This window comes from Pedobacter sp. GQ55, assembly GCF_059758925.1.
Map to the genome: position 1 here is coordinate 57,672 of NZ_JCAXEI010000008.1, position 115,343 is coordinate 173,014.

General features: G+C 37.8%; 108 protein-coding genes and 1 pseudogene (2 of these 109 cut by a window edge). 53 read left to right on the top strand and 56 right to left on the bottom strand.

The features are described 5' to 3' along the window. From AC6CH7_RS19375 to AC6CH7_RS19385, 3 genes and pseudogenes are all read right to left on the bottom strand, one after another. Window positions 1-2,211, bottom strand: the 5' portion of a protein-coding gene (locus AC6CH7_RS19375; protein ID WP_498264292.1) for a TonB-dependent receptor. It extends 111 nt beyond the left edge of the window; 2,211 of the gene's 2,322 nt are visible here — the first part of the coding sequence; it begins with the start codon at window positions 2,209-2,211; its stop codon lies beyond the left edge, outside the window. A gap of 124 nt (window positions 2,212-2,335) precedes the next feature. Next, complete coding sequence (locus tag AC6CH7_RS19380; RefSeq protein WP_498264293.1) at window positions 2,336-2,680, bottom strand: hypothetical protein; 345 nt, start codon at window positions 2,678-2,680, stop codon at window positions 2,336-2,338. Between the two features lie 116 nt (window positions 2,681-2,796). Beyond that, window positions 2,797-3,714: pseudogene (locus AC6CH7_RS19385) on the bottom strand (RNA-guided endonuclease InsQ/TnpB family protein); the annotation flags it as partial. A 221-nt stretch (window positions 3,715-3,935) separates the two neighbouring features. Between AC6CH7_RS19385 and hutU the strand changes: the two are divergent. The 5 genes from hutU (at window position 3,936) to AC6CH7_RS19410 (ending at window position 8,768) form a co-directional block, all read left to right on the top strand. Continuing rightward, window positions 3,936-5,588 (top strand): urocanate hydratase, encoded by a 1,653-nt coding sequence (hutU, locus tag AC6CH7_RS19390; RefSeq protein ID WP_498264294.1) that lies wholly within the window; start codon window positions 3,936-3,938, stop codon window positions 5,586-5,588. A gap of 111 nt (window positions 5,589-5,699) precedes the next feature. Next, window positions 5,700-6,353, top strand: coding sequence for a TetR family transcriptional regulator C-terminal domain-containing protein (locus AC6CH7_RS19395; protein ID WP_498264295.1), 654 nt, complete (start codon window positions 5,700-5,702; stop codon window positions 6,351-6,353). A 6-nt stretch (window positions 6,354-6,359) separates the two neighbouring features. Continuing rightward, window positions 6,360-7,661: an ABC1 kinase family protein gene (locus tag AC6CH7_RS19400; RefSeq protein ID WP_498264296.1), complete on the top strand. Its 1,302-nt coding sequence runs from the start codon at window positions 6,360-6,362 to the stop codon at window positions 7,659-7,661. 181 nt (window positions 7,662-7,842) lie between these two features. Then, on the top strand, window positions 7,843-8,271 hold the full coding sequence (locus AC6CH7_RS19405) for a response regulator transcription factor (RefSeq protein WP_498264297.1): 429 nt from the start codon (window positions 7,843-7,845) through the stop codon (window positions 8,269-8,271). Window positions 8,272-8,276: 5 nt separating this feature from the next. Continuing rightward, complete coding sequence (locus tag AC6CH7_RS19410; protein ID WP_498264298.1) at window positions 8,277-8,768, top strand: nuclear transport factor 2 family protein; 492 nt, start codon at window positions 8,277-8,279, stop codon at window positions 8,766-8,768. Here the strand turns inward: AC6CH7_RS19410 and hisS are convergent. From hisS to pdhA, 3 genes are all read right to left on the bottom strand, one after another. Continuing rightward, window positions 8,761-10,149 (bottom strand): histidine--tRNA ligase, encoded by a 1,389-nt coding sequence (gene hisS, locus AC6CH7_RS19415; protein ID WP_498264299.1) that lies wholly within the window; start codon window positions 10,147-10,149, stop codon window positions 8,761-8,763. The genes AC6CH7_RS19410 and hisS overlap by 8 nt on opposite strands. A 96-nt stretch (window positions 10,150-10,245) precedes the next feature. After that, window positions 10,246-11,895: a pyruvate dehydrogenase complex dihydrolipoamide acetyltransferase gene (locus AC6CH7_RS19420; RefSeq protein ID WP_498264300.1), complete on the bottom strand. Its 1,650-nt coding sequence runs from the start codon at window positions 11,893-11,895 to the stop codon at window positions 10,246-10,248. Window positions 11,896-11,924: 29 nt separating this feature from the next. Beyond that, on the bottom strand, window positions 11,925-12,920 hold the full coding sequence (gene pdhA, locus AC6CH7_RS19425) for a pyruvate dehydrogenase (acetyl-transferring) E1 component subunit alpha (protein ID WP_294876517.1): 996 nt from the start codon (window positions 12,918-12,920) through the stop codon (window positions 11,925-11,927). 233 nt (window positions 12,921-13,153) lie between these two features. Between pdhA and AC6CH7_RS19430 the strand changes: the two genes are divergently transcribed. Then, entirely contained in the window at window positions 13,154-13,708 is a 555-nt protein-coding gene (locus tag AC6CH7_RS19430) for a C40 family peptidase (protein ID WP_172661842.1), read from the top strand. A 69-nt stretch (window positions 13,709-13,777) separates the two neighbouring features. Continuing rightward, complete coding sequence (locus AC6CH7_RS19435) at window positions 13,778-14,890, top strand: CapA family protein (protein ID WP_498264301.1); 1,113 nt, start codon at window positions 13,778-13,780, stop codon at window positions 14,888-14,890. Here the strand turns inward: AC6CH7_RS19435 and AC6CH7_RS19440 are convergent. Continuing rightward, window positions 14,887-15,072 carry a hypothetical protein gene (locus AC6CH7_RS19440; protein WP_498264302.1) on the bottom strand — a complete coding sequence of 62 codons (186 nt, stop codon included), beginning with the start codon at window positions 15,070-15,072 and terminating at the stop codon, window positions 14,887-14,889. The genes AC6CH7_RS19435 and AC6CH7_RS19440 overlap by 4 nt on opposite strands. A gap of 94 nt (window positions 15,073-15,166) precedes the next feature. Here AC6CH7_RS19440 and AC6CH7_RS19445 point away from each other — a divergent pair, with 94 nt between their 5' ends. Then, window positions 15,167-16,099 carry an SPFH domain-containing protein gene (locus AC6CH7_RS19445; protein ID WP_172661844.1) on the top strand — a complete coding sequence of 311 codons (933 nt, stop codon included), beginning with the start codon at window positions 15,167-15,169 and terminating at the stop codon, window positions 16,097-16,099. 67 nt (window positions 16,100-16,166) lie between these two features. Here the strand turns inward: AC6CH7_RS19445 and AC6CH7_RS19450 are convergent, their stop codons facing one another. The 5 genes from AC6CH7_RS19450 to AC6CH7_RS19470 form a co-directional block, all read right to left on the bottom strand. Next, the gene (locus AC6CH7_RS19450; protein WP_498264303.1) at window positions 16,167-18,356 is read right to left on the bottom strand and encodes a carboxy terminal-processing peptidase; all 2,190 of its coding nucleotides are present in this window, start codon (window positions 18,354-18,356) and stop codon (window positions 16,167-16,169) included. A 162-nt stretch (window positions 18,357-18,518) separates the two neighbouring features. After that, window positions 18,519-19,223: a tetratricopeptide repeat protein gene (locus tag AC6CH7_RS19455; protein ID WP_498264304.1), complete on the bottom strand. Its 705-nt coding sequence runs from the start codon at window positions 19,221-19,223 to the stop codon at window positions 18,519-18,521. A 53-nt stretch (window positions 19,224-19,276) separates the two neighbouring features. Continuing rightward, window positions 19,277-21,808 carry a phosphocholine-specific phospholipase C gene (locus AC6CH7_RS19460; RefSeq protein WP_498264305.1) on the bottom strand — a complete coding sequence of 844 codons (2,532 nt, stop codon included), beginning with the start codon at window positions 21,806-21,808 and terminating at the stop codon, window positions 19,277-19,279. Between the two features lie 140 nt (window positions 21,809-21,948). Then, entirely contained in the window at window positions 21,949-22,791 is an 843-nt protein-coding gene (locus AC6CH7_RS19465) for an isoaspartyl peptidase/L-asparaginase (RefSeq protein ID WP_498264306.1), read from the bottom strand. Window position 22,792: 1 nt separating this feature from the next. Beyond that, complete coding sequence (locus tag AC6CH7_RS19470; RefSeq protein ID WP_498264307.1) at window positions 22,793-23,668, bottom strand: cyanophycinase; 876 nt, start codon at window positions 23,666-23,668, stop codon at window positions 22,793-22,795. A 360-nt stretch (window positions 23,669-24,028) separates the two neighbouring features. Between AC6CH7_RS19470 and cphA the strand changes: the two genes are divergently transcribed. Beyond that, window positions 24,029-26,644: a cyanophycin synthetase gene (cphA, locus tag AC6CH7_RS19475; RefSeq protein ID WP_498264308.1), complete on the top strand. Its 2,616-nt coding sequence runs from the start codon at window positions 24,029-24,031 to the stop codon at window positions 26,642-26,644. Window positions 26,645-26,704: 60 nt separating this feature from the next. Here cphA and AC6CH7_RS19480 read toward each other — a convergent pair whose 3' ends face one another. Genes AC6CH7_RS19480 through fumC form a run of 5 tightly spaced genes read right to left on the bottom strand, consistent with a single transcriptional unit; the run spans window position 26,705 to window position 30,465 of the window. Further along, entirely contained in the window at window positions 26,705-27,259 is a 555-nt protein-coding gene (locus AC6CH7_RS19480; RefSeq protein ID WP_498264309.1) for a DUF1543 domain-containing protein, read from the bottom strand. A gap of 13 nt (window positions 27,260-27,272) precedes the next feature. Beyond that, window positions 27,273-27,719: a low molecular weight protein-tyrosine-phosphatase gene (locus tag AC6CH7_RS19485; RefSeq protein ID WP_498264310.1), complete on the bottom strand. Its 447-nt coding sequence runs from the start codon at window positions 27,717-27,719 to the stop codon at window positions 27,273-27,275. Then, window positions 27,719-28,519: a S1/P1 nuclease gene (locus AC6CH7_RS19490; RefSeq protein WP_498264311.1), complete on the bottom strand. Its 801-nt coding sequence runs from the start codon at window positions 28,517-28,519 to the stop codon at window positions 27,719-27,721. The genes AC6CH7_RS19485 and AC6CH7_RS19490 overlap by 1 nt, the downstream gene beginning before the upstream one ends. Before the next feature lie 32 nt (window positions 28,520-28,551). Beyond that, window positions 28,552-29,064, bottom strand: coding sequence for a fumarate hydratase (locus AC6CH7_RS19495; RefSeq protein WP_498264312.1), 513 nt, complete (start codon window positions 29,062-29,064; stop codon window positions 28,552-28,554). A gap of 3 nt (window positions 29,065-29,067) precedes the next feature. Beyond that, window positions 29,068-30,465, bottom strand: coding sequence for a class II fumarate hydratase (gene fumC / locus AC6CH7_RS19500; protein ID WP_498264313.1), 1,398 nt, complete (start codon window positions 30,463-30,465; stop codon window positions 29,068-29,070). 190 nt (window positions 30,466-30,655) lie between these two features. Here fumC and AC6CH7_RS19505 point away from each other — a divergent pair, with 190 nt between their 5' ends. Further along, entirely contained in the window at window positions 30,656-31,885 is a 1,230-nt protein-coding gene (locus AC6CH7_RS19505) for a serine hydrolase domain-containing protein (RefSeq protein WP_498264314.1), read from the top strand. Here the strand turns inward: AC6CH7_RS19505 and recG are convergent. The 6 genes from recG to meaB form a co-directional block, all read right to left on the bottom strand. Continuing rightward, window positions 31,882-33,987 (bottom strand): ATP-dependent DNA helicase RecG, encoded by a 2,106-nt coding sequence (recG, locus tag AC6CH7_RS19510; RefSeq protein WP_498264315.1) that lies wholly within the window; start codon window positions 33,985-33,987, stop codon window positions 31,882-31,884. The two genes, AC6CH7_RS19505 and recG, sit on opposite strands and share 4 nt — an antisense overlap. Window positions 33,988-33,991: 4 nt before the next feature. Then, the gene (locus AC6CH7_RS19515; RefSeq protein WP_498264316.1) at window positions 33,992-34,903 is read right to left on the bottom strand and encodes an EamA family transporter; all 912 of its coding nucleotides are present in this window, start codon (window positions 34,901-34,903) and stop codon (window positions 33,992-33,994) included. 3 nt (window positions 34,904-34,906) lie between these two features. Continuing rightward, window positions 34,907-35,287, bottom strand: coding sequence for a RidA family protein (locus AC6CH7_RS19520; protein ID WP_498264317.1), 381 nt, complete (start codon window positions 35,285-35,287; stop codon window positions 34,907-34,909). After that, window positions 35,284-35,424 carry a DUF6728 family protein gene (locus AC6CH7_RS19525; protein WP_306413933.1) on the bottom strand — a complete coding sequence of 47 codons (141 nt, stop codon included), beginning with the start codon at window positions 35,422-35,424 and terminating at the stop codon, window positions 35,284-35,286. The genes AC6CH7_RS19520 and AC6CH7_RS19525 overlap by 4 nt, the downstream gene beginning before the upstream one ends. A 214-nt stretch (window positions 35,425-35,638) precedes the next feature. After that, complete coding sequence (locus AC6CH7_RS19530; RefSeq protein ID WP_498264318.1) at window positions 35,639-36,967, bottom strand: OmpA family protein; 1,329 nt, start codon at window positions 36,965-36,967, stop codon at window positions 35,639-35,641. Window positions 36,968-37,343: 376 nt separating this feature from the next. Continuing rightward, window positions 37,344-38,228: a methylmalonyl Co-A mutase-associated GTPase MeaB gene (gene meaB / locus AC6CH7_RS19535; protein ID WP_498264319.1), complete on the bottom strand. Its 885-nt coding sequence runs from the start codon at window positions 38,226-38,228 to the stop codon at window positions 37,344-37,346. Between the two features lie 81 nt (window positions 38,229-38,309). Between meaB and AC6CH7_RS19540 the strand changes: the two genes are divergently transcribed. The 3 genes from AC6CH7_RS19540 (at window position 38,310) to AC6CH7_RS19550 (ending at window position 40,677) form a co-directional block, all read left to right on the top strand. Beyond that, window positions 38,310-38,969 (top strand): glycosyltransferase family 32 protein, encoded by a 660-nt coding sequence (locus tag AC6CH7_RS19540; RefSeq protein ID WP_498264320.1) that lies wholly within the window; start codon window positions 38,310-38,312, stop codon window positions 38,967-38,969. A 98-nt stretch (window positions 38,970-39,067) separates the two neighbouring features. After that, window positions 39,068-39,877 (top strand): glycosyltransferase family 2 protein, encoded by an 810-nt coding sequence (locus AC6CH7_RS19545; protein WP_498264321.1) that lies wholly within the window; start codon window positions 39,068-39,070, stop codon window positions 39,875-39,877. A gap of 2 nt (window positions 39,878-39,879) precedes the next feature. Next, window positions 39,880-40,677, top strand: coding sequence for a glycosyltransferase family 2 protein (locus AC6CH7_RS19550; RefSeq protein WP_498264322.1), 798 nt, complete (start codon window positions 39,880-39,882; stop codon window positions 40,675-40,677). Here the strand turns inward: AC6CH7_RS19550 and AC6CH7_RS19555 are convergent. Beyond that, window positions 40,661-41,764, bottom strand: a complete 1,104-nt coding sequence (locus AC6CH7_RS19555; protein WP_498264323.1) for a glycosyltransferase family 2 protein — start codon at window positions 41,762-41,764, stop codon at window positions 40,661-40,663. The genes AC6CH7_RS19550 and AC6CH7_RS19555 overlap by 17 nt on opposite strands. A gap of 290 nt (window positions 41,765-42,054) precedes the next feature. Here AC6CH7_RS19555 and AC6CH7_RS19560 point away from each other — a divergent pair, with 290 nt between their 5' ends. The 8 genes from AC6CH7_RS19560 (at window position 42,055) to AC6CH7_RS19595 (ending at window position 50,094) form a co-directional block, all read left to right on the top strand. Continuing rightward, window positions 42,055-43,881 (top strand): ABC transporter ATP-binding protein, encoded by a 1,827-nt coding sequence (locus AC6CH7_RS19560; protein ID WP_498264324.1) that lies wholly within the window; start codon window positions 42,055-42,057, stop codon window positions 43,879-43,881. 25 nt (window positions 43,882-43,906) lie between these two features. Continuing rightward, window positions 43,907-44,872, top strand: coding sequence for a glycosyltransferase (locus AC6CH7_RS19565; protein WP_498264325.1), 966 nt, complete (start codon window positions 43,907-43,909; stop codon window positions 44,870-44,872). A gap of 51 nt (window positions 44,873-44,923) precedes the next feature. Continuing rightward, window positions 44,924-46,096 carry a glycosyltransferase family 4 protein gene (locus AC6CH7_RS19570; RefSeq protein ID WP_498264326.1) on the top strand — a complete coding sequence of 391 codons (1,173 nt, stop codon included), beginning with the start codon at window positions 44,924-44,926 and terminating at the stop codon, window positions 46,094-46,096. A gap of 69 nt (window positions 46,097-46,165) precedes the next feature. Further along, window positions 46,166-47,185: a glycosyltransferase family 2 protein gene (locus AC6CH7_RS19575; RefSeq protein ID WP_498264327.1), complete on the top strand. Its 1,020-nt coding sequence runs from the start codon at window positions 46,166-46,168 to the stop codon at window positions 47,183-47,185. Window positions 47,186-47,239: 54 nt separating this feature from the next. Next, window positions 47,240-48,091, top strand: coding sequence for an alpha-1,2-fucosyltransferase (locus tag AC6CH7_RS19580; protein ID WP_498264328.1), 852 nt, complete (start codon window positions 47,240-47,242; stop codon window positions 48,089-48,091). Between the two features lie 34 nt (window positions 48,092-48,125). Continuing rightward, window positions 48,126-49,088: a glycosyltransferase family protein gene (locus tag AC6CH7_RS19585; RefSeq protein ID WP_498264329.1), complete on the top strand. Its 963-nt coding sequence runs from the start codon at window positions 48,126-48,128 to the stop codon at window positions 49,086-49,088. A 31-nt stretch (window positions 49,089-49,119) separates the two neighbouring features. Then, on the top strand, window positions 49,120-49,848 hold the full coding sequence (locus tag AC6CH7_RS19590; RefSeq protein ID WP_498264330.1) for a DUF268 domain-containing protein: 729 nt from the start codon (window positions 49,120-49,122) through the stop codon (window positions 49,846-49,848). 105 nt (window positions 49,849-49,953) lie between these two features. Beyond that, window positions 49,954-50,094: a helix-turn-helix transcriptional regulator gene (locus tag AC6CH7_RS19595; RefSeq protein ID WP_498264458.1), complete on the top strand. Its 141-nt coding sequence runs from the start codon at window positions 49,954-49,956 to the stop codon at window positions 50,092-50,094. Window positions 50,095-50,307: 213 nt separating this feature from the next. Here AC6CH7_RS19595 and infB read toward each other — a convergent pair whose 3' ends face one another. The 4 genes from infB to AC6CH7_RS19615 form a co-directional block, all read right to left on the bottom strand. After that, window positions 50,308-53,364 (bottom strand): translation initiation factor IF-2, encoded by a 3,057-nt coding sequence (infB, locus tag AC6CH7_RS19600; RefSeq protein ID WP_498264331.1) that lies wholly within the window; start codon window positions 53,362-53,364, stop codon window positions 50,308-50,310. Window positions 53,365-53,447: 83 nt separating this feature from the next. Next, window positions 53,448-54,683 carry a transcription termination factor NusA gene (gene nusA, locus AC6CH7_RS19605; protein WP_048907881.1) on the bottom strand — a complete coding sequence of 412 codons (1,236 nt, stop codon included), beginning with the start codon at window positions 54,681-54,683 and terminating at the stop codon, window positions 53,448-53,450. 2 nt (window positions 54,684-54,685) lie between these two features. Beyond that, a complete protein-coding gene (gene rimP, locus AC6CH7_RS19610; RefSeq protein ID WP_498264332.1) occupies window positions 54,686-55,150 on the bottom strand; it encodes a ribosome assembly cofactor RimP in 465 nt (154 codons plus the stop codon). Between the two features lie 254 nt (window positions 55,151-55,404). Further along, window positions 55,405-55,839 (bottom strand): hypothetical protein, encoded by a 435-nt coding sequence (locus AC6CH7_RS19615; protein WP_498264333.1) that lies wholly within the window; start codon window positions 55,837-55,839, stop codon window positions 55,405-55,407. 18 nt (window positions 55,840-55,857) lie between these two features. Between AC6CH7_RS19615 and AC6CH7_RS19620 the strand changes: the two genes are divergently transcribed. Then, the gene (locus AC6CH7_RS19620) at window positions 55,858-56,205 is read left to right on the top strand and encodes a phage holin family protein (RefSeq protein WP_498264334.1); all 348 of its coding nucleotides are present in this window, start codon (window positions 55,858-55,860) and stop codon (window positions 56,203-56,205) included. A 74-nt stretch (window positions 56,206-56,279) separates the two neighbouring features. On the opposite strand, the gene AC6CH7_RS19625 is transcribed toward AC6CH7_RS19620, so the two are convergent. The 5 genes from AC6CH7_RS19625 to panC form a co-directional block, all read right to left on the bottom strand. Further along, complete coding sequence (locus tag AC6CH7_RS19625) at window positions 56,280-56,744, bottom strand: pyrophosphohydrolase domain-containing protein (RefSeq protein WP_498264335.1); 465 nt, start codon at window positions 56,742-56,744, stop codon at window positions 56,280-56,282. A 3-nt stretch (window positions 56,745-56,747) separates the two neighbouring features. After that, a complete protein-coding gene (locus AC6CH7_RS19630) occupies window positions 56,748-56,969 on the bottom strand; it encodes a hypothetical protein (RefSeq protein WP_498264336.1) in 222 nt (73 codons plus the stop codon). A 61-nt stretch (window positions 56,970-57,030) separates the two neighbouring features. Beyond that, window positions 57,031-58,170, bottom strand: a complete 1,140-nt coding sequence (locus AC6CH7_RS19635; RefSeq protein WP_498264337.1) for an acyl-CoA dehydrogenase — start codon at window positions 58,168-58,170, stop codon at window positions 57,031-57,033. 98 nt (window positions 58,171-58,268) lie between these two features. Continuing rightward, window positions 58,269-58,619, bottom strand: coding sequence for an aspartate 1-decarboxylase (gene panD, locus AC6CH7_RS19640; RefSeq protein WP_048907888.1), 351 nt, complete (start codon window positions 58,617-58,619; stop codon window positions 58,269-58,271). A 45-nt stretch (window positions 58,620-58,664) separates the two neighbouring features. Next, complete coding sequence (gene panC / locus AC6CH7_RS19645) at window positions 58,665-59,504, bottom strand: pantoate--beta-alanine ligase (protein WP_498264338.1); 840 nt, start codon at window positions 59,502-59,504, stop codon at window positions 58,665-58,667. 153 nt (window positions 59,505-59,657) lie between these two features. Here panC and AC6CH7_RS19650 point away from each other — a divergent pair, with 153 nt between their 5' ends. The 3 genes from AC6CH7_RS19650 to glmS all read left to right on the top strand — a co-directional run bounded on the left by AC6CH7_RS19650 (window position 59,658) and on the right by glmS (window position 63,863). Then, window positions 59,658-60,482, top strand: a complete 825-nt coding sequence (locus AC6CH7_RS19650) for a glycogen/starch synthase (protein ID WP_048907930.1) — start codon at window positions 59,658-59,660, stop codon at window positions 60,480-60,482. Window positions 60,483-60,500: 18 nt separating this feature from the next. Next, on the top strand, window positions 60,501-61,943 hold the full coding sequence (locus tag AC6CH7_RS19655; RefSeq protein WP_498264339.1) for a DUF4270 domain-containing protein: 1,443 nt from the start codon (window positions 60,501-60,503) through the stop codon (window positions 61,941-61,943). An 81-nt stretch (window positions 61,944-62,024) separates the two neighbouring features. Next, entirely contained in the window at window positions 62,025-63,863 is a 1,839-nt protein-coding gene (gene glmS / locus AC6CH7_RS19660; RefSeq protein ID WP_498264340.1) for a glutamine--fructose-6-phosphate transaminase (isomerizing), read from the top strand. A 23-nt stretch (window positions 63,864-63,886) separates the two neighbouring features. On the opposite strand, the gene AC6CH7_RS19665 is transcribed toward glmS, so the two are convergent. Both AC6CH7_RS19665 and mutY read right to left on the bottom strand, forming a co-directional pair. Then, entirely contained in the window at window positions 63,887-64,315 is a 429-nt protein-coding gene (locus tag AC6CH7_RS19665; protein ID WP_048907892.1) for a single-stranded DNA-binding protein, read from the bottom strand. A 14-nt stretch (window positions 64,316-64,329) separates the two neighbouring features. Continuing rightward, window positions 64,330-65,379 carry an A/G-specific adenine glycosylase gene (gene mutY, locus AC6CH7_RS19670; protein ID WP_498264341.1) on the bottom strand — a complete coding sequence of 350 codons (1,050 nt, stop codon included), beginning with the start codon at window positions 65,377-65,379 and terminating at the stop codon, window positions 64,330-64,332. A 171-nt stretch (window positions 65,380-65,550) separates the two neighbouring features. Here mutY and AC6CH7_RS19675 point away from each other — a divergent pair, with 171 nt between their 5' ends. The 6 genes from AC6CH7_RS19675 (at window position 65,551) to AC6CH7_RS19700 (ending at window position 71,968) form a co-directional block, all read left to right on the top strand. Next, window positions 65,551-65,853, top strand: a complete 303-nt coding sequence (locus AC6CH7_RS19675; RefSeq protein ID WP_498264342.1) for an HU family DNA-binding protein — start codon at window positions 65,551-65,553, stop codon at window positions 65,851-65,853. Between the two features lie 7 nt (window positions 65,854-65,860). Next, on the top strand, window positions 65,861-66,721 hold the full coding sequence (locus AC6CH7_RS19680; protein ID WP_498264343.1) for a tetratricopeptide repeat protein: 861 nt from the start codon (window positions 65,861-65,863) through the stop codon (window positions 66,719-66,721). Window positions 66,722-66,973: 252 nt separating this feature from the next. After that, window positions 66,974-68,524, top strand: coding sequence for an Rne/Rng family ribonuclease (locus AC6CH7_RS19685; protein ID WP_172659216.1), 1,551 nt, complete (start codon window positions 66,974-66,976; stop codon window positions 68,522-68,524). Between the two features lie 99 nt (window positions 68,525-68,623). Beyond that, window positions 68,624-70,000 carry a DNA repair protein RadA gene (radA, locus tag AC6CH7_RS19690; RefSeq protein WP_498264344.1) on the top strand — a complete coding sequence of 459 codons (1,377 nt, stop codon included), beginning with the start codon at window positions 68,624-68,626 and terminating at the stop codon, window positions 69,998-70,000. A gap of 445 nt (window positions 70,001-70,445) precedes the next feature. Continuing rightward, entirely contained in the window at window positions 70,446-71,003 is a 558-nt protein-coding gene (locus tag AC6CH7_RS19695; protein ID WP_498264345.1) for a LemA family protein, read from the top strand. Continuing rightward, window positions 71,003-71,968, top strand: coding sequence for a DUF3137 domain-containing protein (locus AC6CH7_RS19700; protein WP_498264346.1), 966 nt, complete (start codon window positions 71,003-71,005; stop codon window positions 71,966-71,968). Before AC6CH7_RS19695 ends, AC6CH7_RS19700 begins: the two co-directional genes overlap by 1 nt. Before the next feature lie 40 nt (window positions 71,969-72,008). On the opposite strand, the gene carB is transcribed toward AC6CH7_RS19700, so the two are convergent. Both carB and AC6CH7_RS19710 read right to left on the bottom strand, forming a co-directional pair. Then, on the bottom strand, window positions 72,009-74,825 hold the full coding sequence (gene carB / locus AC6CH7_RS19705) for a carbamoyl-phosphate synthase large subunit (RefSeq protein ID WP_498264347.1): 2,817 nt from the start codon (window positions 74,823-74,825) through the stop codon (window positions 72,009-72,011). 218 nt (window positions 74,826-75,043) lie between these two features. Beyond that, the gene (locus AC6CH7_RS19710; protein WP_498264348.1) at window positions 75,044-75,364 is read right to left on the bottom strand and encodes a peptidase associated/transthyretin-like domain-containing protein; all 321 of its coding nucleotides are present in this window, start codon (window positions 75,362-75,364) and stop codon (window positions 75,044-75,046) included. Window positions 75,365-75,641: 277 nt separating this feature from the next. Between AC6CH7_RS19710 and AC6CH7_RS19715 the strand changes: the two genes are divergently transcribed. The 6 genes from AC6CH7_RS19715 to AC6CH7_RS19740 all read left to right on the top strand — a co-directional run bounded on the left by AC6CH7_RS19715 (window position 75,642) and on the right by AC6CH7_RS19740 (window position 82,022). Next, window positions 75,642-76,163, top strand: a complete 522-nt coding sequence (locus AC6CH7_RS19715; protein WP_498264349.1) for a hypothetical protein — start codon at window positions 75,642-75,644, stop codon at window positions 76,161-76,163. 73 nt (window positions 76,164-76,236) lie between these two features. Continuing rightward, entirely contained in the window at window positions 76,237-76,851 is a 615-nt protein-coding gene (pnuC, locus tag AC6CH7_RS19720; protein WP_498264350.1) for a nicotinamide riboside transporter PnuC, read from the top strand. Further along, window positions 76,835-77,362 (top strand): AAA family ATPase, encoded by a 528-nt coding sequence (locus AC6CH7_RS19725; RefSeq protein ID WP_498264351.1) that lies wholly within the window; start codon window positions 76,835-76,837, stop codon window positions 77,360-77,362. The genes pnuC and AC6CH7_RS19725 overlap by 17 nt, the downstream gene beginning before the upstream one ends. Window positions 77,363-77,581: 219 nt before the next feature. Then, window positions 77,582-80,044, top strand: a complete 2,463-nt coding sequence (locus AC6CH7_RS19730) for a TonB-dependent receptor (RefSeq protein WP_498264352.1) — start codon at window positions 77,582-77,584, stop codon at window positions 80,042-80,044. Between the two features lie 4 nt (window positions 80,045-80,048). Further along, the gene (locus AC6CH7_RS19735; RefSeq protein WP_498264353.1) at window positions 80,049-80,681 is read left to right on the top strand and encodes a thiamine phosphate synthase; all 633 of its coding nucleotides are present in this window, start codon (window positions 80,049-80,051) and stop codon (window positions 80,679-80,681) included. Window positions 80,682-80,747: 66 nt separating this feature from the next. Continuing rightward, window positions 80,748-82,022, top strand: a complete 1,275-nt coding sequence (locus AC6CH7_RS19740; protein WP_498264354.1) for an MFS transporter — start codon at window positions 80,748-80,750, stop codon at window positions 82,020-82,022. Here AC6CH7_RS19740 and AC6CH7_RS19745 read toward each other — a convergent pair. The 10 genes from AC6CH7_RS19745 to AC6CH7_RS19790 form a co-directional block, all read right to left on the bottom strand. Further along, a complete protein-coding gene (locus tag AC6CH7_RS19745) occupies window positions 82,019-83,770 on the bottom strand; it encodes an ABC transporter ATP-binding protein (protein WP_498264355.1) in 1,752 nt (583 codons plus the stop codon). The genes AC6CH7_RS19740 and AC6CH7_RS19745 overlap by 4 nt on opposite strands. A gap of 83 nt (window positions 83,771-83,853) precedes the next feature. Next, on the bottom strand, window positions 83,854-84,417 hold the full coding sequence (gene frr / locus AC6CH7_RS19750; RefSeq protein ID WP_048907907.1) for a ribosome recycling factor: 564 nt from the start codon (window positions 84,415-84,417) through the stop codon (window positions 83,854-83,856). 40 nt (window positions 84,418-84,457) lie between these two features. Then, window positions 84,458-85,165 carry a UMP kinase gene (gene pyrH, locus AC6CH7_RS19755; RefSeq protein ID WP_294872523.1) on the bottom strand — a complete coding sequence of 236 codons (708 nt, stop codon included), beginning with the start codon at window positions 85,163-85,165 and terminating at the stop codon, window positions 84,458-84,460. A gap of 23 nt (window positions 85,166-85,188) precedes the next feature. Next, window positions 85,189-86,310: an N-acetylglucosamine-6-phosphate deacetylase gene (gene nagA, locus AC6CH7_RS19760; protein WP_498264356.1), complete on the bottom strand. Its 1,122-nt coding sequence runs from the start codon at window positions 86,308-86,310 to the stop codon at window positions 85,189-85,191. 129 nt (window positions 86,311-86,439) lie between these two features. Continuing rightward, the gene (gene tsf / locus AC6CH7_RS19765) at window positions 86,440-87,279 is read right to left on the bottom strand and encodes a translation elongation factor Ts (RefSeq protein ID WP_498264357.1); all 840 of its coding nucleotides are present in this window, start codon (window positions 87,277-87,279) and stop codon (window positions 86,440-86,442) included. A gap of 100 nt (window positions 87,280-87,379) precedes the next feature. Further along, on the bottom strand, window positions 87,380-88,210 hold the full coding sequence (gene rpsB / locus AC6CH7_RS19770; protein WP_048907934.1) for a 30S ribosomal protein S2: 831 nt from the start codon (window positions 88,208-88,210) through the stop codon (window positions 87,380-87,382). Window positions 88,211-88,228: 18 nt separating this feature from the next. Then, on the bottom strand, window positions 88,229-88,615 hold the full coding sequence (gene rpsI, locus AC6CH7_RS19775; RefSeq protein WP_048907935.1) for a 30S ribosomal protein S9: 387 nt from the start codon (window positions 88,613-88,615) through the stop codon (window positions 88,229-88,231). An 11-nt stretch (window positions 88,616-88,626) separates the two neighbouring features. Continuing rightward, the gene (gene rplM / locus AC6CH7_RS19780) at window positions 88,627-89,070 is read right to left on the bottom strand and encodes a 50S ribosomal protein L13 (RefSeq protein ID WP_048907936.1); all 444 of its coding nucleotides are present in this window, start codon (window positions 89,068-89,070) and stop codon (window positions 88,627-88,629) included. Between the two features lie 243 nt (window positions 89,071-89,313). Beyond that, window positions 89,314-89,502, bottom strand: a complete 189-nt coding sequence (locus tag AC6CH7_RS19785; protein ID WP_498264358.1) for an SDR family NAD(P)-dependent oxidoreductase — start codon at window positions 89,500-89,502, stop codon at window positions 89,314-89,316. Further along, a complete protein-coding gene (locus AC6CH7_RS19790; RefSeq protein ID WP_498264359.1) occupies window positions 89,490-89,645 on the bottom strand; it encodes an L-rhamnose mutarotase in 156 nt (51 codons plus the stop codon). Before AC6CH7_RS19790 ends, AC6CH7_RS19785 begins: the two co-directional genes overlap by 13 nt. Before the next feature lie 551 nt (window positions 89,646-90,196). Here AC6CH7_RS19790 and AC6CH7_RS19795 point away from each other — a divergent pair. From AC6CH7_RS19795 to AC6CH7_RS19815, 5 genes are read left to right on the top strand one after another with little or no spacing between them, the layout of a single operon-like run. Then, window positions 90,197-90,403, top strand: a complete 207-nt coding sequence (locus tag AC6CH7_RS19795; RefSeq protein WP_498264360.1) for a YtxH domain-containing protein — start codon at window positions 90,197-90,199, stop codon at window positions 90,401-90,403. 10 nt (window positions 90,404-90,413) lie between these two features. Continuing rightward, window positions 90,414-91,811, top strand: coding sequence for an MBL fold metallo-hydrolase (locus tag AC6CH7_RS19800; RefSeq protein WP_498264361.1), 1,398 nt, complete (start codon window positions 90,414-90,416; stop codon window positions 91,809-91,811). A 27-nt stretch (window positions 91,812-91,838) separates the two neighbouring features. Continuing rightward, window positions 91,839-92,528, top strand: a complete 690-nt coding sequence (locus tag AC6CH7_RS19805; protein ID WP_498264362.1) for a class I SAM-dependent methyltransferase — start codon at window positions 91,839-91,841, stop codon at window positions 92,526-92,528. A gap of 5 nt (window positions 92,529-92,533) precedes the next feature. Beyond that, window positions 92,534-93,091, top strand: coding sequence for a YeeE/YedE family protein (locus tag AC6CH7_RS19810; RefSeq protein ID WP_498264363.1), 558 nt, complete (start codon window positions 92,534-92,536; stop codon window positions 93,089-93,091). Window positions 93,092-93,101: 10 nt separating this feature from the next. Beyond that, window positions 93,102-93,518 (top strand): DUF6691 family protein, encoded by a 417-nt coding sequence (locus tag AC6CH7_RS19815; protein WP_498264364.1) that lies wholly within the window; start codon window positions 93,102-93,104, stop codon window positions 93,516-93,518. A 1-nt stretch (window position 93,519) separates the two neighbouring features. On the opposite strand, the gene pepT is transcribed toward AC6CH7_RS19815, so the two are convergent. Further along, entirely contained in the window at window positions 93,520-94,773 is a 1,254-nt protein-coding gene (gene pepT, locus AC6CH7_RS19820; protein WP_498264459.1) for a peptidase T, read from the bottom strand. Between the two features lie 68 nt (window positions 94,774-94,841). Here pepT and AC6CH7_RS19825 point away from each other — a divergent pair, with 68 nt between their 5' ends. Genes AC6CH7_RS19825 through AC6CH7_RS19835 form a run of 3 tightly spaced genes read left to right on the top strand, consistent with a single transcriptional unit; the run spans window position 94,842 to window position 97,868 of the window. Further along, entirely contained in the window at window positions 94,842-95,489 is a 648-nt protein-coding gene (locus AC6CH7_RS19825; protein ID WP_498264365.1) for a hypothetical protein, read from the top strand. A 58-nt stretch (window positions 95,490-95,547) separates the two neighbouring features. After that, entirely contained in the window at window positions 95,548-97,248 is a 1,701-nt protein-coding gene (locus AC6CH7_RS19830) for a M14 family metallopeptidase (protein WP_498264366.1), read from the top strand. 2 nt (window positions 97,249-97,250) lie between these two features. Beyond that, window positions 97,251-97,868, top strand: a complete 618-nt coding sequence (locus AC6CH7_RS19835; RefSeq protein ID WP_048907954.1) for a rhomboid family intramembrane serine protease — start codon at window positions 97,251-97,253, stop codon at window positions 97,866-97,868. Here the strand turns inward: AC6CH7_RS19835 and AC6CH7_RS19840 are convergent. Further along, entirely contained in the window at window positions 97,865-98,833 is a 969-nt protein-coding gene (locus AC6CH7_RS19840) for a hypothetical protein (RefSeq protein ID WP_498264367.1), read from the bottom strand. The genes AC6CH7_RS19835 and AC6CH7_RS19840 overlap by 4 nt on opposite strands. An 88-nt stretch (window positions 98,834-98,921) precedes the next feature. On the opposite strand from AC6CH7_RS19840, the gene AC6CH7_RS19845 reads away from it, so the two are divergent. Beyond that, complete coding sequence (locus tag AC6CH7_RS19845; protein ID WP_498264368.1) at window positions 98,922-99,959, top strand: dipeptide epimerase; 1,038 nt, start codon at window positions 98,922-98,924, stop codon at window positions 99,957-99,959. On the opposite strand, the gene AC6CH7_RS19850 is transcribed toward AC6CH7_RS19845, so the two are convergent. Next, the gene (locus tag AC6CH7_RS19850; RefSeq protein ID WP_048907957.1) at window positions 99,949-100,134 is read right to left on the bottom strand and encodes a DUF6358 family protein; all 186 of its coding nucleotides are present in this window, start codon (window positions 100,132-100,134) and stop codon (window positions 99,949-99,951) included. The genes AC6CH7_RS19845 and AC6CH7_RS19850 overlap by 11 nt on opposite strands. 3 nt (window positions 100,135-100,137) lie before the next feature. Then, entirely contained in the window at window positions 100,138-100,455 is a 318-nt protein-coding gene (locus AC6CH7_RS19855; protein WP_498264460.1) for a rhodanese-like domain-containing protein, read from the bottom strand. 148 nt (window positions 100,456-100,603) lie between these two features. Between AC6CH7_RS19855 and AC6CH7_RS19860 the strand changes: the two genes are divergently transcribed. Both AC6CH7_RS19860 and AC6CH7_RS19865 read left to right on the top strand, forming a co-directional pair. Continuing rightward, window positions 100,604-101,689: a DUF4407 domain-containing protein gene (locus tag AC6CH7_RS19860; protein WP_498264369.1), complete on the top strand. Its 1,086-nt coding sequence runs from the start codon at window positions 100,604-100,606 to the stop codon at window positions 101,687-101,689. Between the two features lie 5 nt (window positions 101,690-101,694). Continuing rightward, window positions 101,695-103,008, top strand: coding sequence for a M20/M25/M40 family metallo-hydrolase (locus AC6CH7_RS19865; protein WP_498264370.1), 1,314 nt, complete (start codon window positions 101,695-101,697; stop codon window positions 103,006-103,008). On the opposite strand, the gene AC6CH7_RS19870 is transcribed toward AC6CH7_RS19865, so the two are convergent. The 4 genes from AC6CH7_RS19870 to AC6CH7_RS19885 are packed head-to-tail and all read right to left on the bottom strand — an operon-like array spanning window position 103,005 to window position 108,436. Beyond that, the gene (locus AC6CH7_RS19870; RefSeq protein ID WP_498264371.1) at window positions 103,005-103,508 is read right to left on the bottom strand and encodes a GNAT family N-acetyltransferase; all 504 of its coding nucleotides are present in this window, start codon (window positions 103,506-103,508) and stop codon (window positions 103,005-103,007) included. The genes AC6CH7_RS19865 and AC6CH7_RS19870 overlap by 4 nt on opposite strands. An 18-nt stretch (window positions 103,509-103,526) precedes the next feature. Further along, the gene (locus AC6CH7_RS19875) at window positions 103,527-104,087 is read right to left on the bottom strand and encodes a thiamine pyrophosphokinase (protein WP_498264372.1); all 561 of its coding nucleotides are present in this window, start codon (window positions 104,085-104,087) and stop codon (window positions 103,527-103,529) included. Window positions 104,088-104,125: 38 nt separating this feature from the next. Further along, the gene (locus tag AC6CH7_RS19880; RefSeq protein WP_498264373.1) at window positions 104,126-105,031 is read right to left on the bottom strand and encodes an alpha/beta hydrolase; all 906 of its coding nucleotides are present in this window, start codon (window positions 105,029-105,031) and stop codon (window positions 104,126-104,128) included. 6 nt (window positions 105,032-105,037) lie between these two features. Continuing rightward, window positions 105,038-108,436: a ThuA domain-containing protein gene (locus tag AC6CH7_RS19885; protein ID WP_498264374.1), complete on the bottom strand. Its 3,399-nt coding sequence runs from the start codon at window positions 108,434-108,436 to the stop codon at window positions 105,038-105,040. Window positions 108,437-108,654: 218 nt separating this feature from the next. Here AC6CH7_RS19885 and AC6CH7_RS19890 point away from each other — a divergent pair, with 218 nt between their 5' ends. Beyond that, entirely contained in the window at window positions 108,655-109,854 is a 1,200-nt protein-coding gene (locus AC6CH7_RS19890) for an IPT/TIG domain-containing protein (protein WP_498264375.1), read from the top strand. 48 nt (window positions 109,855-109,902) lie between these two features. Here AC6CH7_RS19890 and AC6CH7_RS19895 read toward each other — a convergent pair whose 3' ends face one another. Then, complete coding sequence (locus AC6CH7_RS19895) at window positions 109,903-110,241, bottom strand: hypothetical protein (RefSeq protein WP_498264376.1); 339 nt, start codon at window positions 110,239-110,241, stop codon at window positions 109,903-109,905. Window positions 110,242-110,388: 147 nt separating this feature from the next. On the opposite strand from AC6CH7_RS19895, the gene AC6CH7_RS19900 reads away from it, so the two are divergent. From AC6CH7_RS19900 to AC6CH7_RS19915, 4 genes are all read left to right on the top strand, one after another. Then, complete coding sequence (locus tag AC6CH7_RS19900) at window positions 110,389-111,819, top strand: S41 family peptidase (RefSeq protein ID WP_498264377.1); 1,431 nt, start codon at window positions 110,389-110,391, stop codon at window positions 111,817-111,819. A gap of 112 nt (window positions 111,820-111,931) precedes the next feature. Continuing rightward, on the top strand, window positions 111,932-113,434 hold the full coding sequence (locus AC6CH7_RS19905; protein WP_498264378.1) for a TlpA family protein disulfide reductase: 1,503 nt from the start codon (window positions 111,932-111,934) through the stop codon (window positions 113,432-113,434). Between the two features lie 284 nt (window positions 113,435-113,718). Then, a complete protein-coding gene (locus AC6CH7_RS19910) occupies window positions 113,719-114,324 on the top strand; it encodes an RNA polymerase sigma factor (RefSeq protein ID WP_498264379.1) in 606 nt (201 codons plus the stop codon). 62 nt (window positions 114,325-114,386) lie between these two features. Then, window positions 114,387-115,343, top strand: partial view of a FecR family protein gene (locus AC6CH7_RS19915; protein ID WP_498264380.1) — the 5' portion only. It continues 219 nt past the right edge of the window; only the first 957 of its 1,176 coding nucleotides appear in the window; the start codon lies at window positions 114,387-114,389; the stop codon falls past the right edge of the window.

The following is a 115,343-nucleotide window of genomic DNA, read 5'->3' on the forward strand; positions in this document are numbered from 1 at the left end:
TAAATGATCGTAATAAGCTTTGTCCAGCAAGTTTTTACCTGCAATATAAATCGTAATATCTTGAGTTTTACTCAACTTAACAGTTGTTCCAATTGCTGCATTTAGAAGCGTGTAGCCAGATGAGGGCTGTTCGAAACTGTCAATTTTACTCTGCTTAAAGAAATTATCAATACCAACAGAAAGATAAGAATGCTCGGTACCATTTATTTTTGGCTCAAAACGCAATTCATTGCGTAAAGTTGCCGCAGGAATAAAGGGCAGCGATTCCTTGGTAGTGCGATTGGTTGCTCTTGTAAAGGAGAATCCATTCTCTAAGTGAATAAAACTTACTGGATGTAACGTTAAGGAGGCTTCGATACCTCTTAAAAAGGCATTATCTTGAACAAAGTTGTAGACTGGGAAATTTCTGCCATCCACTTCTTTCGTCTCCCCGCTGGTATTATAATAGATATAATCATTAATATAATTTGCAAAACCACCTAAGCTGGCACTTAAATACTTGTTCTCATAATCAAAAGATGCATCAAACTGATAACTCTGCTCTGGCTTAAGGTTTGGATTACCTACCTCATAACGAAATACTCCTTCATGTACGCCGTTAGATGATAACTCTGCAATATTTGGTGCTCTAAAAGCGCTTCCGGCATTAGCCTTAAAACTTAATGCATCATTAAATTCATGGGTATAGCCAAGGGCGCCGGTAATATGTGAAAACTTATTGCTAAACGCACTAAAATCCACATCATCAGTATGAAAATCTTTGCCGGTCATTTTTCTATAATCAAACCTGGCACCAATGTTAAAAGTGTTTTTGTCCCATGTTTTCTTAACAAAAGCAAACCCACCAAATGCCTGACTGTCAAAATCTGGAATTAGCTGCTCTTGTCCACCTGTATTTAAACTATGAATGAATTCGCCCGAAACACCCACTACAGGAGCCCAGCCATTCACTTCATTGAAAGAGTATTTTAAATCATAGCTATAGGTATAACTATTTAAAAACAAAGCAGGATCTTCCTCTGCCACCTCCAGTTCTCTTCTTAAATTATGCTGATAACCCAAAGTTGCTTTTAGACTGCCTTCACCTAATAAGATATTACTGTTTAAGGCAACTTTATAATGACGAACATCTTGTTTTGGAAATGCCAGTGTTCTGTCTTTATTCTGTTCATCTGTAAATGAAGCTCCATCTTCGTTTACAAGTTGCCCATCTTCATTTCTCGCTGGTTCATAGAACCCAATATTAGTGCGGAAACTCGACGCATCTAAATGCGCATAACCCCATCTTTTATTTAACCCGATCTGCCCTTCAAAGTTAGATTCATTAAATCCTGAGTTGGGAACATATTCTGTTGGTGTTTGATAAGAATAAGCATTTTTATACGAGCCCCTCGCTCTATAAACAAATCCGTTTTCGTTACCTTGAAGCATTAATGAGCTACCCGTCAAACCATTGTTGGTGGCATAATTCGTTAAAAACTCTCCTTTTATGGTTCCTTCAGGAGCCGGTAGCGCATCAAGGATATTAATAACCCCGCCTAAAGCGTCAGATCCATACATTAAACTTGCCGGGCCCTTTAATACTTCAACCCTGTCTGCACTGTATTGATCAATTTCAATTCCGTGCTCATCCCCCCATTGCTGTCCTTGTTGTTTAACACCATTATTTAGCGTAACTACCCTATTGTAGCTTAAGCCACGGATAACCGGTTTTGATATTCCAGCCCCAGTTGTGATTTGAGATACACCTGGTGTACGGGATATAGCATCTATTAAGTTGGTTGAAGGACGATACAGCAAATCAGCCTTGCTTACGGTTGCTATAGAGGTACTATTTTTTTTGTTATCGGAACTATTTGCCGACCCTGTTATAACTACTTCCCTCCCCTCTATCACACTTGATTTTAGGGCAAATTCCATCGACCCTACGTTCTTAAAGTCGACAGTTTGGGTTATTGTTTGATAACCTACATATCTAATCTGTACAAGGAAGTTCCCGCGAGCGGGTACATTTTTTAAGGTAAATTCACCAGATTCATTTGTCATAACAGAAACCCGAAGGTCTGGGATTAAAATCGATGCACCTGGTAACGGCTGTTGGGTTTCAGCATCCACTACTTTACCTTTCAATTCTATTAATTCAGTAGCAAAACCAGTTGCAGAGAAAAATGTATATAGTAGTACAACTATTAAAAATTGTATCTTTTTCATGAATATAATTATATGATTACAAACCTCCCTGAATGCTCAAGTCGGCTTCAATTGAGTGTATAAAATCATGATGCACCGCACAAAATCCATGCAGGGTCATGACAAGCAATAAATTAAAGAAATACTAAGCTATTGGAGGCCCTCTTAACCCTAAACGGATTAAGTCAGCGTAAGAATTGCTAATTGCCTCTACAGGTTTTAAACCAGATTTGCTAGCCTGATATAAAGTGTAATGGGAGTGAGTGGTGAGGTAGTCTTTTTCGAAATGAGCCGCACATATTAAACAAGTATCAGCATGCGTACGCACGTGAAATTGATGTTTACAGGTCTCCCCATTTTTTGCACATTGCGTCGCCTCCTCATGATGACTATGAAGAATGCTAAATGGCGTAAGTGCAATGGAAAAGACCATTAACAAAACGATCGAGATAGCTTTATTGATATGTAAAACCTTTTCTTTCAATTTCAAAAACCAAACTTAACCAATTCTATATAATTATATACATTTGTCTGGTAACATTGCCTTTATATGACTGCTATTGTAAACAACCCAACCAGACTTGGTGATGGATTGGGCTTTAGACATCAATAATGGACAGCACAACTATACATATCGCATCTTTCGGGCAGATTTACAACAACCCCAAGCAAAGCAATGTTTTGAGCGGCATTAAAATCCGCATCTATCACATCAACTTTGCAGTTTTTATTTGTACACTTAAAACCCTTATGGGTTCTTTTACCAATATATCTGCAGCAATTACAGGTTTGAGAAGTGTATCCAGGTGCTACAACGACCAGCTTAACACCATTCAAAGGACATTTGTATTCCAGAAAAGAACGAAGCTGTGCAAAAGACCAACGACCAAGTTTTGTTCTAAACTTTCTATTTCTCGGTTTAGAACTAAAACGGATGTTAGTGAGGTTTTCAATAGCAATTCCTTTTCTTTGATCCTTAGCGGATTTTACAATCGATTTGGAAATCGTGTGGTTGATTATAGCAGATGTAGTTCGTTCCTTGCCACTAAGCCGTTTGCTCAACCTTTTAGCGTTGCGTGTGCCTTTGCGTTGAATAGAACTACGAACCTGTTGTCTTTTTTCTCTGTATTGATTCATCCAGTCAGCGGAGTGTTTACCGCCATCAGAAGTAACGATTATATCGGTCAGTCCAAAATCAACACCGATAAATCCCGATATCTCCTGTGCAGCTGGTTCAGGAATATCCAGGGTTTGATAAGGAAAGAATTTATCTTTTTTATAAACCAAATCAGCTTCACCTTTGAGGTAAGGAAGATAATCGGGGTTGTGACAAATAAAACTAATGCTTTGACGACCACCTATGCACCACAAGCAGACCATATGATCACCCTTGTATGTCATAATGCGCGCATCATAAGTAATGCTTCCCATTGGTTTAAAAGTGCATTTGGTTTTCTTATCCAATTTATAAGCATGGGCAACTTTTGTAAATGCCCGTACAAGCATTTGAGAAGAGAGCTCAAATCTAAAGGAAAGGTTTCCAGAAGCAACTCGGCTTGTTCACCAGTTGGAAACAATTTTATTTTCAATACTAATTTCACAATACTAATGTACGTTAATTAAATATCTAAAAATAATAGCTAAACAAACTACAAATAATAGTAATATTTTAACTTTAAAATTAGGGGGTAGCTGCTTTCCCCCCACCCACGCTTAGGCGATGAGTGGGTTTCCGCAGCCTTTTTATGAATTTAAATCTTGATCTCAGTAAAAAAAATACACCAACCGGCACCACATTAACCTGCAAAGGGTGGGTGCAGGAAGCCGCGTTACGAATGTTATTGAATAACCTTGATCCAGAGGTTGCAGAGCGTCCGGAAGAGCTTATTGTTTACGGTGGCCGTGGCAAAGCCGCAAGAAATAAAGAAGCCCTAGCATTAATCATTAAAGCTTTACAAAATCTGGAAGACACGGAGACACTGTTAATACAGTCTGGCAAACCAGTAGGGATATTACCAACGCATAAAGATGCGCCAAGGATCTTGATATCGAACTCCCAACTAGTACCAAAATGGGCTACCCAACAGCACTTTGATGAGCTGGAAGATAAGGGCTTGATGATGTATGGTCAAATGACAGCGGGCTCATGGATTTACATAGGCTCGCAGGGCATAGTACAGGGCACTTATGAAACCTATTCGGCATTGGCAAAAAAACACTTTGACAGTAATTTAAAAAACACTTTAAATGTTACGGCTGGACTTGGGGGCATGGGTGGTGCCCAACCACTCGCAATAACAATGAACAAAGGTGTATGTCTGGCAGCTGATGTCGAAGGATGGCGCATTCAAAAAAGATTAGAAACACGTTACATCGACGAAATTGAATACGACATAGACGCTGCAATTGACAGAGCATTGCAATACAAACAGGAAGGTAAAGCATTATCCATCGGCGTGGTTTGTAATGCGGTTGAACTATTACAGCGATTGATAGATAGAAATATTACACCTGATACTTTAACTGATCAGACTTCGGCACACGATCCTTTAATTGGATATTTTCCGGAAGGACTGAGTGTTTCGGAAGCCAATGCTTTGCGTACTGCAAACCCTGAAAAGTATGTAGAACGCTCTTATGCTACAATGGCTAAGCATGTACGGCAGATGCTGGAATTACAGAAAAGAGGGGCTATCACATTTGATTATGGCAACAATCTGCGTGGGCGCGCACTGGAAGTTGGTGTTAAAAATGCATTTGACTTTCCTGGTTTCGTTCCAGCTTATATTCGCCCACTTTTTTGTGAGGGCAAAGGCCCTTTTAGATGGGCTGCTTTAAGCGGGGATCCTCAAGACATTTACGAAACAGACAAATTGATCCTTGAATTATTTCCTGAAAACGAAAGTTTAAAACAATGGATTACCATGGCTCGGGAACGCATTGCATTCCAGGGTTTACCTGCTAGGATTTGCTGGCTTGGACAGGGAGAACGAGAAAAAGCCGGGGTTGCATTTAATAAATTAGTGGCCGAGGGAAAGGTAAAAGCCCCAATTGTAATCGGTAGAGATCATTTAGATACGGGCTCTGTTGCTTCGCCAAACCGGGAAACCGAAGCAATGCTGGATGGTTCAGATGCTGTGGCCGACTGGCCTATTCTTAACGCATTAATTAATACTGCTGGGGGAGCAAGCTGGGTTTCACTTCATCATGGCGGAGGAGTTGGAATTGGGTATTCCATACATGCTGGAATGGTGATAGTTGCTGACGGCACTGCCGATGCTGAAGCGCGAATTAAACGTGTGTTACATAATGATCCGGCACTGGGGGTTATAAGGCACGCTGATGCGGGATATGATATTGCAAAGGACACCTTAAGAAAACACCGTTTAGGCCTGTAATATTTAGCCCAATTCAACTTTTTATTACAAAACGATGATAGAATAATTCAATAACTTTAAATGGTTTTTGAAACATGCTAACTACTTATACGTTATATAAATAAAAAGGAAATGGCAACTGCTCAGCAAATTCGAAATGGCTACATCGATTACGTCTTAATGAACGATGAGAAACCCAAATCAGTTTATAGTTTTGTTAAAAAATTAAAGATATCTGAGTCCGATTTTTATGAGTTTTACGCTTCTTTTGAAAGCATAGAAAAGATCATATGGGTAGAGTTAATGGTAGAAACCATTGATACCTTACAACAACAGGAGGTCTGGAATGAGTATTCATCCAGAGATAAAATCCTTGCTTTTTTTTACAGCTACGTTGAAGTACTCAAAAAGCAAAGAAGCTTTGTAATTTATAGCCTTAAAACAGCTAAAGATCGATTCTCGACCCCCGATGCACTTTCGGGAGTAAAACCAATATTTGAACATTTTGCTGAAGAGATCTTGAACGAAGGCCTGGAAACAGGAGAACTGGCAGAAAGAAAGTTTTTTAGCAAAAGGTATAAAGATGCCCTTTGGATTCAATTTGCTTTTATAGTAAAATTCTGGGTTAATGATGACAGTGTGGGATTTGAAAAAACTGATGAGGCGATAGAAAAAGGCATAAATGTAACCTTTGACCTATTTCAAAGATCGCCTATCGACAATTTATTGGAGTATGGAAAGTTCCTCTCGAGAAACGGGCATTTTAAAGAGAAGATGAGATTTTAAGATCAGATGAAAGAGCAAAACAGTATCCCGGTAACGAAAACCCAGAGGTCAGCAAAATTTGTAAAAACAGGATTTCAGATCGGTGGCAATTACATCAAACACTATTCTAAGAAACTATTTAACCCACAGCTTACTAAAGATGAGTTAAATGAAGACAATGCTACAGACATTTATAAATCGCTTAGTGAACTTAAAGGAAGTGCGCTAAAGATTGCTCAAATGTTAAGCATGGATAAAAACATCCTCCCTAAATCTTATATTGATAAGTTTACCCAGTCGCAATATAATGCTCCACCACTATCAGGACCACTTATTGTAAGAACTTTCAGCAAAAGCTTTGGGAAAACTCCAGAAAAGATCTATGATAAATTTAATCTCAAATCGACCAATGCCGCATCAATTGGCCAGGTTCATACGGCTGAATTAAACGGGAAAAAACTTGCAGTCAAAATTCAATATCCAGGCGTTGGCGATAGCATCTCTTCTGATCTTAAAATGGTAAAACCTTTTGCTTTCCGCTTATTAGGTATGAGCGAGAAAGAATTGAATATTTACATTAAAGAGGTTGAAGAGCGTTTATTAGAGGAAACCGACTATGAACTGGAAGTAAAACGCTCTATCGAGTTTTCCGAAGCATGTAAGAATCTAAATAATGTTGTTTTCCCAACTTACTACCCAGAGCTGTCGGGAAGGAAAATAATCTCGATGGATTGGATAGATGGCCACCATCTAAAAGAATTTTTAAAAACAAAACCTTCACAGGAATTACGCAATAAAATTGGTCAGGCACTTTGGGATTTCTATAACTTCCAGCAACACGAATTAAGGGCGGTACATGCTGATCCTCATCCCGGAAATTTTTTGATCACTCCGGAAGAAAAATTAGGCGTCATCGATTTTGGTTGTATAAAAGAAATGCCCGATGACTTCTATTATCCCTTTTTCTCGCTCATATCTACTGATGTGATTAAAGATAAAACTAAGACGATCGAAGCTTTTCGAAAACTAGAAATGATTCATAAGGAAGATAATGCTGAGCAGATCGAATTTTATTATCATGCCTATCGTGAAATGATTGAGCTATTCGCCAGACCGTATACAAGCGAAATATTCAATTTTGATAATCCGGAATTCTTTGCTCAACTATATTCCTATGGGGAAAAGATATCCAAAATGGCCGAGTTTAAACAAGCAAGGGGTGTTAAGCATTTTATCTATGTTAACCGGACAAATTTTGGCCTATACGCCATTTTACAAGAACTTAAAGCCATAGTAAATACAACTACATACAAGCCTCATTTGAAATAAGAAAGGGCATAGTCGCCACAACCACACCCATTCTAACCTAAAACTCTCTTCTTGGACTTTAATAATGTAAAAAGGTTCAATCAACTCTCAGATTATTTTAAAGTCCCCAGGTAACCATTAGGCCTACCATTGCAATAATTTGTTCAAATTTTTCAAATAAACAATAAACAAATCATTCTACTTGAATATATTTGTACTACTAAATATCTCTATTTTGGCAAAAGGCTCTACAATCTACAAAAATATACTTGTTATTGAGGATAATCATGCTATCCTTGATGTGATCACCTTGATTTTACAAAGTGAAGCATATAATGTAACAGGCCTTAATAAGAGTGCAGATATGATGTTTCATATTGAGCAGCTTAAACCCGATTTACTTATTCTTGATATCATGTTGCCGGATGGAGATGGCCGCGAATTGTTAAAAACACTTAGATCTGATACAACTACTGATCAGATTCCTGTATTAATGATATCTGCCAGATATACCGCTCAAAATGTTGAACATGGTGAATACAAACCAAACGGGTTTCTTGCTAAACCATTTGACATTGATGATCTTTTGGACAAGATAGAAGGGATTTTGGCAGGAAAAACTTACATCTAAACCAAATGAACTCTGCTGTTATGACTCAAAATGAAGAACTGATCCGACACTTTTATACGAGCTTTCAAAATAAGGATGTAAAGGCTATGCAAGATTGCTATGCCGATGACGCCACCTTTAGCGATCCTGTATTTACTAATTTAGATACAAAACAGGTACGTTCTATGTGGGCTATGTTAATCAAAAGCGGGAAGGATATGAAAATTGAGTTTAAAAACATTTTGGGAGATGAAACAGGGGGAAGTGCTGAATGGGATGCATATTATACTTTTTCTGCAACCGGAAACAAGGTAGTTAATAGAGTTAAAGCCTCCTTTCTAATAGAGAACGGGAAAATCACAAAACATATTGATAATTTCAATTTTTACACATGGGCTAAGCAAGCTCTTGGATTTACAGGACTTGTATTAGGGTGGACAACCTTTTTAAGAAACAAGACCAGAACAAAAGCGAAAAGAAATCTGGAAATTTTTATGGCTTCCTCAAAGGCTAATTAACTTTTAACAGTTCAATAATATCAGCAATAGGTAACTTCTCTTGTTGCCCGCTTTTCATGTCTTTCAATGTTAATACACCATTGCTCATTTCCTCACTTCCGATGAGTATTACGTAAGGAATATGCTTATCGTCAGCGTAGCTCATTTGCTTTTTAAGCTTCGCTGAGGAAGGATATAGTTCCGCGGCGATGTTTGCGCCACGCAGTTGCTGTAACATCGGCAGAGCATATCTTTCAGCTTCCTTATCAAAGTTACTGATCAGAACCTTTGTCCCCGCAGCTGCAGATTCAGGGAAAAGATTGAGTTCCTGTAATACATCATAAATTCTATCCGCACCAAAAGACACCCCAACTCCTGTTAAGCCCTTTAAACCAAACATACCAGTTAAGTCGTCATATCTTCCACCACCACCAATGCTACCCATGGCAACCTCATTGGTTTTCACTTCAAATATGCAACCAGTATAATAATTTAATCCTCTTGCCAGCGTAATATCTAATTCAACATTCGGATTCATAGAGGAGTCTGATTTAAGCATTGAATTTATATAATCAAACACCATTTCTATCTCTTCAACGCCTTTAAGTCCTGTTGCTGAAGCAGACAATACTGTTTTTAAACTATCCAGTTTTTGTTCGTTGGTACCTTCAAGCAAAATAACCGGCTTTAATCTGTCTATATCTGCTTCGGTAAACCCACGCTCCAATAGCTCTTTAATTACACCATCTAAACCTATCTTATCAAGTTTATCAATTGCAACAGTCATATCTATAATTAATTCAGGCTTACCTACAACTTCAGCAATCCCTGATAATATCTTACGGTTATTGATCTTTATAGTAAAGTCCTTTAGTCCAAGGTTGCTCAATGCTTCCTGATAGATCAATATAAACTCAGCCTCGTTCAATAAGCTATCAGATCCAACAACATCCACATCACACTGATAGAACTCTCTGTAGCGTCCTTTCTGTGGTCTGTCGGCACGCCATACCGGCTGTACCTGGAACCGTTTAAAAGGCAGAGCAATATCATTCTGGTGCATGACAACATAGCGTGCAAAAGGTACAGTTAAATCGTAACGCAATGCTTTTTCGCTAATCGATGATGTAATGGCATTTGAATTTGCCTGCGAAAGCAGTTCTGGCTTTACCTTAGAAAGGAAATCACCGCTGTTTAAGATTTTAAATATAAGCTTATCGCCCTCATCACCATATTTACCGGTTAAGGTTGATAGATTTTCCATTGAGGGTGTTTGTATTTCCGCATATCCATATTTTTTAAACACCGTTTTAATGGTGTCAAAAATATAGTTACGTTTTACCATTTCCTGTGGAGAAAAATCTCTGGTTCCTTTAGCTAAAGAGGGTTTGATATTCGACATGAGCGCAAAAGTACAAAAAGTAACAAGCATAAAAAAGCTTGCCTGTATTATACACAGGCAAGCTCAATATTTAAATCTCTTTGAAAAGAATTCTGATTAAACTAATAACCTAACAGGTTCTTCCATTAATGCTTTAAATGTTTGCAGGAATGCGGCACCTGTAGCGCCATCAACCGTACGGTGATCACAGCTCAATGTAACTTTCATTATATTTCCTGGAACAACCGCACCATTTTTAACAACTGGCACTTGTGAGATTCCGCCTATAGCAAGGATACAAGAATCAGGAGTATTGATAATAGCTGTAAATTCATCTATACCAAACATACCTAAGTTTGAAACAGTGAAAGTTGAACCTTCCCAATCAGCAGGCTGTAATTTTTTAGCTTTTGCACGTTGTGCGAAATCCTTAACCTCCGCAGAGATACGAGATAATGATTTTCCATCAGCAAAACGTACTACAGGAACCAATAATCCATCTTCAACAGCGATAGCTACACCTATATTTACATGCTCGTTGTAACGAATTGCATCGCCTCTCCAAGAAGAGTTCACATTTGGATGTTGTTTTAAAGCAACAGCTACGGCTTTTAGAACTAAATCATTGAATGATAATTTAACAGGAGAGAATTCATTCATCTTAGTACGTGCAGCAATAGCAGCATCCATGTCGATAACCATGGTAAGATAGAAATGCGGCGCAGTGAATAAGCTTTCGCTCAAACGTTTAGCAATTACTTTACGCATTTGAGAAACAGGCTTCTCAGTGAATTTCTCTTCACCTAAATATTGTGCAAGTACTGGTGCAGATTTTTCTGCAGGGGCACCTGATTCAGCAACTTTGGCAGCAGGCTTAAAGTTTTCAATGTCTTTTTTAATGATACGGCCACCATCTGCACTGCCAGCAACCTGACTAAGATCAATCCCTTTTTCCTGAGCAATTTTTTTAGCTAACGGAGATGCTTTTACGCGATCCGTGTTTCCTGAAGCAACAGGAGCTTCTTCTTTCTGAGCCACTGGTGAGGATTTCTCTTCAACTGGAGCATCAGATTTTTTATCGGCAGCAGGTTTTGCCGGAGCATCGCCCTGGCTAAGTATTCCACTAATGTCGGTTCCTTCCGGACCTACAATGGCAATAATTCCATTTACTTTAGCCGCTTGTCCTTTTTCAACACCAATATGTAATAAAGTTCCTTCAGCATAACCCATCACTTCCATAGTAGCCTTATCGGTTTCTACGTCAGCAAGTATGTCATCATTTTTAACTTTATCGCCTACCTTTTTATGCCATTCAGCAATTACGCCTTCAGTCATAGTATCACTTAATAAAGGCATACGAACAACCGTAACACCTTGTTTTTCTAAATCTGCATCAGTTAATGCAGGAGCCGAAGCAGCTTCTTTTTTCTCTTCAACGGGTTTATCTGATGATGATTTATCTGCCGCGGGTTCTTCTTTAGAAGGTGTTGCACCACCTTCAGCGTCAAGAGCAGCTTTATAATCTTCACCCTCTTTACCAACTACAGCAATTATAGCATCAACAGGAACAGCTTTACCTTCTTCTACACCAATGTACAATACGGTACCATCCCAATATGATTCTAAATCCATGGTTGCCTTATCGGTTTCCACTTCGGCCATAACATCGCCGCTTTTAACTTTATCGCCAACTTTTTTATGCCACTTAGCCATAACACCTTCTGTCATGGTATCGCTCATTTTGGGCATTCTAACTATTTCAGCCATTCTATATATCTATTGAAATGCGTTCTAAATTAATCTTGTACGTATGGGTAGTCTTGTTGCACATAAACATCAGTATATAATTCTGATGCCTCAGGCCAAGGAGACTCTTCAGCAAATTTCACAGATTCATCAACAATCTGTTTTACTTTATTTTCAATTTCTTCAATCCATGCCTGATCAGCATATTTCTCTTTAAGAATCGCTTCTCTTACTGTTTCAATAGGATCTTTAGCTTTATACTCTTCTAATTCATCTTTAGTACGATATTTAGCAGGGTCAGACATCGAGTGTCCACGGTAACGGTAAGTTCTCATCTCTAAGAAAGTCGGGCCTTCGCCATTTCTTGCACGTTGAGCAGCCTCATCCATTGCGTTATGAACTGCAACAGGATCCATTCCGTCAACCGGGGCACATGGCATATCGAAACCTAGTCCTATTTTATAAATATCAACCATGTTGGTGGTACGCTCAACTGAGGTTCCCATTGCATAACCATTGTTTTCGCAAACAAATATTACTGGTAATTTCCAAAGCATCGCCATATTGAAAGCTTCATTTAAGGCTCCCTGACGAACAGCTCCATCACCCATGTAGCAAACATTTACATTTTTAGTGCCTTTATATTTTTCAGCAAACGCAATCCCTGCTCCAAGCGGGATTTGTCCGCCCACAATACCATGGCCACCGTAAAAATTAAATTCTTTACTAAACATGTGCATAGAACCACCTTTGCCTTTTGAGCAACCTGTAGCTTTACCATACATCTCGGCCATAATGCTATTTGCACTTACGCCTTTTGCCAATGCATGAGCATGATCACGATAAGCAGTTATCATGGAATCTTCCGGCTGCAATGCAGAAATAGCTCCTGCAACAACGGCCTCCTGGCCAATATATAAATGACAAAATCCACGGATTTTCTGTTGTCCGTATAGTTGTCCAGTTTTTTCTTCGAATTTGCGCATCAGCAACATCGACTCAAACCACTTCAGATAGGTATCTTTATTAATTTCTACTGCACTCATTGTTGGGTGTTGATTTTTATTTACGAGAGCAAATCTACTTCTTTATTGCAACATATCGAAGAAAATGATGTAAAATGCACACTAAGGTTACAAAAAATGTTAATAACTTTTGATATTAGGTCTGTGACATTTGGATAACATTTGTAAAATACATATGTTTGCCATCCAAACAATAAGCCCTAGTGGTGTACGTTTAAGTGTAAGTGCCTTTTACCCAAACTTAACAGTATAACATGATAAAAAAGTTTTTGTTGTCTTCCCTGATTGTATTGTGCAGCCTCTCGGCCCTCAACGCACAAACAAAAACAAAAGAAACTAATAAATTAGAGGATCCCGATAATTTAGCTTCGCAGTATTTTTCGCAGGTGATGGGTGTTGCTGTTGACGCGACTTCTAATATTAAACTCTACAAATTCATTTACGAATGGATTGGCACGCCTTACAGATTTGGAGGAAACACGAGTAAAGGGATTGATTGCTCTGCTTTTACAAAAGCTATTTACGATAAAGTTTTCAACACTACTATATTAAGAAATTCAAGAGATATTTTTAGCATGGTTGATCCATTGCCAAAAGATGAACTAAAAGAAGGTGATCTTGTATTTTTTAAAATAAAAAGCAGAACCATTACGCACATCGGTATCTATTTGGGAGACAATCGTTTTGCTCATGCTTCATCAACGCGCGGTGTCGTAATCAGTAATTTAAATGAACCTTATTACTCACGGTATTTCTATAAAGGTGGAAGAATAATTGATGCCGTAAAGAATGATCTGATTGAGGAATAATTTCTATTTGAATAAAAACGCATTTAAGTCTTCCTGATATTTTAGGGGGACTTTTTTTATAAAATAAAAATGAGACTTCTAAGCATAAGCCTTTTAAATATCATAATCAGCCTAATCCTGTTAAGTTGCACCACCGCAGCTTCAACTACTGACGTTTCACAGATTCAGGATATCATACAAAAGGATACTGCAGCTTTAAAAAAAGATACGATTTCTATAATTGGTGTTGGCGACATTATGCTCGGATCCGCCTACCCTGATAAATCTAATTTACCGAAGGGGGATGCTATAAAGAGCTTTAAAAATGTAGATACCTTTTTAAAAGGAGATATCGTTTTCGGGAATCTTGAAGGATGTTTCCTGAACGGTGGGAAATCGACAAAATGTAAAGACACTATTGCAAATAGTTGTTTCGCATTTAGAATGCCAGAAAGGTATGCGGGAATTATAAAAAATGCTGGTTTCAATTTATTAAGTATTGCCAATAATCATATTGGTGATTTTGGCTTTAAGGGCAGAAAAAGGACAACCGCAATTCTTGATTCACTAAACATAAATTACGCAGGCTTGCAGTCTCACCCCTCAGTAATTTTTGAAAAAGATAGCATCAAATACGCTTTTTGTGCATTTGCACCTAATGAAAACACCGTCTCTATCAATAAACTTGATAGTGCAAAATCACTCGTTTCAAGATTAAAAGCGCAAGTTGATATTGTTATTGTTTCCTTTCATGGTGGTGGCGAAGGAGCTAAATTTGAACATGTTCCCAGAACCGATGAAATATTTTATGAAGAGAACAGAGGTAACGTATACGCGTTTGCTCATGGTGTAATAGATGCAGGAGCAGATGTTGTTCTTGGCCATGGCCCTCATGTTACAAGGGCAGTAGAAGTGTATAAAAAAAAGTTCATTGCATATAGTCTTGGTAATTTCTGCACTTATGGAATGTTTAGTCTTAAAGGGCCTAACGGATTTGCGCCATTATTACAGCTTAAGATCAACTCGGACGGCGATTTTATTCTTGCAGACATCATTTCAGTAAAACAAGATAAGATCAACAATTTAACTATTGACACCAATTACACCGCCTTTAAAAAGATCCAGTGGCTAACCAATACTGACTTCCCCGAACATCAGTTAAATTTCTCGGCAAATGGCCGTATTGAATTAAAAAAGAACTAAGCCTCGTCCTTTGTATTCCTTATTAAGCCTATACCAGACACAAAGAAGATAATACCAATAACGGCTACTACAATCAATTCTCTTGTCTGAATGCTATGTTGAACATATCCGTATCCAGCATAAATGAGCGCTATTATTCCCAAAACAGTTAAGATGGTTCCAAAAGTTCGTTTAACATTCATAAGGTAAATTTTAGTTACATTAGTTACTAATACAATATCTGTGCCCTATTGTTCGTATCTTGACTTATTCATTATTCTAATTAATTATAACGCTATGGAATACACTTTTTACATTATCCTTTTTATCGCAGCTGTGATATTAATCAGTTCATTTGTAACGGTTAAACAAGGCACAATTGCAGTAGTAACTATTTTCGGAAAATACAGAAGATTATTAAGCCCGGGATTAAGCTTAAAAATACCGCTTATTGAAAATATTCACTCCAGAATTTCAATACAAAACAGGTCTGTTGAGCTTTCTTTCCAGGCAGTAACACAAGATCAGGCCAATGTATACTTTAAGGCCATGTTGCTATACTCGGTAATTAATCATGACGAGGAAACGATTAAGAACGTTGCCTTCAAATTCGTAGATTCTACAAACTTAATGCAAGCCCTAATTCGTACTATCGAGGGCTCCATAAGGGCATACGTTGCCACCCAAAAGCAAGCAAACGTACTTGCACAGAGAAACGAAATTGTTGATCATGTTAAGCATCAGATAGATCAGGTACTAGAAAGCTGGGGCTATCACTTACAGGATCTGCAGCTTAACGACATTACATTCGATGAAGAAATTATGCGTTCCATGAGTCGCGTTGTGGCCTCAAACAACCTAAAAGCTGCTGCCGAAAACGAAGGCCAGGCTTTATTAATTACAAAAACCAAGGGTGCTGAGGCAGACGGTAATGCTATTAAAATTGCTGCTGCTGCAGAACGTGAGGCAGCCCAGCTTAGAGGTCAAGGGATTGCCCTATTCCGTGCAGAAGTAGCACATGGTATGACCAAAGCGGCACAAGAAATGGAAGAGGCTAATCTTGATATCTCAGTTATTCTTTTTACTATGTGGACAGAATCTATTAAACAATTTGCCGAGAACAGCGAAGGCAATGTTATTTTCCTTGATGGATCTACTGAAGGTATGAATCGAACAATGAAAGAAATGATGGCCATGCAAATGCAAAAGACCTCTGACAATAAGAAATAAATATAGGAAGATGGTTTACAAAAAAAGAGCCCTCAGGCTCTTTTTTTGTAAAATTATAAATGATCCTTTATTGGAATTCTTTTACAGTTTTAACAACACTCTTATCTTTAGGATTTACTGATTTCATAAAATCAAGCATTACTTTTAAACTCTCTTCTTCAACAAAATCGAAGCTTTCTTCCTTAGCAATTTTGGCACCTTTTTTTATTGGCGCAAGCCCTCTTTCTGCCCTCAACAAGTTTGTTTTCTCCAATGATTTAGCTTCAAGGCTGTCGCGTTCTGCTTTAAGTTTGCTTTGGTTTAAAGTTATTGAAACCTCTTTTTCTCTTTTCTTCATGTCAGCAATATCCTGGTTAAGGATCTTGTAATCTAAAGACTTAGCCATTCTTTCCTGATGAAACTTGATCAATTCTGGTTTCATAGGATTAAGATCTGCAACTGCTATAAAATTAGATTTCTTCACTTCATCCCAAGGCAATGCCGATTTCTCAGTGTCTTCTCCAATTTTATCCATTGGATATAAAGAAGGGAATACTATATCAGGCATTACACCTTTATGTTGTGTACTGCTACCGGTTACCCGATAGAATTTAGCCATTGTTAAATTGATCTGACCCAATTGAGGTGGGGCAACTTCATCTTTACCCGCAGCTCCGCGCGCTACATTTTTACCGACTAAAGCAGCAAGTCTTTGCAGAATCGACGGATTTACAAGCTGATTCATATCAATCGAAGATTGTACGGTTCCCTTACCGTAAGTCTGGGTTCCCATAATAATTCCACGCCCATAATCTTGAATTGCGCCTGCAAAAATCTCCGAGGCAGAGGCACTCAATCTATCAACCATTACACCAAAAGGTCCTGTCCAAATTGCGCCTGCATTTGTATCCTCATTAACTTCAATCCCTCCTTTAAGGTCTTTAACCTGCACAACAGGCCCTTTATCAATAAATAAACCCGTAAGATCAATCGCTTCTACCAAAGAGCCTCCACCGTTGGCTCTTAGGTCCATAACTATTGCATCAACCTTATCACGATTTTTAAGGGTATCAATTAATAATCGTACATCACGGGTTGTACTTTTATAGTTAGGATCTCCAGCTCTTGCAGCTTTAAAATCTGCATAAAATGCCGGGACAGTAATAATACCAATCTTATATGGCTGCCCGTTAGACTGGATCGTTTTAACTTTTTTCTTAGCAGATTGTTCCTCCATAACAATCTTCTCTCTAAGCAACTCAACAATCACCGGTTTCGAAGAAAGTTCCATTCCTACTCGAATTATTTTCAATCTAACTTTAGTTCCCTTAGGCCCCTTAATTTTTGCGACAGAGTTTTCTATTCTCCAGCCAATAATATCTTCAAATTCTGCATTTCCTTGTGCTACACCTACAATTCTATCTCCTGCACTTAACAGTTTACTTTTAAAAGCCGGGCCTCCAGGAATAATCTCTGAAATTTTAAGCACTTCATTTTCCAATTGTAATCTTGCGCCTATACCTTCAAATGAACGAGCCATGTCTTCATTAAAGGCCTGTGCGTTGGCTGGATTAAAGTAATTAGTGTGCGGATCTATTGTCTCCGTAAAGGCATCCATAATGGTTTGGAAAATATCCTGATTATTAACTTTAGATGCCTGCGATTTTAAATTCTGATACCTCTTGGTTAAGGTCTCAACATTTTTAGCTTCAGTTGTACCTGCAATTCTTAGGTTAACAAGTTCATATTTTACTTTCTTTTTCCAGATATCGTTCAAAGCGGTTGACGATGTAGCCCATGGCATTTTTTCACGATCAAAAGTATAAGTATCATTTTGATTGAAATCGTATTTAGCTTTTATCTGATTTAGAGAATATGCCAGCCATTCATTATATCTTTTCAGGTATACATTGAAGATATAAAAAGGCGCATTTAGATTTCCGCTTCTAAAATCGTCATCCAAAGAAAATCTAAATTTTTCAAACTCTTTTATGTCCGATGATAAGAAGTAATACTTATAAGGATCCAGATCCTTTATGTATTTATCCAAAATCAAAGAAGATATTGAATCATTTACTTTTATTTTCTTGTAATTCCAGTTTTCAATGAGCGTAACTATTTCTTTGCATACCAGTGCTTGTTTTTCATCGGGCACAATATTACTTACACCCTGAACCATTTGCTGAGGTTGCGGTGATGCATGACATGCGAGTACAGCGGCGGTAAAGGTTACCAATAATATTCTTTTCAACATCTCTTTTACTAATTTAAAATCCATTTTATAATTACACACTAATATGATACCAATTTCATAAATAAACAGAAAAGAGACAGTAATAATACTGTCTCTTTTCTGTAAACTTACGAAAGTTCTGGAAATACTATTAAAAAAACTAAACTAAAAACACCTTCAAATACAGAAGATTACAATTATGTATTTTTATTTCTTTTTTGATGATTTCTTTGCGGGTTTAGCTGCTGCCAGTGCAGGGAGCATAGATCTTGCATCTTTAATCTGATTTCTGAATTCATTGGTATTTGCTGATTTTGCTAAAAGCTCAGCCCTATTAATATCTTTAGTTGCTAAAGCATATTCCTTTTTTCTGATTTTTACATTTGCAGCGCCCAAAATAGATTCTATATAAGCCGAACTATTACCTACTTGCTTCGCCAATATTCCCTGTTGGGTATAAAACCATAAAGATTGGGTAGGCTTATTCAACGCCAAGTAAATCCTACCCAACTGGCTATAAGATTCCATTTGACCGTTTCGGCTCCCAATTTTTGAGTAATTTTTTAAGGCAACATTTAAAACCACTTGTTCTGCTTCACTAAAATGAGCCAACTGATAATGAACATTACTTAATCTCATTAAAGCTTCGCCATAACGAGCAAATTGTTTGGCACTATTATATTCAAAAGCTGCTTTCCCAAATAAGGTTACGGCTTCGTTAAATTCTCCATTTCGTTCATTTTTCTCGGCTTCAGCAAAATACGTGTCTCCTTCGTTCTCATCCAGATTGGAGACTACAATATTTATAGCTCCACTTCCCTGAGGGGGTTGCTGAGGCAGAAAATGACTGGTTTGGGTCATTGCTTGATTTGATATAATCAGAAAAATGATTGCTAACCAACTCTTGTTCATATGGTAAAGATATAACAAAAGTAATAAACAACACTATATCATCTTTACCAATCCTAAACAATCTCACCCATTAGGGGATCTGTTTTAGTCTCAACACCGCTTTCTACTCTTCCTGCAAACCGCTCTTCAAAAACATCATTTCCCTGTAGCTTTACGCTGATATCGTACCAATGGTAAGATTTTGAAAGGTCCAGAACAATGCTCGCTTTGCCGCCCGCCGCAACTAATTTAGTTTGGCGGCCTTTGCCATAACTATTGTCTATTATAATAAATGTCTGAGCTGTCGCTCCATTATTAACAATATCAACTTTAATATTACCGGTCAACTTAATCGGATTAAGTCGATTGTGCTCATAATTAGCATGTAACTTTATCTGAGGATTATTCTCGTTTCCAATAAACTCTCTATAAAACCCATTAGGCCCATGAACTCGAAGATGATAGGCACCATTTTCAAATGCATTAACGGGCCAATTGTAATTTAAATGATCTCCCGCCGAAACAGCAAATGACCAATTTCTGGAGATTTCATCTCTACTCGTTTCATCGTTGTACTTAACAGGGACGCTTACCGTAAACGGAGATCCGACTGCTTTTGTGTCGAAAATCTGATTCCCCGATACGAAATTGATTTCAAAACTTGTTTTGTCCTTACTTAGCCCTCCATCAGCATATAATTCATAAGGCAAGGCACAAGATGAGCGTACTCCTTTTTCCTGGACTAACATTCCTGCCTTTTGACCTTCAATTTTCCTGATCTCCGAATCAGAAAGTTTTTTGAATCCTATGGGATCACCTTTAAATTTAGCATTATATATGGTTTCAACATTTTTATCTCTGTCAAGAAAAGCGATCTTTTCTAATTTATCCCCATTGTAAGGATTAAAAGCGGACGTAAGATCCCCACAAATCGTGCGGCGCCATTCGCTAATATTATCAAGCTTTATATTCTTTTTGAATTTCTTATTTACGAATCCTTCCAAAAATTGTAAGGTTGAGGTGTGGTCAAAAACTTGTGAGCACACCTTGCCTCCTCTGGTCCACGGCGATGCAATAACCATCGGCACCCTAAAACCTAAACCTATAGGGGCTTCGCGCGCCTGATTTTTAGGAATCCCCTGTTTTAACTCGTTTTCCAAACGTACATGTTCTATCTCAGTTTCTATACCTGCAGAACATTTTCCAGTTCCGGGCAATTTAGCATCTGAAATCGAAAAAGGAGGAACATGGTCGAAATAACCATCGTTTTCATCATAAGTAACAATAAATATTGTTTTCTTCCAAACTTCAGGATTCTTAGTTAAAATATCCAGAATCTCTGACACATACCAAGCCCCATACCATGGAGCACTTGGATGATCGGAGAAGTTTTGCGGTCCAGCAAGCCAGGACACAACTGGCAGTTTCCCTGTATTTACATCTTGTCTGAATTGATGAAGTAAATCTCCTTTTGGCACAGTCACCTTCCGTTTTTCACTTTGATCATTATAGGTAAGCGCTGTTATAGATCGAAAATCAGCATCTCCAGAATTGATTACAAAAGCATTTTTGTACAGGTTCTTTTCTTTCTCCGACAGTTTTTCATAACTTTCTTTGTTCCACTTTGAAAGTTCACTACGCGCATTATCTAACACTTCCTGTTTTTTTCGAACGCTTTCAAGCGCCTTTTTTCCATCTTCTTCACTAGATGGGGTTCTTTCCTGGAATTTATTAATCTCACCAGGCAGCTCTTCTGCTTGCTTCTGTAGATTTTGTATATAACGCTCGGAGAATTTAACATTATACGCTTTAAAGAATTCCAGAAGATTGCACCCAAAGTTTGATAACCAGGATCTTTCTTCACCGATAAACCCGCCTCCACAGCTTAAATCATTTTGATAGAATTTCCATGGGATGTTATTCTCTTCCAACAATTCAGGAAAAGTACTCCATGGCATATTCCCATAACCAAAATCTGTATTTCTGATGTTGGCTTTAGGAATGCCATTCTCATCATGAGTAATTTTTCCTGTCCAAAAGAACGAACGATTAGGTGTAGTACTGGTCATTGCAGAGCAAAAGTTCTGGTCGCATACCGTAAAAGCGTCGGCCATGCTATAATTAAATGGTAGGTCCTCACGGGTGTAGTATCCTAATGTTAAAGGCATATCCGCATATGTTTTATTCCCCGATCGTTTTGCAGGGAGCCATTTATCGTATTTTCCAAAGTTATTGGCATCTACCTGGCTTGCTCTCGAATGAGGCAGATCGCCCATCCAGGTAACTTTTGTATCTTTTATATTTAATCGAAATGGGGAGTAGGTATTGCCACTTGCATCCGTTTGCAACCATACAGGTTTTTTATCAGGCAAGTAAACAGCGCGGGGATCATTAAACCCTCTTACCCCTTGCAAGGTTCCAAAACAGTGATCAAATGAGCGGTTTTCTTGCATTAGTATAACCACATGCTCAGCATCAAGATATGTACTGCCTATTTCCGGATTTATAGCAAAAGCCCTTTGTATTGCAGAAGGCATCATAGTTGCCATGGCTGTACTGCCTGATAATAACGCTACCTTTTTTAAAAAATCTCTGCGTGAGTCCATTTCGTTCATAATTAAGTTTTCGTGCGACAATGCCGCCGGTCAAATATCTTTCACGAAATTAAAATTAATGTTAGCGCGCAGTTAATCTATAAGAAAAACCGTATTATAACTGTTACGTTATCACAAGCAGCTATGTGTTATTAAGGAAATACCTGCAACCCATCATCAAAAGCAGCCCAAACCATATAAGGATGAGAGTCTAAGTGATAAATTTCTCCTTTTGATGAAACTCCTATTACGCCGGCAAAACCATCAATAAGTTTCAGCTCTGCAAAAGATTTCTCACAAGCATCTTTCAGACTAAACCCGTCGGTTACACGAGTAACTATTTTCGCTGCCATTGCAACGTTAACAATATCTTCTCCTACACCCGTACAAGAAATACCCGCAAACTGATTTGCAAAATTTCCTGCTACGGTGGCAGAGTCACTTACTCTGCATGGGATTTCAAAGCCCTTTCCTCCTGTCGAGGTTGCCGCAGCAATATTGCCATCAGCATCCAATGCCACACAACCAACAGTTCCTTTTCTTTGCTGTTGGTTCAATTTTGCCTCGTACTCTTGCTGCCTTTGTGGAGTAATGGGATCAAAATAATCAAAGCCATTTTTGGCAGCAAAAGCACATGCTCCTTCGCCACTTAATACCCGATCTTCATAGCCAAGCAATTTCTCAGAAACCTGAATAGGATTTTTTACATTCTCAATATTGATAACCCCACTAAATTTTTGAGTTTTACCATCCATTAAGGATGCACTTAAGCGTACCTTACCATCACTTTGTATCTGAGACCCCAAACCTGCATTAAACAATTGGTCATCTTCAAGCAAACTTACGGTATAAACTACGGTTTCTAAAGCCGTATGCGTTTGCAAATAACTATGAGCTTGGGTAACAATAGAAGCCAGCGTCTGCTGCTTTGCTTTTTTTGTTTCCTGATTGGTCTCAGATTCGCTAAAAAAACCACCGTGTATAATTACTTTCATCCTAATCTGTTGAAACAACCTTTGGATGATGAATGGTCAACTTATGCTCAGTAAGGTTATAGGTATCTCCATCACACATCACATGTACAATCATGTTTTTAATAGAAACTGGCTGCCCCATCTCAACGTCTGTTAAATTGGTATCAGCCATGTCTCTGCCATCAACCAAAATAACCATTCCACTTCCTATTGCTTCCATCTTATTTCCTTCTGAAATATATAATCCGGTATCTTCACCTAAACCTATTCCCAAAATCCCCGGATTACTTGCTGTAGCATATAATAGACGGCCAATTCTACCTCTTTGGACAAAATGTGTATCTACAATTACACCATCAATAAACCCTAATCCACCGGTAATTTTAACTTCTCCTTTTAAAAGTGCATCCTTAGAACTTCCCTGATAGATCATGTTTTTTGAAGATGCCGCAGCACCTGCTGACGTCCCTGCAATTACTACTGGTTCATTCTGATACTTATCTAATAAGATTTGGTGAATCGATGTTCCTCCGAATATGGATGACAAGCGAAGCTGATCTCCTCCTGTAAATATAATTACATCAGCTGCCTTAACTCTTTCACAATTCTCATTTGAATTAGCTTGCTCCCGACTATTAATATTTAATACCCCAACGTCATGCACATCAAGCTGGGCAAATGCCTTTATATATTCTTCTCCAACTTTCTCTGGAATAAGTGAGGCTGTGGTAATGATTTCAAATCTGGATTTACTATCTCTTACAGATTCAATAGTGATTTTCTTTAAAATACCTCTTTCAAAAAAGTTCATATTTTGGGGCAACCCGAACTGAGTTTCGGTAAAACTTCCAGTATTTATTGCACCCCCTATAATAATTAATTTACCCTTCGGAGTCATTTTAAATATTTATATTTCCAATAGGGCCAAACTTAGATAAAATTGATTTGTAATGCAATTTTAACCCGATTAACAATTTCATTATTTAAACTTTACCTCCAAATTATTTACACAAAATATATTCACAACAAATTGGATTAACAACTGCATAATTCTCGGAAAATTTTTATACTTTAATCTCTCCATTTAAAGCATAAAGTAATCCGGGTAAAAGTTCGAAATACTTTTAAAAATATGCTGTAAAAAGCCAAGGGCATTTTCTTCAAAGAGAGCAATAGTAAACAACAAACTTATTTAAGCTTAGCGTGTTATAGAACTAACGCTAGGTGGATTTAATCATTAAAGAACAAATTTATACCAATGAGAATATTAGGCATACAGGTGCTTCGTGGACCAAACATATGGTCGATAAACAGAAAAAAGTTGATTCAGATGAGGCTGGATCTTGGGGAAATGGAGCAGAGGCCTACCAATCTTATCGATGGTTTTAGAGAACGTATTGAAAAATTGATCCCAACCTTGCAAACTCATCGATGCTCCAAGGGTGAACCTGGTGGTTTTTTAGCAAGGATTGAGGAAGGTACCTGGATGGGTCATGTAATTGAACATATTGCATTAGAAATTCAAACGCTGGCAGGCATGGATACTGGATTCGGAAGGACTCGACAAACCAAAACGGAAGGCATTTATAATGTCGTATTTAGTTACATTGAAGAAAAGGCAGGAATTTATGCTGCCGAAGCCTCTGTTCAAATTGCTGAAGCATTAATAAACAATCATGAATACGATCTGGAAACAGATATACAACGTATGCGTGAGCTTAGAGAAATGGAAAGACTGGGGCCAAGTACTGGTTCTATTGTAGCCGAAGCGATCTCAAGAGATATCCCCTGGATAAGGCTAAATAAAAGTTCCCTGGTTCAGCTGGGATATGGTAAAAATCAGGTTCGCTTTCGTGCCACCATGACGGAAAAGACGAACAGCATAGCTGTTGATATTGCCGGCAATAAAGATGAAACTAAAAGATTATTGCAGGATTCTGCTATTCCAGTTGCTAAAGGAGTAACCATATCAGACATTGAGGATCTTCCCGATGCTATAAAAAAGGTTGGCTTCCCATTGGTATTTAAACCACTGGATGGGAATCATGGTAGAGGAGCCACTATAAATGTTAAAACTGTAGCGGCGGCCACCGAAGCTTTTGAATATGCGAAGAACTATTCAAGAAGAATAATCATTGAACGGTTTATTACCGGATACGATTTCAGGGTACTGGTAATTGACCATAAAATGGTTGCTGCTGCTCTGCGTGTTCCGGCACATATCACCGGCAATGGGCAAGATACCGTTCAACAATTGATAGACAAGGAAAATGAAGACCCACGAAGAGGTTATGGCCATGAAAATGTGCTAACTGAAATTACGGTTGACCGGGATACTTTAGATTTACTGGCAAAAAAGAATTACACATTAGAATCTGTACCTCCACAGGGTGAAACCGTTTATCTAAAATCAACCGCGAACTTAAGTACAGGTGGTACATCAATTGATGTTACAGATCTGGTTCATCCGCAAAACGTGTTTATTTGTGAGCGCATTTCAAGAATAATTGGCTTAGATATTTGTGGTATAGATATCATGGCCGAAAACTTAACCCAGCCACTTCCAGAAAACGGAGGGGTTGTTTTAGAAGTAAATGCAGCTCCTGGTTTCAGAATGCACCTTGCGCCTAGTGAGGGCTTACCGAGAAACGTAGCCGCTCCCGTTATTGACATGCTGTATCCACCAGGCAAGGATGCAAGGATTCCAATTATAGCGGTTACAGGAACCAATGGAAAAACTACTACGACAAGATTAATCGCTCATATTGTTAAAAGCAATGGAACCAGGGTTGGCTTTACAACATCTGATGGTATCTATGTGCAAAATACAAAGCTCATGAAAGGCGATACCACAGGGCCGGTTAGTGCAGAGTTTATTTTAAGAGATCCAACTGTAGAATTTGCTGTATTAGAAACCGCTCGCGGAGGTATTTTGAGAGCTGGATTAGGATTTAACAAGTGTGACATCGGTGTTGTTACCAATATCCAGGAGGATCACCTTGGAATATCCGACATCCATACGCTGGATGATCTTTGCAGAGTAAAAGAAGTAGTAATTGGTGCAGTAAAGAGAACTGGATGGAGTGTACTTAATGCTGATAATAAATATTGTATAAAAATTGCGAATAATGCGGATAGTAATATCGCATATTTTAGCATGGACGAGAAAAATCCCGTTATTAAAGAGCATTGTAAAAAAGGTGGTATTGCTGCTATTTATGAGAACGGGTATATCACCATCAAAAAGGGCGACTGGAAAATCAGGGTAGAGAAGGTTACCCACATCCCCTTGACTTTCGGTGGCAGCGTTGATTTTATGATCCAGAATGTGCTCGCGGCTACCCTTGCCACATTTTTATGGGGCTATAAGATCGAAGATATCAGAATGTCATTAGAAACATTTATCCCTTCAGCAGCTCAAACTCCGGGCAGAATGAACACCTTTAAATTTAAGGAATTCAAGATCCTGGTCGATTTTGCTCATAACCCTGATGGCTTTAGTGGAATAAAAGCCTATTTACAAACCATTGAAGCTACTGAACATGTAGGAGTAATATCAGGCACTGGCGACAGGAGAGATGAAGACATAAAAGAGACTGCCAGAATTGCTGCACAGATGTTTGATAAAATCATTATCTGCCAGGAAAAATACCTGAGAGGTCGTGATCAACAGGAAATAATTAATTTGTTGATAGATGGCATACATGAGGTAAAACCAAACATGGAAATTATCATCAATAATAATGGAAATGATTGTTTGAAATACATTATTGCAACTGCAAAATCAGGTTCATACATTACTATTTTAAGTGATACTATTGACAATGCCATTGTTAAAGTTTCTGAATACTTAGACAAAGAATTCGGGGTTTAACAAAATAGTACAAGTTATAAACAAATAAAAAGCCGGGAAATTTCCCGGCTTTTTATTTGTTTATAACTTGCTAAGTATAAGATATCCTAAATGCATTTCATCTTTTGGAATATCTGCAGCTGAGCTGATTTGTAACTTATAATATTGTTTAATACCAGTCGGTAGTATGTCCTCAATTTCAAACACATCATCAACATCTACACCATATTTATCATCAATATGTGATGTAGCCCCTTCAAACCCCGCATGTTTATAAAAGGCTGTTTCTTTAGCCTTTTTAATGGCTGTGGCCTTCTCATCAGAAACAGTTAGCATTTTATAGTGGAGCTCGTCGAACTCTCCCTCTTTATAACCGCCTAAATTTAAAAAGAAAAGTTTATCAGCGGTAGATTCATCTTTCTTACTTACAACTTTTATCTGGTATCCATCAACTTCTGTTACCTCGCGCCAGGCATCAATATGTATTTTACCATTTGCCTCTGGCCAAAAAGCAATAATTTCTTCTTTAATATCTTTTAATGAACTACCTACTGTAAAGAAAACGTCATGTTGTTCGGTATGCCTGCCCGGAGGGGTACAGCCCAGTAGTAACATAAATAATTTTGGTGACTCCATAATACGCATCAGTTTACATATGCCTCTTAAGCTCTTCAATCAATTCCTTGCATCTTGTCTCTATCTCTAAAAACACCGGTTCAAAAAGATTATTGTCGAAATATGGATCTGTTACTTCGTTTTCGTCAGCCAAAAACAACTTTACTTTTTTTCGTTGTTCTTCGCTTGTTGCCAATTTACGGACGTCTTTTAAATTATTTCTATCCATAACAAGGATGCTATCGAATTCGTTAAACATGTTTTTATTGAAATGTTTAGCCCTTTGTTTAGAAATGTCATATCCAAAGTTTTTCGCAACAGTAATACTTCTTCTGTCAGCAGGCTGATTTACATGCCAATCGCCCGTTCCCGCCGAAGCAACTTCCCAATCTAGTGCTTCTTCATTAATCAAATGCCTCATAATTCCCTCTGCCAATGGCGAGCGACAAATGTTACCCAGACAAACCATTAGAATCTTCATTATTTATAAATGTCATTTAGAATATTCGCCAAACAAACACCTCCTTTTAGCAGCTGCTCATTCAACAGATTTACAAAGTCGAAGTTGTATTTATAACTCAGCTTATCTTCCGGCCTTGTGTTCTCGTAAATTTTATTGCATGCCAGATAAGATCCATAAACAAAATCTTTAAGAGAGCTATCTCTCCAAACCCTCAGTTGTTCATCATTAGGATAATTAATAGCGCTAGCGTATTCTGTGTAACTCAACTCCTGATACTCTATTAATGATTCGTCCCATATTCTATGCAAATTAGACTTTTCACCAAACCAGGTAACAAAAATTCTGTTACCCCCTAAATCTTCTTTGCGGGCGGTATGCATTGGTTGATTTAAATCACCAACAAGGTGTATTAGCAAACGCATGGCAAATTTCTTTTGATCTGGTGTGCTTTGCTTACTTTTCAACACAGAAACCATTTGCGGAACCTTATTGTATACGTTGGCAACAGTATCTTTATCTAAAAAGTCAAAGACCCCCTGTTTATCCAATCCGGCAGGCAGGTTTACAAAATGCCAGTTGTAGAGATAATTATAAGAAGGATCTGATTTAATAAAATCGCCCCAATTACTTGCCATCGCCAAGCTTTCATAACCTAAAACTTCTTTAATCCCCTTTTTTGCTCTTTTACTAAGGTGGCTATCTGCTATCTGACCTACTATTCTATGACCAAGCATTCCCCAGGCACCTGCACTTAATGGCATATAAGCCAACATAGAAAAAACTATAATTGCCTTAAAAACCTTACCTACTTTTTTCATCTTTGTCTACTTTTAATTGCTCTGCATTTATACTATAAGCTCTGCGGTGTACAAATTATTTTTTCTACAAGCTTTAAACCTACCTCTCTTTGATTATCGGTACCTTCGAGCAACAACCTATTTGTGTCTGCCAATTTAATTTTGAAGATTTTAATATACTGTCCTATCTGGTAACATCCCGAAATCTTTTGTTTATAATTAGACTTTGTGAAAGTACCTGTCAAAAAAACACTGTCGCCCCTAACCTTATAAACCCCCTTAGCATATTCTTTCCACACTCCGTTATTGAAACAGGAGTCTGCATAATAATTCACTTTAGAATGGGTAATCAGGTCTACATAAAATGAATCACAGGTGAATTTGAATTTATGTTGTGTGTAGTTCAGTAATTGATCTGCACTTGGCACGCTATCCTGATTCCAAATCCCCTGCAAAATCGGCGATCCTTCTCCTTGTACATTTGGCATTCTCCTACAGGAGAATACCATGCATAGAACAAACAATGCAGGAAACAATAACCTCCACATATATGGGTATTTATTCATCCCCTATTTTAAGCTACCTACCATATCCTCTGGACGAACCCACTCATCAAATTGCTCACCGGTAAGCAAACCCAATTCTATGGAAGCTTCACGTAAGGTTTTATTCTCTTTATGCGCTTTCTTTGCAATCTTCGCTGCATTTTCATATCCAACATGAGGATTCAACGCAGTAACCAGCATCAAAGAATTTTGTAAATGTTTCTTAATTTCCGGTAGGTTAGGTAATATTCCTTCAGCGCATTTATCATTGAATGAGACACAAGCATCACCGATTAGCCTTCCTGATTGTAAAACGTTAGCAGCAATAACAGGTTTAAAAACATTCAACTCAAAATGGCCATTACTTCCACCAATACCTACTGTAACATCATTACCCATTACCTGAGCACACACCATAGTCATAGCCTCAGGTTGTGTCGGATTAACTTTACCTGGCATAATAGATGAACCCGGTTCATTATCAGGAATGATGATCTCGCCTATTCCGCAACGAGGACCAGAACTTAGCATCCTTACATCATTTGCAATCTTCATTAAAGACACAGCTGTACGTTTGTAAGCTCCCGAAAGTTCAACCATGGCATCGTGAGCCGCCAGTGCCTCAAATTTATTAGGTGCTGTTACAAAAGGAAGCGCTGTTAGTTCTGCAATTTTCTTAGCAACCAAAACATCATACCCTTTAGGAGTATTTAATCCGGTTCCAACAGCTGTTCCGCCTAAGGCAAGTTCACTAATCATTACCAGAGCATTTTTCACCGCTCTGATACTGTTATCTATTTGTTGAACATATCCTGAAAATTCCTGTCCTAGCGTTAAAGGTGTTGCATCCATAAAATGGGTACGTCCAGTTTTAACGATATCTGTAAATTCAATTGCCTTTTTATGTAAAGTGTTTCGCAATTTTTCTAATCCAGGTATGGTAATTTCCACTGCTTGTTTATAAGCGGCAATATGCATAGCTGTAGGATAAGTATCGTTTGATGACTGAGACTTATTTACATCATCATTGGGATGAAGCACTTTTTTATCATCACCTAATGATCCGCCATTTAAAACATGCGCGCGATTTGCTATTACTTCATTGGCATTCATATTACTTTGAGTACCAGAACCGGTTTGCCAGATTACCAATGGGAATTGATCGTCTAAACTACCTGCGACAACTTCATCGCACGCTTTTGCAATTAACTCAGCTTTTTCCGTTGTCAAAACACCAAGCTCAGTATTGGCTAAAGCAGCAGCTTTTTTCAAATAACCAAATGCATGTATAACTTCCTTTGGCATTGAAGCCTCCGGACCAATCTTAAAGTTATTTCTTGAACGTTCAGTTTGAGCACCCCAATATTTATCAGCAGGTACTTGTACTTCACCCATCGTATCGTGTTCGATTCTAAAATTCATAGTATTCTAAGTTTTATACCTGCAAATTTAGGGTTTTTAAAATTTTTAAAGAGCCCTTTAGTGTCAGATGTTTAATACAACTTCAAAAAAAAATTGCAAATAAAATAAAACCTGCAATGTTTAAAACTCTTTTGCGTTTAAAGCATTATTATTCCTTAATTTTCGGGCTTTTAAACTGTACACACAATTCATGAGTTATCGTAATATTCTATCAGTGGCTTCAATGGCCGCCTTTTTATTTATTGCCTGTTCAAATTCCAGAAAAAGCACAACATTACAGGAGCCCAGTAAAGAACGTACTGTTGAAGATGATAAGGCTGATAGTGTGCTTTTAGCATATGACCCTGCAAAAGGTGATAAATGGATAGCTGATTTTGTACAGAATCTTCATAAAAAGTACGGCTTTAATGGAAATATGCTGGTTGCAAAGGATGGTAAAATCCTTTATGAAAAAGCTATCGGCTGGGCAGACTATCTGCATCGAGATAGCTTAAAGATAAACTCTGAATTTGAGCTCGCCTCAGTAACTAAAACTTTTACCGGTACTGCCATCATGCAATTAGTTGAGCAAGGCAAACTTTCGCTAAATGATGATGTAAAAAAGTTTTACCCTAACTTTCCGTATGACGGGATCAAAGTAAGACTGCTCCTTTCGCACCGCAGCGGAATGATGAACTATGTGTATTTCATCGACGACATATGGCGCAAAGAAAAGCGTGACATGAAAAAAGGAGTATCAAACCAGGATGTGATGCAGGTCATCGCAGAGAAAAAACCGAATCCATATACCAAACCGGATAATCGCTTTCACTATAACAACTCCAATTATATGGTGTTGGCAGCAATCATAGAGAAAGTAACAGGCAAGCCCTATTCCGATTATGTGATGGAGAACATTTTTAAACCGGCTGGTATGAAGCATACTCATGTTTATTCAACTACTGTTTACCCAAAAATACCTGTAGACGTTGTTGGACATGACCGTTCATGGAGATACTCTGTAGCACAAAATTTCCTTGATGGTCCAGTAGGTGATAAAGGCATCTATAGTACACTCCATGATTTGGTTCTATATGACAAAGCGTTAAAAAATGGCAGGCTACTAAAAAAGGCAAGTCTTGATTCCGCCTATACGGGCCACAACAAAGCGATCAACGGACACTTTAATTACGGCTACGGATGGCGGATATTTGATGGGGATAACGGCCGTAAAGTAGTATATCACACAGGATGGTGGCATGGATTCAGACACATTTATGTGCGCGATGTTCAGAAAAACATTGTTATTATATTTCTGGGCAATCTTACAAACGGAAGTTTGCTACATCTTGATGAACTTTACAAGTACCTTAAAACACCTATTATACGTAAAGGCGCTTATTCAGGCTCTGGATCATTACCGGGAAGTGACGAGGATTAAGATATTTTATCAAATGCTATGCCTCTGCTTCTTTTAGAGAGGTAAGTTCTTAGTAGACTATTTTGAGGACTCTCTAGATTAGGATCTTCAGAAAGCGTTTCAATTACAGTATTTCGAGCTTCCTGTAATATCTGCTGATCTTTAGCGAGATCAGCAAGCTTAAGCTCCAGTACACCGCTTTGTTGTGTTCCGGAAATATCTCCAGGGCCCCTTAACTGTAAGTCTATTTCCGAAATCTCAAATCCGTTGTTTGTTTTTACCATGGTTTCTAAACGCAGCTTACCATCAGGACTCAATTTATTTCCTGACATTAGAATACAAAATGATTGCTCTGCACCTCTACCCACTCTTCCACGTAATTGGTGTAGCTGTGAAAGCCCAAATCGTTCTGCATTTTCAATAACCATTATCGAAGCATTAGGTACGTTTACGCCAACCTCTATAACTGTGGTAGCAACCATAATCTGCGTTTTGTGATCAATGAAGCGTTGCATTTCAAATTGTTTATCTGAATTGCTCATCTTTCCATGCACTATGCTAATTTGATAATCGGGTAAAGGAAAGTGATAACTAAGTTGCTCGATCCCCGCTTCAAGATGTAATAGATCTAACTTCTCGCTCTCCTTTATCAAGGGATATACAATATAAACTTGGCGCCCCTTCTTAATCTCCTCCTTCATGAACCCGAACATCCTTAGGCGTTGCCCCTCATAAAGGTGTCTTGTTTCAATTGGTTTTCTTCCCACTGGTAATTCATCGATAATAGATACATCAAGGTCTCCGTATAATGTCATAGCCAACGTACGGGGAATTGGTGTAGCAGTCATCACCAGGATATGAGGGGGGATAACATTTTTTCTCCAAAGCTTTGCTCTCTGTTCAACTCCAAACCGGTGCTGTTCATCAATTACCACGAGTCCCAAATTCTTAAACACAACCTTGTCCTCTATCAACGCATGCGTACCAACCAGAATATCAATCTCACCAGCTTCAAGCTCATTATGAAGTTGTGTTCTTTGTTTCTTTGTGCTGCTACCTGTAAGAATAGCAACTTTCACCAACCGATCCTTTAACAGATCTACAATAGATTGATAATGTTGACGCGCTAATATCTCTGTAGGCGCCATCATGCAGGCCTGATAACCATTATCGCTTGCAAGCAGCATACTCATAAGTGCAACAACTGTTTTCCCACTGCCTACATCTCCCTGAACCAGTCGATTCATCTGAATTCCTCGCTGTGTATCAAGCCTGATCTCCTTTACTACTCTTTTCTGTGCATTTGTTAATTCAAAAGGCAGAATCTCTTTATAAAACGTATTCATTCTTTCTCCAACTATGTCAAATGAGTGACCTTTAAATCTCATTTCCCGCAGCTGCTTATTATGCAATAATTGAAGTTGAATAAAAAAAAGCTCTTCAAATTTTAATCTCCGCTCAGCAGATTTCAGCGACTTAACATCCTTAGGAAAATGAATATTTAACAAGGCTTCTTTTCTGCCAACCATTTGATATTTTTCCTGAATATATGGAGGAATGGTTTCTACTATTTCCTTAAGATGCTGTTCAATTAATAAGGTTTGCAGTTTCTGGATTCCCTTACTATCAAGAAAAAACTTCTTTAGTTTTTCAGTAGAATGATATACAGGCTGTAACCTTAAGTTACCAGTTATAGTTGTCGGTCTTGGGTAGTTCTCTAAATCCGGGTGCGAAATACTAAATGAACCATTAAATACTGTGGGCTTCCCAAATACAATATAAACTTTCCCCTTAGTAACATTTTCATCAACCCACTTCAAACTCTGAAACCATACCAATTCTATTGAGCCCGTCTCATCAGTAAGTCGGGCCACCAGGCGCTTCTTATGTTTTTCACCTATTTGTTCCTTACTGGTTATCCTGCCAAGTATTTGCACATAAGGTAAATCAGGATCTAATTCACTAATCTTATAGAATCTGGTCCGGTCAATATACCTGAAGGGAAAAAAATTCAAGAGATGCTCATAGGTAAAAATACCTAACTCTTTTTGAAAAAGTTCAGCGCGCTTAGGCCCTACGCCTTTAAGAAATTCTATAGTCGTATCTAAGGTAGAAACAAACAAGGCTTTAAATATTTTTTCTATTAAATGTAAATATATCTTTTAATATGCTCCAATTAAATACAATAACCGAAACTAATAATAACAAATAGGCCGATAGCTTATGAGAATCAATGTGTTCATTAAAATAAAAAATAGCCACAGCAAACGCGATAAGCGGATTTACATAAATAATTATTCCAAGAGTCGATGAAGGAATTCCTATCAAAGCATACAGGCTCATAAACAAAGGAATAATCGTAAATACCACCGCAACCACAGTAATGTTTCCCCAAAACCATAAATCGGTTGGAAAAGATTCGTGTTTACTTATGTATAATGGCATCATCAAAAGTACTGCCAGTCCAATTTGAGTAGCCAGGACATTTAACTTATCCAGATTTTTCATTTTGCGCTGTATAATCAAATAGAAGGCATATAAAGTTGCAATAACAACTGACCATGCCACTTCAATTAAAGATCCGGTAGCAAGTAAGATAATGCTAAACAAGGCTATTGCCAGCGATAAAAGCTTTAGTCTTGACAACTCTTCTTTTAAAACAATGAACCCACCAAATGCTGTAATTAACGGACAAACCATATACGCAAATGCTGCCGACTGTAAGCTTACATTGTTGACCGCGTAGATGTAGGTATACCAGTTTGAGGTTAAAAGTACAGTGGATGCCACTATCTGCAGAACAACTATTTTCCTTTCCTTAGGAGTTATCGATGATAAGTAGGCAATGTCACTCTTCAAATATCTACGTCTGAAAATAAAAATGGCAAGCCAAATAAAAACCAGGGAAGTAAAAATTCTATAATACAGAATCTCTTCAGAAGGAAATTCTTTAAGATTTCTTAGTGGTATCGAAAAGAATCCCCAGATCGCGAAAGATAAAATGCCGGCAAAAAAATACCTAAGATTAGATTTTGGCAAAACTTACCCTTTATAAGCTGTCATAGATATCTCTACATTTACTCCCTTTGGCAGGCCTTTTACCGCTACGGTTTCCCGTGCAGGAAAGTTCTTATGAAAGAATGATCCATATATCTCATTTACTTCAGCAAATAAAGCCATATCCGACAAAAAAATAGTCGTCTTAACAACATCCTCAAAACCATAAGAAGCTTCTAATAGAACAGCCTTAATGTTTCTCATAACCTGATGTGTCTCCTCTGCAATTGAAGATTGTATAACCTCTCCTGATTCAGGGTTTATTGCAATCTGCCCTGATAAAAATAAAAAGCCATTAGCGATTACCGCCTGGCTATAAGGACCAATTGGAGCTGGGGCATTTTTTGTGTTTATTGTTCTATTCATTTCAGTAAAATCCAATCAATTAATTTCCATAAAATACCTGCAACAAATACAATAATTGCCGTTGCATTAATAATATGCATTATTTTAATGTTAATGTTAGTGGGCCTGCTAGGGTCTCTTTTTCTAAAAAAATACATCTTACTACAAACTTAGATAAAATAGTCCTAAATACAATTTATTAGCCTTTCATCCCTCAATTATACAACCAGAATTAATTTAATTGGAAAGTAATTGAAAATATTTTGATAACGGTAGATGCATTTGTTGAAGCACCCTAATAGCATCACCTTATAAAATAAAAAAAGGGCCCCAAATTATGGGACCCTTTTTAAGTATTGTTGTTAGAAAGTATTAGTTTCTAGCTGTTTCAACACGACGGTTTTGGATACGACCTTCTTCAGTATCGTTAGAAGCAATTGGATTAGCTTCGCCAAAACCTTTAGTTACAACTTGACTAGCGTTAACACCAGAGTTAACTAAGTAAGTTTTAACAGAATTAGCTCTGTCTTTAGATAATTTCAAATTGTATGCAGCAGTACCTTCGCTTGAAGCGTAACCGTTTACAGCTACTTTACCACCGTTTTCACGCAATACTGAAGATAATTTATCTAAAGTAGGATAAGATTCAGTTTTTAAAACTGATGAGTTAAATTCAAATTGGATAGTTTCAAAACCAGTAACGTTGCTAGCAGGAGCAGTTTCAGTTACTTTAGGTAGAGGACATCCTGATCCGTCAACAGCAGTACCTGCAGGAGTTCCTGGGCATTTGTCAAATTGATCAGAAACACCGTCACCATCAGAATCTTTTTTCAAACCTTCAACAGCTTGCTCTACATTAGCAACACGAGCTTTTAAAGCTTCAACTTCTTGACGTAATGAAGGATCTTTCAATTCATCATACATTAAAGCAAGTGGGTTAACCCAATCCAAGTTCGGTTTAGATTTAGAACCTAGAGAGAATTCTAAACCAGCATATCCATAAGAGAATTTATCTTTGTTAGAAGCTCCGTTTGCGTAAGTTCCGTCAAAGTTATCTCCATCAATGAAGTGCATAGTATAACCTAAGTTAAATGATACACGCTCAGAAACTTTGAATTTAACACCAGCACCTACTGGGATATAAGCTTCTTTAACATAAGTTTTAGCATCGTGCCTGTCGGTAGCTTCACCTATAGCTTTGTCTTTCCAGTCAAAACCATCAACTTTAGGAGCATAAGCGATTAAACCATAACCAGCCGTAACGAAGAAGTTAACTGAGTTCTCACGACGTAAGAAGTCAACAGTAGCAACGTTAACGACACCTCTGATGTCAGCAGCATAGCCAATTTCAGTTTCAAATTCTTTAGGAGAAGCTGCAGCGTTTTTGCTTGATCCAGATACTTTTCCACGGAAGATGTTACCTTCAATACCAAATGCATGACCTAATTGTTTTCTTAATGAGATACCGTAACCTAAGTTTACGTCCATCTTATTGAAATCATTAGTACCACCGATAGCAACAAATGGAGATAAAACACCACCGTTGATTCCGAAAGACCAAGATCTGTACTGACCCCTTCCACCAAATACCTTGGCCGAAGAAGAAGTTCCAGTAGAATCTTGAGCGTTAGCTAGAGAGGTTACTCCCATCAACGCAACAAAAGAAACTGCTAGACTCTTTTTTAAAGTAGAATAATTCATAATTTTCTTTTTTAAGGTTAAACAAATTTTAATTGTATGTTTTTTTTGTGTAGCAAAATTAAACAAATTTTTAATTTCTCAAAACACTTGTACAAACTCTGTTCCAAATTTATTAAATACCGACAATTATGCAAACATAATACGAATAGTATTTATGTTTTGTATTAAAAAAATATCAATAAAAATGAATCCTCAATTCATTACAGCATAAAAAGCACAAAAACACCGTCTAAAGCCACCAAGATCACTTTTACAATCAGACATTCTAATTTCAGCATGTAAAACAAAAGTTATATGTTGCCAAAAACAATTAACTTTTTTCAAATATTGTCCTAATCCTGTATACAGAAAAGTCCTGTTTTTAAGACAAAATCACCTAAATCCATTGATCAATAAACTTATAAATGTTAAAATCTGGTCTTTTCAATGCTTTTACCATCTCCGAATGAAGTTTAACTTTATCAACATTTTTCATTCGATAGTGCGCTATTATCTTAAATGCCTTTTCGGCCAGTAACAATACCTTCCGTTTTCCATCAGATTCAACAGGCATCATCAACCATTCGCAGAGTTCATCTATACCTTCGCTTTTATCTGCGACGGTTTTAAAAACTGGGATCTGGTGATGCAAAACTAACTTCTTCAAGGTGTTAGTAAACACATCAGCGCCCTCCCGATCTGCTTTGTTCACAACAAACCCTTGAGCTATTTCCATTATTCCCGACTTTATACTTTGGATTTCATCTCCTGATTCTGGCACCAAAACAACTACGGTTTTATCGGCAAGCCCTGCAATTTCAATTTCGGACTGTCCAACCCCAACCGTTTCTACAATAATCATATCGAAGTTAGCCGCCCGCATCACATCAATCATCTCTATGGTTTTTGCGGAGATTCCCCCCAATGCGCCCCTTGTTGCAACAGATCTGATATATACGTTGGGGTTGTTAAACTGCTGAGCCATTCTTATACGATCGCCCAGCAATGAACCAAAATTAAATGGAGAGGTGGGGTCCACTGCCAGAATGGCTACTTTTTTACCCTGCTTGACAAACTGTTCTGTTATTGCGTTTACGAGTGTACTTTTTCCTGCACCCGGAGGCCCGGTAATTCCAATTATCGGAACTACTGACTTAGCATTAAGCATGCGCAAAATATCTGCAGAGGGTGCAATATCATTTTCAACCAATGTTAAGACTCTGGCCAAAGCCAAAAAACTTCCCTGCTCAATTCCTTTTAAAAGGGGGTAATTGGTATCCATTAATAAACTATCTTTGGTACAAAGAAATAGAATTTATTCATTATTTAACGTGTTATTCCCAACATCTTTTTTTATTCTAAAATGCCGATACCAAAAATCATACATCAAACTTTCAAATCAAAGAACCTGCCTTTAATTACGCGTTGGCATATCTTTAAATTCCTCAAAAGAAATCCTGACTATCAGTATGAATTTTATGACGATGAAAGGATCGAGAAATTCCTCTCAGAAGAGTTTGATGATGAAACATTTAGACTATACCAAAAACTAAATATCGGCGCAGCTAAAGCAGACTTTTTTAGGTACGCCATTTTATTAAAAAAAGGCGGTATATATTTAGATATTGACTGTAATGTTAAACAGAATTTTAACCAATTTATTAGACCTGATGATGTAGCAGTATTATCTCCTGAAAAGAATCCTATTTGTTATGTGCAATGGGCATTGTTTTATGAACCTGGCCACCCTTTCCTTCAAAGAACAATGGAGTTGATGCTGGAAAATATCAGGAAAAACGAATTCCCCCATGACGTACATAAGATGACTGGACCTACCGTATATACAGCAGCAATCAATGAATGTTTGTCGAAAGATCCAAACATCCCATATAGGACATTCGGAGTTGAATATGCGCCATATCTTAAAGACAAGTACAAACTGGCAAAATTTTTCTTGTATGAAAAGAAATCCAATCATTGGAAAAAACTCCAGGTCTCCTCAACCGTATTAAAACCCGAATAAATTCACACACCAGTACTATAAAGAAAGGAGCAAATTTCATTGAATTATAAATTAGGGCACATAAGTTGTAAATTTGTTCCTTTATCCCAATCTACCTAATGCAAAAAAAAATTACGGCTGCTTTATTAATTTCTACCTACAATTGGCCCGCAGCATTGGACCTGGTCCTATCTAGTGTTTTACTGCAGTCAAAAATGCCTGATGAAATACTCATTGCTGATGACGGATCTACCGAAGAGACTAAAACAATAATTGAAAAATACAAAAAGCTATTCCAGATTCCTGTATTACATTTTTGGCAGGAAGATCTTGGGTTTAGGAAAACCCTTATTTTAAATAAGGCTATTGCAGGTGCAAAGAGCGATTATATTATTGAAATAGATGGCGATATCATTATTCACAGGAAGTTTATCGAAGATCATACAAGTTTCGCTGTGCCTGGCACCTTTGTAAGGGCAAGTCGCGGCTATATAGATAAAGAGCTCTCAGCTAAGCTAATCAGCAAGAAGGTTTCAAAAATTAATATCTTCAGTAAAAACATAGCCAATTTTTTCAGCGTTGTACGCATTCCTTTTTTATGGCCTATTTTCGAAAAAAAATACAAAATTAAAGGTGCCGAATTATATGAAATTCATGGATGCAATATGGCGTTCTGGCGTTCTGATGCCATAAAAGTAAATGGGTATAATGAAAGTTTTATTGGATGGGGTCCGGAGGACAAGGAGTTTATTGCCAGATTATTAAACATTGGGTTACAAAAACGGTTTCTTAAACTAGGTGCCATTGCATTTCATATCTACCATAAGGAAAATTCCAGAGCTTCTTTAGCAGAAAACGAGATGTTATTTAAGGAGACTATAGCGCTTAAAAAAGTTTATTGTGAATCTGGTATAGACAAATACTTATAGGCATGAATAACAAAATCTCTGTAACTCTTGTTATATCTACATATAATTGGCCAAAGGCACTCGAGCTCGTTTTCAAGAGCATTTTGAATTTAAGGGCATTCCCAGATGAAATAATTGTTGCTGATGACGGTTCAGACGACAGGACAAAAACAATAATAGAAGAATTTAAGCAACGAATAAAAGTACCAGTTAAGCATCTGTGGCAAGAAGATCTTGGTTTCAGAAAAACCATTATTATGAATAGAGCTATCTCTTCGGCATCTGGCAATTACATAATACAAATAGATGGCGATATTATTTTGCATTCAAAATTTATTGCCGACCATATCGAGGAAGCTCAGCATGGTTATTATATAAAGGGGAGCAGATCAATGCTTTCAGCAGACTTAACCAACACCATAATAAGCACCAAGAACATTCGTATCACTTCCTTAACTAAAGGAGTGGGCAGTAAAATAAATGCCAGTTATTTACCTATTTTTTCAGGCTTCTTTAAAGGCAATCATTTTCGATCCAACAATCTTAGGGGCTGTAATTTCTCGTTTTGGAAGCATGATTTTATTGCTGTAAATGGTTACAATAATGACCTGGAAGGTTGGGGCCATGAAGATATTGAACTAGCTGCAAGGCTAACAAACCTTGGAATCAGACAAAGACAATTAAAATTAAAAGCAGTTTGTTTTCACCTTTATCATCGAATAAATTCCAGGCATAATGAGGATGTTAATTTCAAAAAATACCTCAATTCTGTCAGAAAAAAGACTATTCGTTGTAAAAATGGAATTATAAACGAGTTATAATAAACAGCACCAATAGAAGGATCATTTTTATGATCTTCCATTTATTTAATCTGAACCAGCTGGGGTTTTCCTTAGTAAACCCCATTTCAATACGCTCTGCAAGACCTGACAGCCTGCCTCTTGCTAAACTTTCAAACAGGTATCCCGCCTCGTAACAGTTCTTGATCCAAAAAAGATTCAAGGCCACAGGAAGTGAAAATGTTTTTGATTTATAAAAGGTCTTGATGATATTGGTTAAAACTTCCGCTAAAAGGACGAGGAACATTAACAACCCCAACCCATTAACAGAATAAAAAATCATTATTAAAGGCGAAAAAACCAACAAAACAAAAAAAAGTTCTGAGGTATTTAGGAAATCATGATAAGTATAAGGTTTAATCGTATCAAGTACAGCAATATCAGCTGCACCACGCCCATATCTAAAAATCCTTTCAGTTTGGATGGCCCCATTATTCCACCATGGGTGCTCTACAACTGCATCGGGGACAGGAATATATTTTTCCTTATGCAATAGGCTATTCCTAAGTAGAAACTCTATGTCCTCACCACCTTTATCCAGCTTTTCGTTAAACAAAGTTATGTCCATTTTTTCTCTATTTAACATAACATTCGCAGTTGGCACCCACACCAAAGGTTTGTTATCTGAAGCTGCCTTAAAATGTCCGGTTGTACCGTTAATATCCATAGCCTCAGTAGCAGCGTTAAATGGCAGAGGAAAATTAGTTACGCCAGCAAAACCAATAGAATCCGGGTTCTTTTTAATTGCTTCTGCATATGCTATCAATAGCTTTTTAGTGGGTACAATATCGTCATCAAGTAATAAAACCCATCTACCCTTTCCCAATCTAATACCATTATTCCGGGTTTTAGAAAACCCCAGGTTAATTTCATTTTTAATCAGGTTGATTTTATTCTCAGCGGCTAATTTTAAAATTTCATCAGGTATAACCAACAAAGGATTATCGGCAACGATGTAAAAATTCACTAAAAACCCGACAGGTCTTTCAACATTGAAAATATTTAAAAGTACATTCTCATCTAACCTGAAAGAAGGTATTACTATGTCAATTGAAGTGCTTTCGTACATGAGATACAAATATACATCGTTTTATATTACACTGTCATTTTAATATATTTGAACATAATAAAGGATTCAGCCACGGCTGATATTGAGAATAAAAATACCAACCCAACATTAAAAATGATTATAGCAAAGCAAATTATTACAGCTATTATCATTACTGATAGAAGATTAGAAATCCAGACTGGATAAATGAATCCTGACTAATAAAACTAAATAGTGTGTACCTTTGCTCTTTAATTGTTAGTCTTACACAACAAAATCATCACAACAGATAAAACACAAAATACATTTCAATGAAAATCTATTTCAGATTACTTTCCTTTGCAAAACCGATAGAAAAATTTGCTATACCCTATGTTATCACTACCGTTCTTTCCGTTATATTTAGTGTACTCAACCTTACCTTATTAGCCCCATTATTTGAAACTTTAATATCCGAAAACCCGACTAAAAGCGCCGGCTTGGCTGATAATGCTGCATCTGCATTTAATATTACAGCACAATTTAAAGAGTTTGTAAACTCATCAATAATCACAAACGGACAGGAGAAAACCTTAACCTATATCTGTATCATTATTGTTATCTCTGTTTTACTTTCCAATGTATTCAGATACTTCTCTCAACGAACTATGGAGGATTTAAGGGTTCACACCTTGCTTAACCTAAGGAAAACGGTGTTTGAAAATGTAATGAATTTACATGTTGGTTATTTCAATAATGAACGTAAAGGAGACATAATATCAAAAGTTTCTGCCGATGTACAAGTTGTACAATTTACAGTCACCAACACCCTGCAGGTAGTATTTAAAGAACCTCTCACGCTTATTTTCTATATTCTGGTACTTTTGTCTATTTCAGTAAAGCTAACCCTATTTTCCTTATTGGTTATCCCAATTTCAGCCTTTGTAATAAGTAAAATAGTAAAAAGAATAAAACATCAGGCCAAGGAAGCCCATGAGTCTTTTGCAAAAATGATTGGTTTTTTAGATGAGGCCTTAGGTGGAATAAAAATTATTAAAGCATTTAACGCTTCTGAGAGAATAAAAGAAAAATTCCATAATGAAAATGTTTTCTATTCCAACATAAACCGTAAGATGGTAAGGCGCCAACAACTTGGCTCCCCTTTGTCTGAGTTTTTAAGTATAGTAATGGTCTCATTCATTGTTTGGTATGGTGGCCGCCTAATTATAAGCCATCAGCCAGGTGCACTATCAACGAGTCAATTTATAGCGTATATAGCTATATTTTCACAAGTAATGCGCCCAGCCAAAGCCCTTACTGATTCTTTTAGCGGAATCCATACCGGAATAGCTGCCGGAGAGCGCGTTCTCGATTTAGTTGATACCAAGCCAGAACAGGTCAATAAGCCCAACGCAAAAGAAATATCTGCTTTCAACAATTCTCTTGTTTTTGAAAATGTCTCATTTTCATATGAATCAAAAGAGGTGTTGAAGAACATCAATCTTACTATTGAAAAGGGTAAAACTATAGCGCTAGTAGGACCTTCTGGTGGCGGGAAAAGCACCCTTATGGACTTAATACCGAGGTTCCATGACCCAAAATCAGGGCATATTAAAATTGATGGGCTCGACTATGCTGATTTAACTGTAGAAAGTATTCGTTCTCAATTAGGTATGGTTAACCAGGAATCTGTTTTATTTAATGATTCCATATTTAACAACATAGCCTTTGCCAAACCAAACGCAACTGAAGAGGAAGTAATTGCTGCCGCAAAAATTGCTAACGCACATGAGTTCATTCTACAGACCGAAAATGGTTATCAAACTTTTACAGGCGACAGGGGAAACAAATTGTCGGGCGGACAAAAACAGCGCTTATGCATAGCAAGAGCTGTTCTAGCAAACCCACCTATTATGCTTCTTGACGAGGCAACCTCTGCGCTAGATACAGAATCAGAAAAACTTGTTCAGGATGCACTAAACAAATTGATGGAAAATCGTACTTCAGTTGTAATTGCTCACAGATTAAGTACAATACATGGTGCTGATCTTATCATTGTTATTGATAAGGGAGAGATTATCGAAACAGGAACACATCAGGAGTTGATTAACTATAATGGCCTCTATAAAAAGCTAATTGAATTACAAACATTTAGCTAATTCAAAAAGAAGGAAATAAAATTCAATGAAAAAAGGCATTACCGTTATTATTTGCACATATAATGGAGCACACAGGCTTTCAGAAACACTAAGTCACCTTGCTGCTCAAGCTGTTCAAAAGAACTTAAACTGGGAGATCATCCTTGTAGACAATGCGTCAACAGATGGGACATCTGCTCTTGCAACAGAAATATGGCTACAATACAATATTCCAAATGTTCCCTTAAGTGTTATCCACGAAAGTAAACCGGGCAAATTATTCGCTTTTCAAAAGGGAATAACCCACGCCAAATATGAATATTTTATAATTTGCGATGATGATAATTGGTTAAGTCAGGGTTATCTGAACATCGCATTTAATATTTTGAATAAAAACCCTAAAATTGGGGCTGTTGGCGGTCAGGCCATTGCTGTATCTGAGGATGGAATTTCCTTTCCTGAATGGTTTGAGGAAGTTAAAGAAGGTTATGCTGTTGGAAAACAAGCTAAAAACACCGGAGACGTCACTTACAAAGCAAGACTTTGGGGTGCAGGATTAGCGTCAAGAACCCAACTCTACTTGGATACCTATAAGACATTCCCTTCAGTTTTAATAAATAAAAATGACCAAAGTATATTGTCTGCAGAGGATACTGAATACTGCTTAAGAATCGTTCTTAAAGGATATTACCTATATTATGATTCTAATTTATCTTTAAAACACTACATCACATCCGGAAGATTGACCTTGAATTATAAGAGCAGACTATATGAAAATTTTATTAATTCCAATGCAATTATGGATGATTACTACCTGGCCTTAAAATTTGGCCCTACAGGTAAGCTAAGTCTATTTAATAGAATAAGGTTAACTTTAATCACTCCGATTAAGTACATTTTTTATTCGCACAAAAGGAAATCAAAACAAAGGAAGATTCTGAGCTATCTGCTACCATCGATTATTACTCCAGACTCTATTACCTCGAAAATAAAAAAGCTCATGGAGGGGTAAGCGAATCTTAGCATCTACTACTATAAAAACAAGAGTCCAAAAGAATTTATTATGCTTAAAAAGATTAAAAGATTTGCAGAAAATATTACTGCTTTATCCAGATATTCTAACATAAAAACACAACTTTCAAAGAAAAGAGATATTTACTTTTTCTTTCCCTCCTGGTCTTTTGGAGGTGCAGAGCGTGTCCATGTGGATATAATGAATCTCTTTAATGACCCTAAACCACTTTGTTTTATTACCGACAGGTCTATAACTAACGGATTCCAAGAAGAATTTGAAGCTGCAGCCGATGTCATCGAATTAGGCAGATGGGCTGAAAAAAAAGAACTTAAACAACACTTATCCAAAAAAATAGCTAAAGCTATAAACGCGCAGAAAAGCCCTATAGTTTCTGGGTGGTGCAGTAGATTTATGTATGACCTGGTTCCTCTTTTAGAACCTCACGTTCAGGTAATAGATATTATGCATAATTTTACCGATGACGACAAAGGAATAGAATGGTACAGCATCCCTCATGTACCTAGAATAAACAAAAGAATAGTGGTAGGAAACGTGCTTATTCAACAATTTAAAGAATTGTACCGACTAAATAATGTCCCAGATAAGTATTTAGAAAGATTAACAGTTATTCAGAATAAAATTGCTTTTAACGGTTTTTTTCCTGCGAAAGATTATGACGGCGTATTGCAGATCCTTTTTGTTGCCCGGAACAGCCCTGAGAAAAGGCCAAATGTGCTGATCAGGATTGCAGAAATCTGTTACCAATTAAATCTTCCAGTTGAATTTAAAATTATAGGTGACTTTAAAGCAGGAGAAATAGCTGCTCCACAAAACTCACTCATCATTGGGGAAGTCCACGATAAAAACATCTTGAATAACTATTACAAGGAAGCACATCTATTACTGCTTACCTCACACAGAGAAAGCTGGGGACTTGTTGTTTTTGAAGGGATGAACATGGGTGTTGTCCCAATATCAACGAATGTGGGCGAGCTTTCAAATTATATTTCCGCAAAAAAAGAAAATGGAATTCTGGTTGAAAATCTCGATAACGTAGAGGATCTTGCAATGTTATTTGTTAAAGAACTAGAGGTTTTCGTCAAAAACAGAGCGCGCTTAAAGAATTTTAGTAACAACGCTTTTAATACTATAAAGCAACTTTCTGATGAATGTGATTTTGATGAGGCCTACAAAAGGGAATTGTCTGTAGTGCCTAAATGATATCCTTTTTACATAATTATCAGTCATAATCCTAATCTCTCTCACTCATCAACATTATCTTTGTTCAGCATGAAGCCAAAAATAACCGTTTTTATGGCTGCCTACAACGCAGCAAATTATATAAGGGAGTCCATTCAAAGCATTTTAGATCAAACTTTTAAAAACTTTGAATTATTGATCGTGAATGATGGTTCTACAGACGAAACGGTTAACATCATAAGCAATTTCAAAGATCCCAGGATTAGGTTAGTTCACAATGCTAAAAACCGAGGCTTAACATATACGAGGAATGTTGTTCTGAATGAAGCTAGGGGTGAGTACATTGCTATATTAGATAGTGATGATGTTGCCATACATAACCGCTTAGAACTTCAATACAACTTCTTTCAGGAACATCCGGATTTTGCACTATGTGGCGGACATGGTTCTGTTATTGACGAGGTTGGTACCCCAGTGGTTGATAACCGATTTACTGTTCCTATCGACCCCGCTAAAATAAAAATGACGCTGCTCTTTCAAAATACGTTTATCAATTCAACGGTAATGTATAAAACTGCCGTATTAAAAGAGTTAAACGGGTACAATGACTATGCACCGGCAGAGGATTATGAACTATTTATACGAATTTCAGACAAATACCCCGTAGGTAACTTAGATTCCATTCTGGTAAAATACAGAATTCATGGCAGCAATACTTCCATAGTACAATCGGAACTCGGCCGAATAAAAGTTCGTTCAATCAAAGAAAAACAGCTAACTAAGCTCCAAATAAGTCCCGACAAAAAATTAACCGATGCATTTTTCAGTATATTAGAATGGGATTACAGTACCCCTAATTTCGCAGACTATCTTTCTTTATTCACTAAATTAAAGGCAGCAAACAGCTCTTTAAATAAATATCCTGAAATACCCTTTGAAATGATGTTGTTTAACTACTGGTTTGAAATAATTTATATAAAAAAAGCTAAGATGAATGCACTCCCGTTATTATTTAATAAGAATATTTTTAAATGGTCTTATGTGAGTTTCCGTCAGCTTAGAAAAGCATTTAAGCTCTCAATCAAAGGAATAGGCCAATTATCTACATAAAAATGGCAGTGCCTGTACCAAACATTCCCTGTTTTACTAAACATTAATCAATTCATGAAAATTATCAGATTTCTAGGCGGTTTAGGCAATCAAATGTTTCAATATACCCTATATAAGTCTTTACAAAGTAAATTCCCCAATGTTAAAGCAGATTTGCAAGGTTATAACGACTACCCATTACACAATGGGTTTGAATTAGAGAATATCTTTGGTTTGAAAATAAACAAGATCTCATCATTTACGAGTAATTTATATTATAATAAAAAATGGATTTATAGTAAACTTAGGAGAACACTCGGTCTTAAGAATACTTATATAGAAGAAAAAACACTCTTTTCATTCGACGAATCTATTCTGAATAATCCAAGAACGGCATATTATTGGGGGTACTGGCAAAATTTTAAATATTTCGAGGATATTGCCGGTGAAATAAAAAGCGATTTCCAATTTACATCCCCTCTTTCTAAAGAAAACCAACAAATTTTAGATCAGGTTAAGCTCAAGAATAGCGTTTCCATTCACATCAGAAGGGGAGACTACCTAAAAGACCCACTTCTTGGTGGATTATGTGGCCCCGAATATTATAAACAAGCGATCAGCTACATCCAATCCAATTTAACTTCTCCAAGTTTCTTTATTTTCTCTGATGACATCCTTTGGTGTACAGAAAATCTAAACCTTGATGATTGTATCTTTATCTCTTGGAATAAAAAATTGTCTAGCTATATTGACATGCAATTAATGAGTGCCTGCAAGCATAATATTATTGCCAATAGTAGTTTTAGCTGGTGGGCAGCTTGGCTTAATCCAAACCCAGATAAGATTGTCATCGGTCCTAAAAAATGGGTAAATCACAACGATCCGCATGTCCAGATGTCATTTCCGGAAAACTGGATCAGCTTGTAGTTGTTTTTCTCTAAATATCAACCAAATACATTTAATGAAAAAAATTGCTTACATCTATCAAACAAACAACAAATGGAGTTACGCGGCTAAAACTGTGGCTAATGGTTTTAAAAATGCCTTTATAGATCGTGGTGACTCCTTTAGATTCTTTGACATAAGTAAGCTACAAAATTCATTTTGGCCAGCAGAAAAGCTCAAACTCATCACTTTTAGTCCTGATATTATATTCACTTCAGTGGATAATATTCCTTATCTACCCTTAAATAGGCTCAAATCTACGGCTCTTGTTCTTTGGGGATCGTTCTATTCACCTTGTGATTATGAGCCACAGATTGACACAATACTTAAAAAAACCAAACAGATCTTAAATAAATTCAGTTCAAAACACAATATATTGATTTGGTCTCAACATGACGAACTGATTAATGAAAGATTTTTTTCAGGTTATCAAAAAGAATTGGGTTTAAAGGTTATTCAACTGCTCCATTGCGCAGACAAAACAAAATATACAAAACCATTATCAGCCCCAGAGTTCGACTTTTTATGGGTTGGCAACATTGGTCACCGCCTCACAACATACAAGTCATTTATAGAGCCTTTAAAAAAGGAATTCGGTAATTACCTTGAATATACAGAGCATAATATGACCAATCCTGAAACGATTGAAAGCGGGCAATTGTATAGCCGCTCATTTATCACTCCAAATGTTCATACAGAAGCCCAAATTAAAAATAAAATATTACTTAACGAACGTGTTTTTACCTCAACTATGCTTGGTGGATTCCAAATTTGCGATAACTTGCTCGCCAGGAAATATTTTAATGAAGATGAATTGGTAATTGCAACCCAGCCTGATGATTTTATTGAAAAAGCACATTACTATATGACTCATCCGGACGACAGAATAAAGATGATCAAAGAGATGCAGCGCAATATCTTAAAAAATCATACGTATTTTAACCGGGTTGAAGCAATCTTAAAAGCGCTCAAAAATTAATACACAAAATGTCTCTATAATAACATAGATAATGTTTAAAAAACAGCGTGCTAGATTAAAAAAGAAAAGAACTTTCAATAGACAGTTTGAACAGTTAAAAAAACAGGAACAGTCGACCGTAAAAAGATTCGCTTTAGATAAATCTTTACAATCACCTTATTTAGATGAAGCAACTGCAACAACTGGTTTCGACCGACATTACGTTTACCACCCTGCCTGGGCCACCAGAATTATAAAACAAATAAATCCTCCCAGACATATTGATATTTCCTCAACTTTACATTTTTGTTCTATACTCTCCGCGTTTGTACCTGTAGACTTTTATGATTACAGGCCTGCAAATTTAGTTTTAAATAACCTTAACTCGCTTGCCGGAGACTTACTGAATCTGCCTTTCGAATCCAATTCAATTGAATCGATTTCTTGCATGCACACCGTAGAGCATGTCGGACTTGGCAGATATGGTGATCCCATGGATTATGATGGTGACATAAAAGCAATAAACGAACTCAAAAGGGTACTTGCACCTAATGGGACACTGCTATTTGTCGTTCCAATAGGTGCAACGGATAAAATATACTTTAATGCCCACCGCGTATACAGCAAGGAGCACGTTTTAAAACTGTTTACGGAGCTGGAACTGCAGGAGTTTGCACTTATCCCCGAAGACGAAAAGGATGGCGGCTTAGTGGTTAATCCAGATACTATGCTATTAGAAAAACAAGTTTATGGCTGCGGTTGCTTTTGGTTCAAAAAATAAATAATTAGTCGAGTCGTAAGGTCATCACCCATTTGTACTGTCAACAGCTCTGAATCTTTACAAATACATCACTGTGAAAAATAAACATGTATAAACTTATTAGGTATCAGTAGAATTTCCTATCGGAAGTGGGAAAACAATGAAGTTGACTTTTCACCATCACAATTATTTAAGATTGCTGAAGTCTACGGCGTTACTGTCGCTGATATTATTTTTCATACTAGTATAAAGCAGTTAAAAAGTTAATTACATAATCTAATTTTTTATCGGGAGGCCAATTAGGGTCGGTACAGATATGCAATTGACATTGTGTATTTTAACGAAAAAGACCAATCTAGTTAGGAGCAAAGTGGCTATCGAATCCTTTCCCAACCCATAATAAAAACTGGCAGGGAATGCTTCTAAAACGCAAAAAAGGCGCCCTGTTCGGAGCGCCTTAGTATATCTAATATAAAAGACTTACAACTTCCTTTTCACTTCAACTTGTTCGTAAGCTTCAACAATATCGCCGACTTCAATGTTATTAAAGTTCTGGATGTTCAATCCGCATTCGTAACCTCTGGATACCTCTTTAACATCATCTTTATAACGTTTCAATGAAGCTAATTCACCTGTGTAAATTACCACACCATCTCTAACGATACGGATTTTGCTGTTACGTGTAATTGTACCATCTAACACCATACATCCGGCAATTGTACCCACCTTAGTAATTTTAAAGGTATCTCTGATCTCAACGTTAGCAGTGATCTTCTCTTCAAATTCAGGCGCCAACATACCTTCCATCGCAGCCTTGATCTCATTGATCGCATCGTAGATGATAGAATACAAGCGGATATCTATCTGCTCAGCCTCTGCCAGTTTACGCGCACCTGATGATGGGCGAACCTGGAAACCTATAATGATCGCATCAGAAGCAGAAGCTAACAACACGTCAGATTCAGAAATCTGACCTACCGCTTTACTTATGATATTGATTTGAATCTCTTCAGTAGAAAGTTTCAGTAATGAATCGGATAATGCTTCAATTGAACCATCCACATCACCTTTAACAATCAGGTTAAGCTCTTTAAAGTTACCAATCGCTAAACGACGACCAATCTCATCAAGAGTAATGTGTTTCTGAGTACGAAGCCCCTGTTCACGCATCAACTGTAAACGTTTGTTTGCAATTTCTCTTGCTTCAACTTCACTTTCAAGCGCATTGAATTTATCCCCTGCCGTAGGTGCGCCTTGCATACCCAATACCTGAACTGGTACTGATGGGCCTGCTTTATCTACTTTTTGTCCACGTTCGTTAAATAACGCTTTTACACGTCCGCTATAACTACCTGCCAAAATCGGATCACCTATTTTCAATGTACCTGCCTGTACAAGAACCGTTGTAACAATACCACGTCCTTTGTCCAAAGTAGCCTCAATTACGCTACCTGTTGCACGTTTATTAGGATTAGCTTTCAAGTCTAACAATTCAGCCTCTAATAAAACCTTCTCTAATAGCAAGTCTACATTTAAACCGCTTTTACCAGATATCTCTTGCGACTGGAAGTTTCCACCCCAATCCTCAACAAGAATATTCATTATTGATAATTGCTCACGTATCTTATCTGAGTTTGCACCCGGTTTGTCAATTTTTGTAAAGGCAAACACTAATGGTACACCAGCAGCCTGCGCATGGTTGATAGCTTCTTTTGTTTGAGGCATCACAGCGTCATCCGCTGCTACAACAATAATTGCAATATCCGCTACCTTAGCACCACGTGCACGCATCGCTGTAAAGGCTTCGTGACCCGGTGTATCTAAGAAAGTAACTTGTTTACCTGTTGGTGTTGTTACCATATAAGCACCAATGTGTTGGGTAATACCACCCGCCTCACCAGCTACCACATTCGCTTTACGGATATAATCCAGTAGTGATGTTTTACCATGATCCACGTGTCCCATTATGGTAACAACAGGCGCTCTTGGTAATAAATCGTCTTCAGAATCTTCTTCTTCAATAACAATATCACTTTCATCATCTGGTTTAACGAATTGTATTTCGTAACCAAACTCATCAGCAACAATTGTTAAGGTTTCAGCATCCAAGCGTTGGTTGATAGATACAAACATTCCCAAACTCATACAAGTTGCGATAATCTTTGTAACCGGCTCATCCATCATTGTGGCCAATTCATTTGCCGTAACAAACTCAGTAACCTTTAAAACTCTAGACTGCAACTCTTGTTCCATTGCAGCTTCATCTGCTGAAAGGGCAACATCATCACGTTTTTGACGACGTAATTTAGCACGCTGAGCAAACTTACCAGATTTACCTGCTCCACTTAAACGAGCAAGTGTTGCTTTAATTTGATCTTGTATTTCTTTTTCCGTAGGTTCTTCTTTCGGACCGCTGTGACCACCTGGGCCTCCTGGTTTGCTGTTCCTAAAGTTAGGCCTGTTGGCTGTATTGTTTGTGTTATTTCTAAAATCCGGTCTGTTGCCAACTGGAGGTGCAGGTCTTTGTTGACCCGGTTGCCCCTGTTGTTGCACTGGCTGTCCACTTTGTTGATTACCGCTGGCAGGTTGGCCATGGCCGCCCTGTCCAGGATGTCCACCCGGAGTTTTTTTACGTTTACGTTTTCTTTTCGCATCAGCGCTATCGGCCGAAGATGCTACTGGTTGAGATTTACGATCAGGCGTAGTTGGTAAAACAATTTTACCAATGATATTCGGACCTGACAGTTTTACAGAGCGAGCTTTAATTACTTCCGTTTCTTCAGGTTTCTCAATCTTAGGTGTAGGAGGAGTGACAGGTACCACTTTAGGTGCCACTGGCTCTGGAGCTTTCACTACAGGTGGTTCTACAGCTTTAGGTTGTTCAACCACTTCTGGCTTAACCTCTTCTATAGGTTTTACACTTTCTTGTTTTACCTCTTCAACCGGTTTCTCAACTTTCTCAACCGGTTTTTCTTCTTTTACAACTTCCTTAGGTGCTTCCTCAGCAACAGGAGCTTTTGGCTCTGGTGCTGGAACAGGAGCAGGCGCAGGAGTTTCCTCCGCTTTAACCGGACGTGTTTTAGAATTTAAATCATCAAGATTTATTTTTCCAACTATTTTAACACCAGGTAAAGAGCCTTCTTCTGCTTTATCTGCAGGAGTTTCTGGCGCTGCCGGTTTAGCCGGAGCTTCTTCCTTAGGCTTCTCAGCTGGAGGAGTGTACGAATGAAGATTCTTGATTAAAACGCCTTCGTTTTCGAATTCAACATTTTTTCTAGGTGCCTCAGTAACTTTCTCAGTTACTTCAGGTTCATCACGACGAATTTTACCAATAACAATCTGATTGGCTTCTTCTTTTACGATTTTATCGCCCTGAAACTCTTTTAACAGCGCATTATACATGTCGCGAGAGAGCTTAGTAGTGGGTTTATTCTCAACAGAAAAGCCTTTCTTTTCCAGGAACTCAACGGCCGTAGCTATCCCTACGTTAAGTTCCTTAACTGCTTTAAATAAAATTATTGGTTTGTCGTCTGACATTGATATCCTATTTTTTCTTTAATTCTTATACAAAAGTAACGTTTATTCTTATTTATTTCATCTGTAGGTCATGAGTTTTTGTATTATTCAAATTCTGATTTCAAAATACTCATCACTTCCTTGATGGTTTCTTCCTCCAAATCGGTACGTTTAACCAATTCATCAACGGAAAGTGCTAACACACTTTTAGCAGTATCACATCCGATAGCTTTTAGCTCATCGATGATCCAGCTATCGATCTCATCCGAGAATTCTTCTATATCCACATCCTCATCTTCTTCACCAGCTTCACGGTATACATCTATTTCATAACCGGTTAATTTACCAGCAAGTTTAATGTTATGACCACCACGACCAATTGCCAATGAAACCTGATCAGGCTTTAAATACACTGAAGCATGTTTTGTTTCATCATCTAATTTAATAGATGTGATTTTTGCCGGGCTTAGCGCTCTGGTGATATATAATGAAATGTTATTGGTAAAGTTAATTACGTCAATGTTTTCATTTTTAAGCTCTCTAACGATACCATGTATGCGAGAACCTTTCATACCCACACAAGCTCCTACCGGATCAATTCTATCATCGTATGATTCTACAGCAACTTTAGCTCTTTCTCCTGGCTCACGAACAATTTTCTTAATGGTTATTAAACCATCAAAAATCTCAGGAACTTCGATCTCGAATAAGCGCTGTAAAAACTCAGGGGCAATTCTCGAAATGATAATTTTTGGAGTGCTGTTCACCATATCCACTTTAAGGATTACGGCACGAACGGTATCACCTTTTTTGAAATAATCAGCCGGGATCTGTTCAGTTTTAGGCATCATTAATTCGTTGCCTTCATCATCAAGAACCAGTGTTTCTTTTTTCCAAACCTGATAAACCTCTCCGGTTACAATCTCTCCAACCCTGTCTTTATATTTTTTAAAGATTTCATCTTTCTCAAGTTCTAATACTTTTGAAACAAGCGTTTGACGGGCTGCTAAAATAGCTCTTCTTCCGAAACTCTCTAAAGTGATCTGCTCAATGTAATCGTCGCCAACTTCCATATCCGGATCTAACTGCTTCACCTCAGCAAGTTCAATTTCTAAATCATCGTCCTCAGAAAAGCCATCTTCCATCACTTTTCTGGTACGCCAGATCTCTAAATCTCCGTTATCCGGGTTAACAATTACGTCACAATTCTCATCAGTACCATATTTTTTACGCAACATACTGCGAAATACCTCTTCCAGCACACTAATCACTGTAGGGCGGTCGATGTTCTTAAAGTCCTTGAACTCCTGAAATGAATCGATTAAATTAATATTGCTCATTCTTATTTAAATGAAATTAAAACCTTTGTTTCTGTTATACTCTTAAAGTCGATTCCGGTTTCTACCAGAATCGCCTTTTTTCCTTTTTCTTTCACTTTTGCTTCTATAGTGATGCCATTGTCATCTACAAAAAGCAATTTACCTTCTTTTATTTCGCCGCCAGCAAGCTTTACACTTAAATCGCGGCCAATGTTTTTATCGTATTGTCTTTTCAGTTTCAATGGCTCACCAACTCCGGGAGAGGAAACCTCTAAATTATAAGCTTTGTCAATGGTGTTTTCCTCTTCCAAATGGAAACCAACATGCCTGCTAATGGCTGCGCAATCCTGTATAGTGATTCCTTCATCGCCGTCAACATGAATAATCAGTTTATTATTTGGCAGCATTTTCACCTCAACAAGAAACAACTCCGGTCTGTCCGAAATTTTTTCTTCTACTAATTCTGTTACTCTTTTTTCTATCTGCATAACCAATTCACCGGTAATAGAAAAGAGGGGACTTTTGCCCCCTCTTACCTCTATTACCGTGCAAATGTAAGAAATATTTTTGCAAATTAAAAATGCTATAACACAATCACTTCTGTCTGTAAAAGAAAGCCCTTTTTACTTCTGTTCAACTTCTTCACAAGATTAACGTTTCTTCACACCTGTTACACATCTCCTTCACACAAAATCCACAAATAATTTTGTGAACTAAGTGTGTCTTATGTGAGCGGAAATTATTATCTGGTTAATAATTTCTGCAAAGGTTTTATGCTATAATTCACCTCGCCCTTCATAATATCTTCGGCATTGCCAAAGCGCGCATTCAAATATGTGATAATTAAATAATCCCTGCCCTTTACAAATGGTTCTTCAGGAACAAACACCACTTCCTCCCCAGTAATGCGTATTTGGCCCTTAACGGGCATTTCTTTTATGGCCGTATCTTTCTCAGATGGCGTTTGCAAAACCGAAATCATATCGTAAAAAACAGAGTCGGCAGATGGTGCATTTTTAAGTTGCAAAAGTCCGGGCTGATCGATATTACCAAACACAATAGATGAACTATCGGCCGAGAAACCTATTAAAAGTGGCTTACTATTTGTTGATGTACACGAACAAACAAATGAAATGGCACAAAATGCCATCAATATCCTAACAAAAAATTTAACCATAACACTAAATTAAGCTTTATGAAACTAATTGTCGAAATTTTATTAATGGGCCTTGCAGTATTTCTGGGGGCCAGAATTGTACCCGGGGTACAGGTAGATGGTTATGGATCTGCAATTATTGCAGCCGTATTAATTGCATTGGCAAATTCCACAATTGGCCTTATTTTACGCCTGTTTACATTCCCCATCAACTTCCTTACGTTAGGATTGATGTCGTTCGTTATCACTGTTTTAATGATATTATTGGTTGACTACCTGATGGCTGGATTTAATACTACCGGATTTTGGGCAGCAGCACTTTTAGCAATAGTAATTGCCTTGATCAAGGCTATATTTGGAGCAATTGCAGGCTCCGATAAAGATTAGATTCAATATTCCGTCATCTCTGCTATCATCGAGATGACGGAATATTCTATAGTCTCATGTCATGACCACATTCTCTAAAGAATGCTTTGAAGATCCGCAGGAGAGTAATTTATAGATTTCAATGTCTTGTTATCTTTAGTTCTGTACACTAAAAATAACGAATCTTCCTCTTTAAAATAGGAATCGCTATCATCCTTAGCTTTATAATGGGCTATTGTTTGATTTGCCTCTTCTTCAGACTTACATGCCTTACTCATATTTGAACGGTGTACTTCATCAAAGAGGTCTTTAAATTTATCGGCAAGTCCGAATTCTAAAATAGCACCGGCTAATACATACTGTATATCGCATAAAGCATCTGCTACCTCAACCAGATTATTCTCTTCAATGGCTTGCTGTAATTCCTTCACTTCTTCAACAAGCAGCGAAACTCTTAAATCACTTCTTTGTTTTGATGGAATAATGGGCGAATTTTCTATAGGATGCTTAAATGTTCTGTGAAATTCGGCTACCTGATTCAATGAGTTTGACTCTTTCATGCTTTAATATTGATTTATAATGTTTTTTTCTTTTACATGGTCGGCCAGTTCATACCCACTTTGCTCACTTTTATCTTCTAAAAATAGCAGGACTATTAATGAAATGATAGGAATAAGAAAGGAGATAAAAAACCAGAACCAAAACTTCCTGCCCATACTTTTCGCAAGTATCCCAGCCACAATCTGGGGAATCAACATAACGCATAAAAGGAGGATTTCGGGCATATTTCTTTGTTTTTACAAGCTATGATAAGCTTATAAAAACAAAGATAATAATTACGATTATTTAACGAATGATCTCTCTGGAGATTACCATTTTTTGAATTTCGGAAGTTCCTTCGTAAATCTGGGTGATCTTAGCGTCACGCATCAGTCGTTCAACATGATACTCTTTTACGAATCCGTAACCGCCGTGTATCTGAACCGCTTCTACTGTTACATCCATGGCTACTTTTGAAGCATAAAGCTTAGCCATTGAGCCGGCAAGTGTGTAGGACTGCCCCTGGTCTTTTAACCACGCTGCTTTATACACCAACATTCTTGCTGCTTCTATACTAGTAGCCATATCTGCCAACTTAAAGGCTATTGCCTGATGCTCTGCAATGGGTTTACCAAAAGATTTACGTTGTTTAGCATAGCTTAATGCCAACTCGTAAGCTCCTGCTGCAATGCCCAGGGCTTGTGCAGCAATACCAATTCGGCCGCCCTCCAGCGTTTTCATTGCAAACTTAAACCCAAATCCATCTTCACCAATTCTATTTTCTTTTGGCACTTTAACGTCGTTGAACATTAGAGAATGTGTATCAGAACCACGGATGCCCAATTTGTTTTCTTTTGGGCCAACCGTAAAACCTTCCATGCCTTTTTCTACTATAAATGCATTTATCCCTTTATGTTTTAACGCCTTATTTGTTTGTGCAATTACAAGATATGTTGAGGCTGTACCACCATTGGTAATCCAGTTCTTGGTGCCATTTAGCAGGTAATAATCGCCTTTATCTTCTGCGGTTGTTTGCTGCGATGTTGCATCAGAACCTGCTTCGGGCTCCGACAAACAAAAGGCTCCGATCTTTTCGCCGGATGCCAAAGGCTTTAAATATTTTTCTTTTTGGGTTTCCGAGCCGAACGCCTCTAAACCGTAACAGACCAAAGAGTTGTTTACAGAAACAACTACAGATGCTGATGCATCTACTTTAGACAGTTCCTCCATTACCAGTACGTATGAAACTGCATCCATACCGCTACCGTTGTATTTTTCTGAAACCATCATCCCTAAAAAGCCCAGCTCACCAAGCTTTTTTACTTGTTCTGCTGGAAATTTCTGGTGTTCATCTCTTTCAATAACTCCAGGCTTAAGCTCATTTTGTGCAAAATCCCTTGCAGCCTGCTGAATCATCAATTGTTCTTCACTTAGTTGAAATAGCATAATTATATATAATAATAAAATACGTATCGCCAAATTTAGTATTTCTCAACCAAATTACTATGGTAGCATAGTATTATTTTTTATAATGTAATTACAGCCTATTTCAGCAAATGGTTATTATCATCAGGGAAAACCAATATCGGGTGATATTTTTTCGCTTCTTCTATTGGTAAAGACCCGTAAGACATGATGATAAGAATATCACCCACCTGAACTTTACGGGCTGTAGCTCCATTTAAACAAACGGTTCCTGTTCCTCTTTCACCTTTTATTACATAGGTTTCGAAACGCTCACCGTTATTGTTGTTTACGATCTGCACTTTCTCGTTTGCAATAATTTGGGCAGCATCCATCAGATCTTCATCAATGGTAATACTTCCAACGTAATTCAGTTCTGCCTGTGTTACTTTAACACGGTGGATCTTCGATTTTAATATCTCGATAATCATAACGCAAAGTTAGATAAAGTTTCTGAATGAATGGTTTTCCGTTTTTCAGCTAAGTATCATATTATCGATAAGCCTTGTTTGCCCTACTTTGGCCGCTACAAGAGCTATAATATTCTGATCATTTTTGTTTGTTTCAGGAAGTAATGTTTTTCCATCTGCAATCGTAAAATAGTCAAGCTCTACCCCAGGTGTTTCTTCAATTAGCTGCCTGGCTTTTTCTAAAAGCTCAGGGATGCTTTTGCTCTTGAAATTTTCACTTACATAGGTAAGCGCCTTGCTTAATACCAACGCATTTTTTCTGTCTATAGCACTAAGGTGTATGTTTCTTGAACTCATGGCCAGTCCATCGTCTTCTCTTATAATCGGACAAGAAATGATTTGAACCGGAAGCTTGAAATAGGCAACCATGTTTTGGATCATCAACACCTGCTGGTAATCCTTTTGTCCAAAGAACGCAACGTCCGGACTTACAGCATCTAACAGCTTTTTTACAATTTGAGTTACTCCCTGGTAGTGCCCTTTTCTAAATTCACCTTCTAAAAGAAACTCTGCAGGGCCCAGATCAATATGCCATTTCTCTTCGGTAGGATACATTTCTTTCACCGAAGGCATAAATACCACATCACATCCGGCATCTTTAAGCATAGCCATATCATGCTCCAGCGGGCGCGGATATTTCTCTAAATCTTTAGGATCTGTAAATTGAGTAGGGTTCACAAATATGCTGCAAACCACTATATCGGCCTGCTTTTGAGCCATCTTTATTAATGACACATGACCCTTGTGCAGCGCACCCATAGTTGGCACTAAAGCAATTTTCTGCTGAGCCAACTTAATTGGGCTAAGCAACGACTTTAACGCCGCAATAGTATTTAATACTTCCAAACCAGCTTATAAAATTTCAGGGGGCAAAGTTGGTTATTTATCCATTCCCAACAAAACATCTTGCGTATTATATTGATAAATGTTATTATTTTGCTTACCTTTGCCCCTTGATAATCTTTTCTTTAACATAAATTTTTATTTACGAATATGGAGATGGCCAAAACGAAGCTACTGATTGTTACACACGAGATGTCGCCTTTCCTTGAACTCACAAAGATTTCAGAAATTACCCGTCAGTTACCTCAGGCAATGCAGGATAAAGGATTTGAAATCCGTATTTTAATGCCAAGGTTTGGAAACATTAACGAAAGAAGGAACAGATTACACGAGGTTATCCGTCTTTCAGGCATGAACATTATTATTGATGACAATGACAACCCGTTGATCATTAAAGTTGCTTCAATTCCGGCAGCAAGGATGCAAGTTTACTTTCTGGATAATGAAGATTATTTCCAACGCAAGTATGTATTTAGGGATAAGGAAGACAAGTTCTACGCTGATAATGATGAAAGAACAATTTTCTTCTGTAAGGGTGCACTTGAAACTGTTAAAAAATTAGGCTGGTCTCCAGATATCGTTCATTGCCACGGCTGGATGACGTCTTTAGTACCTGCATACATTAAAACTACTTACAAAAACGATCCTACTTTTAAAAATTCAAAAGTGGTGTATTCAATTTATGAGGACTGTTTCTCTGAAACAATGAATACTGATCTGTATAAAAAAGCAGTAATGAACTCTATGACTGTTGAGGATACTAAAGTATTTGAAAAAGCAGATTGTAGTGCCTTGCATATTGGAGCAGTAACTTATTCTGACGCAGTAGTCTTAGCTGATGAAAACATCAATGCTGATGTGTTAAAATTTGTTAAAGATTCTAATAAGCCAACTTTAGCTTTTAATTTAACCGAAAATTTCGAAAACTTCTACTCATTATATGAAGAGATTTCGGATGAAGAATTGGTTTCAATAGCTTAAACTCAGGTATTCTAAAATATGAAATTTATAAAACTAGACTTATTGACCCTGTTGATAGGTCTTTTTCTTTTTGCATCTTGTAAAGATGCCAATACTATCGGCCTTACACCTGATGGCGACTCTCCTATTAAAGGTATTTTAGACAATACCGTTCTGGTTGATTCCAAAACTGTTCTTGATTCAGCTACCGCATCAATTGGATTGGCAAGACATCCCCTGGGTTATATTACCGGAGATGCTACTTTTGGGACTACCGAAGCAAGCCTTTCTATGACGGTAAGCCTTCCTTCAACTAGTTATAGTTTTGGAGGAATACCAACCGTCGATTCGGCAATTCTGGTATTACCTTACTCAACTCAATTTTATGGTGATACAACAACTTCTGTTTATAGCCTGAATGTGCACCAGCTTAAAGATGATCTTTCTTTACAAAAGGTCTTTTTAAGTAATAAAGTATGGCCGGTAGAAAGTCTGGTAGGCTCTATTACAACTAAGATAAAGCCAAAAACACCTTTTAAGATTACTGACATTGTAACAGGAAAACCTGATACGCTTAAGGCTGTAGTTCCACAAATAAGGATAAAACTTAGTAATTCATTTATTCAGGAACACATTTTAAATGTAGATTCAGCATCTAGATCTACAAACACTAAATTCTCAGCAGTCTTTAAAGGCCTGCAGGTAAGTGTAAACAAGACCTCATCAAGTGGTCCTGGAGGTGTAATGTTTATTAATTTTGGAGGAACTGATGCTAATCTTCAGATTTATTATAAAAAGCAGGTTGGAACAAGCGTTGTAGAGAAAGATACCGTAGCGGTTAATTTCCCTATATCGTCAAGCTCAGGTCCTATTGCGGCAACTGTTAAACATGATTACACAGGAACACCTGTTAAAGCACAATTAGATGCGCCAACCGCATCATTTGATGTTACATACTTACAAGCTCTTTCTGGAGTAAGAAATAAAATTTCTTTCCCTGATTTAAAAGCTTTTGTAGATAAGGTAAAGGCTGGCAATGCAGAAGCCCGTGTTGTAATCAACAGAGCAGAACTTGTTGTTAACCTTAAAAGCGGAACTGACGTGTCTCCCTGGAATGCTGCTCAGAGATTATCTCTTTACAGACTTGATATAGCCGGTCAGAGAGCAAACATTCCAGACAACGAGGGTCCCACACAAGCCAATCCTACCCCATCTCCGACATATGCCGGATCGGAAGGAGCGTTTGGTGGATTCTATGACACCACCAACAAAAGATATATATTTACTGTAACTAGTTACCTGCAGGCTTTAATTGACAATAAGACTGTCGATTATGGTACTTACCTGGCACCTAGCTCACTTACTGAGTACAATGTTTTCCCTTCTTTAACTTCTGGAGCAAGGTCAATCATAAACACTGCAACTCCCGCTACAGGCGAAAAAGGCATTAAGCTAAACATCTATTATACAAGAATTGACTAGCTAAATTTATTTATACACTATTGTGTTTATATCCTCCGAGATCATTAATTTCGGAGGATATATTTTTTAAACCCAGTATGTATGTGTGGAATAGTTGGTTATATCGGTCACAGAGAAGCTTGGCCAATAGTTATTAAAGGACTAAAAAGATTAGAATATCGCGGATACGATAGTGCTGGTATTGCGCTTATTTCTGATGATGGATTAAACATCTATAAAAAAGCGGGAAAGGTTACTGAACTGGAGAACTTTGCCGCAGGTAAGGATTTATCTGGCACAGCAGGAATTGGCCATACCAGATGGGCAACCCATGGTGCTCCTTCTGATAGAAACTCCCATCCCCATACATCCAACAATGGCAAGCTGACCATAATTCACAACGGAATTATTGAGAATTATGCAACGCTTAAAGAAGAGCTAATAACCAGGGGTCATGAATTTAAAAGTGATACCGATACAGAGGTTTTAGTGCACTTAATTGAAGAAATTTACAAAAACGAAAAGATAGATCTGCTGGAAGCCGTTCGACTGGCCCTACGCGAGGTTAACGGCGCTTACGCAATTGTTTTGATGGACGAAGAGCATCCAGATCAATTGATCGCAGCAAGAAAAGGAAGCCCCATGGTTATTGGGGTTGGTGATGGGGAATATTTTATTGCCTCTGATGCCACGCCTATTGTTGAATACACCAAAAATGTGATCTACCTGAACGATAATGAAATTGCATTTATTAAGCGGGATGAGTTATTGATAAAACGCCTCGATAATGTTGTACAAACACCATATGTTCAAGAACTCGAATTAAAACTTGAGATGCTCGAAAAAGGCGGTTATGAACATTTCATGCTAAAAGAGATCTTTGAGCAATCGCGCTCTATCAGAGATTGTATGCGGGGGCGTATTTACCCTAATGAGGGTAAAGTACAATTGGGTGGAATAAAAGAATATGCCGACAAGCTAAAAAATATTGATCGTATAATTATTGTTGCCTGCGGTACTTCATGGCATGCGGGTCTTGTAGGAGAATACTTAATTGAAGAGTATGCAAGAATTCCTGTAGAAGTGGAATATGCTTCAGAATTTAGATACAGGAATCCAATTATTACAGAAAAAGACATTGTGATCGCCATTTCTCAATCTGGAGAAACGGCAGATACAATGGCCGCGATCGAAATGGCTAAAGAAAGAGGCGCTACGATTTTTGGCGTGTGTAACGTTGTGGGTGCCTCGATACCACGATTAACACATGCGGGTGTTTATACACACGCCGGTCCTGAAATTGGAGTTGCTTCAACCAAAGCCTTTACGGCCCAGGTAACGGTGCTTACTTTGATGGCTTTTTATATGGCTCAGCAAAAAGGTACACTTACCAATTCCAAATTGGTTGAATTACTTACCGAGTTGGATTGCATTCCCGATAAAATACAGATAGCACTTGAATCGAATGATCTTATCAAAGAAATTGCCGAGAAATTTAAGGATTCAAGAAATTGCTTATTCCTTGGCAGGGGAAGTGGTTTCCCTGTGGCGCTGGAAGGCGCTTTAAAGCTCAAGGAGATCTCTTACATCCATGCCGAAGGGTATCCGGCCGCAGAAATGAAACACGGCCCTATCGCGCTTATTGACGAGGAAATGCCGGTGGTTGTTATCGCTACTAAAAATTCATCTTACGAAAAAGTAATCAGCAATATCCAGGAAGTGAAAGCCAGAAAAGGAATAGTTTTGGCTATAGTTACCGAAGGAGATGTTGAGGTTAGAAAAATGGTAGATTATTGTATAGAAATACCTGATGCCAGTGAGGCATTTTTACCATTATTGGCCACCATCCCACTTCAATTACTATCTTATCACATAGCAGTATTAAGAGGGTGTAATGTAGACCAACCGAGAAACCTGGCTAAATCTGTTACCGTAGAGTAACAGATTTAGTGCTTTATATTTAGTTAGAAGGGTAAATCACCCGAAGCATCACTTGGATCTATATAATCCGTTTCGCTTTTTGGTGTACTATTCTCGCCCGTAGATGGGGTTTGTTCGAAATCACTCTTTCTGCCCAGAATTGTAAAATTCTCTGCAACTACTTCTGTAACATACTTCTTTACTCGCTCTTTGTCTTCAAAAGAGCGGGTACGAAGCTTACCTTCAATATACACCAGCTTGCCCTTTTGCAAATACTTTGAAGCTACTTCTGCCAAACCTCTCCACAAAACAATGTTATGCCACTCTGTTTGCTCTATTCTTTTGCCATCTTTGTTATACGTCTCTGATGTTGCCAATGGGAAACTTGCTACTGTCACACCTCCATCTAAATGTCTGACTTCAGGATCTTTTCCTAAATGTCCTACTAAAATAACTTTGTTAATACCTGACATGAATTCTGATTTATCTAATTTACGGAATAAGAGCTTATAAAATTTGTTATCACTTTAGGCTGCGGCAATTCGTCCAACTCGCTTAATGAAACCCATTTTATTTCTGCATTCTGATTAAAGTTAATGATATAATTATCTAAAGCAAAAAATTGAACATATATAGTTTGGTGGGTTAATAAATGTTTTTTCTGCACTAACGGTGTAATAGTACAGGTGTCACCAAAGTTATTCTTCAATATGGTCAGAAATTGTTCTTGTGCTTCCAGATAATTATCATCAGTTTCTATTAAAGGAAAATCATACAGTTCCTGCCAAATGTCTCCCGGGTTTCTTTTATTTACCAGGATTTCATCTCCATTAAAACACACTAAATAATTGAAATAACGTGTGCGTTTTTTAAGCTTTTTCTCTTTAACAGGAAGCGTGTTTACGAGATCATTTTTTCGGGCAAAACAATCAGGTTGAACAGGACAGGATTCGCAGGAAGGTGATTTAGGCTTGCATTGCAATGCACCAAATTCCATAATGGCCTGATTGTATACAGAAGGCTCCTGTCCGACTATTAGATTCTGAGCCAGTTCTATGAATTGCTTTTTACCGGCAGGGCTGTTTATTGGCGTTTCGATTCCAAAATATCTGGACAATACCCGGAATACATTTCCATCCAAAACTGCCTTCATCTCATTCGAAGAAAATGATGAGATGGCCGCAGCGGTATAATCTCCGATCCCTTTCAAACGAATTAGATCGTCGTATTTTGTAGGGAACTCACCATTATAAACATCCTGGATCTGCTTTGCAGTATAAAGCATGTTTCTTCCTCTTGAATAATAGCCCAGCCCTTGCCATAGTTTAAGGATCTGGGCCTCGGTAGCTGCAGCAAACGCAGTAATTGTTGGGTAATTCTCTAAAAATCTATTAAAATAAGGCAATCCCTGCTCAACTCTGGTTTGTTGCAATATAATTTCTGAAAGCCAGATCACATAAGCATCCGTTGTACCCCGCCACGGTAAGTCTCTTTTATGATTTAAATACCATTTTACTATCTCTGTTTGAAAAGCCATAGACACAAAAATACGGCGTTATTAATTTGTTTTCGGCAAAACTTGCAATTCTCTGATACAATATGAAACAAATAAATCATCTTTTATTTTCCTATCTCATTAAAAAGCAATACTTTTGCAACCCCAAAACACTTATAAAGTATATAATACACTATAAATAAATAATAGAATATGACTAAGGCAGATATTATTTCAGAAATATCAACAAAAACAGGAATTGAAAAGGTAGATGTACAAGAAACCGTTGAGGCATTTTTCAAAGTGATCAAGAACAGTATGATCGGAGGAGAGAATGTATATGTTAGAGGTTTTGGTAGTTTTGTTGTAAAAAAGAGAGCGCAAAAAACTGCGAGAAATATTTCTAAAAACACTGCAATTATTATCCCGGAGCATTTTGTACCAAGTTTCAAACCGGCAAAGGTGTTTGTTGACAAAGTAAAAAACAACTCTAAAAAAGTAAGCATAGAAGCTTAATCAACTTATGCTAAACAATATCCGTTCAAGACAAATTATCATAATTGGAGCAATAGTATTGCTTGGAGCTTTTTTGTTTACAAGGGATATTAAAGGTTTAGTTAAGCCGAAAGAGCAAACAACGAATGTTCCAGCCGCAGGGCAGATGACGTCAGAAACCCCTCAGCCAATTAGTTTGGAAGAAGTTTCTGCTTCTGGTAAAACCCTGATCAGTCCAAACTTTGCTGCTGAAATTACTTCACTTGAGAACGCATTTAAAGCGTCTACCGATAAGGTGGCAGCCGCTAAAGTGCTTGCTCAAAAGTGGGATGATGTTGAACAGAGTACACCAAGCGCTTTATACCTTGAGATTATAGCCAATCAAGAGAAAACATTAGCCAGTTGGTTAATTACCGGAGACCGTTTTTTAAAGGCATTTGACAACTCAAGAGACAGTATATTACAACCTGCATTATTACAAAGAGCAAATGCTGCTTATACTAATGCGGTAAGTATTGACTCAACAAGTGCTGATGCTAAGACAGGCCTGGGAATTACCATTGTTAATGGAATGGGAATGCCAATGAAAGGTATTGCGTTATTGATGGATGTGGTAAAAAAAGACCCAAAGAACTTGAAAGCGAATATGAGTTTAGGTACATTCGCAATTAAATCTGGTCAGTTTGATAAAGCCATAACCAGATTTAACAACATTATCGCCATTAAGCCTACTCCGGATGCATACTTCTATTTAGCCACTGCTTATGAGAGCCTGGGTAAAAATACAGATGCTATTGATGCCTATCTTAAGAGTAAAAAGCTAGCCGCCAATCCTAAATTATCAAAATTCATTGATGATAAGGTATTGGAGCTAAAGAGTAAAAATTAATAAACAGATTAAAAAAATATTTAAAATTCAAGATTATGCCAAGCGGTAAAAAAAGAAAAAGACATAAAATGGCTACCCACAAACGCAAAAAACGTTTAAGAAAAAACAGACATAAGAAAAAATAATTTTTCTTATTGTTTTGCACAGAAAATAAGGCTACGACAAGATCTTAGCCTTATTTTTCGTTGTTGCAATGTTTTTTTATTTGTCCATGTGTTAATAAGGCATTAAATGCCTTAAAATCTGTAGCTTTTGGTAAAAGAATTAATTATAGATTCCTCTCCACTGGGAGTAACCATAGCTTTAGTTGAAGACAAACAACTTGTAGAACTTCATAAAGAACAGATCAACAACAATTACGCCGTTGGCGACATTTATTTAGGCCGCATTAAAAAAATCATGCCGGGTCTAAATGCTGCGTTCGTAGATGTTGGTTATGAAAAAGATGCATTTCTGCATTATTTTGATCTTGGTCCTCAAGTCCAATCTTTAATTAAGCTAACTAAAATCAAGCGTAACGGCTCTGTTAATGGCACTTTACTGGATAATTTCAAGCTAGAGGGAGACATTAACAAAGCAGGCAAAATATCAGAAGTAGTAAGCAAGAATCTTGTTTTACCCGTTCAGATAGCAAAAGAGCCAATTTCAACTAAAGGTCCTCGTTTAAGTTCAGACCTTTCAATAGCCGGCAGATATATTGTATTAGTTCCTTTCTCTAATGTAATCTCTATTTCCAAAAAGATTAAGAGCAATACTGAACGTAATCGTTTAAAAAAGATTATTGAAAGTATTAAACCTAAAAATTTTGGGGTAATTATCAGAACCGTTTCAGAAGGCAAAGGAGTTGCAGAACTTCAAAAAGACCTTTTAGATTCTGTAGCTAAATGGGAAAGCTTTATTAAAAAGCTTCCTGATGCAGAACCTTCTAAACGAGTTTGGGGAGAAATGGATCGGACATCAACATTGATCCGTGATATTTTAAGCACTGACTTTACAAATGTTTATGTAAGCGACAATAGCCTGTTTGAAGATATTCGTTCCTATGTTCACGAAATCTCTCCAGAAATGGAAAAGATCGTTAAACTGTACAAACATAAAGAGCCTATTTTTGAACATTTCGGTATTGAAAAGCAAATCAAGAACTCTTTCGGTAAAACAGTAAACTTAGCTGGAGGAGCCTACCTTGTTGTTGAACATACTGAAGCGCTTCATGTTATTGATGTAAACAGCGGAAACAGAACAGCGAGTAAAGAGAATCAGGAAGACAATGCTTTGCAGGTTAATAAAGAAGCTGCTAAGGAAATTGCCCGACAACTTCGTTTAAGGGATATGGGTGGTATTGTAGTAATTGATTTTATCGATATGCACAAGCCTGTTAACCGTAAAATGTTGTTCGACTATCTTAAGGATCTGATGTTACTGGATCGTGCTAAGCACACCATATTGCCGCCAAGTAAGTTTGGCCTTGTTCAGATTACACGTCAGCGTGTAAGGCCCGAAATGAACATTGTAACCAGTGAGAAATGCCCTACCTGTGACGGTACGGGGGAAATTAAGGCCAGTATTGTTTTAATGGATGACATTGAAAATAACCTGACCTATATTTTGCAGGAGCAAAACGAAAAAAATATTACGCTTTGTGTACATCCGTATATCGAAGCTTTCATTAAAAAGGGCTTTATCTCTTTACAGTGGAAGTGGTTTTTTAAATTCGGACAGCGAATTAAAATCAGATCAGTTTCATCTTATAATTTGACTGAGTTTCACTTTCTTTCTTCAAAAGACGAAGAAATTAAATTGTAAAAATTAACTTATTAACTAAACAGGCCCGATTTCATAGAGATCGGGCCTGTTTGTTTTAATAGAATTAAGCATAAATTAGTAGAATTAAATTGTAATCAATTGGCTAAAACTAAATCAGCATATTTCTGCCAAAGTTGTGGGTATGAATCAGCAAAATGGCTCGGGCGATGTCCTTCATGTAATGAATGGAATACCTTCGTCGAAGAAATTATAGAGAAAACAAGCGCGAAGGTACCTTCCTGGAAAACATCTACCGGCACCCAACGCTTAAATAAACCATCTAAAGTTGATGATATACAATCCATTACCGAAGAACGAATTTTAACAGGTGACCTTGAGCTTGACAGGGTTTTGGGTGGAGGTTTAGTTGCCGGCTCTGTTATATTGATAGGTGGCGAACCCGGAATCGGGAAATCTACGCTGATGCTTCAGCTGGCCTTAAATATCTCGGGAAAAAAAATCTTGTATGTTTCCGGAGAAGAAAGCGAACAGCAAATTAAAATGAGGGCTGAGCGCATCACCACCAAACCTAAAGCAGATTGTTATATCCTCACGGAAACTTCAACCCAAAATATTTTTAAGCAGATTGAAACACTTGAGCCAGACATTATTGTTGTCGATTCTATACAAACACTTCATTCGGCTAATATCGATTCAACCCCCGGAAGTGTATCCCAAGTAAGAGAATGCACTGCCGAATTACTCCGGTTTGCAAAAGAAACGGATACGCCTGTATTTTTAATTGGCCATATTACTAAAGACGGCACCATTGCAGGACCAAAAATTCTGGAACACATGGTTGATACCGTTCTGCAGTTTGAGGGCGACAGGCATCATGTATATCGAATTTTACGCTCTATCAAGAATCGTTTCGGGGCTGCCGCTGAATTAGGAATTTATGCAATGCACAGTACTGGTTTGCGACAAGTTTCCAATCCTTCCGAAATTCTGCTATCACAACGTGACGAAGAAATGAGTGGAATCGCAATTTCGGCCACTTTAGAAGGCGCAAGACCGATGCTAATCGAAACACAGGCATTGGTTAGCGCAGCAGCCTACGGAACGCCACAGCGATCTGCAAATGGCTTTGATACTAAAAGAATGAACATGCTCCTTGCTGTACTGGAAAAAAGGTGTGGCTTTAGACTAAGTACTCGTGATGTTTTCTTGAACATAGCTGGTGGAATTAAAGTTGAAGACCCCGCAATTGACCTGGCCATTATGGTTGCAATAATTTCCTCACATGAAGATATAGCCATATCCTCTAAAATCTGCTTTGCAGCAGAGGTTGGCCTATCAGGAGAGATCAGAGCAGTTAACCGAATTGAACAACGCATCCTGGAAGCGGAGAAGCTTGGATTTGAAAGAATCTTTATTTCTAATTATAACTTAAAGGGTCTCATTCTTGATCGATTTAAAATTGAATTGACCCCTGTAAGGAAGATTGAAGACGTATTTTCACTGTTATTTGGATAATCAACCACGCAACAGCCGTGTATATTTGCCATTTAGTTTCTACACATTGGGGATATTATTTCCCTCTCAAAAATTTGGCACATTTTCTATAAAAACACGCAGAATGCTATATACAAGGCAGTTACCCCTAAAAAAAGAGACACACAACAGATTGGCCTGCTAATTGCAATTACCTACATGTTATCAGTCATTTATGAATGGTAATAAACAATAGGGATGATTATCCTCGTTATCGTAAGATAGCGAGGATTTTTTCATTTTAAGCCAAAGGAATTGTACTTTTAGAATAATTAAAAAGGTTCTCCTTTTTAATATTGATTGATTAAACCCTGTCTTCTCCGAGACAGGGTTATTTATTCCATTTTTTTTCATAGAATAATTTTAGCTTGAGAATGTTTAATTTTAATATATTTAAATATTAATTAACCTCTTAACCCTTATCATAATGATTATTGCCGCTATTATCATCGCTGTGCTACTAATTTTTGGGATCGGCATATATAATTCGCTGATCGGCAAAAAGAACCAGGTTGCCAATGCCTTTTCTGCAATTGATGCCATGCTTAAAAAGCGATTTGATTTGCTTCCAAACTTAATTGAGACTGTAAAACAGTATATGCAGTATGAAGGAGATCTGTTAACCAAAGTGGTAGAATTGCGTGCCAAAGCCGCGAGTCCAAACTTAAGTAACGAGGAAAGATTAGACCTGGATAAGCAACTAGGCTCAAGTGTTAAGGGTTTAATGGTAAACGTAGAGAATTACCCGGATCTAAAAGCAAACCAGAATTTCCTGAATCTACAAAGCACATGGACAGAAAGCGAAGAGCAAATTGCGGCCGCAAGAAGAGCCTATAATTCCTCTGTTACCGATTATAACAATGCCATTATGATGTTCCCTGGGAGTATTTTTGCCGGAATGATGAACTATCAGCCTATTGCTGTACTGGCAAACACGGAAGAAGAGCGTAAAAACATAAGTGCAAAAGATCTTTTTAATAGCTAATGGCAGAAGAAACTGCAACAGGAGCCGCTTTACAAAGCATACTTAATGAGCTAGAAATACAGAGAAAAAAGGTTTCCGATATAAAAACAAAGGCCTACCTGTTTCTTGCTGGGGGAGTAGTACTTATAGCAATCGGCGTTTTATTAAGCAGCTTGATGATCGCGGGAGCCATAAGTGGTGGCGCGTCCATAATTACATCTATCGTTCTTTTCAGTAATTCAAGCCAAAAGTTTAATGACTACAGGCATGAATTCAAACAAAGAATAGTCGCCACGGTATTAAAATCTATAGATCCAAGTTTAGAGATTGAATATAAGTACGGGTTGCCAGAAAACGATTTCATTAATTCTCAGCTATTCACCCAACGCCCGGATAGATACAGGAGTCAGGATCAAATTTATGGCAACGCAGGAAAAACAAGATTCTCTTTTTCTGAAGTTCATGCAGAATATAAAACCGAGACGCGAACAAAAAACGGCCGGCAAGAGCATTGGCACACCATCTTAAAAGGAATTGTATTTTGCGCCGATTTCAACAAACATTTTAATGGCCTAACAGTAGTTAAGCCAAAGGACATGGGAAGTGCACTGGGTGCCTGGATATCTGATAAAATGCCAATCTTCTCCTCGTCAAGTAAACAGCTTGTAAAGCTTGAGAATATTGAATTTAACAAGGCCTTTGTTACCTATTCAACTGATCAGGTAGAAGCCAGATATATTCTTACTCCTGCAATGATGGAAAGATTATGCGAGCTAAATGACAAAAGTGCCGCTACAATCTCAGTATCTTTTATCGGTTCTTACGTTTACATAGCTTTCCCGTTAGAAAAGGACTACTTTGAACCTCCTGTATTTAAAAGTCTTCTTACCACCAAATCATTAGATGAAGACCTCAGCATCATCCGCTTTATGTATGCCATCATCAGCGAACTGGATCTTAACACCAGAATCTGGGGAAAAGAATAAAATTAGTTATAAATAATAAAGTCCCTTTCGGGACTTTATATTATTTAGATAAATACATTGATTTTTCTTTAACAAGCTGTCTGAAGTAAGGATCTTCAGTGTCTTTGATAAATCTGATGGACTCCCCTGTTGACTTCATTTCCGGGCCCAATTCTTTAGTTACCTCAGGGAATTTGTAGAAAGAGAAAACAGGCTCTTTAATCGCATAACCTTCCAGTTTGCGCTCGATGGTAAAATCTTTCAACTTATTGACACCTAGCATCACTTTCGCGGCAATGTTGATGTAAGGAACATCATAAGCCTTAGCAATGAAAGGAACAGTTCTTGACGCTCTTGGATTGGCTTCAATTACATATACTTTTTCGTCTTTAACTGCGAACTGAATGTTTAATAAACCGATTACATTTAAGGCTCTCGCAATCTTTTTAGAGTAAGTCTCCATGTCGTTCATTACCTTTTCAGACAAACTGAAAGGCGGCAATACAGCACTAGAGTCTCCAGAGTGAATACCAGCCGGCTCGATATGTTCCATCAATCCCACAATATGAACGTCTTCGCCATCACTGATCGAATCCGATTCGGTTTCTTCCGCTCTGTCCAGGAAGTGGTCAATCAGTACGCGGTTACCTGGAAGGTCGCCTAATAATTTAACAACGGCCTTTTCAAGATCTTCATCGTTGATCACGATGCTCATCCCCTGTCCACCCAACACATAACTTGGTCTAACCAATACTGGATACCCCACTTCATTTGCTACAACAATTGCTTCTTCAGCATTTTCTGCAACACCATATTTTGGATAAGGAATGTCCAATTCTTTGAGCAAGTCAGAGAAACGTCCCCTGTCTTCAGCAACATCCATATCGTTATAAGAAGTACCAATGATCTTTATGCCGTTCTCCTGAAGCTTCTCAGCCATTTTTAAGGCCGTCTGACCACCCAATTGAACAATAACACCTACTGGATCCTCCAACTCGATGATTTCACGCACATGCTCCCAGAATACCGGCTCAAAATATAGCTTATCAGCCATATTAAAGTCTGTAGACACCGTCTCAGGGTTACAATTGATCATGATTGCTTCAAAGCCACTCTCTTTGGCGGCGAGCAAACCATGCACACAAGAGTAATCGAATTCTATACCCTGACCAATACGGTTAGGACCAGATCCCAATACAATTACTTTCTTTTTATCTGAACGAAGTGATTCATTCTCTTCTTCAAAAGTAGAGTAGTAATAAGGCGTTTGTGCAGCAAACTCAGCAGCACAAGTATCCACCATTTTATAAACACGTTTGATGCCTAATGACTTTCTACGCTCATAAACTTCGTCTTCCGTTACATTTCCTAGCAGATAAGCAATCTGAATATCAGAGAAACCTTTCTGCTTTAAGGTAAAGAAGAAATCTTTAGGAATATTATTTAGCGAATAACGTTTCAATTCTGTCTCCAGCTGAACCAATTCGTGTATTTGTGACAAGAACCATTTATCAATACGCGTAACTTTACGGATTGACTCTAATGGTACCCCCATACTCATAGCATCTTTAATCAAGAATAAACGATTCCAGCTTGGATGTTCAAGACCATGCATGATCTCTTCTATGCTACGGTTATGTTTACCATCAGCACCCAAACCAGCTCTGCCAATTTCCAAACTCTGACAAGCTTTTTGTATCGCTTCAATAAAAGTACGTCCGATGGCCATTACCTCACCTACAGATTTCATCTGTAAGCCCAATTCCGTATTAGCGCCTTTGAATTTATCGAAGTTCCAACGGGGAACTTTCACAATCACATAATCAAGTGTTGGCTCAAAATATGCTGATGTAGTTTTTGTAATCTGGTTTTCCAATTCATCCAGATTATAGCCTATAGCCAGTTTAGCTGCAATTTTAGCAATTGGATAACCGGTAGCCTTACTTGCCAATGCTGACGAGCGAGATACCCTTGGGTTGATTTCAATTGCAATAATTTCATCGTTATCAGGATTAACCGAGAACTGCACATTACAACCTCCGGCGAAGTTTCCTATTGCACGCATCATTTTTATTGCCTGATTACGCATGTCCTGGTAACAACGGTCAGACAGAGTCATTGCCGGAGCTACTGTAATTGAGTCGCCCGTATGGATGCCCATCGGATCAAAGTTTTCAATAGAACAGATAATGATCACATTGTCATTACTGTCCCTTAACAATTCCAATTCATATTCTTTCCAACCTAAAACAGCTTGTTCTACCAACACCTCATGTGTAGGAGAAGCTTCAAGTCCTCGTTTTAAAGCCTGGTCAAATTCTTCTTTCTTGTGTACGAAACCCCCACCAAAACCACCTAATGTATATGAAGGGCGAATTACTAATGGATAACCAATTTCCTGGGCAGCTTCTTTACCTTCGAGGAAAGAATTGGCAATTTTTGAAGTTGCAACTCCCACACCTATATCAACCATTAACTGGCGGAAGGCTTCACGGTTTTCGGTTTTCTCGATTGCAGCAACATCTACACCGATCACCCTTACGCCATATTTCTCCCATATTCCACGTTCAGATGCCTCAATACAAAGATTCAATGCCGTTTGACCACCCATGGTAGGCAATACTGCATCAATTTTACGTTCTTGTAAGATCTGTTCGATAGAATCTACCGTCAATGGCCATAGGTAAACATGATCACCGATTACTTTATCGGTCATAATGGTTGCAGGATTGGAATTAATGATCGAAACTTCGATTCCCTCTTCTTTTAAAGATAAGGCGGCTTGAGATCCTGAGTAGTCAAACTCACAAGCTTGACCGATGATAATAGGACCTGATCCGATGATGAGTACCGAGCGTATGGAGGTGTCTTTAGGCATAAGGCTTTAAAAAGTCTAAAGTTATAAGGGTAAAAAATGCAATTATTGTAGACCGGAATCGTCTTAGAGATTTCTTTGATATCATTAAAGATTCCCGACTCTTCTGTCGGGATGCAAAGTTACGCTTTTGAACATTAAAAATCAGGTATTTTTTCAAAAACCCTTATAAATCGAAAAAGGGGCTAAATGCCCCCGTTTTCTGCGTTTAATCTATAGAATTATTGTTCAAGTTTTATTTCTCCAACGTCGGTTACGGTGCTATCAACCACAGCAACGTTCTCTACTGATTTGTCTTTATACGGTGGTTTAGCTTTAACCCATACAGTATAGGTTCCTGGTTTTACATTATTAATGGTAAAACTACCACCACTAAGATCGCCTTTTAATGTATCCGTTCCAGACACGGCAACAACTTGTACCGCGCCACTATCTGCAGGAGATACCTTACCTTTGATTCCGCCATCCTTAATGGTAACGAAAGCTAATAACAACAACGAAAACGCTGCAATTACAAAAAAATTCACACTTAACTTTTTCATAGGAATTTGAGTTTTCTGATTAAAGAAACCTTTTAAACTTCTGTTAATCAGTAATATTTAACCATCAATTAGTTAGTATCATTGTTTCATATCGTATTATAAGCTAATGCTTGTTAACTACAAACAGGTAAACGAATTGTTTTAATAAAAATAAAATTACTGGACACGACCGACAATTAATTCGAAAAATCTGTATATAATTAACTACAAAATCCTCGTTATAGTATGTAAAATAAGTGTTTTAAAGTGGTGGAATAACATTTGCACATCCTTAGCTATGAAAAAGATATTACCATTTTTATTTGCAATCACTGTAATTCTGGCTGGTTGCGGAACAGTTCAATCTATTATTAAATCTACATTTCCTTACACAGCAACAATAGTTATCCCCGCCTCAAGCAAAAGCGATACGCCTATATCTGCAAAATCTGCGGCAACAAGTTTTGATGATGTTTTTGGAAATAAAAACGGAACCAATTATATAAAAGAAATTAGAATTGCCTCTGCAAAAATGATCGCCAGCAATCCCAGCAATAAAAGCTTGGGTATGTTTAAGTCTGTAAAGCTTTTCATATCAAATGAAAACGGGGGTGAGGTCATGGTTGCGTCAAGAAGTGACATACAAGAGAACATTGGCTCTGAACTTGCGTTAGATATAGATAATTCAAAGTTTTTGGACGATTACATCAAAGGAACAAGTCTCCGTGTAAGAGTTGAATATGTTTTAAGGAATAATACAAGCGCTGATGTAAGCATAAGAACATCAATAGGCTTCACATCGTCGCCTAAAGCGCAATAAAAGATAAATAGTTTGTTTGGTTTACTATCCGGTATGGAATTCTTCCTGCCGGATTTTTTTTTACTTTTGGTAAATGTTTGATGTTTTAAGGGATAGTTTCACTCAGTTATTTTTACAAACGGGTTTACTGGAATGGTTAGGTGTTTTTACCGGCATACTATGTGTATGGCTTGCCGCCAAAAACAATATATACAACTGGCCCATTGCAATAGTAAGTGTAGTCATCTATATCTTCATCTTCTTCGAATCAAAGCTGTATGCCGATATGGGTCTGCAGTTTTATTTTTTCGCCATGAATGTTTACGGATGGTACTTCTGGAGCAAGAACAGAAATAATCCCGAAGTATCTCGTCCAATTACCATCATTACCAAAAAAGAAATCATACTTTCTATTTTAGGTGTAATTGTTTTTACATTAATACTGGGTTTTGTGCTTAAAAAGAATACAGATGCCTCGTTCCCGTTTTTGGATAGCTTTTGTACTGCCTGTAGCTTAATAGCCCAGATATTTCTTGCAAGGAAGGTATTACAGAACTGGCTGATCTGGATTTTTGTTGATATCATATATGTTGGCATGTACATTTCAAAAGACCTGTACGCTACAGCAGTTATGTATGCATTGTATGTTTATATTGCCTCTGTAGGCTATTTAGATTGGAGGAGAACCTACCGTGAACAGACCCATTAAAAAGATAGCCATTGTTGGCCCGGAGAGTACCGGAAAATCAACCATTACCCAGCAGCTTGCAAAACATTTCAATACTTTATGGGTGCCTGAATACGCAAGGTATTACTGTGCCGCATTAACCGAGCCATGCAATTTACAGGATGAGGTAAACATGTTTCATGGGCAATTGGCACTCGAAGATTCCATACTTGCCATAGCCGAAAAAGAGCTTATTTTCTGCGATACAACCTTTATTACTGTAAAAATATGGAGCGACGAAGTTTTTGGGGAAACTCCTCAGATTGTTCTTGATGCACTCCCTAAATACAACTACGATTTATACTTGCTGATGGATATTGACCTGCCCTGGCAAGAAGACCCCCTTCGTGATTTCCCACACAAGAGAGAACATTTTATGCAGGTATGGCATCAGGAACTTAAAGCCTTGAATGCAGTATACGTTAAAGTTGGCGGCCAGGGAGAGGACAGATTAAATAACGCAATTACAGCTGTTCAAACATTTTTACTCTGATAAAAAAATCAATACCTTTGTACCATCAAAAAGGGGTGCCTTGTTTTGTAAAAAACACGAAAACAGGCTGAGAGCATACCCATTATATCTGTAAACAGATATATGCACCTGATCCGGATAATGCCGGCGGAGGGATTGGAGTTATGGAGTTTAACTGGGCTGTAAGTACCCCTTACTTACAGTGGTTTAACTAAAAGAAACAATAAAGTGAAAAAATTAATGATCACAGCACTTGCTGTGTTGCTATTGCCGGTGTTGGTAAAAGCGCAATTAACCATTTCGGGTAGCGTATCCGAAAAATCAAATGCTATATTACCTGGTGCTACTATTAAGCTAAAAAATAAATCTGCCGGAACAACTGCCGATAAACAGGGAAAATATCAATTAACCAATTTAAAAGCAGGCAATTATACGTTAGTAGTAAGCTACCTTGGCTACCAAACAATAGAAAAGAGCATTACAATTAATGCCGATCAAACACTTGATTTTGTATTAGTTCAATCTGCCTTCCTTGCCGACGAAGTTATTGTAAAAGCAACCAGAGCAAATGAAAAGTCTGCAACTACCTATAAAAACATTAGCAAAGCAGACATTGAACAAAACAACTTCGGACAGGATCTTCCTTTCATACTAAACAACACGCCAGGGGTAGTTGTTACTTCTGATGCCGGTGCAGGTGTAGGATATACAGGTATTAGAATAAGAGGCAGTGATGCGAGCAGGATAAACGTTACTGTAAACGGAATCCCGTATAATGACAGTGAAAGCCAAGGTACATTCTGGGTGAACATGCCTGATTTTGCTTCTTCTGTGGACAACGTACAAATCCAACGCGGAGTTGGAACCTCAACAAATGGGGCTGGTGCGTTTGGCGGAAGTTTAAACATCCAAACCTCATCAAGCTCAGAAGTCCCTTACGCAGAAATAAACAATACTTACGGGAGCTATAACACCCTTAAAAATACCGTTAAAGTAGGTACCGGTCTTATAGATGGTAAATGGAGCTTTGATGGCCGTTTATCAAGAATTAAATCTGATGGATTTATCGACCGTGCAGCATCCAATCTTAAATCATACTTCTTATCAGGCGCATATCATGGAAAAACCGACATACTACGTGTAAACGTATTTTCAGGAACTGAAGAAACTTACCAGGCATGGAATGGTGTTCCTGAAGCAAAACTCAGAGGAGACATTGAAGGTTTAAAAGAACATTACAACAATAACCTTGGCTATCTGTACAATACCAAAGCAGATTCTTTAAACCTGTTCAATTCGGATAACAGAAAATACAATCAGTTTCTTTATAAGGATCAAAACGATAATTACAAACAAAACCACTATCAAGCTTTATACGCAAAACAGTTCAACGAACAGTTCTCGTTCAATGGGGCATTACACTTAACCCAGGGAGAAGGATATTTTGAAGAATATAAAAACAATCAGAAACTTAAAAACTATGGTCTACCAAATGTTATAGCAGGCGGAACAACTATTGAAAGAACTGATCTTGTTCGCCGTCGCTGGTTAGATAACAACTTTTATGGCCTTACTTATGCCTTTAATTACCAACCAGAGTCAAATTTAAATTTCACACTTGGCGGTGCTTACAACCAATACAGAGGTAAACATTTTGGACAAGTAATATGGGCTCAATATGCATCAACCTCAACAAACGACTACCATTACTATGATGGCAAAGGAGATAAGGACGACTTCAATAGCTACTTCAAAGTAAATTATAATCCGGTAACTCAGTTAAGCTTGTTCGCAGATTTACAATACAGAAATGTGAAATATGATATTTCAGGAACTGACAAGAATCGCAAGAGCTTAGATTACAATAACAACTACAATTTCTTTAATCCTAAAGTTGGGGCTACTTATCTCTTAAATGAGTTAAGTAACTTTTATGCTTCATTTAGTGTTGCAAATAAAGAACCAAACCGCGATGATTTTACCAATTTAAAAGAAGGTTTGGCCGTTCCTAAACCAGAACGCTTAAACAATGTAGAGGCAGGCTACCGTTTTAAAAACACTGATTTTAATGTTGGCGTAAATGCATATGGAATGTTTTACAAAGATCAGCTGATCTTTACAGGCGAAATCAACGAATATTCTGATGCTTACCGCCAAAATGTAGATAAAAGTTATAGGATTGGACTGGAGCTAGACGCGTCTTATATTATCAGTTCTCACTTTGCCGTTAATGCTAACGCAGCATTCAGCAGAAATAAGATCAAGAATTATGTAGACTATGTATCAGAATATGATAATGATTTTAACCTGATTAATGTACAGGCTACGAACTATGCCAACCCAGATATTTCTTTCTCGCCAAACTCGGTGATATTTGGAGAACTGGTTTACAAACCAGTGGCTGGCTTTGCCATTGCGTTACAAAGCAAATACGTAAGCAAGCAATACATGGACAATACTCAAAACGAAAGCCGTAAACTGGATGCTTATTGGGTAAACAATGCAAGGCTTGGTTACGACTTCAGCTTAAAAGGAATCAAAAACATAAACATAGGCCTGCTTGCCAATAATATTCTAAACAAAAAATACGAAAGCAATGGTTACACCTACAGTTCAATTTATCCATGGGGAACCACAACAGAGAACTTTTACTTCCCTCAGGCCGGAACTAATTTCTTACTTTCGCTAAATTTGAAATTTTAATCCTATGAAGAAGTTCATCGAAAGACTACATTTTATTACGCACGACATTGATCAGTTAACCCATATCGAACAGGCACAAATAGCTTGCGAGGCTGGAGCAAAGTGGATTCAATATCGCTGTTTAACTAAAAATGACGATGAGCTATTAAAAGATATCAATGTGATTGCTGAAATCTGTGACGATTGGGGGGCTACCTTAATTGTTACAGATCACATTCACCTTAATGGCAAAGCCGATATACAAGGCTTCCACATTGAAGATATGGATGCCAATTTCACAAAACTAAGAGAACAATTAGGAGAAGCGGTAACCATCGGAGGTTCGTCGAACACAGTTGACGGTTTAATCAGGCTTGCCAAAGAGGGAGCAGATTATGCCGGCTTTGGCCCCTTTCGCGATACGACAACCAAACCCAACAATGCCCCTCATATTGGGATTGAGGGCTATAAAAAAGCAATGGCAGCCCTAAATCAAAATGGCATTATCCTACCTGTTTTAGCCGTTGGAGGTGTTACTGCTGATGATATAGAAGCACTTATGGAAACAGGTGTTTTTGGAATAGCAGCGTCAGCCGCAATTAATCAGGCTGAGGATATGAGAGAAGCATATCTCACATTTTATGACAAGATTATGTAATTGCGAGAAAAATAATCTTAAAATTTATTCGCCTATCAACTACATTTGTCCAAAACATTTTTCCTTTTGGACAATACCGAAATCATAGAAAAACCAGATCCCTACGCTGCCCTCCGCTACAGAGAGTTCAGATCTTACCTCGGCATGCGTTTCTTTTTTACGTTCGCATATCAAATGCAAGCTGTTATTATCGGATTTCATATATACCATTTAACAAATAATCCGCTTGCTTTAGGATTAATTGGTCTCTGCGAAGCCATTCCTGCAATCAGCATAGCATTATACGGAGGATATGTTGCAGATAAATCAGAAAAAAGAGGGCTTTTACTCAAGATATTCTTCGGAGTATTTCTTTGTTCCCTGGTGATGCTCATCGCAACTACAAAGCAAATGCACACCTATATCCCCACACGTTATATCGTACCAATCATGTACCTTATGGTATTCGGGATAGGTATAGCAAGAGGTTTTTTCAGTCCGGCAACATTCTCTTTAATGGCGCAGATTATCCCTAAAAAACTGTATCCTAACTCAAGTACATGGAACAGTTCAAGCTGGCAGTTGGCATCTATACTTGGCCCTGCAGCAGGAGGGTTAATTTATGGATTCTATGGCATCACAGTGACTTACTATGTAATTATTGCCTTCATTTCCATTTCATTGATCTGCATCTTCTTTTTAAAACCACATCAGCCAACCTATGTACCAAAAGAAAGTATAGTAAAAAGCCTTACCGAAGGTGTCCATTTTGTCTTTAAAAATAAAATGATGCTTGGCGCAATGAGCCTTGATTTGTTTTCTGTATTTTTTGGTGGAGCAGTTGCCCTATTACCTGTATTTGCCAATGACATCCTTAAAGTAGGTTCAGAAGGCCTGGGCTTTATGCGTGCCGCCGCTTCTGGCGGGGCTGTTCTTACCATGCTGGTCATGACGCGCTTTTCTCCTATGAATAAGCCATGGAGAAATCTTTTAATTGCGGTAACAGGATTTGGAACCAGCATCATCTGCTACGGCCTATCTAAAAACTTCTACTTAACCCTTGTACTTCTATTTGCAGAAGGTGCATTTGATAGCGTTAGCGTAATCATCAGGTCTACCATAATGCAATTACTAACACCAGATGATATGCGTGGTCGTGTATCCGCTGTAAACAGCATGTTTATTGGCTCTTCAAATGAAATAGGTGCTTTTGAGTCAGGCTTAACCGCAAAACTAATGAGAACAGTCCCTGCCGTAGTATTTGGAGGCAGCATGACCATTCTTGTTGCAGGCGTTACTTATCTCAAAACAAAAAACTTAACCAAGCTAACTTTAAACGAAATAAACGAGCAGAATACTTAAGCAATAGAGAATCTTTCACCCACCTGTTGTCTCCACATCGCATAGTACAAGCCATTTTGAAGCACTAGCTCATCGTGGGTTCCTTGCTCAATTACATTCCCTCTTTCCAATACATAGATCCTATCGGCGTGTTTAATTGTCGATAAGCGGTGGGCAATTAATATCGTCATGTGGTTATCTATATCAGAAACCTCTCTTATTGTTGCCGTAATTTCTTCTTCCGTTAAAGAGTCCAACGAAGAGGTAGCTTCATCAAAAACCAGGATATCCGGCTTACGTAATAATGCTCTGGCTATAGATAAACGTTGCTTTTCACCCCCGGAAACCTTCACTCCGCCTTCACCAATCATGGTATCCAAACCTTTATCCGCTCTGGCCAATAAATTCTGACAAGCTGCCTGATGTAATACTTTCATACACTCTTCATCGGTTGCATCAGGTCTTACAAACTGCAGGTTCTCTCTTATTGTTCCTGAAAACAATTGCGTATCCTGTGTTACAAAGCCTATTTTTTCTCGCAATTCATCAAGATCTATGTTTGTAGCCGTAACTCCGTTATACTTAATGGCTCCTTCCTTAGGCTCATATAAGCCTACCAGAAGTTTAACAAGCGTAGTTTTACCAGAACCTGATGGCCCCACAAACGCAATCGTTTCTCCAAGGTTTGTTTCGAAATTGATGCTGTTTAAGGCATTAGTAGAGGCCGATTGGTGCTTAAAGCTAACTTCATCAAATTCTAATTTCCTGATTTTAGCAATTGATGTTGGATTATCAGGTTTCTTATCCTTTGGAATAGACATTATCCGCTCAAAATTATTTAGCGATACCTCTGTTTCCCTATAAACATTAATGATGTTGCCCAGTTCCTGCAAAGGACCAAAAATAAAGAAGGAGTAAATGAACAGCGAGAAGAATTCACCCACCGTGATTCTTCCTGCAAAGATCAGGTACATCATCAAAAAGAGCAAGCCGTTACGTAGCAGGTTCACAAACGTTCCCTGGATAAAGCTTAGACTGCGGATGTATTTTACCTTTTTAAGCTCCAGTCCTAAAATCTTTGTGGTAGTAGTATTTAACCTATTTATTTCCTGTTTGGCAAGTCCTAAACTTTTCACCAGCTCAATATTACGCAGCGATTCTGTGGTAGAACCTGCAAGTGATGTTGTTTCTGCTACAATATTCTTTTGAACTTTTTTAATCCGTTTACTTAAAAACGAACTTAAAAATCCAAGTAACGGAATCGAAGAAAAATACACCACTGCAATAACCCAATATACAGAGATGGCATAAACGGTCACAAAAATGATCCCGATGATACTTGTAAACAAAACATTTATTACCGCCTGAACCAGTTTCTCCGTATCAATCCTAACTTTTTGTAAAATACCTAATGTTTCTCCGCTGCGCTGATCTTCAAAGACCTGATAAGGCAGCTCCAAAGAATGTGCAAGGCCATCGGAATATATTTTAGCTCCCAGTCTTTGCGTAATAACATTTACGTAATAATCCTGAAAATTCTTAGCAATACGGGATACCATTGCAGCTCCCATAGCCAATAAAATAAGTACGCCGGCACCTTTTATAAACTCGTCGGTACTATAATGCTTATAGTTAGTAACGTATTTATCAATGATTAAGCGAAAAACGTAAGGATCAAGAAAAGAAAATATCTGATTAACTGCAGCCAGAAACAAGGCCAGAAATATCAGACCTTTATAGTTTTTTAAATAGCTGAATAAGATTTTCATAAATAAAATTTGTTAAAAATAAACAAAGGGAATGAAGCATTAAGCTCATTCCCTTTAATTTACGTATAAATTATAATCCTGACCTAAACAGTCATGATATCCTTCTCTTTTGCTTCGGCGTGTTTATCGATTTTCACTATGTAAGCATCGGTAATTTTTTGAACTTCAGCCTCACCTGTTTTGATCTCATCATCAGAAACACTTTCACCTTTCAATTTTTTAACCTTTTCGTTAGCATCTTTACGGATGTTACGAACAGTAATGCGGCCTCTTTCAGCTTCTTCTTTAACCTTTTTTACCAAATCTTTTCTACGCTCTTCAGTTAAAGGAGGAACAACCAAACGGATAATAATACCATCGTTTTGAGGGTTAATACCTATGTTGGCTTCCATAATTGCACGTTCAATAGGAACTAGCAAAGCTTTTTCCCAAGGCTGTATAAGCAATGTACGAGCATCAGGAGTATTGATACTTGCAACCTGGCTTAAAGGAGTAGGATTTCCGTAATAATCAACCATAATACCATCCAGCATACCAGCAGAAGCCTTTCCTGCACGGATTTTCGTCAGTTCCGACTCGCAGTGCAAAATGGCTTTTTCCATGGTAGCCTGAGCATCTTGTAATTGTTTCTTTATGAGGTCATTCATGATGTGTAAAATTTAACCAAACTTATATAAAATATTGCTATTAGTTTTTAACAAGAGTACCAATACCATCGCCATTTGCGATTTTCATGAAATTACCTGTTTTGTTCATATCAAAAACAATAATTGGGAGTTTATTTTCTTCGCAAAGCGTAAAGGCAGTCATATCCATTACGTTTAACCCATTAGCATAAACTTCTTTAAAAGTAATTTCAGAATATTTAGTAGCCGTAGGATCTTTCTCCGGATCAGCGGTATAAATACCATCAACACGGGTTCCTTTTAAAACAACATCTGCTTTTATCTCAATTGCGCGTAACGCAGCCGCAGAATCAGTAGTAAAATAAGGATTACCGGTACCTGCTCCAAAAATTACCACACGTCCTTTTTCAAGGTGGCGTACAGCTCTTCTGCGAATAAAAGGCTCACAGATCTGTTCCATTTTTATTGCGGTAAGCAACCTTGTTTTAAGACCTACTTTTTCAAGTGCATCTTGCAAGGCCATACTGTTAATTACCGTGGCTAGCATACCCATATAATCGGCTTGAGCACGGTCCATCCCAGATTTTTCAGCACTTAAACCTCTAAAAATATTACCACCACCGATAACAATTGCTATTTCAAGGCCTTTGGCATGTACTGCCTTAATGTCTTCAGCATATTGCCTTACAACCTCATTATCAATACCATACTGCTTATCGCCCATTAGCGATTCGCCACTTAATTTCAATAGGATCCGTTTATACTTCATGACTCCAAAAATAACTATTTGTTTTAATTAATAAGGCTCAAATGTTCAACTCCCTCTGCAAAAACTTTTAACAGGTCTAATTTTTCGGAAAGTAATACCAAATTGGCCTTATTTCCAACCTTTAAATTCCCCAGCTTAGCATCCAATTCCATAAGCCTTGCAGGGTTTCGCGTGGCTAAATTCAAGGCTTCTGCCAGTGGGATATCGCAGTGCGCTACACAGTTTTGTACCGCTTGTAACATTGTTATGTTAGATCCAGATAAAGTTCCATCTGGAGTAATGAATTTCTCACCAGAAAGCTGATGCTGATAAGGGCCGATATTACATGAAGTAACCGCATCAGTTATTAAAAACATTCTTTCTCTGAGCAGCTTGTAGCTCATTTTTACAATTTCAAAATCAACATGATTTCCATCTGCAATAATGCTTGCCATTGCTGTAGGGTGACTAAACACTGCCGCAGGCAAATTCGGTGACCTGTGATGGATAGAAGGCATCGCATTAAACAAGTGCGTTGTCGTTTTAAAACCCATATCATAGGCTGCAGTAGCTTGCTCAAAATTGGCATCGCTATGGCCTAATGATAATACGATGTCATTATCGAGCAAGTAATTTATAACCTCGTCATCCTGAAGTTCGGCCGCTATAGTCATCATTTTTACCGTACCATCTGCGTATTCAAGTAACCTTTTCACCTCATCAAGGGTCGCTCTACAAATGTATTTCTCAATATGGGCTCCTCTGCGCTTTGCGTTGATGTAAGGACCTTCCAAATGCAGGCCAAGAAATCCTTTGGCTTCGCTACGATAAGCTTTTGCCGCAGCGATAGACTGGTGAACAACCTCTGGAGTATTGGTTGCTACACAGGCTAAAAAGCCTGTAGTTCCTTTACTTAGCAAGTCTAAATCCATTTGCCTTAGGGTATCTGCTGTTGGGTAAGCAGAAAAAAGATCCTTCCCGCTACCGTAAATCTGAAGGTCAATAAAACCAGGACTTAGATAGCTTCCTTTGGCATCTACAGTTTCGTATCCGACTGGAATCTCTTCGGTGCCGATTTTTACGATCTCCCCCCCGTCAATTAAGATATTCTGACCTGCAACTAGCAGCCCATCCGCAAAGAACTTACAATTTTTAATAGCTAACATACAAATACAATTATGCCCCAAACTTAGACAAAACTTTTTTAGATTATAAAAAGGTATTATTAAATGTTTCTGGCACAAAAAAAGGTCCCTTGAAAACAAGGAACCTTTCTTATATCAAACTAAAAGCGATTAAGCTCCTAATTGTACACGTTTAAATGCAGTAACAGTTAAACCGTTAGCTGTATCATTTAAGAATTTACGAACATCTTTAGATGAATCTTTAACAAATTCCTGGTTTAATAAAGTACTGTCTTTGTAGAATTTATTCAATTTACCAGCAGCAATTTTTTCTACCATTTCTTCAGGTTTACCTTCAGCACGGATTTGTTCTTTAGCGATTTCAGTTTCACGCTCAATAGTAGTCGCATCAACATCCGCTTTATCTAAAGCAACTGGGTTCATTGCAGCAATTTGCATCGCAACATCTTTACCAGCTTCGTCAACACCAGCAACAGCTTGATTTAAAGCAACCAAAACACCTAAACGGTAGTTACCATGGATGTAAGGAACAACTTTCTCGCCTGATACTGTTTCGAATTTAGAGATACCGATTTTTTCACCGATTTTACCAGTGTTTTCGATAATGATATCAGAAACTTTCTGACCATCAACTTCTAAAGATAAAAGCTCTTCTAATGAAGCTGGGTTTTTATCGATAGCTAAATCAGTGAATTTATTAGCTAAAGCAACGAAATCAGCGTTTTTAGCAACAAAGTCAGTTTCGCAGTTTAATTCAACAACAACACCACGTTTGCCATCAGCTGTAGCTTTAGCAATAATAACTCCTTCGTTAGAATCACGATCCTGACGTGAAGCTGCTACTTTAGCCCCTTTTTTACGTAAGTAATCAACCGCAGCTTCGAAATCACCGTTAGCTTCGATTAATGCTTTTTTGCAGTCCATCATACCAGCACCGGTTTGTTGGCGCAATTTGTTTACATCTGCTGCAGAAATTTGTACTGTAGACATTTTATTTCCTTTTTAAGTTATTATCAAAAATTATGGGTTGTACGTGATTGTTGTAAGTAAACCTCCAACGCACAGCATACAACCCAAATTATATTATTAATTAAGCTTCTTCGCTTGTACCTTCTTCGGTTTCAGCTTCGCTACTTACTTTTTTTCTTCTTGCACCAGGAGCAGCAGCTTCAGGAGCATCAGCAGCAGCTTTAGCAGCTACAGCTTCTTTTTCAGTTTCTTCGTCTTTTTCACGCTTGCGTTCATCTAAACCTTCTTCAATTGCTTTGATGATAACATCAGTAATTAAAGAGATAGATTTAGTTGCATCATCATTCGCTGGGATTGGGAAATCGATGTTTGAAGGATCAGAGTTAGTATCCACCATTGCAAAAGTTGGAATGTTTAATTTCAACGCTTCGCTAACAGCGATGTGCTCTTTTTTAACGTCAATTAAAAAGATAGCCGCTGGTAAACGGTTTAAATCCGCGATACCACCTAATAAGCTTTCTAATTTGATACGCTCACGCTGAATCATTAACCGCTCCTTTTTAGAAAGGATTGAATAAGTACCGTCTTTAGTCATTTTATCGATGGTTACCATCTTTTTGATTGACTTACGTACGGTAGCAAAGTTAGTTAACATACCACCTAACCAACGTTCAGTTACGAAAGGCATGTTTACTTTTTTTGCTTGCTCAGCAACAATTTCTTTAGCTTGTTTCTTAGTCGCTACGAAAAGAATCTTACGACCAGATTTAACGATCTGTTTGATTGCTGAAGCAGCTTCTTCAGTTTTAGTTAAAGTTTTATTTAAATCTATAATGTGGATACCATTGCGCTCCATGAAAATGTAAGGCGCCATTTTTGGGTTCCATTTACGGGTAAGGTGACCAAAGTGTACACCTGCATCCAATAAGTCTTGATATGTAGTTCTTGCCATTGTTTTGTCTCCTTAAGATTAACGTTTACTGAATTGGAATTTCTTACGTGCTTTTTTACGTCCTGGTTTCTTACGTTCAACCATACGCATATCACGGGTCATTAACCCTTTAGCACGTAATGCTGGTTTTTTCTCAGCATCTAATTCAACAATAGCTTTAGCGATAGCTAAACGAACTGCTTCTGCCTGACCTTTAACACCTCCACCAGCTACGTTTACATTTACATCATACTGACCAACTAGTTCAGAAACTTCGAACGATTGGTTAACGATGTATTGTAATGGTAACGTTGGGAAATATACTTTGTGGTCTTTACCATTTACGGTAATAGTGCCGTTGCCTTCTTTTAAATAGATACGTGCAACAGCTGTTTTTCTTCTTCCTGAAGTGTTTGTAACTGACATTTCTTCTTTAATTAAAGTTTAATGGTTTTTGGTGATTGTGCCTCGTGCGGATGCTCTGAACCTGCGTAAACATATAAGTTGGTGTATAATTTAGCACCAAGTTTAGTTTTAGGTAACATACCACGAACAGCTTTCTCGATAACACGTTTTGGGTGTTTAGCCATTAACTCTTTTGGAGAAATGAAACGCTGACCACCTGGGTATCCGGTGTAAGAAGTATAAATTTTCTCTGAAAATTTATTTCCGGTCAACTTAACCTTGTCTGCATTAATAACGATCACGTTATCACCGCAGTCTACGTGTGGGGTATACTCAGGCTTGTTTTTACCACGGATGATCATTGCGATCTTCGATGACAAGCGCCCCAAAATCTCGCCTTGTGCGTCAACAACAACCCACTGTTTGTTAACAGTTTTTGCATTGGCAGAGACAGTTTTGTAACTTAACGTATTCACTTGCTTGTATTTAATTTGTTTAACAATTATTTATTCCCCCTAAATTTTAGGGACTGCAAAGATAGTGTAATATCTTTAATTGTCAAACAGTTGAAGAAATATTATTAGAATAATAACAGGAAACCCTCTCCGTCAAAAATTTTTAAGGGATGTTTATGCGATCTTAATACGATGTTTATACAATCAAAAACCGTTTAAACCTTGTTTTTCAATTGTGTAATTAAAGCTTAATCCGGCTCTCTCTTACAGACCTATTTCTCCAACAAGGCTACTTGTATTCAAAATACATTCTTTAGATTCTTTTAATGCTTCAAATCCATATCGGGTTGTATAGAGTATACTCTTCAAATTCACATTCATCAAATTTTCCCATTCCTCATCGCTGGTCTCATGCAAAGGTTTAGACGGCAAGGATCGGTTTATTTCCACCATCGCTGGGTTTCGGGGTCATCATCCATCTTCTTCATATCGGCGTCAAAATCGGCACCTGTATATTCAGAATAGCTGAACAAATAATAGGCATCACCTATCTTTTCCAGGTAGATTGAATAATTCCTGATGTTACCTTGCTCCAAACAATGCACTATACTTCTGTTTTAATTAATTATTCTATTGCTTAAACCAAAGAAAAACACTAGGCGATAAGATCTCCAGAACAGCGTTAAGGGCGGGAGATAAGCAATAGTACACTTTGAATTATTATCCCTGTAATTAAACAGGCACTAATGACAATGTATAGCCAGCTATTCCCAAAATAGTCATGTTCAAATGAAGACGCGATTACATTGTAGGTCCATACTGCCAAAAAACCAGCAAACACCAACACTGGCAGTCCTAATATAAGATGTATCACATTGGGTTTTATTTCCTTCTCGGCATTCCTGATGGTGAATGCGCTAAAAGCAATTAATATGAAAATCCCAAGCATTGTATAAGATGCGCTGTTTAGCAAGTAGAACAAAAAGTATACAATAGCTAACACAATATTTATATAAGATATGGATCTTAACATCTGCTAAAGATACTGATTCAATTGCAGGGACCGCAGCCCATAGATTAAGAAAAATGTAAAACAAGAGAACCATTCGGCTCTATTTTTGTTTAACTTTCATAAAAGAATATCATTATGAAGAAAGAAACTAAAATAATTGCAGGTATATTGGCAGGAGTAGCTCTTGGCACAGCAATAGCAGTAATACTATCATCAGATAAAGATGGTGAAATGAAAGGCAAAGTAACCGATTGGTTCTGCGATTTATTAGATTCTTCTAAAGACAAACTTGCAGATGTTTCAGATAAGGTGAAGGATACTATTTCAAAAGTAAGAGCATAATATATTCTGAATGAAGATTGCTTTTCATGGTGCAGCACGTGCTGTAACTGGTAGTAAACACCTTATTACCCTAAATAACAAGACTCAAATTTTATTGGACTGCGGCCTTTTTCAAGGCATGGGCGACATTACAGAGGGCTTAAATGAATCCTTCGGCTTTGATCCTGCAAAGGTCACCTACCTGATTTTATCTCATGCACACATAGACCATTGCGGATTGCTACCAAAGTTGGTTTCGGAAGGTTTTAATGGTCCTATATATTGCACCCCTGCAACGCGTGATCTGGCCAGGATCTTATTACTGGATTCGGCAAAAATACAAATGCAGGATGCAGAATATGCAAACAGGAAAATTAAGCGCGTAGAAGATCAGGAAATGCCGCTGTACACAGATAGGGATGTTAACAAAACGCTTAGTCTGTTTAAAACGGTTCCATATGATCAGGATTTTGAGATAGACCTTAACATAACCCTGCGCTTTACCGATGCAGGACACATTGTTGGCAGCGCAGCTGTACATCTAAAAATAACTGAAGATGGTAAGATAACGCATATCACGTTTAGCGGAGACGTAGGCCGCTATGGTGATTTGCTGCTAAAAAGCCCACAAACATTTCCTCAGGCCGATTATATCATCATGGAATCTACATACGGCGATTCCCTACATGTAGACCTGGAGCCAATAGAGAACATGTTATTGCAAATTATCAAGAATACATGCGAGGTTAAAAAAGGAAAAGTAATTATACCGGCTTTTAGTGTAGGTCGTACTCAGGAACTACTTTATGCACTAAACGGACTCGAGCTTAAAAATCAATTACCAGATGTTCGATATTATGTAGACAGCCCCCTTTCACTTGAAGCAACCCAGGTGTTAAAAGACCATCCTGAAGTATACAACAATGGCGTTAAAGAGGTTTTCAAAATAGATCATGATATCTTCGATTTCAAAGGTTTAAAATTTATAGAGAGTGTTGAAGAGTCGAAAGCGCTGAATGGTGATGATCGCCCTTGCGTAATTATATCCTCATCCGGAATGGCAGAGGGCGGCAGGATCAGACATCACATTAGAAACAACGTCAGCGATCGGAAAAACACCATTTTAATGGTCGGTTATGCAACGGCTAATTCTTTAGCCGGAAGATTAATTGCCGGACAAAAAAGAGTGTGGCTATTTGGTCAGGAGTATGATGTGCAAGCCGAAGTCCGCTCTATAAAATCCATGAGTGCACACGGTGATTATGAAGATCTATTACAATTTTTATCGGTACAAGACCCATCAAAAGTTAAACAGCTATTTCTTGTTCATGGGGAATATGAAGTACAGCAAAAATTTGCGCAACGCATAATCGGCAATGGCTTTAAAAGTGTAAACATTCCCGAATATCATCAGGAGTTTCAATTATAACAGGCAAAGGTTTTTATCTTTGCCTTTATGGATGTTTTCGGTGAAGCTTTAAAAGATCAATTTACAAAACCACCCGCTGAAACTTTATGGGTGCATAATTCCTATGATGAACCGGAGGAGATGCCGGTAGATGTTTACTTTAGAGGTGAAGATGAAATGCCAGAATTGGAGCTTAAGGCTTTAGCACTGTGTAATGGAAAAGTACTTGATGTTGGTGCTGGCGTGGGAAGTCATGCCCTCATTTTGCAAAAACGCGGGCTAAATGTAACCGGGATGGATATTTCTGCTCCTGCCGTTACCATTATGAAACAACGCGGGTTAAAACAGGCCATCGAAGGAAACATACTTACCTATAAAGAAGATACTTACGACACGCTCCTCTTTATGATGAATGGCATTGGCCTTACAGGGTCAATTGCAGGACTGAAAGCTTTTTTAAAGCACGTTAAACACTTACTAAACCCCGGCGGCCAACTGGTATTTGATAGTTCCGACCTATCCTATCTCTATCAGGAAATACCCTTTCCTCTTAACGGCTATTATGGAGAGGTGAGTTTCAGATACGAATATAAAAGCATTAAAGGCAATTGGTTTAAATGGGTATATGTAGACCAAAAGACACTTAAAGATATTGCTCAGCAATCGGGCTGGGATGCCGAAATAATTTTTGAAGACGATCACGATCAATATTTAGCACGGTTAACATCAAACGAATAAACATTATGTTTGAACTTATTAAACAACCATGGCCATGGTATACATCAGGCCTGGCCATCAGTTTTATAATGGTAATTCTGATCTTTTTTGGCAAATCCTTTGGCTTTTCATCAAACCTGCGTACCATGTGCAGCATGCTTGGAGCAGGCAAATGGGTGAGTTTTTTTAATTTTGACTGGAAAGCACAGCGATGGAACTTACTTTTCCTGATTGGCTCCGTAATTGGCGGTTTCATTTCTGCGAACTGGCTTCAGTCAGATGTTCCTTTAAATTTATCGCAGGCAACAATTCAGGATCTTCAAAAGCTTAATATTCAGTTTGACGGAAATATAGTGCCTTCACAATTATTTAACTGGGATTTTCTGGCAACAGGAAAAGGACTGCTGATTTTTCTTGGAGGCGGTTTTTTAATTGGTTTTGGAACACGTTATGCAGGCGGCTGTACATCGGGGCATGCCATTAGCGGCTTGTCTAACCTGCAAATTCCTTCTCTTATTGCGGTCATCGGCTTCTTTATTGGCGGCCTGGTGATGACTCACTTAATTTTTCCACTTCTATTTTAATCCTTAACTCATGATGAAATCAGTTAAATACATCCTTGCCGGCACGCTGTTTGGCATTATTATGAGTAAATCAGAAGCCATTTCCTGGTATCGCATTCAGGAAATGTTCCGGTTCCAATCATTCCATATGTTTGGCATTATGAGTACCGCTGTAATTACAGGCGTAATTGCGGTTTGGCTAATGAAAAAAATGAAATCCCGTGATGTTGAAGGAAAGCCAATTTCATTTACAGATAAGGAAAAATCATGGCGCCGATACTTATTTGGCGGCACCATTTTTGGATTGGGATGGGCACTTACCGGCGCTTGTCCGGGCCCAGTTTTTGTGCTGCTCGGACAAGGCTACCTGGTGATGATCGTAGTAATAATTGGCTCACTATTGGGCACCTTTGTTTACGGATTATTAAAAACCCGTTTACCGCATTAGCCTAAGCTTTTTCTTCCCAAATGGAGGCAATATTTACAATGGTTTGAACTGCTTTTTCCATGTCTTGTACCGATGCCCACTCTTGTTTGCCATGAAAAGCATGCTCTCCGGCAAAAATATTAGGACAAGGCAAGCCCATAAATGAAAGTCGTGAACCATCAGTACCACCTCTGATACTTTGTTGCTTAGGCACAATTCCCGCTCTTTTAATAGCTTCAATACCGTATTCAATTACCTGAGGATATTGATCCAATACCTGTTTCATATTACGGTACTGAGGGGTTATTTTTAGCTCATAGGTAGCGTTTGGAAAATCTTCAATAATATTTTGAACTGTGGCGTCCAATAATTCTCCATTAGCACTTAATTCTTCATCATTAAAAGCGCGAAGAATAAAACGTGCCTCGGCCCGCTCTACACTTCCACCAAAAGTAACTGGATGGATAAACCCTTCTTTAAGCTCTGTCGACTCAGGAGAAAGACAATCTGCAGGTAACGCACTAATTACGTCAGATAAGATCTTTATGGCGCTTTCCATTTTCCCTTTCGCAAAGCCTGGATGCGTACTCACACCGTTTATGGTTAGTACGGCTCCGTCCGCAGAAAATGTTTCATCTTCTATTGAGCCTAAAGTTTCGCCATCAATTGTATACGCAAAATCAGCACCAAGCTTTTTCAAATCTGCTTCATCCACCCCGCGGCCAATCTCTTCATCAGGTGTAAACAGGATTCTGATTTTTCCGTGTTTAATTTCAGGATGCGATATTAAAAAGGAAGCAGCTTCCATGATCTCGGCAAGTCCGGCCTTGTTGTCCGCTCCAAGAAGTGTCGTTCCGCTTGCAGTAATAATATCATTCCCTATCTGATCTTTTAAATCTGGATGTTCTTCCATTTTTAAAATGATAGATTCATCATCAGGAAGTATCAGATCCTGTCCTTGATAATTGGAATGAATAATGGGTTTCACATTTTTCCCGCTGCAATCAGGAGAAGTATCCATGTGCGAACAAAAACAAATTACAGGAACCTCTTTTTCTGTAGTAGCAGGTATCGTTGCGTATACATAACCAAAATCGTCAAGATGCGCATCTATAATTCCCATTTCCAAAAGTTCTGCAACAAGAACCTTTCCCAGGTCCTTTTGTTTGGCTGTTGATGGAGTGGTTTCAGATAACGGGTCTGATTGTGTATCAATTTGAACGTACTTTGTGAACCTACCTTGAAGTGTTTTGTTATTATTTTGATATTTTAGCATATTCATATAGAAAAAAACAAAGTTATATATAAGATTACTAAATAGGTTCGAAACTTAAACAAGAAACTTTGAAAACAATATTTACCTCACTCCTGGCTCTTTTACTTTGTTTAACAGCTACAGCGCAATCTAACTTTTACAAACTTAGTCTGGGTGGTGGTGGCGGTCTTACCCAATCATTTACAGACTATGAAAAGCACCAGTTTGGAAAGTCTATTTACGGTGTCGGTGAATTCTTTTTCACTCCTTTCATTAGTCTTGGCGGAGAAGGGCAGATAGGCCGGATTAAAGGTGAAAGCAGAGATCCTGCCTTTGGGGCACCACAATTTGTTAACGCTTACAAATCATTAACAATTAATACGAAACTCTACTTGGGCGCTTTAATTGATTATAAAAGAAATGCTTTTTCTAACACTATAAAAGGGTTATATATGGGCGTTGGTCTGGGAGGGATATTAAATAACATAAGCGGCGCCGAAACGCCGAAAACAAAAGACATCATTATACCTCTTAATATTGGATACACTTATTATTTCCCTAATAAGGCCGGCTACTATAGATATGGGATCAATGCAAACTATCAAAGTACCATTAGCCTTGATGGAGGGATAGATGGAAGAGAAGAAGCTTCCCATACAGACATTTACACTTACTTTTCTATTGGGATCAGGTATCAATTTGGGCCAATGGGACTTTCTACAAAAACACTGTATTAAACCGGCATCACCAACGCTAATGAAGCCCTACCTCATCATCTTACTTTTATTAATCGCTATGGATACATCAGCACAATTAACGCCATACGAATTAAGTGGCAAAAAAGAAACTACAACTTATTATGAAGCCATTAAGCACTATGAACAATTAGATAAGACATACGAACAGGCAAAGTTGCTGAGTTATGGGAACACTGACTTTGGTAAGCCTCTGCACCTTTTGGTTTTATCAAAAGACAAAATATTTGACCCTATTGCCATAAGAAAAAGCAACAAGCGTATTTTGCTAATAAACAATGGCATACACCCAGGAGAGCCCGAAGGTATAGATGCCAGCATGATGCTGGCCAGAGATTTATTGAAACGAGATTTATTACCTAAAGACTTGGTGATCTGTATCATCCCTATTTATAATATAGATGGCAGCTTTAACCGAACAGGTACATCCAGAGCAAACCAAAATGGCCCTGCGGCTTATGGCTTTAGGGGAAATAGTAAAAATTACGACCTGAACAGGGATTTCATAAAGACTGATTCTAAAAATTCTTACTCCTTTCAGGAAATCTTTAATCGCTGGCAACCGGAAATATTCGTAGATACACACACCAGTAATGGTGCAGACTACCAATATGTAATGACCCTGATTCCAACACATAAAGACAAGTTAAACCCTATCCTATCCGGATACATGACTAAAACCATGCTACCATCTCTATATGCAGGAATGAAAAAAGCTGGTTATGAGATGATCCCTTATGTAAATTCTGTTGAAGAAACACCAGACGCCGGGATTACAGGTTTTTTAGAATCGGCCAGGTATTCTACCGGATACACAACACTGCACAATACAATTGGCTTTATGCCAGAAACACATATGCTGAAAGATTATCATAATAGGGTTGATGCAACATATCGGCTTTTGCAGATCTATATCGACGTAGTAGTCCGGGATGCAAAAGTAATTGGGGAGAATAAACAAAAAGCAGATGAGGAAACTGCAAAACAAACAGCCTTTCCTATAGAATGGAAACTCAATGAAAATCTGGCAGAAGATCTGGAGTTTAAAGGGTATACGGCAAAACAAAAACCAAGTGTGGTAAGCGGATTAGATCGGCTGTATTATGACAGAAATGAGCCTTACACGAAAACCATAAAGTACTGGAATACTTATCAGCCGTCTGTTACCGTTACAAAGCCGCTTGCGTACGTTATCCCAAAGGCCTGGGACAAAATAATTGGCCTTCTGAAGCTTAACAATGTAAAAGTACAGCAACTGCAGAAAGATACTCAAATCGATATTGAGTCGTACTACATCACCGACTACAAAACAGTAAATAGTCCATTTGAAGGGCACTACCTGCATTCTAATGTAAAGGTCAACCCTATAAAACAGACCTTGCAGTTTTATGAAGGCGACTATGTGGTTTATACAAACCAGCCCGTTAACAGATATATCATTGAAACACTCGAACCCCAAGCAATGGATTCCTTCTTTAACTGGAATTTCTTTGATGCTATACTAGGAATGAAAGAGCATTTCAGTGCTTACATTTTTGAGGATACTGCAGCCGAACTATTAAAGCAAAATCCCGAGCTAAAGAAAAAACTTGAGGCTCAAAAGGCTAAAGACAGCAGTTTAGGTAAAAAAGCTGAGGCACAGCTTGACTTTGTCTATAAAAATTCTGATTATTACGAAAAAACTCACTCCCGATACCCCATAGCCCGTCTGGTAAACGACACTAAATTAATCCTTAAATAAGAATGGAATACCTTCAGCATACACCAGTAGCCTCAATAATTTTTGTTTTTACTATTATAACAAGTATATACGCATTTAATGACCCTGGGTTATTCGGTAAGTTTATGTTACACCCGTATAGTGTGTCGCGCAAGCATAAGGTTTATACCCTTGTAACAAGTGGATTAATTCATGCCGATTGGATGCACTTGATTTTTAATATGATGACCTTCTTTTTCTTTGCTTTTCAACTCGAGGCAATGATAGGTTCATGGCAATTTGGTGTAGTCTATTTTATGGGTCTAATTTTAAGCGACATACCATCTGTCATAAAACATAAAAACGACATGTGGTACAATAGTTTGGGCGCATCAGGAGCAATAAGCGCTGTATTGTTTAGCTACATTCTATTTCAACCGTTTTCTTCTATGATCATATTTCCTCTTCCTATTCCAATATGGGCGATCATATTTGGCCCATTATACCTGTTGTATTGCGTGTATGCATCCAGACAATCTAGAGACAACATAAACCACGATGCACACTTTTTTGGCGCACTTGCAGGTTTAATTGTTACCGTGCTAATTGTTCCAGGAGCAATCCCTCACTTCTTAAGTCAGCTAATGGCAAAAATAGGTTAAGTAGCAGATGGTAAGCTAGATGGATTAAAATAGCTGATTGGATTTGTTGGGTCTTTAATGATTTCGAAAAGTGTGTGATCCCATGGCTTCCAAAAATCCTGTAATACCTGAGCATAGGTTTTGTGTTGCCAATGATCAAAAAGAGCTTTATTCAAAGTCCCCCTTAATGGCATCGCATCAATATAAATAGAACCTTCAACTGGTAATATTGCATATTCCGGCAACCTGTTAAATAAATATGCCGAATAAAAAAATCTTGCACAAAGCTCTTCAAATTGTTGGGGTGATAACGCCGCATTTCCAATCTGATCCAGCAATTCCTGATGGTATTTTTTATTCGTTCCATTATCCTGCAGACAGGCAACAATACCAAAGTCCTTCAATTTCAAAGAAAAAGTCATTGTATTGATTTCATCCCTAAAACTAAAGGCTGTATCCTGCTGCTCCAGTGGAACTACGACAATGGACCAGGGTGTAAAATCTTCAAATACCACATCAGTATAAATTCCCTGAATCATGGTATGTAAATTGCCGAATTTATGCATCAGTCCCTGCGACATATTTACTCCATCAGCACTTAATTGTTGCTGACGAACAGCAGCATGCATTTCTACATAAATAAGGCTATACATGAACTTCCCAATCCACCTAAACAGCTCAACCTCTTCAAGCTTAGAAACAGCCTGATATCCCTTTAGAAAAGCATTAGAGATCTTCTCTTCCAGGGGCTCAATGAAATGAGTTAACACTTCCGTATTACATGGAACTTTTAAGCTATTGTATGAACGAATACTCTCATCAAGCAGTTTAATCTGCTCCTCTCCGCTAAAGTTGGCCACTTTTAAAAGCCACTCTGGCAAAATACCAATCTCTGTTACAGGCGTAGAAAATGTATCTCCACTAAGAAAGCAGTTTTTATACTTAAAATCGAAGTTTTTAAACGGTTGATATATTGTGCTATTCATACAAGGCGCAATATTAGGCATATTATTTTTACATTAGCAGCAGCTCCTATTTTTTTAACTTTGATATTACTTAAAGCTTTTTTAGCTCATGCAGGTAAACGCCAAACCATATCAACTGGAATTAAAACATCCATTCTCTATAGCTAAATTCTCAAGAACAAGCACTCCGGTTATGCTGATAAAGCTTAGACACGAAGGAATTGATGGGTATGGTGAAGCATCAATGGTTCCTTACATGGGCGAAAGTGTAGAAAGTGCGACTGCCTTTTTAAACAAAGTGGATTGGAAAAGATTCACCTATCCTTTTAATTTCAGTGAAATAATAGAATATCTGGACAAAATTGAAAGCGGTCACCCTGCTATAAAAGCCGCTATAGATATTGCGTTGAATGACATAAATGGAAAAATTTTAAACAAACCATGTTATGAGATTTACGGTGCAAATCCGCTAAAAATGCCGCTAACGTCTTATACCATTGGCATAGATACTCCGGATGTTTTAAGGGAAAAAGTTGCAGATGCCGAAGGATTTAAAGTGCTAAAAATAAAACTGGGCAGAGACAACGACAAAGAGCTTATCAATACCATTAGAAGCGTAAGTAATTTACCCCTGTATATTGATGCTAATCAAGGTTGGAAAGACAAAACTGAAGCTATAGATATGATTTATTGGCTGCATGACAAAGGGGCTTTGCTGATAGAACAGCCAATGGACAAAACCAACCTGGAGGGAAATGCCTGGCTAACAGGCAGAAGTCCTATCCCCATACTAGCCGACGAAGCAGTACAACGTTTATCAGACATGGACGGATTAAAAGGTGCTTATCATGGCATAAACATAAAACTGATGAAAAGTGCAGGTATGTACGAGGCCCATCAAATGATCCTTAAGGCACGTTCTTTTGGAATGAAAATCCTGATTGGTTGCATGAGCGAAACATCTTGCGCCACGCAGGCAGGAGTTGCCCTTGCTCCTTTATGCGACTGGGCAGATCTGGATGGTCCATGGCTAACCAAAAACAATCCTTTTAAAGCTCCGGAAATGGTAGCTGGTAAATATTTATTAAAATACCTTCCAGGTCTTGGCCTGGAAGGTATTCCCGAAGATCTTTTTGTTACTTCTTAAGATTACTTCTCATCTCTTTTATGAGCTGAAGCTTTTGATATAGAAAAAACCCCGCAGTAACCACAAAAAGTGCCACGAATAGATATTTCTCATTTTTAAAAGCCCAAAATATCCCATAACCCGACAGGATAACCCCCAGATTATAAAAAACGTTTAAAGCGATTTTCTTACCCATATCCTAGTAAACAGGCATATCAGGATCAAACGCCTCTTGCCATGCCAGAATGCCTCCTTTAAGGTTGTACAAATTGGTTAAACCAAGTTGTTGCTCCAATTGCGTTACAGCCGCAGCACTTCTTTTACCACTTCTGCACTGCATAATTACTGGTTTATCAGTAGCTACTTTATCTGCTTCAATTAAAATACCTCCCAAAGGGATATTCAACCCGTTAAGGTTTGATGTTTCATACTCAAATGGCTCCCTAACATCGATCAATTGAAAATCTTCGTTATTATCAATCTTTGCTTTAAGCTCCTCAACCGTTATTTCCTTAATCATATTATTTCGATTTTTTCAAACTTAGATAAAGTTACGCAAGTATCCATAATTGTGGCGGGAAACATTACAAAAAAGTGAATAACTGTAACAACTAAGTGTGTCAGGCGTTTAATAGTAAGTCTTTGCTAACTTTGGTTGTAACATCATGAATTCAATATCACGTTTCTTTTGGTTTTGTTCAGGAGTACACATTGCTACCCTGGAAAAACATCCTACGGAGCAGAATAAATATGTGGGCATCGGAGCCACCATTTTCTTTACCGGATTGTTTGCCGCACTTTCTGGTGGGTATGCCATGTATTTCGTTTTTAAAGGCGATTCAACGGCACTCCCTTTTGCCTTTCTTTTCGGGTTAATATGGGGACTCGCTATTTTCAATATGGATCGTTATATCGTGTCAAGCATTAATAAAAGTGCTTCCACCGGCAAACAGCTATTACAAGCCACTCCACGTATTCTATTGGCCATCATGATCGGGATTGTTATATCCCGCCCACTGGAATTAAAAATATTCGACAAGGAGATCAAAGAACGTTTAAAGGTGACTTATTTAAACAATCAACGGTCTAAAATCGACACGTTGAACGTAGCCTTTGGCAACAAGTATAAAATCGAACTGGCTAAACTGAAAGAAACTAAGGCTCAGCGCGACTCCATGGAGAGCGCAATAAAGACAGACCGACAAAAGCTAAACTTCGAAATTTTTGGGAACAAAACAACTGAAACTTCCGGAATTATGGGGTATGGACCATACGCCAAAAGAAAAGAAGCAGAATTGAAACAGCGGGAACAAGATTTGGACACACTTTCAGCGGGCGTTAGAACACTTGAGGATTTTGTAGATGGTCGAAAGCAGTTTGATGGCCTGATGAGTGAGAAACTATATACCAGCAAACAACTGGATAGCTTAACCAGTATTGCAGGCTTTGCCGACAGGAACTCTGCCTTAGGTCAGTTAAGTATTGGTCCAAATGGTAAAAAAGATGTAAATACTTCACTCGCGATAACGTTTATTGGCTTGTTATTTATTTTCTTTGAATGCTTACCTGTTTTTGTTAAATTGATGAGCAGTAGAGGACCATATGACAGATCTGTAGAAAATATAGAAACTGCCCAGATGTACGAATCTGATAAAGACAAAGACTATGAGATAACTGTTATCGATGGCGTTCATGACACACGTGTTTCAACAGAGATAAACAAAAGAAAAAACGCATTGAATTCTAACTAACATATATGAGAAAAGCTCTTTACTTCTTTTTTGTGCTTCTAATTGCACAACAGGCAAACGCACAGGACATCAATAAAATAATTACAAAAGATTATGTTGACAGACTAATCAAAACCCTTAGCAGTGATGACATGCAGGGCAGGGGAACATTTACACCAGGCATAGACAAAGCTGCAACTTTTATTGAATCTGAGTTTAAAAGTATCGGACTAAAACACCTTGAAGGAGAAAATGGTTATCGCCAATCCTTCTTCAAATATCAATTGAAACCCGAGGCTACCTCTGTTACAATTGACGGCGCAACGATTGATCCGGCAAACATATTGGTATTTGGGAATACCTCAGAAACCCTAACTTTTGACAACACCAACAGCGATGGATGGATAAAATTAGACCCCTCTAAACCCTTTATGGATCAGTTCAGGCCAATTAGCAGAAGCGGGAAGAAGCAGTTGATATTGGTTGATGCAAAATTTGCAGATGCCTTTAACAGAATCAAAGGGTACCTTGACAAGGGTAGCATATTGGACGAAAAAGATTTAAATGCCAAGTCAACTGCTCTTGTTTTTGTCCTTGATAAGAACACCGTAGCAAGCGGTTTTAAAGTAAACTTGAAAAATTCTTTCGCAAAAATGCCTTTATTCAATGTTGCGGGCATGATTCCCGGCAAATCAAAAGCCAAAGAATTAGTAATCTTTTCGGGTCATTATGACCACCTTGGTATTATTAAAGCTGATGGACAAGACAGTATTGCAAACGGTGCAGATGATGATGCATCAGGCACAACAGCAATGATTGCTTTAGCCAAGTACTACAAAAAGTTAAACAATAATGAGCGCACCTTAATATTTGTAGCCTTTACAGCAGAAGAGATTGGAGGTTTTGGTGCCAGACACTTTTCGGAAAAATTAAATCCGGATGATGTTGTAGCCATGTTTAATATAGAAATGATTGGTAAAGACAGTAAGTTTGGTAAAAACACAGCCTTTATAACAGGCTACGATAAATCTGATTTTGGCCAGATTTTACAGAAAAACTTAAAAGGAACAGAATTTACTTTTCACCCTGACCCTTATCTACAACAAAACCTATTCTATAGAAGCGACAATGCAACATTAGCCGCCCTTGGCGTTCCGGCACATACGATAAGCACAGATCAAATAGATACCGATAAGTTTTATCACACCGTAAAAGACGAATACAGCACCCTTGATGCAGACAATATATTGTCGACCATTAAAGGTATTGCCAAGAGTGCAATAAGCATTATAAAAGGTATTGATACGCCAACAAGAATTCCTAAACTGGAAAACAACTAGGCCTCTAAGATGGGTTTTTCCATGACATAGTCATCCATAACGAAACCGTTTCCGATATCAAGGACAACGGTTTCTTTTATTATAAAACCTGCTCTTTCATAAAAGTCTTTGGCCTTATTGTTCTTATTAACATTTAACTGAAGGGATTTACCCCCCGCCCTTTTTACCAGGTTAAAAACTTCGTTTATCAATAACTTACCTACACCCCTCCCGTGCGTTTGAGGCAAAACATACAATTTATGTAATTTATAGGAATGCTTTTCAGGATCTATTACCGAAAACCCTGCAAAACCCAGGTCTTCATCATCTTCCTCGGCTATCAAAAAAGTATGTCCCTTCTCCAATTGCGAAAGCAACTCTCCCCGGTTATACATCTTCTCTAACATATAGTCAATCTGTTCAGTTGAAAGATATTCAGTATACGTAATTCGCCATGTCCTATCTGCCAGGTCCTGAATAGTAGCAATATCCTCTTCTTTTGCTTTCCTTAAAATTATCATAAAAACTTCTTTATCTAATTATAATACCTCACTAATAAACAGATATGGTACGTTGAATATGAACTCAACAAATCCGTCATTAATTACCTCAAAAGCATTATTTTCTGTTTGCTTTAAATTACTTGTTTCAAAATAAGAAACAACTTCAATATTAAAAATACTGCCTTTAGGTTTCCATACTTTAAATCCCGATTTAATCGCGTAAGATTTTTCAGTTTCAGTAAAGACCACAATGTTTATCGCATCAATATAACTTCCCAGTTCTCTTAAGTCGCTTTTTGAATCAATAACATTTACTGCAGGATATTTTTCAGCAATCAAATAGTCTAAAACAGCATCTAATGCTTCTGATTTAGCATGAATTACTTTGGTATTTTCCTGAAAATCCTGATCATTTGAATTGACCACAATATCCACTTTTAATCCAAGACTGATGACCTTCTCATAAACCGCAGCACTAACTATTAAAGTTGGGCTCCATTCCAGCAGCTGACCTAAATATTCTTCATTAAAGGCCCCTAAATAGTGGATATATAGTGCCGGCTCTTGTTTTTCCCGAATGATATGATGTGATGACATACAGCAAATATATCCTAATATTCTTTTTTATTTTACTATCAGATCAAAGACATGCTTTTCATCCAGAAAATGCATCGTCCAAACCATTCATCAAAAGAAGGAGCAGTCAAAAAACCATGCTCTCCTTTTGCATAAATATGCAATTCTGCAGATACCTTGTTTTCTTTAAGCGCGCTGTAAAATTCAACACTATTAGCTACAGGTACAACCCTGTCAGCATCCGAATGAATTAAAATCGTTGGCGGCGTTTCTTCTGTTACCTGTAACTCATTAGAGTAAAGCCTTATCTTATCTTCTGTTGGAGATGGCCCAAGAAGATTGTCTCTGGATCCAATATGACCAATCTTGTCGGTAAAAGAAATCACCGGATTTATAAGCAGCATAAAATCTGGCCTAACACTAATTTCTTCCACATTTTCTATAACCGGGGTGTTAAAATGTGTTCCGGCAGTTGAGGCAAGGTGGCCTCCGGCAGAAAAACCCAGAATACCTATCTTTTTGGGGTTAATGTTCCATTCTTTAGCCCTCTGCCTCACTATCTTAATTGCCTGTTGGGCATCTTGCAGAGGCCCGATAGACTTATCCAACATTGTTCTATCGTTCGGCAGCCTATACTTTAATACAAAAGCTGTTACCCCCATTTTCGCAAACGCTCTGGCTGCGTCACTGCCTTCTCTTTTTGTAAGTAGCACATGGTATCCCCCACCAGGACAAATGATAACAGAAGTTCCATTTGCCAAGCCCTTTGGAGGCAAATAAACAGAAAGGGTAGGAACAGAGACGTTAGACGTAAGACTATCTACGCCTGGATTAGCAACCCTCTGCTCATCATTTGTTACAGATCTGGAATTTGGCACTTTATCTGGATATAATGGAATCACCTGTTGCGCATTACAATACGGAACCAAAAATACCAGCGATAAAAAGACAAAATACTTTACCATAAATACTTATTCAAAATTGATCCAGTCTACACTTATTAAATCCCTATTTGGTGGGGTATTCTTTAAAAACACGAAATAAAGATCATGTTTGCCACCTGGATTTTTTATTGAAGTGCTCAACTCAGTATACTTTTCCCAATTACCTGTTGAGGTAAAATTAACCGTACTAATTACTTCTCCTTTTGGAGAATCAATATGCAGCTCTATAGTTCCACTATGATTTGCTGAAGCATAATAGTAGGTAATTTTGCCAATATTCTTAAGGTCAATATTTTTAAACACGATATAAGACTTGTTATGAATGCTACCGACATACCTGTCATTTTTATCGACGTTATTAAAAACATCTGCATCTTCTGCCTGTACTTTTGCCGGACGCAGCACAATCGTTTCCTTTTTTGTTAAAGGAGTTATCGCTCCACCTTTGTCAGTATACGACGCAGAGAAAATGTATCTACCCTGATCTTTATTCGCTAAATGCTGTTTTAAAGCAACGGCTCCTTGTTGTGGCAACGCAGCATTAGTTTTTTTTGCGCTTAAGCTTAAAATATATTTAACAATCTCAGTTGCATCATCATTAGAAATCTGGGGGTGTGCACTCATTGCATGTTCTCCCCAAACACCGCCACCTCCAACAATGATCTTCTTAGCCAAGCGACTTACAGCATCTTTGTTACCCGTATAACGCTGTGCAACCTGCATAAATGAAGGGCCCACTGATTTACCATTTATTTGGTGGCAGGCTTTACAGTCGCTTTTAGCAACTAAAGATTTACCAAAATTGTATGTTGGTGTAATCTCCTGATGACCTACCAATGCCTGGTTACTTTCTACCTTTGCAATAAAATCAAGGTTCACCTTTACTTTTTTTGCATCTATAGCCTTATCCTCATTATCCTTTACATCAACTTTATAATTAAAGTTAGTTGCCTTAGGGAAAAAGAAAGAACTATTACTGGTTGTATTTATGGCCACCTGAGGCATCGTATTACCTACCTTAATCACAACCGTATCCAACCCGCTTTTACCTGCTGCATCAGTTACTTTTAAAATAGCGTTGTATATGCCATTTTTTTGAAATGTATAGTTAACATTTTGTTCTGTTGATGCGATCTTGCTTCCTTCAAAGCTCCACTCGTAAGACAGTTTATCATCATCGTCATTATCATAACTCTTCGAGGTAAAAGCAACTTTGTATGGAGCAATTCCAATAGTATCTTTTGTTTCAATTTTAGCAAACGGGGCACGGTTTCCGCCATTGTAATCAATACGAACCAAACGGGCATCAACGTTATCTATCCCATATACCGATCCGTATTCCAACATATAAAATGATCCTTCTGGTCCAACCTCTATATCAATTGGACGTCTAAAATCGCCATTGGTTTCCATAAAAGGCTCCATGCGTACATAGTTTTGATTCTCATCCAAACGCACTGCAAACACCCAATTCCTCATCCAATCGTACATAAAAAGTGCCTTATCATAATACTCAGGGAACTTTGTGTCAGATTTAAGCGCTGCATTATAATGATATACAGGGCCACCCATAGCACATCTCCCGCCTTGTCCCAGAGCTGGAAATTCTTCTGATCTGTTATAAGGGTACCACACCATAGCTTTTTGAGCCGGCGGCAATATTTGTGCCCCAGTACTATATGGAGAATTGTTTGCAGGGCCGTTTACATCAAAGAAAGCTCCTACTTTTTTGGTTGCAAAATCATACTCTTTATAAGCTTTATTATCTCCAACAAAATATGGCCAGCCATAATTTCCAGCTTTTTTTGCCTGATTAAATTCATCGTATCCACGTGGGCCCTGTAGTCCATCAGTACCAGAATCCGGCCCAACCTCTCCCCAATACACGATAGAAGTTTCAGGATCTACAGACATCCTATAAGGGTTACGACAACCCATTACATAAATTTCAGGACGTGTTTTTGGTGTTCCTTTAGCAAATAAATTTCCCTCAGGAATAGTGTAACTTCCATCTGCCTCAGGATGAATCCGCAGGATCTTGCCACGCAAGTCGTTTGTATTTCCGGCTGATCTTTCTGCATCAAACGTTAAGCGATTATCCCTTCTATCAATAGGAGCAAAACCATCCGATTCAAAAGGCACAGTATTATCCCCGGTTGAAATATATAGATTCTTGTACTTATCCCAGGCTAAAGAACCCCCTGTATGGGCACTTACTTCAAGATCAATTGGAACTTCTATAATCACCTGCTCAGATTTAAGATCAAGCTCATTTTCCTTACTAATTTTAAAGCGAGAAATATGTTGTTTGTACTTATCACCCGTAGAAGCAGTGTAAAAGAAATACAAATAGTTATTTGTTGCAAAATCAGGGTCAATAGTCATCCCCAACAAACCATTAAGGTATTTATCTACAGCTTTTACTGGAAATTTGTAAACCAATGTAGTTTTACCATCGGCAGGGTTGTATACGTAAAAATTGCCGGCACGCTCAATAAAAAACACCCTGCCGTCAGGGGCTACAGATAACTCCATAGGCTCATTTAAATCATTAGATAAAACTGTTTTAGTAAAACGGTTATCCTCTGGCTTTTTAACTGCATATGCTTTTGAATAATCCAATGTAACATTGGTACCAATGGCATACTTAATACCCCCAAGGAGGTGACTTAAAAATAACGGTTCGCTAAAGCTTTCGTCGGTATGTCCTCCGCCTGTATAAAAAGCACGGCCACCATCAAATTCATGGTACCAGGCAATAGGATGGTTCTCTCCATTTTCTCCCCCTTCGTAGCTATCTTCATCTAATTTAGCAAGAACCTTTATATCGTCTTGTATGCTCTTATAGTTATACCATTCATCTGTACGGTCCCATCTTTTTGGGAGGCCTTTAGTAGATATATGGGTCGTGTCAATCACATCAATAGTTGCCTTACGCACATTAGGATTACCCGGGTGGCTTTTAAAATAAGCTCCAACAAGCTTATTATACCAAGGCCAATCGTATTCCGTATCCGCAGCAGCATGAACTCCGGCGTAACCACCACCAGATTGAATATAGCTTTCAAAAGCTACCTGCTCATCGGCATTTAATACATTCATAGTGGTGCTTAAAAAGATTACAGCGCTATAGTTTTTTAAACTATCCTGAACAAAATAGGCTGAATTCTTAGTTGTGTCTACAATAAAATTATTCTCTTTTCCAAGCTTTTGTATAGCAGCAATACCAGCTGGAATAGAACCATGATAAAAGCCCTTGGTTTTTGAAAACACCAGGATACGGGCAGGTTTTGCGGGTATAGCAACACTAGAAGCCGTAGCAGCAGGCGTTTTAGGCACTACCGTTTTGCAGGCATAAAATACAACAGAAGTGCAAACTGTTGAGAATACAGCAAGGTAAATTTTAAAGTATTTAGTTTTAAGCATAAAAATATTGGGTTAATGTGGCTCCCGGCCAAAAGAATATTAAAGCAGATTGCGAATTAGTAAGCGTTATGCCCACAATCACTAAGTTTAGGTTACTATTAAGGTCATTTCGAAGTAAACTTAGTAATTATAATGGAAAAATTACGCGTACATCTAATAGATATCTTGTTTTATAATAATTATCATTTAAAATGCTATCTTTAGTAAAAATCAATTCTATGAAAACGCATCTCAAATTACGCCTGCACAAGCTCCTCATCTTGTTCTACGCTAGTCTAATCTTAATTTCATGCAAGAAAGATGATAACTCAGCTCAAACATCTTTGACATCAATAAGTCCCACAGAAGCTGGTTATAATGATTCTATTATTATAACCGGAAAGAATTTCGGTTCAAACCCTGAGGTAACAATAAATGATAAAAAATTAGCAGCTGTTAAGGTTGATAATAACACATTAAAAGTAACTATTCCTAGAATGTTAGGCTCAGGTTCTGTAAGCGTTAGCGTAGGTGGAAAACAATATTCTGGCCCTAATTTCTCCTATAAATACAAAGCAACGGTAACTACAATTGCGGGTAGTGGCGAAATAGGAAATGCTGATGGTGCAGGCTTATCCTCAAGCTTCAACTGTCCTTGGGGCATAACTGTAAATAATGATGGGGATCTTTTCGTAGCAGACAGTTATAACAGACTTATTAGAAAAATCTCTGCCGGCGACCGATCTGTTTCAAGTATTCAAATTCCTTCTATAGTAAATAGAAAGAATTTTTATTCTCCCTACAATATAACTCTTGGAAATAATCAGCAAGATTTATATGTAACAGATTTTAATAATCATATTTTAAAAATAGATGCCAAAAAGGAATCTACAGTAATTTATAACGGGACAATGCCTACCACTGGAATAGTTATGGGAAATGATGGATTTCTATACATAACTAACAATACCAAGGGCACGGTAATGAAACTTAGTACTGACGGAAAAGACTCGCTAATTCTTGCCCAAGGACTAGTGACGCCACGAAGCATTCTTTTCGATAAAAACAATACACTGTATGTTGCAGCTTATGATATAAGTTCAGCATCATCTGGCATTTATAAAATAGAAAAAACTGGCGCCATAAAAGCGGAGATTAAAAGTCAGAATCTAGGAGGATGGGAAGTCGCAATAGATTCTAAGGGAAATTTTTATAATGCAGATCATGTTAACAATTGCATTAAAATAATCGAAAAGAACGGACGAATAGTCAAAATTGCTGGTAACGGTCAACCTAAAGATGTTGACGGCATAGGTTTAAGTGCCTCATTTGATGGCCCCACAGGAATCACTATAGATCGTGACGGGAATCTTTATGTCACCACTTATAACTTTGAAAAGAAAACTGGTAATAAGATAAGAAAGATCACCATCGAATAGATTTAATCTTAATCAGTAGATATGGCCTTTAGCTATAACGATTACTTTCTATCCCGCTTTATAAACATAGAACTTCTTATCTCTAATAGGCTGTCCTTTAATCTCTAAATACTCTCCCTTTTTATCTCTAGTCTGCTTTATTACGAATGGCTCGTCACTTGCTTCACATGCTTCAAAAGCCCGCTTTAGTCGATCTATGTGTGTATCGGCACCAACTTTCCATTTTTTATCTAAATACCAAAAATAAGCGGAAACGTTTCTTGTACTCCCTAGCATTTTTCCATCCAACCTAATATGAGTCGGGTTTAATTCTTTGTAAGGAAGAACTGCTTGAATATAAAACTCACTAAAATCCTTGTATTCAGGAATAACGTTTATTGCGCTCATAATTAATTTTTGCGCAATTTACATCATTTCTATTCTGGTGACAATTTTTTGAGATAATAATCTTACGCGTTTTATCTAATTTAAGACTTGTAATAAAAACTAAAACCTGATAACTTTAATATATTAATCCTCGACCAAATTACTGTAATGAAAAAATTGAGCGCCCTCCTTATTATCCTTGCATTCCCTTATCTAATAGTGGCACAACAGCTATCTTGCAACTGTCTGGACAACTTAAATGAAACCATTGTTAAAACTGAAATAAACTATGCGGGCTTCCCAACAAAGATCAACGCAAAGACAAAACCCGATTATGATAATCTGGTAACCAATCTACGCACAAAAGCAGGGAATGAAAGCAATGCAAAAAAATGTTTCTACGTCATAAAAGACTATATAAGATTTTTTAAGGATAAACACTTTTCATTAACCTACCTGAATAAAAATGATTCCGACAATGAGACAGAAGCCATTGATGAATCTTACTTCAAAACCCTGAAACCCGGCAATAGCGTTGAAGGCATATGGACTAATCCAGACAGCTCAGTTACCCTAGGGATAAAGAAATTTCCAGGCAACGTATACAAAGCTATTATCCTTAAGGCAAAGGATGAAAAGCTTCCAAAAGGATTGGTTTATTTTACGCTAAAGCCCCACAAAAAGGGTTATCTGTTACAACAATACAATGTATTTAACAGTATAGATTTTTATGCTCAGCAAAGAAGCGGCTTACTGCAATTGTGGAATTTTTCACTTTTTGGAAGGATTTCACCAAAAGAAATGAGTGCTAGCGAAAAAAGCGAGTTAAACACATGGAAAAACAATAACAATGGATTAAATTTTAATCAGTTAGATAAAGAAACCAGCTACATCAAAATTCCAACCTTCTTTAACAACGACAGTAAGATTGAGAAATTGGTTGCAACAAACGACAAGGCTATTAGAAATAGTAAATACCTGATCATCGATCTCCGTGGAAATGGAGGAGGCAATTCCGGCTGGAGTTTTCTATTACCTTATGTAATGACCAACCCTATTAAACAGGACGATCCCTTACTCCGCATTTCAAAAGACAATGTTCAGATTAAAAGATCAGAGCTTGAATATCTTGTAAAAAATCCTTTGCCCGAGGATGCAAAGAAATATTATCCCAATGAATATATAAGCATGCTTAAAAAAATCTACGAAGAGCTTCCAACCGCTAAAAGCACCTTTTATGAGGTTCCTGGATTAACTATTCCAGTTGATTCTGTTCTCGGAAGTCCCTCCAGAGTGGCGCTAATAACTGACGAGCTTTCCGGAAGTTCTACAGAATACTTTTTTCAATTGATGAAACAAAGCAAAAAGACCACAAGATACGGTTCAAATAGCGTAGGAATGATGGATTACGAGGGCCCGACTTCAACAACCCCACTTCCGTGTAAAGAGCTAATTCTAATGATGCCCGTTTCAAAATCGGGCTGGACCGATAAAAATCCAATTGATGAGGTTGGTCTTAGTCCTGATGTTAAACTCAAAATACCAGGAAAGCAATGGGTTGAATACATCGTCAAGGATCTGAAAAGGAAACGACAGTGAGTTCATTCATTAAGTGAATTTCCTGATTCATCACATTTTTACCGCTGTTCATCACATTTTAATAAATCAGTTCGTGTAAAGGTTATAATTGTGTGTTAGAAAACGATCTTATATGGAAAAAAATATTGCCCTATTCTGCTTAATGTTTGTTATTACACAGGCTTCAGCCCAGTTTAACCTCCGAGGAGAGATCACAAATTACTCCGGTAAGGAAGATTTAGTTGTCAACACCCCATTGATCTACGGTTTTCATAAAGAGAACTCTATATCCATTCCTATAGCTAAAAACGGCACATTCAATATCACCTTATCTACTGAAGTACAAAATTTTGTCAGTTTGATCTTTCAAAGAGAGTTTTACTTGCTTCTGATCACCAAGAATAAAACCTTAACAGTTAGTATAAATGAAAATGATAGAAAACTAGAGCTCTTATCAGGTACAGCTTTGTCAGAAAACAAGCTTCTGCAAAAAATCAATATAATGGAAAATCCTGTTTTCATGGAAGAACAGGCCAGGCAGCTTTATCAGGGTGTTAGCTTTTCCAAATTGAATACCAGGCTGGTCCAACCTTATTTTGCAAAACGAGATGAAAAAATAAACATCATAAACACCTCAAAAATTTCATTGAAGAACAAAAAGCTGATCACATCAGAAGTAAAGTATGTTGCTTACAATTATCTAAATGATTTTGCCAGAACACAGCTCAATAATAGGTCTACTATTGACAGCATGATTATTAATGTTTTTGATAATAGCATCATTAAACCTGAAGTTCTTCCTGCCGGCCCTCAGTATTATTCCTATGCCGACAACTACCTACGCTACCTGGAAACCAAAGCCTTTTTAAAGATTAAGAAAGATAGCATCAAACCTACGGAGCCAATCCCCTACTTTGGGATCAGTTTAGATAGTGCCAATATCGTAGTAAAAAAATATGGAAAGCCATATTGGAGGTGGGTGGGCTGTACCAAGAACTTTCCTGAACCGGTCACCGAACAGTACACATATCAGCAGATCATTAACTTATACTATGATAAAGATCTAAGGCAAACAGAAGCCCTTTCAGAGGTATTTAAAAAGCGGTTTCCTCAAAGCAGATTTAATCAGGAGATTAATCAAAAAGTAAATTTATTAAAGGAAATGCTTGCTCAGAACGAATCAAATACAGATATCGTGGTTTTAAAGGATTACCACAAAATACAGTCAGTTTATGATGTTATAGCTAAGTATAAAGGCAAAGTCGTTTATCTGGATGTTTGGGGCACATGGTGTGGCCCCTGCAAAGAGGAGCTTAAGTTTATGCCCCAACTCAAATCTGCTTTTGCAAATAAGGATGTTATATTTCTTTATCTGGATATGGATGAGGAAGATCGTGATCTCATCTGGAAAGAGTTTATTAAAGTGAATGAATTAACAGGCATTCACTTCCGTAAGAACAGGCAAACTATAGCTCCACTATGGAAAGAATTATTGGCAGATAGCCAAGATAAATCTGAATACTATCCACAATATTTCATTTTTGACAAAGACGGAAAGATCGCTGTAAGTAAGGCGCTGCGCCCAAGCGACAAAGAAGCGCTATATCAACAAATCAACGCTGTATTAGTTCACTAACTTGAATAAAACAAAAAGTCCTCGAACCAACCATTTGAGTATTTTTATACGTTTTGAAATACCTTCTAGGAGTTCCGTATTACGGAATGCTGCATCTTTATACTTCAATTAGTCAACTATTTCAAGCAAAATATATAACTTTAAAACAAACCAAATTAAACCTCCTGTTTCCCAATACCTAAATCAGAGAAATACTGGAATTTAACTTTATCGATATAAATATTTAACATTAGCCCGCTACATTTGAAAGCTATTCCTTTGGAATACAAAACATACGACAATCAATGGAAAAGTATAATCAATATACTAACAAGCAACTAGTTGCGCTCCTTAAACAAGGCAACGAATTGGCTTACGGAGTAATATATGATAGATATAAAACCATTCTTTACCATCATGCGTATAAAAAAACTGGAGACCCGGATGAAGCTCAGGATTTACTTCAGGACGTATTTTTAACCCTGTGGAATTCCAGACAGGAACTAAACGAAGATGGTAATCTGCCTGGTTACCTCTACACCACCTTAAGAAACAAAATATTTAATCTCTTCTCACATAAAAAAGTACGTAACACCTACGAAGTGTCTCTTCAACATTTCGCAGAAAACGGAACCATCCAAACCGATCATCGCATCCGCGAACGTCAGATGTCTGAACTTATTGAAAGTGAAATAAGCGCTATCCCACAAAAAATGCGAGAGATTTTTGTGCTAAGCAGAAAAGAACATTTAAAAAACAAGGAGATTGCCCAACTACTTGGCATATCCGAACATACTGTGGCAACGCAAATTAAGCGTGCACTTAAAGTTCTCCGCCTGCGTATTGGCTTTATAGTACTTATAGGCAGCTTTTGTATTTTACATTTTAATAAGATCAAAATATTTTTTTAATTCCTGTACCCGATTTATCCTTGATACCTGTATTGTATTAAAAATGCCTGTGCAATCCGGTTATGAATAGTAAAGAGATAAAAGAAGTTTGGGATAGATATAAAGAAGGGGAAAGCACTCCCGATGACATGGCCCTGCTTGAAAGCTGGTATATTGGCTATGAGCAAAAAGAAAGTAACGACCTTTCCGAGAAAGAAGTTACCAATAGACTCGAGTCTATTCGCAAAAAATTAGCATCTGACCGACAAAAACAAAGTTCAATACACATATGGAGGCGAATTAGTATAGCGGCAACAGTTGCTTTCTGTCTTGGAGTCGGATTTTACTATTACAAAAACAACAACAACAAGGAGTCCTTTGCGGATAACGTAGTTAAAAGAGATATTCCACCAGGTAAAAACAAAGCCTACCTAACCTTAGCCAATGGTTCAAAGATCTCGCTTGCAGATGCAGCCAATGGTGACCTTGCTAAGCAAACAGGAATCAATATTACGAAAACAGCAAACGGAAAACTAGTATATGAAATTACCGGCTCAACACAAGCTACGCTAACAGAAAATATTGAATACAATACCATTGAAACCCCTCGTGGTGGACAATATCAGATAATCTTGCCTGACGGCTCCAAAGTCTGGCTTAATGCAGCCTCATCTATTAAATTTCCTCTTTCCTTTAATAATCTTCCAAAACGCAAGATCGAACTTACCGGAGAAGCTTATTTTGAGGTGGCTAAAAACAAAGACAAACCCTTTACAGTAACAACCTTCAAACAAGAAATAACCGTGTTGGGTACCCACTTCAACATCAACAGTTACACCGATGAAAGCGTAACAAAAACCACATTACTGGAGGGCTCGGTTAAAGTAAATACACTTACCACTTCTTCACAGAAAAATACCCATGCAGATCTTGTAAGTGCAGTATTGAAACCCGGGCAGCAGTCTTTACTCTCTTTCAACAAACTTAAAATACAACCAGCAGATATAGACGAAACGATCGCCTGGAAGGAGGGCTACTTC

What these genes read in the sequence shown, in the direction of transcription:
- hutU (WP_498264294.1), top strand. Translation starts at nt 3,936, where the DNA reads ATGAATTTAAATCTTGATCTCAGTAAAAAAAATACACCAACCGGCACC.
- AC6CH7_RS19395 (WP_498264295.1), top strand. Translation starts at nt 5,700, where the DNA reads ATGGCAACTGCTCAGCAAATTCGAAATGGCTACATCGATTACGTCTTA.
- AC6CH7_RS19400 (WP_498264296.1), top strand. Translation starts at nt 6,360, where the DNA reads ATGAAAGAGCAAAACAGTATCCCGGTAACGAAAACCCAGAGGTCAGCA.
- AC6CH7_RS19410 (WP_498264298.1), top strand. Translation starts at nt 8,277, where the DNA reads ATGAACTCTGCTGTTATGACTCAAAATGAAGAACTGATCCGACACTTT.
- hisS (WP_498264299.1), bottom strand. Translation starts at nt 10,149, where the DNA reads ATGTCGAATATCAAACCCTCTTTAGCTAAAGGAACCAGAGATTTTTCT.
- AC6CH7_RS19420 (WP_498264300.1), bottom strand. Translation starts at nt 11,895, where the DNA reads ATGGCTGAAATAGTTAGAATGCCCAAAATGAGCGATACCATGACAGAA.
- pdhA (WP_294876517.1), bottom strand. Translation starts at nt 12,920, where the DNA reads ATGAGTGCAGTAGAAATTAATAAAGATACCTATCTGAAGTGGTTTGAG.
- AC6CH7_RS19430 (WP_172661842.1), top strand. Translation starts at nt 13,154, where the DNA reads ATGATAAAAAAGTTTTTGTTGTCTTCCCTGATTGTATTGTGCAGCCTC.
- AC6CH7_RS19435 (WP_498264301.1), top strand. Translation starts at nt 13,778, where the DNA reads ATGAGACTTCTAAGCATAAGCCTTTTAAATATCATAATCAGCCTAATC.
- AC6CH7_RS19440 (WP_498264302.1), bottom strand. Translation starts at nt 15,072, where the DNA reads ATGAATGTTAAACGAACTTTTGGAACCATCTTAACTGTTTTGGGAATA.
- AC6CH7_RS19445 (WP_172661844.1), top strand. Translation starts at nt 15,167, where the DNA reads ATGGAATACACTTTTTACATTATCCTTTTTATCGCAGCTGTGATATTA.
- AC6CH7_RS19450 (WP_498264303.1), bottom strand. Translation starts at nt 18,356, where the DNA reads ATGGATTTTAAATTAGTAAAAGAGATGTTGAAAAGAATATTATTGGTA.
- AC6CH7_RS19455 (WP_498264304.1), bottom strand. Translation starts at nt 19,223, where the DNA reads ATGAACAAGAGTTGGTTAGCAATCATTTTTCTGATTATATCAAATCAA.
- AC6CH7_RS19460 (WP_498264305.1), bottom strand. Translation starts at nt 21,808, where the DNA reads ATGGACTCACGCAGAGATTTTTTAAAAAAGGTAGCGTTATTATCAGGC.
- AC6CH7_RS19465 (WP_498264306.1), bottom strand. Translation starts at nt 22,791, where the DNA reads ATGAAAGTAATTATACACGGTGGTTTTTTTAGCGAATCTGAGACCAAT.
- AC6CH7_RS19470 (WP_498264307.1), bottom strand. Translation starts at nt 23,668, where the DNA reads ATGACTCCGAAGGGTAAATTAATTATTATAGGGGGTGCAATAAATACT.
- cphA (WP_498264308.1), top strand. Translation starts at nt 24,029, where the DNA reads ATGAGAATATTAGGCATACAGGTGCTTCGTGGACCAAACATATGGTCG.
- AC6CH7_RS19480 (WP_498264309.1), bottom strand. Translation starts at nt 27,259, where the DNA reads ATGGAGTCACCAAAATTATTTATGTTACTACTGGGCTGTACCCCTCCG.
- AC6CH7_RS19485 (WP_498264310.1), bottom strand. Translation starts at nt 27,719, where the DNA reads ATGAAGATTCTAATGGTTTGTCTGGGTAACATTTGTCGCTCGCCATTG.
- AC6CH7_RS19490 (WP_498264311.1), bottom strand. Translation starts at nt 28,519, where the DNA reads ATGAAAAAAGTAGGTAAGGTTTTTAAGGCAATTATAGTTTTTTCTATG.
- AC6CH7_RS19495 (WP_498264312.1), bottom strand. Translation starts at nt 29,064, where the DNA reads ATGAATAAATACCCATATATGTGGAGGTTATTGTTTCCTGCATTGTTT.
- fumC (WP_498264313.1), bottom strand. Translation starts at nt 30,465, where the DNA reads ATGAATTTTAGAATCGAACACGATACGATGGGTGAAGTACAAGTACCT.
- AC6CH7_RS19505 (WP_498264314.1), top strand. Translation starts at nt 30,656, where the DNA reads ATGAGTTATCGTAATATTCTATCAGTGGCTTCAATGGCCGCCTTTTTA.
- AC6CH7_RS19520 (WP_498264317.1), bottom strand. Translation starts at nt 35,287, where the DNA reads ATGAATAGAACAATAAACACAAAAAATGCCCCAGCTCCAATTGGTCCT.
- AC6CH7_RS19525 (WP_306413933.1), bottom strand. Translation starts at nt 35,424, where the DNA reads ATGTATTTTTTTAGAAAAAGAGACCCTAGCAGGCCCACTAACATTAAC.
- AC6CH7_RS19530 (WP_498264318.1), bottom strand. Translation starts at nt 36,967, where the DNA reads ATGAATTATTCTACTTTAAAAAAGAGTCTAGCAGTTTCTTTTGTTGCG.
- meaB (WP_498264319.1), bottom strand. Translation starts at nt 38,228, where the DNA reads ATGGATACCAATTACCCCCTTTTAAAAGGAATTGAGCAGGGAAGTTTT.
- AC6CH7_RS19540 (WP_498264320.1), top strand. Translation starts at nt 38,310, where the DNA reads ATGCCGATACCAAAAATCATACATCAAACTTTCAAATCAAAGAACCTG.
- AC6CH7_RS19545 (WP_498264321.1), top strand. Translation starts at nt 39,068, where the DNA reads ATGCAAAAAAAAATTACGGCTGCTTTATTAATTTCTACCTACAATTGG.
- AC6CH7_RS19550 (WP_498264322.1), top strand. Translation starts at nt 39,880, where the DNA reads ATGAATAACAAAATCTCTGTAACTCTTGTTATATCTACATATAATTGG.
- AC6CH7_RS19555 (WP_498264323.1), bottom strand. Translation starts at nt 41,764, where the DNA reads ATGTACGAAAGCACTTCAATTGACATAGTAATACCTTCTTTCAGGTTA.
- AC6CH7_RS19560 (WP_498264324.1), top strand. Translation starts at nt 42,055, where the DNA reads ATGAAAATCTATTTCAGATTACTTTCCTTTGCAAAACCGATAGAAAAA.
- AC6CH7_RS19565 (WP_498264325.1), top strand. Translation starts at nt 43,907, where the DNA reads ATGAAAAAAGGCATTACCGTTATTATTTGCACATATAATGGAGCACAC.
- AC6CH7_RS19570 (WP_498264326.1), top strand. Translation starts at nt 44,924, where the DNA reads ATGCTTAAAAAGATTAAAAGATTTGCAGAAAATATTACTGCTTTATCC.
- AC6CH7_RS19575 (WP_498264327.1), top strand. Translation starts at nt 46,166, where the DNA reads ATGAAGCCAAAAATAACCGTTTTTATGGCTGCCTACAACGCAGCAAAT.
- AC6CH7_RS19580 (WP_498264328.1), top strand. Translation starts at nt 47,240, where the DNA reads ATGAAAATTATCAGATTTCTAGGCGGTTTAGGCAATCAAATGTTTCAA.
- AC6CH7_RS19585 (WP_498264329.1), top strand. Translation starts at nt 48,126, where the DNA reads ATGAAAAAAATTGCTTACATCTATCAAACAAACAACAAATGGAGTTAC.
- AC6CH7_RS19590 (WP_498264330.1), top strand. Translation starts at nt 49,120, where the DNA reads ATGTTTAAAAAACAGCGTGCTAGATTAAAAAAGAAAAGAACTTTCAAT.
- infB (WP_498264331.1), bottom strand. Translation starts at nt 53,364, where the DNA reads ATGTCAGACGACAAACCAATAATTTTATTTAAAGCAGTTAAGGAACTT.
- nusA (WP_048907881.1), bottom strand. Translation starts at nt 54,683, where the DNA reads ATGAGCAATATTAATTTAATCGATTCATTTCAGGAGTTCAAGGACTTT.
- rimP (WP_498264332.1), bottom strand. Translation starts at nt 55,150, where the DNA reads ATGCAGATAGAAAAAAGAGTAACAGAATTAGTAGAAGAAAAAATTTCG.
- AC6CH7_RS19615 (WP_498264333.1), bottom strand. Translation starts at nt 55,839, where the DNA reads ATGGTTAAATTTTTTGTTAGGATATTGATGGCATTTTGTGCCATTTCA.
- AC6CH7_RS19620 (WP_498264334.1), top strand. Translation starts at nt 55,858, where the DNA reads ATGAAACTAATTGTCGAAATTTTATTAATGGGCCTTGCAGTATTTCTG.
- AC6CH7_RS19625 (WP_498264335.1), bottom strand. Translation starts at nt 56,744, where the DNA reads ATGAAAGAGTCAAACTCATTGAATCAGGTAGCCGAATTTCACAGAACA.
- AC6CH7_RS19630 (WP_498264336.1), bottom strand. Translation starts at nt 56,969, where the DNA reads ATGCCCGAAATCCTCCTTTTATGCGTTATGTTGATTCCCCAGATTGTG.
- AC6CH7_RS19635 (WP_498264337.1), bottom strand. Translation starts at nt 58,170, where the DNA reads ATGCTATTTCAACTAAGTGAAGAACAATTGATGATTCAGCAGGCTGCA.
- panD (WP_048907888.1), bottom strand. Translation starts at nt 58,619, where the DNA reads ATGATTATCGAGATATTAAAATCGAAGATCCACCGTGTTAAAGTAACA.
- AC6CH7_RS19650 (WP_048907930.1), top strand. Translation starts at nt 59,658, where the DNA reads ATGGCCAAAACGAAGCTACTGATTGTTACACACGAGATGTCGCCTTTC.
- AC6CH7_RS19655 (WP_498264339.1), top strand. Translation starts at nt 60,501, where the DNA reads ATGAAATTTATAAAACTAGACTTATTGACCCTGTTGATAGGTCTTTTT.
- glmS (WP_498264340.1), top strand. Translation starts at nt 62,025, where the DNA reads ATGTGTGGAATAGTTGGTTATATCGGTCACAGAGAAGCTTGGCCAATA.
- AC6CH7_RS19665 (WP_048907892.1), bottom strand. Translation starts at nt 64,315, where the DNA reads ATGTCAGGTATTAACAAAGTTATTTTAGTAGGACATTTAGGAAAAGAT.
- mutY (WP_498264341.1), bottom strand. Translation starts at nt 65,379, where the DNA reads ATGGCTTTTCAAACAGAGATAGTAAAATGGTATTTAAATCATAAAAGA.
- AC6CH7_RS19675 (WP_498264342.1), top strand. Translation starts at nt 65,551, where the DNA reads ATGACTAAGGCAGATATTATTTCAGAAATATCAACAAAAACAGGAATT.
- AC6CH7_RS19680 (WP_498264343.1), top strand. Translation starts at nt 65,861, where the DNA reads ATGCTAAACAATATCCGTTCAAGACAAATTATCATAATTGGAGCAATA.
- AC6CH7_RS19695 (WP_498264345.1), top strand. Translation starts at nt 70,446, where the DNA reads ATGATTATTGCCGCTATTATCATCGCTGTGCTACTAATTTTTGGGATC.
- AC6CH7_RS19700 (WP_498264346.1), top strand. Translation starts at nt 71,003, where the DNA reads ATGGCAGAAGAAACTGCAACAGGAGCCGCTTTACAAAGCATACTTAAT.
- carB (WP_498264347.1), bottom strand. Translation starts at nt 74,825, where the DNA reads ATGCCTAAAGACACCTCCATACGCTCGGTACTCATCATCGGATCAGGT.
- AC6CH7_RS19710 (WP_498264348.1), bottom strand. Translation starts at nt 75,364, where the DNA reads ATGAAAAAGTTAAGTGTGAATTTTTTTGTAATTGCAGCGTTTTCGTTG.
- AC6CH7_RS19715 (WP_498264349.1), top strand. Translation starts at nt 75,642, where the DNA reads ATGAAAAAGATATTACCATTTTTATTTGCAATCACTGTAATTCTGGCT.
- pnuC (WP_498264350.1), top strand. Translation starts at nt 76,237, where the DNA reads ATGTTTGATGTTTTAAGGGATAGTTTCACTCAGTTATTTTTACAAACG.
- AC6CH7_RS19730 (WP_498264352.1), top strand. Translation starts at nt 77,582, where the DNA reads ATGATCACAGCACTTGCTGTGTTGCTATTGCCGGTGTTGGTAAAAGCG.
- AC6CH7_RS19735 (WP_498264353.1), top strand. Translation starts at nt 80,049, where the DNA reads ATGAAGAAGTTCATCGAAAGACTACATTTTATTACGCACGACATTGAT.
- AC6CH7_RS19745 (WP_498264355.1), bottom strand. Translation starts at nt 83,770, where the DNA reads ATGAAAATCTTATTCAGCTATTTAAAAAACTATAAAGGTCTGATATTT.
- frr (WP_048907907.1), bottom strand. Translation starts at nt 84,417, where the DNA reads ATGAATGACCTCATAAAGAAACAATTACAAGATGCTCAGGCTACCATG.
- pyrH (WP_294872523.1), bottom strand. Translation starts at nt 85,165, where the DNA reads ATGAAGTATAAACGGATCCTATTGAAATTAAGTGGCGAATCGCTAATG.
- nagA (WP_498264356.1), bottom strand. Translation starts at nt 86,310, where the DNA reads ATGTTAGCTATTAAAAATTGTAAGTTCTTTGCGGATGGGCTGCTAGTT.
- tsf (WP_498264357.1), bottom strand. Translation starts at nt 87,279, where the DNA reads ATGTCTACAGTACAAATTTCTGCAGCAGATGTAAACAAATTGCGCCAA.
- rpsB (WP_048907934.1), bottom strand. Translation starts at nt 88,210, where the DNA reads ATGGCAAGAACTACATATCAAGACTTATTGGATGCAGGTGTACACTTT.
- rpsI (WP_048907935.1), bottom strand. Translation starts at nt 88,615, where the DNA reads ATGTCAGTTACAAACACTTCAGGAAGAAGAAAAACAGCTGTTGCACGT.
- AC6CH7_RS19785 (WP_498264358.1), bottom strand. Translation starts at nt 89,502, where the DNA reads ATGGTGGAAATAAACCGATCCTTGCCGTCTAAACCTTTGCATGAGACC.
- AC6CH7_RS19795 (WP_498264360.1), top strand. Translation starts at nt 90,197, where the DNA reads ATGAAGAAAGAAACTAAAATAATTGCAGGTATATTGGCAGGAGTAGCT.
- AC6CH7_RS19800 (WP_498264361.1), top strand. Translation starts at nt 90,414, where the DNA reads ATGAAGATTGCTTTTCATGGTGCAGCACGTGCTGTAACTGGTAGTAAA.
- AC6CH7_RS19805 (WP_498264362.1), top strand. Translation starts at nt 91,839, where the DNA reads ATGGATGTTTTCGGTGAAGCTTTAAAAGATCAATTTACAAAACCACCC.
- AC6CH7_RS19810 (WP_498264363.1), top strand. Translation starts at nt 92,534, where the DNA reads ATGTTTGAACTTATTAAACAACCATGGCCATGGTATACATCAGGCCTG.
- AC6CH7_RS19815 (WP_498264364.1), top strand. Translation starts at nt 93,102, where the DNA reads ATGATGAAATCAGTTAAATACATCCTTGCCGGCACGCTGTTTGGCATT.
- pepT (WP_498264459.1), bottom strand. Translation starts at nt 94,773, where the DNA reads ATGCTAAAATATCAAAATAATAACAAAACACTTCAAGGTAGGTTCACA.
- AC6CH7_RS19830 (WP_498264366.1), top strand. Translation starts at nt 95,548, where the DNA reads ATGGATACATCAGCACAATTAACGCCATACGAATTAAGTGGCAAAAAA.
- AC6CH7_RS19835 (WP_048907954.1), top strand. Translation starts at nt 97,251, where the DNA reads ATGGAATACCTTCAGCATACACCAGTAGCCTCAATAATTTTTGTTTTT.
- AC6CH7_RS19840 (WP_498264367.1), bottom strand. Translation starts at nt 98,833, where the DNA reads ATGAATAGCACAATATATCAACCGTTTAAAAACTTCGATTTTAAGTAT.
- AC6CH7_RS19845 (WP_498264368.1), top strand. Translation starts at nt 98,922, where the DNA reads ATGCAGGTAAACGCCAAACCATATCAACTGGAATTAAAACATCCATTC.
- AC6CH7_RS19850 (WP_048907957.1), bottom strand. Translation starts at nt 100,134, where the DNA reads ATGGGTAAGAAAATCGCTTTAAACGTTTTTTATAATCTGGGGGTTATC.
- AC6CH7_RS19860 (WP_498264369.1), top strand. Translation starts at nt 100,604, where the DNA reads ATGAATTCAATATCACGTTTCTTTTGGTTTTGTTCAGGAGTACACATT.
- AC6CH7_RS19865 (WP_498264370.1), top strand. Translation starts at nt 101,695, where the DNA reads ATGAGAAAAGCTCTTTACTTCTTTTTTGTGCTTCTAATTGCACAACAG.
- AC6CH7_RS19870 (WP_498264371.1), bottom strand. Translation starts at nt 103,508, where the DNA reads ATGATAATTTTAAGGAAAGCAAAAGAAGAGGATATTGCTACTATTCAG.
- AC6CH7_RS19875 (WP_498264372.1), bottom strand. Translation starts at nt 104,087, where the DNA reads ATGTCATCACATCATATCATTCGGGAAAAACAAGAGCCGGCACTATAT.
- AC6CH7_RS19880 (WP_498264373.1), bottom strand. Translation starts at nt 105,031, where the DNA reads ATGGTAAAGTATTTTGTCTTTTTATCGCTGGTATTTTTGGTTCCGTAT.
- AC6CH7_RS19885 (WP_498264374.1), bottom strand. Translation starts at nt 108,436, where the DNA reads ATGCTTAAAACTAAATACTTTAAAATTTACCTTGCTGTATTCTCAACA.
- AC6CH7_RS19890 (WP_498264375.1), top strand. Translation starts at nt 108,655, where the DNA reads ATGAAAACGCATCTCAAATTACGCCTGCACAAGCTCCTCATCTTGTTC.
- AC6CH7_RS19895 (WP_498264376.1), bottom strand. Translation starts at nt 110,241, where the DNA reads ATGAGCGCAATAAACGTTATTCCTGAATACAAGGATTTTAGTGAGTTT.
- AC6CH7_RS19900 (WP_498264377.1), top strand. Translation starts at nt 110,389, where the DNA reads ATGAAAAAATTGAGCGCCCTCCTTATTATCCTTGCATTCCCTTATCTA.
- AC6CH7_RS19905 (WP_498264378.1), top strand. Translation starts at nt 111,932, where the DNA reads ATGGAAAAAAATATTGCCCTATTCTGCTTAATGTTTGTTATTACACAG.
- AC6CH7_RS19910 (WP_498264379.1), top strand. Translation starts at nt 113,719, where the DNA reads ATGGAAAAGTATAATCAATATACTAACAAGCAACTAGTTGCGCTCCTT.